This is a genomic window from SAR86 cluster bacterium, assembly GCA_023703675.1.
Lineage (GTDB): Bacteria > Pseudomonadota > Gammaproteobacteria > Magnimaribacterales > AG-339-G14 > AG-339-G14.
Window position 1 is genome coordinate 977,532 of the sequence record CP097974.1, and the last position, 114,646, is coordinate 1,092,177.

The window sequence follows — 114,646 nt, forward strand, 5'->3', positions numbered from 1 at the left end:
CTTGCTAAATCCATTTCGTCTGTGATTAGCTCTTCTCTTCTAGTGCCAGACCTTCTGATATTTATTGCTGGAAAAATTCTTTTTTCAGCAATAGCCCTATCTAAGTGAATTTCTTGATTACCTGTGCCTTTAAACTCTTCGTAAATAACTTCATCCATTCTTGATCCTGTATCAACTAGAGCAGTTGCAATGATTGTCAAGCTTCCGCCGTTTTCAATGTTTCTTGCAGCTCCAAAAAACCTTTTTGGTTTTTCTAAAGCATTGGCGTCTACTCCACCAGTAAGTATCTTCCCCGAAGATGCTTGAGTAGAGTTATATGCCCTTCCTAGTCTAGTAATAGAGTCTAGTAAAATTATTACATCATTTCCTGATTCAACTAATCTTTTAGCTTTAGCTATCGCCATTTCTGCTACCTGAACATGACGCGAGGGTGGTTCATCAAAAGTACTCGCGATCACTTCGCCCTTTACTGATCGAGTCATATCAGTAACTTCTTCAGGTCTTTCATCAATAAGCAAGACCATAAGAATGCTGTCTGGACTATTTTTTTCTATTGAATGAGCAATACTTTGAAGGAGAAGAGTTTTTCCAGCTTTTGGTGGCGAAACTATTAATCCTCTTTGCCCTTTTCCAGTAGGAGAAATTAGATCAATTATGCGAGCAGAAAGGTCTTCGGTAGTTCCATTTCCTGATTCCATTACTAAACGATCTTCTGGGAAAAGAGGAGTAAGGTTCTCAAAAGCCAACTTAGTCTTAGTCTTGTCAGAATTTTCGAAATTTATTTGATCGATTTTTAGTAAGGCAAAGTATCGTTCACCATCTTTTGGTGGGCGAATTTTTCCTGAAATAGAATCTCCAGTTTTTAACCCAAATCTTCTAATTTGACTTGGCGAAACATAGATGTCATCTGGTCCAGCTAAGTATGAAGAAGTTGGTGATCGAAGAAAACCAAAACCATCATTTAGAATTTCTAGAACGCCTTCCCCTTCAATATCTTCGCCCCCTTTTGAATGAGATTTAAGAATATTAAAAATTACGTCTTGTTTTTTTGACCTGGCTATATTTTCAATACCCATGCTCTCGGCTATACCGATCAATTCTTCGACAGGTTTGGCTTTAAGTTCGCCTAAATGCATATGTTTTTAAAAATAAATTGAAAAAAATTGCTGGAATTACTTTTGCAACCGAAAGTTACAGATAAAATCTATCACTTATAATTATAAAGGTCTAGTAAATATTTAAATATGTTGCTCTAAAAATTCTTTTAATTGACTTTTAGTCAAAGCACCAATTCTTTGATCTATCGGATCTCCATTTTTAAACAAGATCAAAGTTGGAATGCTCATAACTTTCTGCTTTATTGCAGAATCTTTATTATTATCAACATCTAATTTTGCGATTGTCAGTTTATCCTTCAATTCTTCTGATAGTTCTTCTAAAACAGGCGCAACCATTTTGCATGGCCCACACCATTCCGCCCAATAATCTACTAAAACTGGCTTATCAGCTGATTTTAAATGAGTCTCAAAATTCTCATCAGTTAATTCAATAATTTCACTCATATAATTATTATGGGCTAAATTTAAATTATTTAAAGTACTTAATCGGTAATTGCTCCTAAAGACGCTGAACTTACAACTTTCGCGTATTTAGACAAAACCCCTTTCTTATTATAGGGCTTGGGATTACGCCAAGATTTCCTTCTTTTTTGAATTTCTTCTTGAGAAAGATTGGCGTCGATTTTTCCTTCAATTGCGTCTATGGTTATCTGATCTCCGTCTTCTAAAAGTCCAATTAATCCTCCTTCGGCTGCTTCAGGTGTTATGTGCCCCACAACAAAGCCGTGAGATCCACCAGAAAATCTTCCATCTGTTATAAAAGCAACTTTATCACCCATTCCTTTGCCCATAATTGCCGACGTCGGCTTAAGCATCTCCCGCATGCCCGGACCCCCAACAGGACCTTCATATCTAACAACTATTACATCGCCAGGATTTATTTTTGAATTGTATATTGCTTCTAGGGTTTCTTCTTCTGAATTAAACACCCTCGCAGTTCCAGTAAAGCTTGTTCCTTCTTTACCAGTAATTTTTGCTACTGCGCCATCTTCAGCCAAGTTGCCTTTTAAAATTCTTAAATGACTATCTTTTTTGATTGGAGAAGAAATAGACGAAATAATTTTTTGGGATTTCGGATAAGGTTTTACATTATCCAAATTTTCTTCTAAGGTTTTACCTGTAACAGTCATACATTCTCCATTAAGAAGTCCTTCTTCTAAAAGCATTTTCATTAAAGGCTGAACTCCCCCGATTTCGTTTAATTCGGACATTAAATAATGTCCCGAAGGCCTTAAATCAGCTAGAACGGGACTATCTTTTCCAAGTTTTTCAAAGTCATCTATAGCTAGAGGAACATTAACAGTATGTGCCATTGCTAATAAGTGCAGCACTGCATTAGTCGAACCACCCAGTGCAATTATGACTCTTATTGAATTTTCAAAAGCAGCTTTTGTCATTATGTCTGAAGGTTTAATATCCTTCTCCAATAAATAATTCATTGCAGTTCCGATTTTTTTACAATCAATTTTTTTTGCTTCGGAAACCGCATCTTGTGAACTACTTCCAGGCAAGCTCATGCCTAACGCCTCAATTGCAGACGCCATAGTATTAGCAGTGTACATTCCGCCGCAAGATCCAGGACCGGGAAGAGCTGTTTTCTCAATAGCAATTAACTCGTCCTCTGAGATCTTCTTACTCGTATAGCTTCCAACTCCTTCCATTACAGTTATCAAATCTGTGTGATTAGCACCTGGTCTAATGGAGCCGCCATAAACAAAAATTGAAGGTCTGTTTAGTCTCCCGAGACCCATCAAACAACCTGGCATATTTTTATCACAACCACCAATTGCAACAACTCCATCAAAAGATTGACAGCCGACGACAGTTTCAATCGAATCGGCGATGACTTCTCTTGAAACTAAAGAGTACCTCATTCCAAGAGTCCCCATGGAAATTCCGTCGGAAATAGTTATTGTATTGAAAAGAACTGATTTGAGATCCTCTTTGTCAATTGAGTTGCAAACCAAAGTTGCCAAGTCGTTAATGTGCATATTGCAAGGAGTTACCATAGACCAAGTAGAAGCCACTCCTACTTGAGGACGATTAAAATCTTCATCTGAAAATCCTGCAGCTCTCAACATTGATCTTGATGGAGCTTGTTCAGGCCCATCCACAAGCGGAGAAGAAAATTTTCTTTTTTTACTCATCTTTTTTTTTAGTTTTATAATTTTATTTTATCTTCTTAATGAAGTTTGTTTAATTAAAATTTAAATTAATGAATTTATTAAAACACTTAATAATTTTCACTATGACTTTTTCTCTAGCATTAAGTTCGGATGACTTTTTTGGCAACAGCTATCCGTCTTCAAAGCAGGCAATAGATTTCAGTGTTTCAAAAAAAGGGAATAATTATTTTATAAACTTTATTCTACTTGAAGACGTCTATGTCTATAAGAATAAACTTAAAATTTTAAAAGATGGTAAGGAGATCACGTTTAAAATTATTGGGGAAATAATAATCCAAAAGGATAAATTTTTTGGGGAACAAGAAATATTGAACGAAAATTTTGTTATTAGCTTTAAATCTTTTGACTATGTTTCTAATGAACAAATTCAACTAGAATATCAAGGTTGTTATGCTAACAAGATTTGTTTTAATAAGGAAACAAAGAAACTCTCGATCTAATTTCTTCTAATTTCTTTGAATTTAGTATTAAAATTCCTTAAAATCACTGAAAATGTCAAAAATACTTTTATTGAATGGTCCAAATCTTAATCTCTTAGGCTCAAGAGAAGAAGACATTTATGGAAAGAAGTCATTAAAAGAAATTGAAGAGAGCCTTATTCAGCATGCAAATAACCTTAATGAGGAGCTTATCTGTTTTCAGAGCAATGCTGAGCACGAGCTAGTAGAAAGAATTCAAGCTGCTAAAAATGAAAAAATTAAAATTATTCTCTTCAACCCTGGCGCTTTCACTCACACAAGTGTGGCTTTGAGGGACGCCGTTTTAGGGGTCGACATACCAATGATAGAAATTCACATAAGCAATATATTTGGTAGAGAAAAATTCAGAGAAAAGTCATTCTTTTCCGATATAGCTCTAGGGGTAATTTCTGGCTTAGGTGAAGAAAGCTATATGAGCGCATTAAATTTTGCAATTAAAAAAATAGGAGACTTATAGATGGACATAAGAAAAGTTAAAAAATTAATTGAGATGTTGGAAAGCTCAAATTTAAACGAAATAGAAATTAAAGAAGGTGAAGAATCAGTAAAATTAGTTAAATCTGGCTCTATTTCTACACAGACTATGGTTCCACAAATTCCCGTTGAAAAATCTAAGGAAACTAGTTCAGAAAATCAACAAAAAGACGATGATAAAAATGATCTTCCAGCTGATAGTCCAAAAGTAGCTGCTGGAAAAGAGATTAAATCTCCTATGGTGGGTACTTTTTATGGAGCGCCTAATCCTGGAGCAGACACCTTTGTTAAAGTTGGTGATAAGGTAAATGAAGGGGATGTTCTTTGTATCATTGAAGCAATGAAAATGATGAACGAAGTTAAGGCAGACTTTAGTGGAACTATACTGGAAATAGTTCCTGAAGATGCAGAGCCTGTTGAATTCGGTCAAACCCTTTTCATCATAGATTAAAAATGTTTAAAAAAATATTAATTGCCAATAGAGGTGAGATAGCTCTTCGTGTTCTAAAAGCTTGCAAAGAAATGGGAATCGAATCGGTAGCAGTTTACTCTGAACCTGATAAAGAGCTAAAGCATGTAAAAATGGCTGATGAAGCAATTTGTATAGGTCCAGCACAGTCAAGTAAAAGCTATTTAAACATCCCAACATTGATAAGTGCCTGTGAGGTAGCTGGAGTTGATGCAATTCATCCAGGAGTTGGATTTCTGGCTGAAAATGATCATTTTGCTGATCAAGTTGTAGCCAGTGGATACACTTTTATAGGTCCAGATCCTGAATCGATAAGGGTAATGGGAAACAAAATTTCTGCCAAAGAAATGGCTACGTCAGCTGGATTACAATGTGTTCCAGGAAGCGGAAGGGTTTCTGCAACAAATAGAGAAACAATAGAAATTGCAAAAGAAATTGGTTACCCACTTCTCATAAAAGCAGCTGCGGGTGGCGGTGGAAAAGGCATAAAGATCGTAAGAGAGGAAGAAGAACTTTTATCAAGTATGAGAATTACTCAACAAGAGGCCTTAAATAGTTTCGGAAGTGATGAGATTTATTTGGAGAAATTTATTGAAAATCCTCGTCACATAGAGGTTCAAGTGATCGCAGATAATTTTGGAAACGCACTTCACTTTTTTGAAAGAGATTGCTCAATTCAACGAAAAAACCAAAAAATTGTCGAGGAAGCCCCTGCGTGGGATTTAGATGAGAACAAAAAAAATGAATTATTTGATCTTTGCATAAATTGTCTAAAAAAGATGAAATACAAGGGTGTTGGGACATTTGAATTTTTATATAAAGATTCAGAATTCTATTTTATTGAGATGAACACAAGACTTCAGGTAGAGCATACAGTGACTGAAATGATTACTAACGTTGATTTAGTAAAACTGCAGATCGAGACAGCGGCAGGTAATGAATTGAAAATTAAACAAAAGGACATCAAAAAAAATGGACATGCGATTGAGTGTCGAATAAATGCAGAAGACCCTGAAACTTTTATACCTTCTCCAGGTAAGGTAACAGAATATGATCCACCAGGTGGAATTGGAGTTAGGGTAGATTCACACCTTTATGCTGGGTATACGGTCTCTCCTTACTATGATGCTTTAATCGCAAAAATTTGTGCTCACTCATATGATAGAAAATCTGCAATAAAAAGAATGTCTTTTGCATTAGAAGAATTCTTCATAGATGGAATTAAGACCAATAAAGATTTACAAGAAACTATTATGCAAGAACCAAATTTTTTTGAAGGAAAAATTTCTATTAATTATTTGAAGGATATTCTCAGCATCGACTAATGAGTAAAACTCAAATTTACAAACCAAATGAAATTGAAAAAAAAGTTCAAAATTATTGGGAAAAAAATCGTTGCTTTGAAGTAGCTCCTGATCCAAAAAAAGAAAAATTTTATTGCTTAAGTATGTTCCCTTATCCATCAGGAGAATTGCATATGGGGCATGTAAGGAATTATACAATTGGCGACGTGATCTCTAGATTCCAAAGAATGAAAGGGAAAAATGTTCTACAGCCAATGGGCTGGGATGCGTTTGGTCTCCCGGCTGAAAATGCAGCAATTAAAAACAATGTGTCTCCGAAAGATTGGACTGAAAAAAATATTAAAAAGATGAAAACTCAACTTAAGTCTTTAGGATTCAGCTATGACTGGAGAAGAGAGTTCAAAACTTGCGATGAGGATTATTATAAATGGGAGCAATGGTTATTTTGCGAACTGTTCAAGAAAGGTCTTGTTGTAAGAGAAGAAGCAGAAGTTAACTGGGATCCAGTGGATCAAACTGTGTTGGCAAATGAACAGGTTATAGACGGTAAAGGATGGAGATCTGGAGCGAATGTAGAAAGAAAAGTAATTAGTCAATGGTCTTTCAAAATAGAAGATTACGCCAGTGAACTTCTTTCCGATCTTGACTTGCTTGATGGTTGGCCGGAACAAGTAAAAACGATGCAGAAAAATTGGATTGGTAAGTCTGAAGGAATGGAATTTTCTTTCAGTGCTGGCGAATCAGGTTTTATAGAGGTTTTTACAACGAGGCCAGACACTATTATGGGGGTGACATTTATAGCCCTTTCTTTTAATCACCCCATTACTAAAGAATACGCTAAAAATGACGAAGATCTTCAATCTTGGCTTAAAAATAATTCAAAAGGTTCAACATCCGAGATTAGTTCTAAGTTGACTGAAAAAAATGGTTACAAACTAAAATTAGAAGCGATTCACCCAATTTCAAAAGAACAAATAGAAATTTGGGTTAGCAATTACGTTCTTAGTTATGGCTTCGGAGCATTGATGGGGGTGCCAGCTCATGATCAAAGAGACTATGATTTTGCAAAAAAATACAAAATAAAAATTAAACAAGTCATAGAAAATAAAAGCAGCACGGTAGACATTACTAAGGAAGCTGAGGTTAGTAAGGGAACAATAATTAATTCTGGATTTTTAAATGGGCTCAAATCAGAAGAGGCTAAAGAGAAATTATCTAAATTTGGGAAGGAGACAATTAACTATAGATTAAGAAATTGGGGTGTATCAAGGCAAAGAAAATGGGGTGCACCGATACCAATGATGATCTCAAAAAATAATCCACAAAAAGTTATTCCATTTTCTGAATTAAATGAGTCTCTCAAAGGTGAAGAGGAGCCTAAAATTAATGGTGAAATTTTTATAAAAGACAAAGATACCTTTGATACCTTTGTCGAATCTTCTTGGTATTTTGCAAGGTTTGCATCCTATAAATCTAAAGACAAAATATTCGATGACGAAGTGGATTATTGGCTTCCTGTTGATCAATACATAGGAGGGATTGAACACGCGATACTACACCTTCTTTATTCAAGATTTTTCTGTAAAGCAATGAGCGATCTTGATCTTCTTAAAATTAGAGAACCATTTAAAAAGCTTCTTTGTCAGGGAATGGTGCTTAAGGATGGGTCGAAAATGTCTAAATCAAAAGGAAATGTAATAAATCCAAAAGAGTTAATTAAAGAATTCGGCTCAGATTCTGTAAGAATGTTTTCTATGTTTGCTGCTCCTCCGAACCAATCATTAGAGTGGTCCAACGAGGGCTTAAAAGGCTCTTTTAAATTTCTAAACAAGCTTTGGAGTTTAGTCCAATTATTCAAACAGCAAGAAATTGTAGAAGGTGATTCAAAAGAAAGTCATGAAGATTTAGTCGTCAAACTAAATCAAACAATAAAAAAAGTTTCAAACGATTTTGAAACTAGAGAATCTTTTAATACTGCTATATCGTCGATTATGGAATTGATAAATTTTATACCTGAAGATTTTTTAAAAAATAAAATAAATAATGAGAAATATTGCTTATTGAAACAAGTAATCAATAGTTGCTTGCTCATGCTTAATCCAATAACTCCTCATATTTGTCACGAATTATGGGATCAAATCAATGAAAATAAAATTGAAGATAATTTATGGCCTTCATTCGATGAAAGTTTTTTAGAAACTTCAGAGTTAGAGTTTGTGATCCAAGTTAATGGAAAATTGAGAGGTTCTATATTAGTAGATGTTAAAAAAGAGAAAGATGAAATCATAAGTGCAGCTAAAAAAAATGAGAATGTAAAAAAATTTCTGTCGAATAAAAAACTTATTAAGGTAATATTTATCGAGAAAAAACTGATAAATTTTGTTGTGAAATGAGATTAAAAATATTCCTTTTATTATTCCTTCTTGTTAGTTGTGGATACTCACCCATATCAGAAAAAAATGAAGAAAGAATGATGATTTTTTTTTCTTACAAAAATAATCCCTTAAATCAAGATCTAATGTCAGAGATCAAGAGAAGAAGCTACATGATGAACATAGAAATTTCTAATTCTTCTGAAGCTGATCTTGAATTAGAGATTATCAATCATAGAATCGGAAAATTTTTAAGTGCTACGGATGAAAATTTTTTTCCTGCGGTTGGATCATTAGATTACCAATTAGACTTTATTTTAAAGAATGGATCCAAGGAAGAATTTATAGAATTTTTTGCAAGTGAAAATTTTGCTTATGATACTGACAGTATTTTATCTAATGAACAAAAAATAGAGGAAATTAAAAAGAATTTTTTCTTCCAAGCTCTAAATGAGTTTTCATTCAGATTAAACAATTTCTCGCAAAATCTTTAATGTCAGAATCAAACATATTTACTATTTTCGGTACTGATCCTTTTTTGATCGAACTGAAACGAGATGAAGTTTTTTCAGAACTAAAGAAAAATAATTTCTTAATAAGAGAAATTTTTTTTAATAACGATAAAACTTTTAAGTTTGAATCTTTATACCAAGAAAATGAAGCGTCATTATTTAGCGAGAAAAAGATTCTTGACCTGAGAATTTATTCTCCAATTACCAAGGAGAATACAGAACAATTTATAGATTTTTGTTTGAAATTAGATCAAGAAAAATCTTTAGTTTTATCGATTTATAACATAGACAGATTAGCTACAAAAAAATGGTTCAAGGAAATATCAAAAATTTCTAAAGTCCAAGAAGTAAATAAAGTCTATCCAAATCAATTTAGAAATTGGGTAATTGAACAGTATAAAAAAAATTCACTTGATATTAATGAAGAAAATATCGGCTTATTGATTGAAAAAACTCAAGGCAACTTACTTGCGGCAATGCAAGAAATAAAGTTTTTAAAACTTTTGAATGCTTCAAGTAATACTCTGATGGAGGACAGTTCAGACTTTGAAATATTCAATTTATCGGATTCCATATTTTCCAGTGATTTAGAAAATAGTTTAAAAATTTTGCAAAACTTAAAGAGTAAAAAAACTCCAGAACCTATAATAATTTGGTTCCTTTATAGAGAACTAGAGAGGTTAATTCTTATTAAAGAAGATAAAAATACTTTTTTTCCAGGGCCTAAGTCTTATCAAAACAATCTTAAGAAAAAATCAGACAGTTTAAAATTAGATTTTATAAATGAATTGAAAACGGAATTGGCAAAGTTGGATAGGGATTTTAAATTAGGGAGGTCAGACTTTTGGAAAACAAGCGAGCAAGTCTTGATCAAACTTTGCAATCCTCAATTTTTTTCAAAAACTCCTGCTTAACTTGTTGATATACTTTACCAATATTTCCATCGCCTAAGACTTTTCCGTCTACTTTTAAAATTGGTACAACTCCTTTAGTTGTGTTTGTTATCCATAACTCATCTGAGCTCAACAAAAAATCTTCAGTAATAGCCTCTTCTTCATATTTGAAATCTAGTTCGTTTAAAATTTCTAATATTACTTTTCTAGTTACACCTGGGAGAATATTTGTTTCAAGTGGAGGAGTAAAAATGATTTCTTTCTTTACACAAAATATATTGCTCACAGCCCCTTCAGTGATATAACCGTTATCGCTCATGATAAGTTCATCCACGCCCTCTTCATTTGCTTTCATTTTATAAATCACATTAGCCAATAAAGAATTAGATTTTATTGAGCTTTTTTTCCAACGAATATCTTTGCTTAAAATAACTTCAAAAGAATCCGATTCTTGGTTAGGAGGATTAAGCATCTCGAAAGAACAAATAAACAAAGTCGGCTTTGTATTTTTATCTGGAATATGATTTCTTATCTTTTCCCTGCCCCTTGATATTTGTAAATATATAATTTGATTTCGCTCTTCATTTTTTATGCAAACTTCTTTAACTAAACTCTCTATTTCATTACGAGAGTATGGATTTGATATTTTTAAAGATTGCAAATTTAGGAAAAGTCTTTCAAGGTGATCTTCAATTCTAAATAGTTTCTTTTCATAGGCAGCAAATACCTCATAGACAGAATCTCCAAAAAGAAATCCTCTATCTAGCGGCGATATTGAAGCTTGATCTAAATCTGTAAAACCATTATTAAGATAACATATAGACATTAATTGACTTCATCTTGCATGAAGAAACTGTAAATATAAAATCCAATTGCTTCAAAAGCTGATGAAATGAATCCTTTTGAATCAATCCTTTTCACAGCCACTAAATTTACACTTTCTAGTTTTTTTCCATCTACTATGATGTCTAGGCTGTCTAAAACGTCATTTTTTCCTATCGGAGCTTTTACACCCAAGTTTTTTGAAGCAATTAATTCTAATGAATTAAATTCAGGTTTTGTTAGAGTAACGTAAATATCTTCTTCAGGACCCAATTCTAGAGAATCTTCATTTCCAGCCCAAACATCTACTGAAGTAATCGGCTCATATTTAGAAATTATTTTTTTAGTTGTGTAGTATCTAAATCCGTAGTCGAGAAGCCTCCTGCTGTCCCTTAACCTCGATTTTTCCGAAGAACTATTCAATGTAACTGCAATGAGTCTCATGTCCCCTCTTTTAGCGGAAGAAACCATGCAGTAACCTGAAGTTGATGTGTGGCCGGTTTTAATTCCATCAATTGAATCGTCTTGCCAAAGCAAACTATTCCTATTCAACTGTCTTATCTCGTTATAAGTGAATTCTTTCTGGCTAAAAATCTTATAAGTTTCAGGGAAATCCTGAATTAATTTTATACTCAACTTGGCAATATCTTCTGCGGTTGAATAGTGATTTACGTCAGGTAATCCAGTAGGGTTCATAAAATTTGTTTCCTTTAAATTCATTTGTCTTGCGTAATCATTCATAAGTTCAGCGAAATCATACTCTGAACCAGCTATATGTTCTGCAAGAGCACAACTTGCGTCATTTCCAGACTGCACAATAATTCCAAGCATTAGATCGCTCACTGGAACTTCAGTGCCTTCTTTAATGAACATCCTAGACCCTTCCATTCGCCAACATTTTTCGCTAATTTTTACCAATGAGCTTCCACTCAAATATCCTTTCTGAATCTGATCTGCTACAACATAAGCAGTCATGATTTTGGTAATGCTCGCCATTCCTGTCGATTGCTCTGCATTATTTTCAGAAATAATTTTCAATGTCTTTGCGTCTAGTAAAAGATAGCTAGTCGCAGTTAATTGAGGTGGATTAGGTATCAAGCTTTGACCAAAGCAATTTAAACTCAGAAATAGAAAGCAAAATAAATATTTTTTTATCATAGGTCGCTTGTAATTTTTAATTCCTCACTTAAAAGAAATACTGACATGGCATATTTAGAACTTGGATTATACCTCGTTATTGCATAAAGATTTTTATCACCAATCCAAAATTCATCTTTAGTTTCATCATCGGGAAATAAAGAAATTTGAATATATTGTTTAGGAAAATCAAAATCAGTTTGATTGTAAAGAATATCTAACTCATTATATGGTTTCAGTCCAAAAGAAGATTTAATTTTTACATTTTTCTTTTTTGCTTTTGCTGGAAGGGCAATAAATCCATCCTCTTCCCAACCTCTTTTATTTCCGGCGTCAGATGCTAAAAAATTTGCAACACTTCCAATCGCATCTGCGGCATTATTTAAAATGTCCCTTTTTCCGTCCCCATCAAAGTCTAGAGCGAGTTTTCTATAATTATCTGGCATAAATTGAGCAAAGCCCATTGCTCCCGCATAAGACCCTCTTATTCTCATGACATCAAAATTTTCTTCTCGGGACAATAAAAAGAATTCTTCTAATTGTTTTTTAAAAAAAGTTCTTCTCCTGGGATAGTCAAAAGCTGCTGTACTTAGCGCATCTATAACCCTAATCTTTCCTTTATATCCCCCATAATTTGTTTCTAAACCAATTATTGCTGCTATGACTTCTCTTGGAACGCCAAATACATCTTCGGCTTTATCAAACCATTTCTTATATGTCCTTAAAAAAATTTTTCCATTCTGGATCCTAAAGAAAGATACTCGAGTTTTATACTCATCCCAAGTGACAACTTTTTCTGCAGGCCTATTCATAGAATCAATAATATTTTGTTGCTTTTCTGTCTTTGAAAAGATGTCTACTAAATAAGACTTTTCAAAACTGTGCTCTGCTGACATATAATCTATGAATTCATGCACTTCGTCTCTGTCCAAATAATTAGCATATGTTTGGGAACAAAATAAAATCAACAAAATTACTTTCATATTCATTTAGGTCTCTCTTCTTAGAGATAATATTATCCCTATTGTAACTAAATTAATTATCAGTGCTGTCCCTCCTTGGCTAACAAAAGGGAGAGGCATTCCCACAACCGGAAGCAAACCTACGACCATACAAATATTAATTGAAATATAAGCTATCAAAATTGTAGAGAGAGTTCCTGCTAGAATCTTTGCAAATCTGCTTTTGTTATTCATTGCAATCAAGAGCAACCTAAATATTAAAAATCCATAAACAAGAAAAAGAATTAAAACTCCTATTAACCCAAACTCCTCTGAAATGACCGCAAATATAAAATCTGAGTGACTTTCAGGAATAAAATTCAACTGACTTTGTGAGCCATTTAAATAACCTTTGCCAAAAAATCCGCCAGATCCTATTGCAATTTTAGATTGAGCAATATTCCAACCTGCTCCATAAATATCAGCCTCTGGGTTAAACAAAGTAATAATTCTTTGTTTTTGATATTCATATAATGAAATCCAAATTAATGGCATTGATAGAATTACTAACAATGCACCGATGTAAACAAAAAGCCAAGGCAGTCCTGCTAGTAAAATAGGTAGGACGCCAGATAAGAGGACTATCGCAGCGGTGCCAAGATCTGGTTGAAGAAGCACCAGAAATGTAGGAACTATGGTAAGAATCAAGACTATAAAAAAATCTGTTAGTTTTAAATCCGGCTTTCTAGACAAAAAAGCTGCGGCAGATAGCGGTATTAAAAATCGCATTATCTCCGATGGTTGAAAAGTAAAAACACCTAAATCAATCCATCGATTAGTATTGTTATTGCTATCAGAGAAAAATAAAACTACGAAAAGTAAAATCAATCCGGGCCAATAGCAAAAAAGGTATATAGATTCCATCCTCCTGAAATTTGAAAATGAAATTAAAATCAAAGAAGAAAACCCTAAGACGAAATAGATAAATTGCCTTAAAGCCATGTCATAAGATTGACTTGCGCTGTAGATCATTGCTATTCCAAATGTACTTAAACAAAAGATGCTTAGCAGAATCCAAAAATCATAGGTTAAACCCCTTTGGTCTGAATTAATGTCTAAATCCATTGAGTAATTTAGAGGCCTTTTATTCATAAATCTTGGTAAGAATTTAAAGCTTTTTTAACTATAGGCGCAGCTACCAGGCTACCACTTTCACCATTTTCAACTATAACAACTACAACCAAAGATGGTTTTTCAATTGGTCCATAACCCACGAAAAGGGCATGATCTCTTAAAAGTTCATTTTCTCTTATCTCTTGATATTTAATGTCATTAATTAAACTTTTAACTTGAGCAGTTCCAGTTTTTCCAGCTATTCTTTTTTCTGGATCAAATAAATTGTGAGCCGTTCCTTTATTTGATTCTACTACCGAAACTAATGCTTTTTTGATTAGATCCCAGTTTTCATTATTTTTTAACTCTATTTTTTTAGAAGAAAATTCAGTAGTTTCTCCATCAATTGATTCTACTATTCTCGGTGTAATCAATTGACCACCGTTGACTAATGCGGAATAAGCAAGAGCAATTTGTAGAGGTGTTGTAAGAATATATCCCTGTCCAATACCCATATTTATGGTATCACCCTTGAACCAAAACTCACCCTTCTGACCAAGCTTCCACTTTTTATCAGGTAAAATCCCTTTGCTTTCATTTCCAATAAGTTTTGAAGATGCGCCAAATCCAAACTTAGCCAGAAAAGGAGAAATAGAGCTCACAGTTAAATCAAATGCAATGTTGTAAAAATAAACGTCTGAAGATTCCGCAATAGCAGATTCCATATTTACTAAACCATGCCCTTCTTCTTTCCAACCCCGATAAGGTCTATCGTCTCCTTCTACAAAGAATTCTCCTTGATCGTCAATTTTTTCATCCCAAGCTATTACTTTTTCCTCTAGTGCAGCCAAGCCTATGAAAGGTTTTAGAGTTGAGGCTGGAGGATATTGACCTGAGACAGCTCTATTAAATAGCGGACTATCTTTATCTTGTAAAATCTTTTCTATTTCATCTGAATAAAGATTGTTGAGGTAGTTTGGATCGTAAGATGGGGAGCTTATAAGCGCTCTAATGAAACCCGTTTCTGGTTCTATTGCAATCAAAGCGCCTTTTTTTCCAGTAAATTCCTTAAATAAAGTTCTTTGAAACTCTAAATCAATGGAGAGCTTTAGATTTTTTCCTTTTTTTGGAGGTTCTGATGATAAAACTTTGATTACGGTTCCTTTAGAATCCTTTTCTAAGAATTTATAACCGATCTCTCCCCTCAAAAAATTATCATACTCTTTTTCAATTCCTAGTAATCCTATTTGTTGGTCGGAAAAATTTTTTAAATTAGGATCTTGAAGCATGAAATTTTTTGATGCAAATCCCAAGTAACCTACTACAGAACCTAAGCTTTCGCCCTGAATAACATTCCTAGAAAAATTAGGAATTATTTCGGTCCCTGCAAATTTATTTAGATTCAGGTTAAGTTTTGCAATTTGCTCGTCTGTGAGATTTCTTATGAGAGTGAAAGATTGAAAGGGTTTGATCTCATTTAATTTTTTGTAAAAAATGTTTTCAATCTTTGAGGCCTCATAATTCATTAATTCAGATAAATTAGAAATATACAGTGAATAATCTTCAATAAAACTTGGGGTAACTTTAAGATCCTGTCTGATGAAATTTTCAACTACTACTTCTTCGTTTCTATCTAAAATAAGACCTCTTGGGGGGAAAACTCTTTCCTTTAAAATTCTGTTTGAGTCGGCTTGTGTTTTAAATTCATCTGAACGAAGAATCATTAAATTAAAAATTTGAAAAAAAGCTAAAGTTAATAAAATTAAAAATGGAATAAGAAAAATTAATATCCTTCTAAAAACACTACTATTCGAAATAGAAGATTTTTTTATCACGCCAAAGAATCGTCCCATAAACTTTCTAAATCGTAATATTGTCTGGCTGAAACAGACATAATATTAATTACTATATTACCTAGATCTAATAAGATCCAATCACTTGAATTTTTTCCTTGGACGCTTTGAATAGGGATTTTATTTTTTTTCAAATCATCAATAACTCGATCCGAAATCGCTGACATGTGAGTCGATGAAGATCCCGATGTTATTAAAAGTGTATCCGTAAAAGTATTTAACTTTTGCAAATTTAATACTTTCGTATCTAGCGCTTTTATGTCTTCCAAGCTATTTTCAATAATCTTAAAACTTTTATCCTTCATTTATAAATTGAATTTTCCTCCAAAAAATCAACTACTTTTTGCTCCAAATAGTCTTCATAATTCAATTCATTTTTAATTGCTTGTTTAATTTTGGTTGATGAAATATCAAATTGAGAGAGACTATAAAAAATTATTTTTCCATGGTTATTTAAAAAGACATTAATATCTTCAGTAATGTTATTTTTGAATTGTTCCAAGTAAATTTTGTCTGTTTTGTAGTTAGGTCTTTGCATCACCAACAAAGAAGAAAGTTCTAAGATTCTTTTATAATTTTTCCAAGTTGTAAAATTCAAGAAAGCATCAAGACCCATTATCAATGTAAAATGTTGGTCAGGTTTATAATTTTTTTTAAAAGTTTCTAAGGTATCAACAGTATATGAGATACTTTTTTTTTCAATTTCTATTGGGTCTATCTTTATGTTTTGGTGGCCTCTGAAGGTCATCTCCAACATGCTTAATCTTTCATGATTTGATGCTTCTGTTTTATCTTTTTGGGAGGGTAAGCCGCATGGAATTATTTTTAATTCTGAGAAATTAATAAGATTTTTTATTTCTAGTAAAGATTTTGTATGTCCTTTATGAATTGGGTCGAATGCACCACCAAAAATACCAACCGATTCTCTCATTAATTTCTAAGCTCGTAACTGTCCATTACCTTCAACGATGTATTTTTCACTTGTTAATCCTTCAAGTCCTACAGGACCTCTTGCATGAAGTTTATCAGTTGATATTCCCACTTCTGCTCCTAAACCATATTCAAAACCATCTGCAAAACAAGTCGGTAAATTATGCATTACAGAACTAGAGTCGACTTTTCTAAGAAATAGATTTTTCGCTTCTTGATTTTCAGTCACAATGCAGTCGGTGTGACCGGAGCCGTAAAAATTAATATGCTCTATAGCTTCGTTTACATCTTTGACGATTTTAATTGAAATTATTGGCGCAAGGTATTCACTTGTCCAATCGTCTTCTTTAGCTTCCAGAGTATTAAATTTTTTTGATGTTATTTTGCAACCTCTAATTTCTACCTGATTCTGTTCAAACAAATTTATTATTTCTTGAATAAGGGAAGAATCAAGTGTTTCAGAAATTAATAAAGTTTCCATAGCACCACAAATACCAAATCTATAAGTCTTTGCATTCAAAGCTATTTCTTTAGCTTTTTTTGAATCCGCATCTTCATCTAAATACACGTGACACAAACCATCATAATGCTTTAGCACGGGAACATTAGAGTCGTTTGCAATAACCTTTATTAAGTTTTTCCCTCCTCGAGGAATAATAAGATCTATTTCTTTTTCTTTTTTAATCATTTCAGCTACCAAGGACCTTTCTTGATTTTTCAAAAGCTGGATTGAATGCTCAGGAAGCCCCGCGTGCTTTAGGCCATCAATCATACATTTTTCAATAGCTCTATTAGAATTGATTGCTTCAGATCCACCGCGAAGTATGCTTACGTTGCCAGATTTAAGACAAAGCGCAGAAGCATCTGCGGTTACGTTTGGCCTTGATTCATAGATGACACCGATAACTCCAAGAGGCACTCTCATTTTAGATACTTGAAAACCCGATGGAGAAGTAGACTTATTGCTTATCTGTCCAACAGGGTCTTTTAAATCGATAACTTTTTTCAAACCGGAAATCATAGAATCGATTCTTTGGTCGTTAAGTTTTAAACGATCCACAAAACTGTCCAGCAAATCTTTCTTTGTTGCCGACTCCATGTCTATATCGTTCTGTTTTTTAAGATCTTGTCTTGAATCGTTGATTGAATCTGCAGCAGCTTTTAATGCCTGATTTTTTTGTTCCATGCTAGAAGTGCTGACAATTTCTTTTACTAAATTTGCCTGCTTAAGCACAGAATCTAAATCAGATAAGTTTTTGTCATTCATGTGGGGTATTATTGCAATAAATTAATTTTCTGCATATCAGATTCATAAATTAATGTTTGAGTTCGAAAAAATTTTAGAGTTTCTTTCACAAAATACTGATTGGATCAATTGGGTAGCTTTTATATTGGTTTTTATGGAATCTTTAATAATTGTAGGTTTATTTACACCTGCAACTTTGATAGTTCCTGGAATCGGGGTTCTAGCTGCGAGCGTCGGAATTGGTCCTTTAGAAATATTTTTGTATGCGACTCTTGGAATGATTACTGGAGATTCCGTAAGTTATTTAATTGGAAAGCTTATAGGAAATAAAGTGATAAGCTGGTTTCCAGAAGAGCAAAAACCTTACGTAGAGAAAGCCAGAAACTTTATAAAAAAATATGGAATTTTAAGTGTAGCTCTGGGAAGATTTGTAGGTCCTTTGAGGTGTCTAGTTCCACTTACCGCAGGTACTCTTGGGATGAAACCTAAAGTTTTTTTTCCAGTTGAAATTTTATCAGCTCCTACTTGGACAGCGGTATATGTTTTAACAGGGTATTTTCTAGGCGCAGTCTTTGTCGAATATTTTACTTATTTCCTATTAGCTTTTGTTTTAATTGTATCTATTTATGTATATTTCAAGGACCCAATGAAATTAAGAAAATAACTTTTATCCGCCTACGTTTCTTTCTTTTCCTTCCCAAAAAGGAGCTCTCAACTCTCTTCTTAAAACCTTTCCTGAAGGATTTCTCGGCAGCAATTCAATAAAGTCTATGCTTCTTGGACATTTATATCCTGCAATTTGGGATTTAACGTAAGAAATAATTTCATCACTACTAAGCTCGACTCCTTCTTTGAGAACGACAAAGCCTTTGACACTCTCTCCCCACTTTTCATCAGGAACTCCTATTACCGCCGCATCAATAATATCCGGATTACTCATAAGTGCATTTTCGACTTCTGCTGGATAAATATTTTCACCGCCTGAAACAATCATGTCTTTAACTCTGTCGTGAATAAAAAGATAGCCTTCTTCATCAAAATAACCTGCGTCTCCCGAGTAAAACCATTGATCTTGAATTGCATCTTTCGTAGCATCGGGTCTATTCCAGTAACCCTTCATGTTCAAGGAAGACTTAGTGATCACTTCGCCAATTTCTCCGAGTGGTAACTCTTCTCCCGATTCACCTACAACTTTTATTTCTACGCCATTTAATGGTTTTCCACACGACCTAAGTTTGCCTCGGCTTGGTTCATGATCGTTTGGCAACATAATCGTAATCGCTCCAGTTGTTTCTGTCAGACCGTAAACTTGATAAAGATCACAATCCATTATTTCCTTTGCTTTAATGATCGTATCGTCTGCAATAGGCGATGCACCATATAAAACGAAGTCTAATGAACTAAAATCTGTTTCTTGAGCTTTAGGATTTGTGATAATGAAAAGAATTACTGCAGGAACAAAAAGAGTGTGCCTAACCTTTTCCGTCTCAATCAACTCTAAAATCAAATTTGGGTCTACGTCTGCAATTATTAAATTTCGACATCCATGTAACAGTCCCCAAATACCCCAATTGGTTCCAGCAATATGATAACCGGGCATACAAACTAGATTTGTCTCATTTTCCATGAAGGGGACACTGTCTTGCACTGAGTCATTAGCACCAGAAAAATTTCCATTGGTAATTTGGACTCCTTTTGGATGACCTGTAGTACCAGAGGTGTATAACTGTATTACGTCGTCATTCATATTTGTCTCTACATAGATCTCAGCATCAGAGTTAGCGTCTCTCCAGGTTAAATAACCATCGTGCGTTGGATGATTATCATCAATAGCAATAATTTTTTTTACTGTATCTAAATCGTCCTTAATTTGATCTAAGACCGGATAAAAATCTTCACTTACAAATACTATTTCGCTTTTTGAATCATTTAATACATAAAGAACTTCTGGGGGAGCCAATCTCCAATTGACACCAACTGCTACAGTCGCAGATTTTATCGTACCGATAAGAACCTCAAAGAAGTAATCTGAATTTTTTCCTAGATAAGCAACCCTTGCATCTTTTTTACAACCCTCCCTAATTAATCCATTCGCAACCTTGTTTGAGATTAAATCCAAATCTTTAAAAGACGTTTCTCTATCTAAAAACTTATGTGCGATATTATTTGGAGTTTTTTCAACCCTCCATTTGAAATTTTGTTGAAGAGTTTTGTTTACAGGAATAGTCATAATCTCAAATCTTACCAGAAGATCCAAATCCTTCAATTCCCCTTTCTGACTCTTGAAAATCAGACACCAATTTAAAATTTGGTGAAAAAACACTTAAAAAAAGCATCTGCGCAATTCTATCGCCGGGTTCAACTCTGAATTCTCTTTCAGATCTATTCCAAAGGGAAACCATAATTTCTCCTTGATAATCAGAGTCAATCAATCCCGACAGATTTCCCAGAACTATTCCTTCTTTATGACCTAAACCGGATCGAGGAAGAATTAATGCTGCGAACTTTTCATCACTAATGTGTATAGCAAATCCTGTTGAAAATAATTTAGTTTCATTTGGTTTTAAAGTGTAACTTGAAGTAATGTTTGTTCTGAGGTCAATGGCTGCTGAACCCTTTGTTTGAAATTTTGGTAAAGGTATTTCGTTGCCTAAACGTTTATCTAAAATTTTAAATTGAATTTCTATTTCGCTCGTTTCATTAATTTCTTTGTTTTTAAATAAACTTGAAAGTAAAGAAGGCAAGAAAAATCCTAAAATCCTGGTAATAAGCCATCTAATCATTAACCACCCTAGATGCTATAAATTCTACAATTTTTTTTGAAACAATCTTTTTAGAGGCTTTTTTTATTTTTTTTTGTTCTTTTTTTGTTATCAAAGTTACTTCATTTTCGTCGGAATCAAACCCAATATCTTTATTGGAAACATCATTTGCTACTATTAGGTCTAATTTTTTTTGAGAAAGTTTTTTCTTCGCATTCGATAATAAATTTTCAGTTTCTGCAGCAAATCCTACTGTTTTTAAATTTAAATTTTTTTCAGAAATAACTTTTAAAATGTCAGAATTTTTATCCATTTTCAAATTTAAATGTTTTTCGTTTTCTTTCTTTTTTATTTTATTTTTGTAAATTTCTTTTGGTTTAAAATCAGAAACTGCAGCCGCAGAAATAAAAATATCACAATCTTCAATTAACTCTTCTACCTTTAATTTCATCTCATCAGCTGATAAAACATCATGTCTTTTTACTTTTTCTGGAGTTTTTAAATTTACCGGTCCAGAAATCAAGGTTACTAATGCACCTTGGTTTTTTACTTCCTCTGCTAGCGAAAATCCCATCTTCCCAGAACTTTTATTGGATATATATCTAACAGGATCGATCATTTCTTGAGTTGGACCTGCGGTAATAATGACTTTTTTTCCTGTCAACAGACCTTTTTCCAAGGTTTTTTCTACCTCAGAAACAATATCAGTAGGTTCTGTCATCCGACCATCTCCAACATCTCCGCAAGCTTGTTCTCCAGATGCCGGTCCAATTACATTTAATCCGGCTTTGATACTCTTACTCAGGTTTTTTTGAGTTCTTTTGTCTTTCCACATTGCTTGATTCATTGCAGGCGCAATAAAAATTTTACTCTCTGTAGCAAGACAAACTGCAGACAAAAGATCGTCTCCTCTGCCTTCAGCAATTTTTGATAAAGAATTTGCAGAACATGGGGCAATTACTATTAAATCACACCATTTAGCAAGCTCTATATGTCCCATGGCTGCTTCAGCTTCTGTGCTTAGTAAGTCTGTATGAACTTTTTCTCCTGATAAGGCTTGCATTGTTAAAGGTGTAATAAATTCTTGAGCGCTTTTTGTCATCAAAACTTTTACAAAAGCATTTGAAGTTTTCAATAACCTGACTAATTCTGCAGCCTTATAAGCAGCAATACCACCAGTCACACATAAAAGTATATTTTTATTTGTAAGATTGCTCATTTGAGCAGATTATACCTTGATTTATGTTTCCTAAAGACTTAGATTCTGGTATAAAACTCACTTCATAATTAAAATCAATGAGCAAAATTTGTCAGGTTACGGGTAAAACACCAATGTCAGGAAACAATGTTTCTAAGGCAATTAATAAGACTAGAAGAAGATTCATGCCTAATCTTCACAAACACCGTTTCTGGGTAGAATCTGAGAACAGATATGTTTCTCTTAATGTGTCGGCTAAGGGTTTAAGAGTGATAGACAAAAAAGGAATTGAATTAGTTCTTGAAGAGATTAGAGCCCGAGGAGAAAAAGTATGAGAGAAAAAATTAAATTAGTATCTTCCGCTGGAACGGGACACTATTACACTACAGACAAAAATAAAACAAACACTCCAGATAAAATAGAGATTAAAAAATTCGATCCTGTTGTAAGAAAACACGTAATTTATAAGGAAGACAAAATAAAATAGTGGCGAGCATCTATCTTGCTTCCAAGTCGCCTCGCAGAAAAGAATTATTGGAAACTATTGGCACTGACTTCGAAATCTTCGAATGTAGCTTTAAAGAAGAAATTCAGCCTAACGAGAGCGTTTCGGAATTTGTAGAGAGAAATACAAAAGAAAAAGCTCTTCATGCAATTGCAATGCTTCAAGCAAAAAACAGTTTGATGCTTCCTGTATTAACTGCTGATACAGCCGTTGCAATAGATAATCAGATTTTCGGTAAACCTGTTAATAAAGACCATTGCATTTCAATGCTTATGGAATTGTCTGGCCGGTCCCATAAAGTTTTCACTTGTGTGGCGTTGGCAAATGTTGAATCTAAAGATTATGAGAAAGTTAACCTTAATTTTGAAGTCGTAGAAAGCGAAGTTTTCTTTAGACAACTTAGTGCTAATGAGTGCAGTAGATATTGGGATACAAAAGAGCCAGTAGACAAAGCAGGTGGATATGCTATTCAAGGATATGGCTCGGCTTTTGTTGAAAAAATAATAGGCAGTTATTCAAACATTGTGGGTTTGCCAATTTTTGAGACTTGCAGACTTTTTGAAAAAGAAAAAATAAATTATTGGCTTACATAGACTAAAGCAATATTTGTTAAGCTAAATTAATGATCTTAAAAATAGGTTATTCTTTTTTTCTTGGCAGTCTATTGATAATTGCCTTCGAGCCATTCAATGTTTGGGCGTTAGCCTTTATAGTCCCTTTTCTTTTAAAACTTAGTATTGAAAATAAGAGCCCATTAGCTACTGGTTTAATTGGTTACTTTTTTGGATTAGGTTTCTGGCTTTTTGGAGTTTTCTGGATTGAAAACAGTATAAATGTCTATGGAGGAGCTGATATTTTTACTTCCACAGCATTAACTGTTCTATTAACTTTATTTTTGTCTTTGTTTCAAGGAGTATCTTTTTTTTTGTTCGGACTTTTAAAAAGAAATAACCTTTTTAGTGACTTTCTTTTATTTCCATCGATATGGGTATTATCAGAGTGGCTGAGAGAATTCATATTTTCTGGATTTCCTTGGCTTTATTTGGGCTACTCGAGTTTAAATAACTTCTTAGTAAACGGATACGTTCCAATTCTTGGTGTTTTTGGTGCAAGTTTTATTATCGTAACACTTTCCATGTCTCTAAAAGTTTTATTTTTTAATTACCAAAGACCGCTATCTAAACCGTTCATCTTTTCAATCTCTCTTATTTTATTTTTTTATGTTTCGAATACTTTCCTCAAAGATATTAATTGGACAGAACCAAAAGAAGTGGTTGATGTTGTTTTAGTTCAACCCAATATCGGAATAAAAGAAAAATGGACTTCCGAGGGTGAGCAAGAATCTTCAAATTTACTAAATACTACTTTGTTCAATGAATCGTCGAGGTTAATTAATGATTCAAAAGTACCGAAATTATTCTTTTTCCCTGAGGCTTTTCTCCCAGGCAAGTTTTCAAACTTTCAAATTTTACTCAAACCAATCTTGTCTTTAACCGAAAGAGCAAACATTGGGGTAACTTTGGGAGCAATATCAGAAAATGAAGAGAATTATGAACTCTTTAACTCTTTGATCAGTTTTGGAATTATTGAAGGCAAATACAACAAGGAAAAACTAGTGCCTTTTGGTGAATATGTTCCATCTAAGTTTTTCGATAAGTTTTTTAATTTTTTTAATTTTAACAGGCCTCAAATAAATTCTGGGGAAGATAACAAAATTTTTGAAAGTAAAGATTTTTCATTTTATGGTTCAATTTGCTATGAGGTTGCCTATCAAGATCTCTATTTGAAATATGCTGCAAAAAGTAATTTCTTGTTTACAGCTAGTAATGATGCGTGGTTCGGCCAAACTATTGGTCCACATCAACATTTACAAATAGCTAGATTTAGAGCTTTAGAAAGTAGGAAACCTTTAATACGAAGTACAACTAGTGGAATAAGTGCAATCGTTAACACTAAGGGAGAAATTCTCAAATTTATTGAGCTCGATAACGACGCAAACGAAAAAAATAATCCAGAATTTATTTCTCATAGACTCACCATCTTCGAGGGGACGACTCCTTTCATAAGGTACGGTAAAATGCCTCTATTGTTTCTTATAACCTTTATATTAATAATTTTTGGTTTATTTAAATTAAAAGAAAAAGTATGAAAATAACAAAGATTTTTTTTATCTCTTTTTTCTTTGTCAGTTGTGCCACAACCATGTATGAAAATGATTTAGATTTTGACTTAGTTGAAAACTTTGTAAAAAAAAATCAAAAAAGCGATTTGATACTAATCAATATTGATCAACAGAAACTTTTTTTTAAAACAAGATTTAGAACTATTAGTTTTTCAATTTCGTCGTCTGCGTTTGGAATAGGAAACCAAATGAATAGTTTTCAGACTCCTTTGGGAGAACATATCGTTGCAGAAAAAATAGGTGAAGATTTACCTTTGGGAGCCGTCCTAAAAGGAAGAAAATGGACCAAAGAAGTAGTAGTTCCAATAAAAGATGTAATAGATATACCAGAAGATGTAATTACTTCAAGAATTCTTTGGTTGGATGGGGTTGAACAAGGAATTAATAAAGGTGGTGATGTAGATTCAAAAAAAAGATTCATTTATATACATGGGACCGCCGAAGAAGGCTTGATAGGAAAACCAGCCTCTCTAGGATGTATAAGGATGAAGAATAAGGATGTAATTAAATTGTTTAATCGGGTTAAAGAGAATACAAAAGTCTTGATTTATAGTAAAAAAGCAACATATCTTTAATATGAAAGTTTTATTTTTGACAATTTTGACTGTTTTCTCATTATCGACCCTTTCTTTTGGGCCAAAAAGCGATTCAATCGAATGTCCTACATATTTAGACCATGAAATAAGAATCCTTGATTCGCAAAGTTATGAGAATCTTTGTAAGTACAAAGATAAGGTGATCATGGTGGTCAATGTTGCAAGTAGATGTGGTTTTACTTATCAATATGAAAATCTTCAAAAACTTTACACTAAATATAATGACGAAGATTTTGTAATTTTAGGATTCCCTTCAAGAGACTTCATGTATCAAGAATACAATGACGAAGAAAAGGTAAAAGAATTCTGTAATTCAAATTACGGGGTTTCTTTCCCACTTTTTGCCACTTCAAGTGTTAAGGGCGATAAAGCAAACGATTTCTATAAAAGTTTAAATGCCAAAACTGGAAAGGCGCCTTCCTGGAATTTCACAAAAATTCTTATATCCAAAAATGGAAAGGAAACTCATGTCTTCTCAAGCAACGTTGAACCCGATGATTTGTCTATTTTGAGCAAAATAGAAAAATTACTTTAATTCGGACACTTTCTGCCCATCGGCAACAATAATCTTATCCGCCTTGCGTGCAGCAAAAATTCCATTTTCAACAACACCAGGAATTCTATTAATTCTGCTTTCTGTTTCATAAGGGACATCAAAGTTTAAATTACTAACATCGATAATCTGATTTCCGTTATCAGTTATAAAACCAACTCTATAAGCTGGCCTTCCTCCCATAGCCACGACCTGCCTTGAAACAAAACTTCTGGCCATTGGAATAACTTCTATTGCGACAGGAAATTTACCAAATCTGTCCACAATTTTTGATTTATCAATTATACAGATGAAAGTTTTTGAAGCTGATGCAATGATTTTTTCTCTGGTAAGAGCTCCACCTCCGCCTTTTATCAATTCTAATTTTGAGTTCACCTCATCAGCTCCGTCAATATATAAATCGGGTCCGCCAACATCGTTCAATTCGGCTTCTAAGTAACCGGCATCTTTTAGAAGCTCGGTGCTAGCTACCGAGCTAGAAACAAAACACTTAATTTCAGGTTTTTTTTCTTTTAGTAATTCAATGAAATAATTAGTTGTTGAGCCTGTACCGATTCCTAAAACAAAATTCTTATCCAGCAGATTTTTTATTGATTCAAAGGCATATTCGGCTGCTTGTTTTTTAGGGCTCATAGAAAAAAGTAAGTTAATTTATGGTACTTATTCATACTAAAAGTATAATGCTCAGCTTAAAAGATAGCCATGCTTAAAAAAAGTAGAAAATATGTAAATAAAATAAACAATTCAAGAGTTTATGACGTGGCAATTCGCTCACCAATTACTAAAGCAGAAAATTTATCTTCGAATTTAAAAAATAAAATTTTTCTCAAAAGAGAGGATTTGCAGCCTACGCATTCTTTCAAAATCAGAGGAGCTTACAATAAAATTAGTCACTTAGTTAACAAAGACAATTTAAATCATATCGTGACCGCTTCCGCTGGAAACCATGCGCAAGGCGTTGCCTACTCAGCTAGAAAATTAAAAATTAAAGCTACAATTTTTATGCCAAGAACAACGCCGTCCATAAAAATAGAGGAAGTAAAAAAAATGAAATCAGAAGTTGTTTTAGTTGGAGACAACTTTGACGAATCTCTTGACTCTGCTTTAAAATTTTGTAAAAAACAGAAATTACCCTTCATTCACCCTTTTGACGATCCAGAAGTTATTTCTGGTCAAGGAACTATTGGAAAAGAAATAATTGAAGACTTTCAAGAAAAAATTGATGTTATTTTTGTTGCCGTTGGTGGAGGCGGTCTTATTTCAGGACTTGGTGCCTACATAAAATCGTTCAATCCTAAAATAAAAATTGTTGCAGTGGAGGCAGAAGATGCTGCAGGTTTATATAAATCTTTAGAAATCGGAAAAAGAATTAAATTAGATAAAGTTGGGCTTTTTGCTGACGGGGCAGCAGCAAAACAAATCGGCTTAAATAATTATCAATTGATTAAAGAATGGTTAGATGACTCAATTACTGTGAGTACCGACGAGATTTGTGCTGCCGTTAAAGATACTTTTGCAGAGACTCGAACTGTACCTGAACCGACAGGAGCTTTAGCGTTAGCGGGTTTAAAAAAATACATTTCAAAAAGAAAAATTAAAAATAAGAACTTAATTGCCACTTATTGTGGATCCAATTTAAATTTTGAATCTTTAGCTCACATAGTAGAAAGGTCAAAAATGGGTGAAGAAAAAGAATTAATTTTTAGCGTAGAAATACCAGAAGAAAAAGGAAGTTTTCGTAAGCTTTGTAAAGCAGTGGGTCAAAAAAATATAACGGAATTTAGCTATAGAATTGATAGTGAAAAAGTTGGCAAAATTTTGCTCGGACTTGAACTATCTGGAGATAAAAAAAATAAGATTGCATTTATGAAAAGTATGAAGAATAAAAAATTCAATTTATTGGATTTGAGCAATGACGAAATTTCTAAGGTACACCTGAGATACATGACCGGAGGCAGGCCGAGTCAATTTCCAAAAGGAAAAATTGAAGAGGTTTTTAAAGTTGACTTTCCTGAGAGACCTGGTGCATTGATGGAATTTTTGAACCTACTTAAGGATAAATGGAACATAACTTTGTTTCATTACAAGAATCAAGGTTCTATCTATGGAGGAGCCTTGGTTGGCTTCTCTATCGAGGAAATAGAATTAGAAGATTTACAGAAAGATTTATTAAAAATTGAATATCCTTTTGTTAGAGTTACTAAAAATAAAGGATATCAAGCTTTTTTAAAATAGCCTCGTGGGTAGATTAGAGTAGTTAACTCTAAATCATGATAATCTGACTTGAAAGATAGGTTTAATTGAAATTCATAGCATAAAGAGAGAAATTTTAGTTTATCGACGTTTTTTAAGCTTCTGTCGTAAAAACCGCCCCCAAAACCTAACCGTTTATTGCCTTTATTGATAGCTCTTACTGGAATTATTATGAAATCTAGATAATTTGGTTTAATAGGTTTTCTTAAACTTTTTGGTTCCAATAAATTATATTTTCCTTTGATTAAAGAGTCATTTTTAAAAAATCGAAAAAATTTTATTTTTTTTAGTTTTTGATTTTCATATATCTTTGGAAGAAAAAGCTCAGAACCTTTTTCTAAAATATAATTATTAATTTGTTCTGAAGAGACTTCATTTTCTTTAGAAATGTATGAACCAATTCTAAGAGGTTCTTTTAGGTCAAATAACTCGACAAAATTTTTAAAAATATTGTCATTAAAAGTCTTTTTTTCATGCTCTGTAATTTGAGCAAACTTATCTTTGATGAATTCCCTTGCTCTTTCTTTTTGCATTCTGACGAGGAGCTTTCCAAGTTACCGCCGCGAAACTTACCCGAACCGAAAAGTTCAGGTCGGGAAAAATCACTATTTTTTCAGGCAATCCTAATGGGTGCTCAACAAAAATAAGTATCAAATTCCCTTATTTTTTTGTATCGGCTCGAAGTGTTATTTGGCTAGCAAATAACCCAGAAAGCATAATAATTATAGCAACTTTATAATTTGGATAGTTCAGAAATCTCAGAAACTAGTTTTATACTCAAATCATCTGTTTTCTTTTCAGGTTCAGTGGCTTTCTCTTCTAATTGAGACTTTTCTGAATATGAGTTTTCAGCAATTTCTTCTTTAGCAGCTTCTGCTGATTCTTGTGTATCATTCAATTCTATTTTATCCGAGTTTAAAAGTTCATTAGTGACTTCAAGGCCAGCTAATATCGAAGCCTTCTCTATACTTAAAAACTTTGCTTGCCTTTTAATTTTTCTGATTTTTTTATTTAAGTAATCCGCAGCATTAATTAGGCCGCGTTGCTCGTCCTTGGGGCAATGTAATTGATAATCTACTCCTGCGACTTTAATTGAAATAATTTCTTCTTCGTCTTTACTCATATTGACTCCAGTTTATCTATTAGATTTTCAATTTTATTTGCAGTTAATTCAAGTTTTTCTTTCAGTTTAAAGTTTTCGTCTTTTAACTTCTGATTCTTATTTCTAAGATCCGTGTTTGCTTCTCTTAGCTTTTTAGACAAAGAAAGTAATTCTTGAACATTATCTTCTAAAGAATTCTTCATAACTTATTCTAATCTTAGTCTTTAACGCATTCCACAATGAGATAAAATGTGACTTATGGATATTTTTTCAGAAAGAAGACAAGCCTTGCTTGAGAGTTTTAAAGAAAACTCAATAGCGATTCTTTTTGGTTCAGAGGAAATGATAAGAAATGGTGACGTAAACTTTCCGTTCAGACAAAACAGTAACTTCAGTTATTTAACAAATTTCCCTGAATCTCAATCGATTGCAATTTTAAAAGAAAATGATTTTTTTATTTTTTGTAAGGAGAAAAATAAACTAAAAGAACAATGGGATGGGGAAATCATAGGGCCAGATAATGTAAAAAAATTTGGCGCTACTAAAGGCATAGCTTTAAAAGACTTTCAAACAAATCTATTAAAAATCACGAAAGATATTTCAAATATCTACTGCTTTGATTCATCAATTTCTAAATTAAAAAAAATCTTACCTGATTACGAAAATGATTTTCTGTCTTTAGATCTTGAAGTCTCTAAAATGAGATCAATAAAATCAAATGAAGAACTTGAACTCATAAAAAAAGCCTGCAATATTTCTTCTTTGGCGCACATGCGAGCAATGAGGTCCGTGCAGCCTGGAATGTATGAATATCAACTAGAAGCTGAATACCTTCATGAATTTATGTCTCATGGAGCCAGAGCATGTGCTTATCCTTCAATCGTTGGAGGAGGAAAAAACTCTTGCGTGCTTCATTACAATGCCAACAAAGACTTACTTAATGATGGAGAACTAGTTCTAGTAGATGCTGGATGTGAGTATAAAAATTATGCAAGTGATATTACAAGAACCTTTCCAATTAATGGAAAATTTTCAAAACCGCAACGAGAAATATACGAAATAGTTCTTGAAGCAAGTGAAAAATCTATTGAACAAGTCGTTCCAGGCTCAAATCCATTAAAAGCGCATGATGAATCTGTACGAATTATTAGCCAAGGGCTAAAAGATTTAGGCTTATTAGAAGGAGATTTAAACGAAATAATTGAAACAAAGAAATATTTTAATTTTTACATGCATAGGGTTGGACATTATCTTGGTTTAGATGTGCATGACGTAGGTGGGAAAAAAGAAAATGGCGAATGGACAGACTACGTCCCAGGCATGATTACAACTATTGAGCCTGGTATATACATAAATAATTCTTTGAATGTTCCCGATAAATATAAAAATATTGGCATTAGAATTGAAGATAACGTTTTGGTATCAGAAAATAGTTTTGAAGTTTTAACTGATCTAGTCCCAAAAAAAATTAAAGACATCGAGGCTTTAATGGATACATGAAACATCATGATATTTTAATTGTTGGTTCAGGAGTTATTGGAACCACTCTAGCAAATTCCTTAAAGTCAGACGATTTATCTATCGGAATAATTGATTCAGAAGCATCCCCAAAATTTAGTAAAAGACATCTTTCAATAAATTCAAACAGTTTAAATTTTTTAAAAAAGCTGGATCTTTGGCATCTAATTAAACCTAACGCTTTTCCCTACGAAACTATTAAAGTTTGGGATCAAGAAGGATCTGGATTTATTGAATTTAACTCTGAAGATACAGAAAGGGAAAATTTAGGACATATTGTCTGCGAAGGTGATATTCAAAAATTTGCGCTTAACGCGCTAAATGAAAAGCAAATATCTTTTTATTGGGAAAATAACTTAGAAGAAATAAAAAAAGAGAGTTCAGAGATTATATGTAAAACTTCTGGAGACATTTTTAGTTGTAGTATATTAATTGGATGTGACGGAATCAGCTCATCGGTAAGGGGCTTAGCGAAGTTTAAATCGAGAAGCTGGAGCTACAACCAAACAGCCATAGTTGCAAATTTTAAATCAAATCAAATAGATTCAACAATTAAGCAAACTTTTACTAAGGTTGGACCCTTGGCTCTTTTACCTATTAATGCGGAAGAGCTAACAATGATTTGGTCAATTGACGATGAATACGCTTTTGAATTTCTTCAAAAAGGTGAAGAGGAGTTCATTCAATCTATCTACTCACATTTTGGTGAAGAAATTGGAGATCTGTCTTTCTCAACGGTAAGACAAAGTTTCCCTTTGAATCATCTATCTTCGAAGACATTTGCGAAAAACGGTGTTTTTTTATTGGGTGATGCCGCACATCAAATTCATCCTTTGGCAGGTTTGGGTCTCAATGCCGGGATTGGGGATGTTATTTGTTTATCAGAATTAATAAATGCCGAAAGCAGTTTAGATTTCGATAAAATTGCTAAGGCATACAATCGAAAAAGAATTCCTATAAACCTTGCTCTTGCTGCAAGTATGGAAGCCTTTAAAAGAGGATTTGAAAATAAAAATATTTGGGTTAGATTGTTACGAAATACGGCTTTTAAAGTTGCTAACGACATTACTCCTTTAAAGAAAAGATTTATGCAGCTAGCAACAGAGCTTTAATAATTAATTTTCGTTGAGTGCATTTTGCTCGTTCATTAAAATGGGTCTCCCATCATGAGCAGAATTAAGTGGAATTATTTTTCCCTGATATCTGGCACATAAAGTCGGTGCACTTCTTTTTTCAGAGCCCATGTTCACTTCTAGATCAACTAAGATTAATTCAACATCTTCAAAAACTTTTAGTATTTTCATAATTAAAAATTAGGTTTAAAAACAACTAGCCCAACGATGATTATAACTAAAATCGTAGGAACCTCATTTATGATTCGAAAAAACCTTTCAGAAAAATTGTTCATATCTCCTTCAAACTTTTTGAGAGAAAAAAATAAAAAGAAATGATATAGAGTCATTAAAAAAACAAAAAATATTTTTAAGTTCAACCAAATTTGAGTTCCCTGATAAATAACTAAATATATTCCTGTTAGCCAAACAAATATCATAGCTGGAGTTGCAATCACGCCATATAATCTTGATTCCATAACTTTAAAAACACTCGATAACATTTTTTCTTCATTATGTTTTGCGTGATAGACAAATAATCTTGGTAAGTAAAAAAGTGCTGCCATCCAAGCAATAACTGAAACAATATGTACTGTTGTTATTGTCAGGTAAAGCATTTTATTCCCATTTAGCCTCGGGAGGCATAGACATAAGAATTGCCTCAGTTGACCCTCCTGTTTTGAGGCCAAATAAAGTTCCGCGATCCCAAATTAAATTAAACTCAACGTACCTGCCTCTTTTTACTAATTGCTTATCTTTTTCTTCGTCAGTCCAGTCTAAGTCTTTTTTATTTTTGACTAATTGATTAATAATTTTTAAAGTTTGCCTCCCTACTTCCTTTACAAAATTAAAATCTTTATCCCAATCTCCTGTATTTAAGTGATCGAAAAAAATTCCTCCAACACCTCTCGGCTCATTTCTATGTGGAAGATAAAAATATTCATCACAGTTTTTTTTAAAATCTTCGTAATAATTATTATCATGCTTGTCACATGCGCTTTTTAAACTGGAATGAAAAAAATCTGTATCCTCCTCATTTTCTAAAGTTGGTGTCATATCTGTTCCCCCACCAAACCAACTATCTTGAGTAACTAAAAATCTTGTGTTGAAATGAAATGCTGGTATTTTCGGAGACATCATATGCGCAACCAAACTAATACCGGTGGCCCAATATTTTGGTGATCCTTGGGTCCCTTTAACTTGCGTCCTGTAGTCTTCAGAGAATTCTCCAGAGACTGTTGAAATATTCACTCCCACTTTTTCAAAAACATCTCCTCGCATTACACTCATCTCGCCGCCGCCTTCTCCTTTATGGTTCCAAGATTTTCTGGAGAATTTTTTTTGATCCAATTTCTCAAAAGATTTGCAAAAGTCATCTCGCAGTGACTTAAACCATTGACTTGCCAACTTTTTTTGAGATTCAATATCCTTATTCAATTCCATAATGAAACTTTTTGTTCAATAAATGCATTTAAAAATTTTACATGCTGATCTGAATCATTAAGACAATTTATATAAGTGAATTTTTTTCCGCCGGATTCAAGGAAATATTCCTTATTTTCTTCGTCTATCTCTTCGATTGTCTCAAGACAATCTACGCTAAAACCTGGAGCAATAACCAAGATATTGCTGCACCCCTCCGAAGGCAATTTTTTCATTACGTCACTTGTATATGGTTTGAGCCATTCTGCAGTTCCCAATCTTGACTGGAAAGTTGTTATGAAATTTTCTTCTTTTATGCCTAATTTTTCAGCAACCAGACGTGAAGTTTTTTGACATAAACAATGATATGGATCCCCTTGATCAAAATACTTCTTTGGAATTCCGTGATAAGTAAAAATAATTTTGTGAGGATTTATTTCTTCGAACTTTGACTTAACAGAAGAAGAAATCGCATCAATAAAATTATCGTTATCATGGTAAGAATTAATGAAATTTAAACTTGGAACCCATCTCCAGGTGCTTATAACCTTTGTAACTTCATCAAAAATACTGCCTGTAGTCGTAGCTGAGTATTGCGGGAAAAGAGGTAAAACTAAAATCTTTCTGCAATTTTTGTTTTTTAAATTTTCAAGCGCACTTCTGATACTTGGATTTCCGTATCTCATTCCCAGCTCAAAACAAAGATTATCAGGAGAGCTTCTATCCAATTTTTCTTTTAATCTTTCTGAATAAACCAATAAAGGTGACCCTTCGTCGGTCCAAACTGATTTATAAATTTTTGCAGATTTAAATGGTCTTAAAGTTAATATGAAAAAATTTAAAATAAACCACCAAATTATTCTTGGAAGTTCAATAACTCTTTTATCTGATAAAAATTCTCTTAAAAAAATTCTTACATCTGATACAGAATAACTGTCTGGGGTCCCCAAGTTACAGATCAAAACACCAATTTTCTCTTTGTCCTGATGGGAAAAGTTTTTTTCTCCTTTAAAGCTCATGCGAAGGCCTCTCTAATCTCTTTGACAAATGTCTTAACATTCTCTTCAGGCGTCTCTTTTAAAATTCCATGCCCTAGTCCACAAATCCATCCCGCACGCTCTTTTTCATTAAATTTTAATAATGAACTTATATATTCTTCTAATTTCAACTTCATTTGAGAATTCGGAAGCAACATAAAATTTTCATTAAAATTTCCCTGGATGAAAAAATTCTTTTTACCCCTAAAGTATTTACTTAAGGGCTCGTTAGAATCAACTCCGAGACCTGCTAAACCAAAGTTTTTTGTTTTAGCAACAGAAACGATATGATCATAATCGACTTTATCTTTTGCGTAATAACCAATTTTCTTTTCAAACTTTTCGATTAATTGATCAAATATTAAGTTTATATAAATCTTGAAATCATCATTTTTAAGGAGGTGTGCAGAAGAATCAAAAATCATTACTACTTCAGCTCCGGCATTTATTTGCATTTCTATATTTTCTGAAAGCGCTGGAATTATAATTTCTTTTAAAATCTTCCATTGGAAGTTAGAGACTTTTAGACTTTTGGAACTTTTGCTCAAGCCCATTGCATAGGCTATGAGCGTCCATGGACCTCCAATAAATCCTATCAATGATTTTTCTTGAGGCAATTTTGCTCTAGTTCTCTCCAAAGCTTCACCTTGAAAGGCTAAAGAATTTACATCAAAAGTATTATTAAATATTTCATGTGAATTTTCTTCGGTAAGTAATTGGTCAAATTTTGGTCCAGGAGAATAAGTAAGTCCCATTCCTAAGCTTTCCAAAGGAAATAAAATATCACTAAATAAAATTGCTACATCAAAATCAAAAGATTCTATTGGTCCCAAGGCCGTTTCAGCTGCTAGTGAAGGCGACTTGCAGAGTTCTACAAATGTATTTTTTGTTTTTAAGTTTTGATAGTGACTATGATACCTACCAGCTTGTCTCATGAACCAAATCGGAGGAACGGATTGGGGAATTTTTTCTAAAGCATTAACAAATTTTTTGTTAGTCATAAATTATAAATTTTCAGCTATTTCTAATGCAGCGTAAGTAAGGATGCAATCGGCTCCTGCCCTTTTAAAAGAAATCAAACTTTCTTTCATAACCTCTTTTGGTAGCCATTCTTTTTCGATAGCGCCTTTTAGCATCGAATATTCACCGCTTACCTGATAGGCAAAAGTAGGTATTTTAAAAGTTTCTTTGACTGCTGAAATGATATCTAAATAAGGCATTCCAGGTTTAACCATAACGATATCAGCTCCTTCGTTGATATCCATAGCTACTTCATGAAGGGCTTCGGATTTATTTGCAGGAGACATCTGATAAGTGTCTTTAGTTTTTTTACCAAAATACTTTGCAGATTCAACAGCATCTTTGAATGGCCCATAAAATTTTGAACTATACTTTGCAGCGTAAGAAAGAATTACTGTATTTTTAAAATTATTTTCTTCAAGACAGTTTCTGATAACTCCGATTCTTCCGTCCATCATATCTGAAGGCGCTATGACGTCAGCGCCAGCTTTAGCAAGCCCTAATGCTTGCTTTTCAAGCGCATTAAGAGTCAAATCGTTATCGACATCATTGTCCTTTCCTAATACTCCATCATGGCCGTGATCTGTGTAAGGATCTAAAGCAACATCAGCGATAACGATCAAGTCTGGAAAAGATTCTTTTATTTTAGAAATAGAGATATTTAAAAAGTTATTTTCATTTAAAGCCTCTTGCCCTTCTTTATTTTTTTTCTTTTCGTCTACTACCGGAAATACTGCGACTGCCTTTATTCCAGAATCACTTATTTTTTTGATTTCTTCTTCGATCACATTTGAACCAAGCCTATTTATGCCTGGCATCGAGTCTATGCCTTCATGGCCTGTAAGATTTTCTTTGATAAAAATAGGTTGAATAAGATCATCTACTGAAATTCTTGATTCAGCGACCAAAGATCTTAATCCTTTTTTAGAGCGAGTTCTCCTGAGTCTTGTACTCGGAAATGATCTCAATATATCCTTCATAATTATTGGATCGCAATCTTACTTTGCTAGCTTAACTTTTTCTAGCCAATCTTGATAATTTTGATAAGGATAAACTTTTCCAGGTATTAACTGGTTTATTTCATCAAAAGTTTTACCAATTCCACATGAATGGTTTGCGGTTTCTATCGAAGGAAATTTGTCAAAAACTAATTTAAAAGAACTGGCGCTCATCCAGTAAAAATGTGAGTTTTCCTCAATATTATCTGGCATTTCTTTTGGAATAAGTTCGTACGTTGAAATTAGGGACAATTTATCTTCCTCAGCATCTTTATGAGAGAGTTTGTACCATTTGGTTTCGTCAAAAATATCTATGGGAGGATTCTCTTTCTCGCCCAAACTATCTGAAGATCCATTAACCCAAACTCCTTTTTTTGCTATCTTCTTCCAAGTCTCAATCCCACTCGTCCAAATTAGGTTTGATTCAGAAATATTGTTAATGTTTTCTAATGCATTTCCTCTACTAACAAAAATTCCGGAGTTCTCTAACTTAGATAATTTTATTTTATCTTCTGAAAAAGGAATCCTTTCATATAAGCTTGGCGAGTCTTCTAAAGGGAAATAACTAGATACTTCCTTTATTTCATTTTGATACTTAAGTTTTGGTTTGAAATAAGTTTCAGATAATTTAAGACCCTGTTCTGTTTCTCCCTTTAAGTAAATCATCTGCCCCTTGGAAGTATTAATAGCAGTAACGCCTATTTTTTGATGGCAGCCGCCACCATATTTTTTTAAAATTTGCCTTTCTGTATTAACAGTTTCAAAAACATCCTCATTTTTAATTTTTTTTAAAGTATTTTTCACACTTTCGTTTGAAGAAGCGACTTCGATTGCTAAAGCACCTTGCGCGGGCGCTGAAGGGTTTTCTGAAAGAGGAAGCAGCATCCATTTAAATTTTTTAAAAATAGCAAGTAAATCGGGTTCTTCATCCATGAATTCAGAAGCTTCTATAAGTCTTTTAAGGGCAGCAAAGGCAATCACCAAGCCATCGTCGTCAGAATTATAAAATTTTCTTACACGAGTTTGAATGTTTCCTCTTATGTCTTTAAAAATTATTTCTTCAGGTGTCCAAGGAAGAGCAAAGGGAAGAAAATTGGAAAGATTTTCTTTTCTCCTGGGGGAAGAAGTGAAAATAGTAATATTTTTTTTTCTTATAGAAGAGCTTTTAAAAAAAAGTAAATCTCTAGGATCCTCTCTCTCGATTGTAGAGAAAATTTCTGTGCCTTCCAACATTTCAACTGGCAAGTCTTTCCAGGAATGTACTGCAATGTCAGCATTTAAATTCAATAATTCCTCTCTAATATCGTTTGTAAAGACTCCTGCATCAGGCATTTGGTGCAAAGGTGTCATTAGATCAATATCTCCTGAAGTTTCTTTTGTAATTAATTCAAATTTGAAGTCATCCACCTTTGTATTAATTTTATCTGCAACCAATCTCGCTTGGATTTTTGCTAAAGTACTTTTTCTAGAAATTATTTTCATAATCTTTTATATAACTTATTAATATATAAGGAGTGTAATTATAAAATTTATATCTATTAATTAGTACTTTCATTTATACTCCAAATGTAAGCTATTCTATTTTTAAATGAATTATAAAAAATACTTCTCTGACGAGTTAACCTCTCTTAAATCTCAAGGCCTTTACAGAAAGTTTAGACAAATTAACCGTAATCAAGTTAATTTTCCTAAAGCAACTGAAAGATTTGAGGGCAAAGAAAGAGCAGTAGAGGTTTGGTGCAGCAATGACTATTTAAATCTTAGCCAGCACCCCCTAGTGATATTAGAATCAGTTAAAGTAGTAAAAGAACTTGGAACGGGTTCTGGTGGAACAAGAAATATTTCTGGCACTTCCTCTTATCATGCAGACTTAGAATCAGATCTAGCAGAACTTCATAACAAAGAAGCTGCTCTATTGTTTCCTTCAGCTTACACAGCCAATCAATCCACCTTGTGGACGTTGTGCAAAAAACTTGAAGGCTGTGAAGTTTATTCAGACGAATTAAATCATGCATCAATGATTCAAGGCATTAAAAATGCGAATGTGACCACTCATGTTTTCAAACACAACGACATAGAACATCTAGAAGAACTTTTGAAAACTTCTAATGCCAATACTCCGAAATTAATTGTTTTTGAATCTTTATATTCTATGGAAGGTTTGAGATCACCAATTAAAGAAATTGTTAGGCTCGCAAAAAAATATAATGCTCTTACTTATTTGGATGAAGTTCATTCAGTTGGTCTTTATGGGCCAGAAGGAAGAGGAATCGCTGCTGAATTAAATGTTTCTGATGATATAGACATCATCAATGGCACCTTATCAAAAGCTTTTGGCCAAATGGGCGGTTATATCGCGGCAAATTTAGACATTATTGATTTCATTAGAAGTTTTGCACCAGGATTCATATTTACTTCTTCAGCAAACCCAAGCATTGCTGCCGCATCAATTCAGGCGATCAAAATAGCTAAAAAAGCGGATATCTTGAGAGCTAATATAAGAGCAAACTCCGATTTAATAAGAGAAGGTCTTACAGAATATGAGATACCTTTTCTTGCAAACGATAGTCACATAATTCCTATCCATCTATATGAACCTGAATTATGTAAACAAGCCGCTAATGTTTTAATTGAAGAGCATGGAATATATATTCAACCAATATTTTATCCAACCGTTCCTAAAGGTGATGAAAGATTTAGGGTCACAATTACACCAAAGCACTCGGCCTCAGATGTAGAGAGCTTTGTTCGATCTTTAGATAAGGTATGGAGTGGTTTAAATCTAAAAAGGCTTCCAAAAGTATCCAATAAAGTAGAATCTAAGGTTTCTAAAATATATTAATTAATTTTTAAAGAAGAACCCAGGATCTCTGCTAACCTGGGTCCTAAATGATTTGCGCTATTTATGGTGAGTTTATAAATAATAAATGTAAGTCCTATTATTTATGAGGGTACACAAATCATATTCTTTAAAAAGTTCTCCTAATTGATACTCTTGCATTCATTTCTTCACCAACAGACGCTTGATGTGTTGAATGGGAATGAGGGAAGTAGGTCTCATCAGTAAGGTTCTCAATGTTCGCTTGAATAGTAAGATCTTCGGCTAATTGATAGAATACAGACACATCAACTCTAGTATAGCTAGGCAAATATGGTGATGCTGAAGTACCAATTTGTGAATCGCCTTGTGAAGTTACACCAAAACCTATGGCAAAATCAGGGTTGACTTGATAATTGGCAAAAGCAGTAAAAGTATAGTCAGGTATTTCTCTACTTTGCTCTTCATTGGCTGCTTCAAAATCAGCATAACTCATTGATAACTCAAGTTGATCAGAAATACTTCCTGACAATTCAATTTCATAACCATCAACTTCTTTGTTAACCATTCCATATTGTTCATCTACACCATCAACGGTTCTAGATTTCATTTGAGTGCTTTCTGCATCGAAATACGCTGCGGTTAAAAATAAATCATCAGATAAAGCGACTTTTAAACCAATTTCCATATTTTCAACTTCATCTGCATCCAAAACTCTCCCAAGTGTAGAATCGTTAGTCATTTTTTTGTACTGTTCTCCAGCTTTAGGTGAAAAGGTATCGCTATAACTTAAATAAACCGAAGTATTTTCTTGAGGTTTAAATATTATCCCTGCTCTTGGTGAAAATAAGTCCTCAGTTTTGGTATACACCGTATTAGAAGCTTTGATGTCGGTTACAGAAATTTCGTAATCATCATAACGACCACCTATAAGAAGTTTTAAACTATCAGAAAAGTCTATTTGGTCTTGAATAAAAATAGAAGTGACTTCATATTCTGTTGTAGTTCTGCTGCTTAAACTTGAAGTAAAATCAAGAGTTACTGCGGCTCCAGCTTCATCTTTGTTAAAAACTCCTGTTCTGATATCAGAAATTAGGAAAGTTTCTCTATCATACTTTGGAGCTTGCTTATTTCCTGTTGGATAAATACCTGAAGGATCATTGGCAAGAGGAGCAGCTCCAGCATTAGTAAAGTATGTGTTGAACCTATGATTAGCATTGTCAGTATCAACTATTTCTGCTCCTACTAATAAAGTATGTGTTGCAGAACCAGTTTCAAACTCGTTTACAAAGTTTAATGAGAAAATTAAATTATCTCTCGAGGTTGGATCCAAGTAACCATCTAAAGCAACTTCTCCTGCTGCAGCATCATATCCGGCTGCATATAAATTTTGATACATTTTCTCGAATTCACTTTTAGTAGCGGTAAAGATTAATTTTGAAGTATCCGAAAAATCTCTTGTTAGAGAAGCTCTTAGAATGTCAGCTGTCAAAGTAGTAGTGTTTACTTCAGGATAACCAAAGACTATATCAACCAATGCTTCTACAGGTTCTCCATTTGCAGTAGGTATTCCACGGTCAATAAATCTTTCATGATCGGCATACTCGTAAGAAACATCAAGAACAGTCGAATCATCAAGTTTAACTTTTAAGGTTGGATTAAAACCTGCGCGGTCTCCTTCATAATAATCTCTGTGATTATCTAGATAGTCTCTGTGCATCATTATTCGAAGAGATCTATTTTCGTTAATTGAAATATTATAATCTGCAGTAAAATCATAAGCACCAAAGGTATTAGAGCCGATAGCAAAAGATCCAAAGGTCTCTCCTAATACTCCTTTTTTGGAAACTCTGTTTACAACGCCGCCCGTTCCACCGCGACCAAATAGTAAAGCATTAGGCCCTCTGAGTATTTCTACTTGTTCTACGTTATATAAAGAACGGTAGTATTGAACGTCGTCTCTAACACCATCTTGAAAAAAATCTGCTGTCGACCTATTACCACGAAAAACAATTGCATCTCTATGCCCTTCTCCTTGAGAAGTGTTTACACCAGGCGTGTATCTAACTAAGTCTCCTAATTCGGTGAAACCACGTCTTGCGATCTCGTCGTCTGTAATGATGGATACCGAAACAGGTACATTGATTACGGGTACTGGAGTTTTTAATGCATTAACTTGATCAGAATAAAGTACGTTACCTTTTACGACCAATTCCTCTTCCTGAGCAAATAAGCTTAAAGAAGCAAGAATACCAAATGTTACTAATAAGCTTGTAATGATTATTTTTTTCATAAGAAAATTCCTCTAATTTTCTAGTTCTGTAGATGATAATGATTCTCATTATTAATACAAATGATAATGAGAATGATTATCATTTTATATATACTTATTACCCTTAGTTATAAAGGTACAGTGTTAAAAAAGGTACTAACTGATTAAGTTGAGGCTGGATAAAATTTGCGCCAGGTGTATAAACCAAAAACCAAGGAAATGAACCACAGGATCAATTCATAATAATTAGGATTACTATTGTATCCAAAGAATCCTTTTAAAAAAGCCCCTACCCTTCCTGAGTCATGAAATAAATGAGTATATTTGCCTTCACCTTTAATGTCGTAAGTGTAAAGCCAGCTTTGATCCTGCTCAGATAATTCAGATTTAGGCTCAAGGATATTCCATGGCCTTGAGATATCTGATTTAGATTCATACCCAACTAACGACAACTGATCTGATTTAGCCAAATAACTTTCGATTTCGTGAGTTCCATAAGCAACCATCCCCGAAGCTAACAATACTAGTAAAAGTGTAGTCGCTTTGAAGAATTGTCTTATGTCAAATCTTTTCCCTTGAACTACGATCAAGTAACTTATGGCAATAGCAAGAGACATCCCTAAGAAAAAGCCCAAGTAAGAAAAGCTTCCAGTCAAAGAAAAGCTTCCGATAAGAAACACTACAGTTTCAAAACCTTCTCTAAGAATGGAGAAAAAGACTACAAAGAAAACTCCCCATGTAGAGGTCAAAGCAGCTTCTGTTTGTCCCTCCAAAGCGTTTCTGCTACTAACGTGTTTAGACAACCAAAAAATTACATACCAAATTAGTCCAGCGGTAATAAACATAAAAATAGCTTCGAACAAGGCTTTAAGAGAATCATTACCAATGGCTTCTCTTCCTAATATGACAAAATAAGCTACGATGAGACTTGCAATAAGTGAGGCGATTACTCCAAACCACAGCTTGGCTATAGCTCCACTAATATTCTGCTTAGCTAAAAAAACGTAAATTATTCCAACAATTAATGAAGCTTCAAGAGTTTCTCTAAAGACGATGATGAATTCATTCATAAAAACGAGATGATAATAGTTCTCATTAAAAAAGCAATTTTTTTTGGTGGGCCCGGGAGGACTCGAACCTCCGACCAACGGATTATGAGTCCGCTGCTCTAACCAACTGAGCTACAGGCCCTCAAGACTATTCGTCTAAAAATCCTTTGAGGTGTCCGGATCTTGATGGGTGTCTTAATTTTCTTAGAGCTTTTGCTTCAATTTGTCGAATTCTTTCTCGAGTGACATCGAATTGTTTGCCAACTTCTTCTAGAGTATGGTCCGTGTTCATACCGATCCCAAATCTCATTCTTAAAACTTTTGCTTCCCTGGCAGTCAAGCTTCCTAAAACTCCACCTGTTGCCTCTATTAAGTTAAATTCTGTCGCGGAATCTATGGGTGAATCTAATAATGGATCTTCGATAAAATCTCCTAATGTTGTATCGTCTTCATCGCCTATTGGCGTCTCAGTTGATATAGGTTCTTTTGCAATTTTCAGTACTTTCCTAATTTTGTCTTCTGGCATGTCCATCTTTTCGCTAAGTTCTTCTGGTGTTGGTTCTCTGCCATTTTCTTGAAGCATCTGTCGAGAAATTCTATTTAATTTATTTATCGTTTCAATCATGTGCACCGGTATTCTTATTGTTCTTGCCTGATCAGCAATTGATCTTGTAATTGCTTGTCGGATCCACCAAGTGGCATAAGTTGAAAATTTGTACCCTCTTCGATATTCGAATTTATCTACTGCTTTCATTAACCCGATATTTCCTTCTTGAATTAAATCCAAAAATTGTAATCCTCGGTTGGTATATTTTTTAGCAATTGAAATTACAAGTCTTAAGTTTGCTTCGATCATGTCTTTCTTAGCCCTTCTAATCTTTGTTTCTCCTTTTGTCATTTTAGAAGCCAAAGATTTTATTTCAGCAACCGAAAGTCCAATTTCATCTTCAATGTTTTTAATTTTATTTTGTAATGACTTGATATCATCTACGTGATCATTGAGCTCTCCAACGTAATTTTTTTTACTCTTAAAAATTGGATCTAAAAACTTAAGATTGGTTTCGTTTTCCCTAAAAATATCAAGAAACTCTTTTCTAGGCATTTTGCTTTTTTGAACACATAAGTTGTAAATGTCTTTTTCAATGCCTCTGATCTTTCTTGCCAACAATCTTGGTCTAAGTGAAATGACTTCAAACCTTTTAGGAGATAATTTTAGGAATTTAAAAATATTGCCAAGCTTTTCTAATTCTTTTGCTGCTGCTTCGTTGTCTCTACCTTTTTGGTCAATGATTTTCTCGGTTTTATTAAATTGCCTTTTCAGTGATGACAAACGTTTTTCAAGTTCTTGTAAATCAATTCCAGCAGCTTCTTCATCTTCTTCATTTTCATTAATGTCACCATTTTGTCCCGCCTGAGGTCCAGGCAAGACTTCTTCCTCTTCATCCATAAATCCAACAATGAGATCAGAAATTCGTTTGTCTTCTTTTTTGATTAAAGCGTATTCAAGGAGAAACTCTTCTATAATTCCAGGAAATTGTGCACAAGAATGAAGTAAATCTCGGGCTCCCTCCTCTATGCTTTTTGCAATGACAATTTCACCTTCTCTGGTCAGCAAGTCTACGGATCCCATTTCTCTCATGTACAGCCTTACAGGATCAGTAGTTCTGCCAACTTCAGATTCGATGGCTCCCATTTCATTTTCAGTAGGTTCAGGAGCCACTGGTTGACTAATGGCTTCCATAGCCTCAGATCCTTCCTCCGGAGCGTTTTCAACTACCTGCAAACCTAAGTCGTTAATGGTTTGAATTACTTCATCTAATTGATCTGGATCTGAAACATCTTCAGGGAGAAAATCATTTATGTCTGCAAAAGTTATGAATCCTTGTTCTCTACCTTTTTCAATTAATTCTCTCAGTCCATTATTTTCAATGTCTTCATCGTACATGTATTTATTAACCTCAAAAAAAGTATGGAATTATATCTTAAAACCAAAAAAAATTATCAAAATTATCTATATCTCTCTTAAAATTTTGATTTCAGTTTCATCTAAATTCTCAAAATTTTCCAACAAAATTTTCTTAAGTTCTATTTTTTCTCTTTCTTTCATATTACCTTCAAAATGCTTAGTCTTCAGACTTTCCAGGAAGCTAGTTTTGTTATTTTTTTGTAAAAAGTTTACAGCTTGGATTATGTATTCTCTTGCTGAATCCGGAGAGATTAAATTCCTATCTTCCGTTAGATTAATTAAAAAACTTTTTTCTGATTCAAAAGCATGAAGAATCATCGGAAATGTTGGCTTTTCTTTAGATCTTAAAAAGTTTATAAATTTTGAAACGAATTCATCTTTAGAATCTAACAGGACATTTAATTCCTCTAGATGGCCCATTTCTGGGTTATCAATAAGTGTTTTGATGATACTTTTTGTAACCTTGTCTAACTCAAGATCATTTTGTTTTTCTTTTGTAATTTTTACCTTTTTCTTATCAATTAAATTTTTTCCTTCGTTCTCAAGACTAATATTTACTTTTTTTGAAAATTCCTGAATTAAAATGTTTTTATAGTTACTTGAAGGCATTGAAGAAATTAAACCCAGAAATTCTTTTGCTGCCGCAGCTTTATTTTCAAGTGTTTCATCATATTTATTCAAAATGATTTCAAATAAATATTCAGATAAAACTTTTGATGAATCTATTCTTTTTTCAAATTGTTCTTTCCCTTCCTTTTCTAACAAACTTGAAGGATCTTCGGAATCTGGCAGAAATAAAAATTTTAATATTCTGCCGTCTTTTATGATTGGCAAAGCGATCTTCATAGCAGATTCAGCTGCCTTCATGCCAGCTTCATCTCCATCAAAGCAAAAGATCACTTCATCAACATGACTGAATAATTTTTCAAGATGATTCTTGCTAGTCGCTATTCCTAGAGTAGCAACTGCATAGGAAATATCGTTTGAAAATAGTGACAATACATCTGTGTAGCCCTCAACTACGACCATTCTTTTTAAATTCCTATTTTTATTTAGCACCTCATGCAATCCATAAAGCTCTTTTCCCTTCTTGAAAACTTCTGTTTCTGCAGAATTTAAATATTTGGGCATTTCATCTTCAATTACTCTTCCGCCAAAACCTATCACATGACCTTTTTTTGATTTTATTGGAAAAATAATTCTATTTCGGAATGTATCGTAAATTTTGTTATTATCATTTTTTTTAAATAAACCAACTTCATTTTTAATAAAATCTTTTTTGTCAATTTTTAAAAAATAATCGTGCAAGTTTGCCCACCCTGGTGGAGAAAAGCCCAGCTCAAAATCATGTATTACCTCATCGCTAATTCCTCTTTTATTCAAATATTCTTTGATTAAAGGTCCCCCAGGGTGATCTGAAATTTGTTTTACATAGAAATCCTTTGAAATTAAATTCGCTTCAACTATTTTTTTATATTTTTCAAAAGACTCACCTTGAACCCTCTGAGGAAGTTCTAAACCAGCATTAGTCGCCAAAGTTTCTACCGCATCTAAAAACTCTTTTGATTGATAATTCATCAAAAATCCTATTGCGTTGCCTGAAGCTCTGCATCTAAAACAATAATAAAATTGTTTTTGCGAGCTGACGCTGAAGGAAGGATTATTGCCATCTTCACAGAAAGGGCAAAGAGACCAATGATCTTTACCTTTCTTTTGAAGTGGAACAAAAGAGTCAATTAAAGAAACTATATCTGTCTCGTCTAGTACCCTTTGGATAAAATTGTCTGGTAAAAAACCTGCCATTTAAAGTTGTTCTCTTAAATAAGATTCTAAAGTTAATTTTGCTGCATATCCATGCGAATCTTCAGGAAGGAACAAATTATTATTTCTTTTGTCTATTTTATATTCCATAGAAGTCAAAGTTTCATCTTGAAAAAAAATTTCAATATCTATTTCTAAAGCTAATTTTTTTGAAAATTTTTCTATCTCTTTGCACATCTTGTTCATTGTTCCGTCGATATTGTAAGGCATACCAAATACTATCCTGTTAATACCCCACTCATCACAAATCTCGATAATTTTTTTCAAAAGTTTAATCTTCCCTTTGTAAGAGAATGAAAAAAAAGTATTTGAGGACTTAGAAATTGAGTTACCTATGGCAAAGCCAACATGTTTTATTCCATAATCAATGCTGAGAATTTTTAAAGTCACGTTTTAGGCATCCCAAAATTCCAATCCCGTACAATAGTAATTTCAGAAAATTCTTTCATTGAAGCATCGAAAGGTAAAAAAGGTGATGCCATTTCTAAAATTTCTATGGCTACATTATCTAGAGATTTATTTCCTGAAGATTTTAAAAGAGTGTAATTTATTAATTCACCTTGTGAATTTAATGTTGCCGAAAGTCTTAAAGAAACAAATTCATTTTGAGTAAAATATTTTTTAAATGCAGTATTCCCTATGCTTTCAATTTGTCGTTGCCAAGCGCTTACGTATAAATTTGCAGCCTTGTTGATTTCATTTTTTGTCAAAAGTTTTTTTGCAAGTTGGCCTTCTTTTAATTCTTCAAAACTGTTGCCAAGTTTTGTTATTTCAAATTTTGGAGCTTGATCAAATTCTTTGTACTCAGAGAAGTTTAAATTCACACTTACAATATTCTCTTCAATTATTTTTTGATTTGGGACAAAACTCAAACCAATTATGAAAAAAGAATGAAGACTAAAAGAGATAAAAAGGAAAACATAAATTTTCAATTTCATTTTTTGATATCTTTTAATTGATTCACGAAGATTTTAGCTAAATTCTCTCCCGTTTGATCCATCAATTCTCTAAAACAAGTTGGACAAGTAATGTTTATTTCAGTTAAAAATCCTCCAACAACATCTAAGCCTGCAATATAAATGCGTTCTCTAATCAGATCTTTTCTCAAAGAATCAACAATTTCTTTATCTCTATCATTCAATAGCTCAGTGAAGGCTTTCCCTCCAATGGCTAAATTTCCTCTGAAATCTCCTTCTGGTGGTTTTCTAAGAACAACAGAATTAGGAGGCTCGCCATTGATGACTAAAATTCTTCTATCTCCAGAATAAACGTCATCAATAAATTTCTGCATCATAAACATTTCTTGATTATTGTCAGAGACATTTTTTAATACTTCTTGATAATTTTCAGAAGTAATTTTTTGCACACCATTACCCCCCATTAGGCCGAGAGGTTTTATGACAGTTTTTTTATGCATCATTACAAATTCTTCCATTATCTTTTTATTTGCAGTTACTAATGTGTCTGTAATCAATTTAGGATAATTTAGAATGGAGAGTTTTTCATTGTAAGTTCTCAAACTTGACGGGCTATTAATGACCGCAAGGCCGTTTTTTTCTGCTGATTCTAATACGTATGTATTGTTAATAAAGTTCATATCAAACGGAGGATCTTGTCTCATAAGTACAGTGTCTAAAGTATCTAAAGAAATTTTTTCTTCTTCACCTAATGAGTACCATTTATCTTGATTCATGTAGACTTCTGCTCTTTGAATCAATGCCATAGGCGTTTGATTGGAAAAGAATAAATTCCTGTGATCTATATAGAAGAGTTCATGTCCCTGCTCTTGTAACTCAATCATTAATAGCAAGGTCGAATCCTTAAAATAATTTATTTCTGAAATAGGATTCATAACTACTCCTACCTTAAACATTTAAGACACCTCTTTTAAAATTTTTAACATAGATAATACTACTATTGGCATGGATTCTGTTTTGATAATCAAATCGCCGCAATTTATTCCGATAAAGCCATTTTCTTCAAATAGTTTTTTTTCTAATGCAGTAAATCCGCCCTCTGGACCAATACCTATATCTATGGAGGGAGTAATTTTTATGTCTTTCATACTCAATTCTGCTTTAGGATCTAAATAAAATTTAGATTCAAAATCTGAAGTCTCTATCCAGTCTTTTAATTGCATTTGGGAAATTTTTGGAATCCAATTTAACCCGGACTGCTCGCAAGAGCTGGCTGAAATTAAGCCCCATCGATGAAATTTTTCTTTTTTAAAATCTCTTAGTTTCGTTCTATCGCATATAAAAGACGTTAGCGAATTAACTCCAAGCTGAGATGAATCTTTTACGATTTTATCGAAATTTTTTACATGCGAAACTCCTAGATTCACTTTAAAAGAGGGAGGGTTGTCTTTTTTTATGATTCCACTCAATTTAATAGTAATAAAATTTTTTTTTATATTTTGAATTTCTCCTGAAGTTACACATCCCCTGCCATTAAAGATTTCAACTTGATGCCCTTCTTTTAGTCTCACAACTTTCAAATGATTTGATGACGCAAGGCTTAAATTAATCAAAGAATTAGACTTAATATTTTGTGGATAATATATCCTGGGTATCCTCATTCAGTTATTATTCCTAATCTTGATTAAAATTACACTATGACAGAAATAATATTAGTGAGACATGGAGAAGCATCGGCTTCTTGGCAAGAATCTACCGATCCTGGATTAAGTGAATTAGGAAAACGCCAAGCCGAAGAATGCGCTAATTTGCTATTGAATATTAACGAAATAGATAAGTATGAACTTGTCTCAAGTCCTCTCAAAAGAGCTATCGAGACAGGATCAAAACTTAAAGAAAAACTTAAGGGAAATCTAGTTATAAACTCCTCGTTTGCTGAGATACCCTCTCCAGGAATTTCTTTAAAAGATAGACAAACTTGGTTAAGAGAAATTTTTAATAAAAAAATATCGAATTTAAAAAAACCTCAAGCAGAATGGAGAAAAAATATAATTAACAAAATATGGCAAATTGAAAATCCTACGGTTATTTTTTCCCATTTCATGGTGATAAATACTATAGTAGGTTATGTGAAAAAGGATGAATCTATGGTTTGTTTTTATCCAGATAATTGCTCAATAACGAAATTAAATAAGTCCGAAGACGAAATTCATTTAACAAATTTAGGAAGTGAATTGTCTTCAAAAATAAACTGAAAGAACCATTGAACGAAGAAAAGAAAACTCTCAAATATCAAGTAGGTCTTTCAATGAGAAGATACTTCAAAAATCTTGATGGAAATAAACCTAAAGACGTATTCGAAATGGTTATGAAAGAAGTGGAAAAACCACTGTTAGAAGAAGTTATGATTCATTGCAATTGGAATCAATCAGAAGCTTGTAAAATGCTTGGAATAAATAGGGGCACGCTAAGAACTAAATTAAAATTTCACAAACTCATTTAATTATGTCCAAGAACACTTCGGTAAAAATAAAACGTGCTTTATTAAGTGTTTCAGATAAATCAGGAATAACCGAATTAGCTAAATCTCTTGAAAATGGAGGCGTAGAAATAATATCTACTGGAGGAACGCTAAAACACCTGGCAGATGCAGGTATTAAAGTAAAAGAGGTTTCAGATTTTACTGGCTCTCCTGAAATGATGGAAGGAAGAGTAAAAACTCTTCATCCAAAAATACATGCGGGAATATTATCTAGAAGAGAAAAAGATTTAGATGAAGTTAAAGAAAACTTTATTGAAGAAATTGATTTAGTAGTGATTAACCTTTATCCCTTTGAAGAAACAGTTAAGAAAAGAGTTTCAATAGAAGAAACTATTGAGAATATAGATATTGGAGGTCCAACCATAATAAGAGCTGCTGCAAAAAACTTTTATTACGTAACAGTACTTTCATCGCCTGAAGACTACCCTGATTTCATTGATGAATTTAGTAAAGATAATGAAGTAAATTACAAGACTAGATCTGAATTAGCGCGTAAGGCTTTCGATAAAATTTCAAAATATGACCTGGCCATTTCTAAGTATTTTAGTCCTAATAAGAAGGAAAACTTTCCAGATTTAATTTTTGATAAATATAAAAAAATCAGTGATCTAAGGTATGGTGAAAATCCTCATCAAATTGCTGCTTTTTATGAAGATTCAAAAACCGAATCAAGCGGAATATCTTCTTCAAATCAAATCCAAGGAAAAGAGCTTTCCTATAACAATATTGCTGATACAGATGCAGCAATTGAATGTGTAAGTAATTTTTCCCTACCAACTTGTGTAATAGTAAAACATGCTAATCCTTGCGGCGTCGCCTCTTCAAAAGAAAATTTAAGCGCTTATAAGAAAGCTTTTGCCTGTGATCCCACATCGGCTTTTGGAGGAATAATAGCCTTCAATAATGAGATGGACGAACCCACCGCCTTGTTTATAAAAGAAAATCAGTTCGTCGAGGTTGTAGCTGCTCCAAGTTTCTCACCTGAAGCTTTAAAAGCATTTAATGATAAGAAAAATATTCGTCTTCTCGAAGTAAAAAATTTAAAAAAAAGTACAAGCGGTATTAGATATCATTCAGTTAATTCAGGTCTACTTTTGCAAAGCATCGATATCGGTGAAATTGGTATTAAAGATTTAAAAATTGTATCGAAAAGAAAAGCTAACGAAACTGAAATTGACAATTCAATATTCGCCTGGAAAGTTTGTAAATACGTAAAATCAAATGCCATCGTGTATGCAAAAGATAAGCAGACTTTGGGAATTGGAGCTGGACAGATGAGTAGGATAGACAGCGCAGAAATCGCCGTGAGCAAGGCCAAAAAAGCAAATTTGAATTTAAAGGATTCCTGCATGGCATCTGACGCATTTTTTCCTTTTAGAGACAGTATTGATGAAGCTGCTAAAAATGGAATTACTAGCATAATTCAACCTGGAGGTTCAATAAGAGACGAAGAGGTTATCCAGGCCGCAGACGAAAACAATATGATAATGATTTTTACTGGAATGAGACACTTCAGACATTAGATGGATGTTCTGGTAATTGGTTCTGGAGGGAGAGAACATGCGATAGCATGGAAAATCTCACAAAGTAAATTAGCTAACATAGTATTTATCGCTCCTGGTAATGCAGGAACAGAAAGAGAGGAAAAAATAAAAAATATAGATATTGAAGTTGACGATATCGATTCTCTTTTGTCATTTGCTAAAGAAAAAAAAATTGATCTCACAATAGTTGGACCTGAAAATCCATTGGTTTCAGGAATAGTCGATCGATTCGAGGAAGAAGGCTTATTTTGTTTGGGACCTTGCTCAAAAGGAGCAAGATTAGAAGGATCAAAAAATTTTATGAAAGAAGTACTTGTCGCAGCTAATATCCCAACTGCAAATTATGCAGAATTTGACACGGCTGAAACTGCTCTGGATTACTTAGATCATCAAAAAATACCAATAGTTATCAAAGCAGACGGTCTTGCCGCAGGAAAAGGTGTCGTTGTGGCTTTTAGTAAAAATGAAGCTAAAAAGGCAATTACATCTTTCATGTTAGATAAAAAATTAGGAAGCGCAGGTTCAAAAATAATTATCGAGGAATTCCTGACTGGAGACGAAGCAAGCTTTATAGTTCTAACTGATGGAGACAATATAATTCCGCTTGCTACTTCACAAGATCATAAACAAAGGGATGACAATGACAGAGGTCCTAATACTGGTGGTATGGGAGCATATTCTCCTACAAATTTAATTAATGAAGAAATGAATGAAGAAATTCTTGAATCTATTATCAAACCCACTTTGGAAGAGCTGAAAAAAAGAGGGATAACCTACAAAGGATTTCTTTATGCAGGTTTAATGATAGATAAAAATAAAATAAAAGTTTTAGAGTACAACTGCAGATTTGGAGATCCTGAAACCCAACCAATTCTCATGAGAATGAAAAGTGATTTTCTAGAAATGTGTTACAAAGCATGTGAAAAAAAACTAAATGACTTCGCAATAGAATGGGAGAAAAAAGTTTCCGTAGGAGTTGTTCTCGCTTCAGGTGGGTACCCAGAAAATTATAAAAAAGGCTATGAAATAAATGGGATCCCAAAGGATAACGATAATCTAAAAATTTTTCATTGCGGTACAAAATCTAAAGATGGAAAAATTTATACCAATGGTGGCAGAGTATTATGCATAACTTCTAAAGCGGAGGAACTAGATAAAGCCATAGATTTAGCATACGCAGCTGTAAGAAAAATAAATTGGCAAGGGTCTTTTTATCGCTCTGATATTGGACAAAGAAAAATCAATTAAACACTTTCTGAGATTAACGCTTTTAAAGCTTTTCCAGGAGAAATTTGTTTCATAAATAACTCACCAATTAAAAATCCATTAATTCCTGCTTCTGAAAGGATTTTTAAATCTGATGCATTGTTAATCCCGCTCTCAGAAATTAAAGTAACCGTTTCAGGGATATTATCTTTTAAGTCTATAGAATTCTGAATGCTTACTTCAAATGTAGATAGATTTCTATTATTAATACCGAGAAGATTTGGCGAGATGGTTAAAGCAGTTTCAAGTTCATATAGGTTATGTACTTCTACTAGCACATCTAAATTAATAGAAGAAGCATAATCAAAAAAGTCTTTCAATTGAAATTTATCCAAAGCAGCGACAATAAGAAGGAGACAGTCTGCTCCAAATGCCTTGGTCTCGATAATCTGATATTCATCAACAATGAAATCTTTCCTCAAAAGAGGAATCTCTACTTCTTTTCTAATCAAATCAAGATAATCAATGTCTCCTTTAAAAAAAGGCTTGTCAGTAAGGATACTTAAACAAGATGCGCCGTTTCTTTCATAGTCAGTTGCAATTTCTACTGGATTGAATTCATCTCTTATGATGCCCTTACTAGGCGAAGCTTTTTTTATTTCAGCAATAATCGCTTGTTGATTTAAAGAAATTTTATTCTGAATTGATTTTGTAAACTCTCTTTTTGTATATTGTTCCGACAACTCTTCAAGATCATGTAGAGATTTCTTCATTTTAGATTTCTGAATTGTATTTTTAGTCTCTTCTATAATTCTTTCTAAAATATTCATTTGAAGCTATTTGAGATTTCTATTAATGCTTGAAGTTTTTCATTTGCTTTTCCTGAATGTATTATTTTTTCAGCAATCGAAAATCCATGATCAATTGAACTCGCGAGGCCTGAAGTATAAATAATTGCTGCAGCATTTAATTTGATTATTTCCTCTCCAGCTGGGAAAGATCCGTCTAAAGTCTTCATAACTTTCTCATAACTATCTTTTGCAGAGGTAACTTTTAAAAGATTGATATCAAAATTTTCAATATCAAAATCCTCAGGTTCTATTTCAAACTCTATAATTTTATTTTTTTTTAATTCTGCGACATAAGTTTTTCTAGCAGCACTAATCTCATCCAAACCATCTTCTGAGTGGAAGACCAATGCTCTCTCAGCGCCAAGTTTTTTCAAAGTTTCAGTAATTGGGATTATCCATTTCTTATCAAATACTCCTATGTTTTGTTTTAATGCTCCTGCTGGATTTGTCAATGGTCCAAGTAAATTGAATATTGTTTTTTTTCCTATTTTTGCTCTGGCTGGCATGACAAATTTCATGCCTGGATGATGATTTTGAGCAAACATAAAACCTATGCCAACAGATTCTAAACATTTGGAAACCTGTTCAGAGTCAATTGAAATGTTTACTCCTGCTGCTTCCAGAATGTCAGCGCTTCCGCTTACTCCAGTGGAGGTTCTGTTACCGTGCTTTGCTATCTTTACTCCTCCAGCAGCAGCAACAAAAGCAGAACAAGTTGAAATATTCATTATATTTTTTCCCAAACCACCTGTTCCACAACAATCTACTAAGTCTTTAAGATTAGTATTAACTTTAATTGAATGTTTGCGCATACTTTTTACGGCGCCTACGATTTCTTCAACAGATTCACCCTTTTCAGACAATGCTTGAAGGAAAGAAATTATTTTTTCCTCTGAAATTTTTCCCTCGAAGATTGCATTAATTATCTGAAATGTTTCATCTTCACTAAGATCTGAGCCGCTAGTAACATTTGAAATTATTTTTTCTATATTCATTTTAAATCCAAAAAATTCGATAATATTTTTTTTCCATTTTGAGTTTTTATAGATTCTGGATGAAATTGAACGCCGGCTACTTTTAAACTCTCGTGATGGACGCCCATAATAATTCCGTCTTCAGAAGTTGCGTTCACAAGAACTTCATTTGGCAAAGAACCTGGATCAATAATTAAAGAGTGATAGCGAGTCACTGTAAAGTTATCGTCAATTCCTCTAAATAAAAAATTCGCGTCATGCTTAATTCTTGAAAGTTTCCCATGCATTGGAACGGGAGCCTTGATAATTTTTCCACCAAAAGCTTCACCTATTGCCTGGTGTCCTAAACAAACTCCAAGAATTGGAAATTTTCCTTTGAAAGTTTTTATAAGCTCTAGAGAAACTCCAGCCTGTTTTGGAGCACAAGGTCCGGGAGAAATAACCAAATATTCTGGGTTTAAATTCTGAACATCTTCTATTGAGATTTCATCATTTCTGAAAACTTTTACCTCTTGTCCAAGCTCGCCAAAATATTGAACTAGGTTATAAGTAAAAGAATCATAATTATCAATCATCAAAAGCATTAATCCATCTCCTCAAGAGCATTAAAGATAGATTGAGCTTTGTTTAAAGATTCTTGATACTCTGCTTCAGGATCTGAGTCGTGCACGATTCCTCCTCCAGCTCTTACTTTTAATACATTTTTTTGAATAATCGCTGTTCTTATAGCTATCGCTGTATCCATATTTCCCGTCCAAGAAAGGTAACCAATTGCTCCTCCGTAAACTCCCCTCCTATCGGGTTCAAGCTCTTCAATAATTTCCATTGCTCTTACTTTAGGAGCTCCAGAAAGAGTTCCTGCTGGTAAGGTTGCTTTTAGCACGTCAATTGCTGATTGTCCTTGTTTTAAGTCGCCTATGACATTAGAAACTAAATGCATTACGTGAGAGTACTTTTCAATAACCATTTGATCCGTCGTTTCAACGCTACCAATATTTGCAATCCTTCCTACATCATTTCTTCCTAAATCTATCAGCATTAAATGTTCAGCAATTTCTTTTTCGTCATTAAGTAATATTTTTGCTAATTCTTGATCTTCTGTTTCATCCTTCCCTCTTTTAACTGTTCCTGCAATTGGTCTCACGGTGACTTGATTATTTTGTAATCTAACTAAAATTTCTGGAGAAGCTCCTACAATATGAAGATCATCTATCTTAAGAAAATACATATAAGGAGAAGGGTTTAGCTTTCTCAGCGCCTTATAAAGAGACATTGGAGAACCTTCAAAATTTGTAGAGAATTCCTGACCATAGACAACCTGCATAACGTCACCTTCGAGAATGTAATTTTTAATTTTTTTTACGTTTTGTAAATAATCTTTTTTTGAAACTGACGAACTGAATTCAATTTTATTTTTTTTTGAGTTTTCTTGATCTTCAAGTGGTGTGTTAATTTGTTGGAGAATTTCATCTATTCTTGAATTAGCTAGCTTCTCATTTTTCTCAAAGTCGTTAACAATAATAAATAAATTTTTTTCATAATTATCATAAACTATTAATTCATCAGAAATCATCAAAGAAATTTCGGCATAATTTAATTGGGGTTTTTTAGAATTGCTAAATTTTTTTTCAATGTGTCTGATTGTGTCGTAACTAAAGTATCCTACTAGACCGCCGGTAAAATCTGGCAAACCTTCAATTCTTTCAACTTTTTGAGACTTCATAAAATCGTCAATTTCATCAAGCGGAGAATCAGATAATTTTATTTTTTTGTCTGTAGGCAACCCAATAATAGAATATTTGGCCCATTTCTCTCCGCCTTCAACGCTCTCAAAAAAATAAGAATTTTTATCATCCAAAAATCTCATGTAAATTTCTAAGGGAGTAATTTCTTCACTAGGAATTTTTTTAAAAAAAGTTTTACGTTTCATTTTTTATAAATTTTACTGATAATTCAGGCCAAATTTTTTTGATAATTCCCCCCTATTTGCTTCGACCACAATTATGGCTTCATGACAAATTCTTTCTTTTGAGTAGGGAATTCCTTTTTCAAGCACTAACTCCTTGTCCTGATCTATGAATAAAATATCTATCGGAATACTTGTATTTTTCATCCACATACATCTCACTTGTTCATCTTTCCACAGAAAATGAAGTTGGTGGTTCGGTTTTAATTCTTTCTTAAACATTAATCCTTTTTTTCTGTCAATGTCACTGATTAGAAACTTAACGCAACTTTTAGAATTATTGTCATAGGAGTAGTCTTCTTCGCAATTAGTTTCAGCAAATCCAAAAGCTGAATGGATGCTAAGAAAAATTATCCCTAAGAGTTTTAACCGCATGGGAATAATTTTTGTGATTGAAGATAGCGGATCCTGCGACAAAAGTATCTGCACCTGCTAGAGAAATTTGAGAGACGTTATCTGAATTTACTCCACCATCGACTTCTAAGCGTATTTTTTTCTCACTCTCATCAATCAAGTTTCTCAGATCTCTTATTTTTTCTATAACTTCTGGAATAAATTTTTGACCGCCAAATCCAGGAAAAACGCTCATCAATAAAACTATATAAAGATCCTTTAAAAATGGTTTTAAAACATTTAATGATATATCTGGATTTAAAACTAATCCGGGTTTGCAACCAAGATTTTCAATAAGCTCGAGAGACTTCTCAGGATCCTTAGATGCTTCAGGATGAAAAGTGATAGAAGTAGCACCGCTGTCAGCAAACATTTTAATAAGGTCATCTACTGGCTCTACCATTAAGTGGACGTCAATGGGACAATTGATATCGTTTTTTCTTAAAGATTCACAAACCATTGGGCCAACAGTCAGGTTTGGGACAAAATGATTATCCATAACATCGAAGTGAATCCAGTCTGCTCCGGCTCTGAGCACATCTTTTACTTCTTCGCCTAACCTTGCAAAATCAGCTGATAAAATTGAGGGGGCTATTACGTTTGATTGTTTAGACATTTTCAAATTTTACTATTCAGCGATTAAGACGTCTAACTCTTCGATATCGCTTTTTTCATTAATGTTTTTTACCACACCTTGAAAGACCTCCCCTGACAAAAGTTTTCTTTTAGCATAGGGCAATAATAAGTCTTTCCATAGTTCTTTATTGCTTGGAATCTCTTGAGGGATTATTTCTGGATTTATAAGAGATATTCCTGAATAAGTGTATTCTTTTTTACTCAATTCAATATTAATTTTGGAATCCAGTAAATCAAAATCTCCATGACGATTTAATTTTTCTCTTACTGAAATAAGATGAGCTTTGCTCTTTGTTTTATAAGAAATTAATCGTTGAAGGGGATAATTAGTCCATAAATCTCCACTCATAAGAAGAAAAGGTGAATTATCTAAATATTTTTTTGCATGAATTAACGCCCCGCCCGTACCTAATAATTCACTTTCTTCTGAATATACTATTTTCATATCAAAAGATTTTCCATTTCCAAAATATTTAATTATTTCTTCTCCTAAATAGTGCAAGTTAATTACAACTTCGTTAATTCCAGCGCTTCTAAGTTTTATTAAATTCCACTCCAATAAAGGCTTACCTTTAATTAATATAAGTGGTTTTGGACAATCATTTGTTAAAGGTTTAAGCCTTTCTCCTTTACCTGCTGCTAAGATAAACGCCTTCATATTAGAACTGCTTCCATTTTATTTTGAAGGGGATTTTTTAAATCAGTCATTCCAATAGATAAGTTTCTTAATTCATCATATTTTGCAGACGTATTGATCAAGTAGCCTAGTAATGTTGGAAAGTCTTTCAACCTTTCTTTTCTATCAAGTTCTTCAAAGACTTGAGAAAGTTTACCCAAAATTCTCACTTGTCTTTGAATACTTGCGAAATCAATATATTTGACTAAAGTTTCATATTTAAGTTCTATCCCAAGGTTTTCTTTGATTTTGTTCAAATAAATTTTATACCATTTGGAAACTCTTTCTTGTGGCCACTCATAATAGAGATCTTTAAATAGTGAAGCCAAATCTAAACCTATGGGACCATTCAAAGCATCTTGAAAATCTAAAACTCCTGCTTTTCCAGATGGAGTTAAAATTAAATTTCTACATTCAAAATCATAATGACATATCACTTGAGGCTGATCGAGTAATTCACTACACACAAATTCATATTTATCCTTTATTGAAGAGAGAATATTGTAATCAGAAAGTTCTAAAAAACTTTTATAAAAGAAGTCTTCGAATAGAATCCAATTATCACTAAATAATTTTTGATCTAGCCTGTTAAAATTCTTGACATCTTTCTTGATTGACTGAATATTTACCAATTCATTTATTGCCTTTTCGTAAAAATAATCTGGATCTTCTTGCAAATTATATTGATAAATATTGTCCCCAAAGTCTTCTACTAATATTAATCCGAGCTTTAAATCATATGAATAGACATTTGGAACATTAACACTATATTTTTTGAATATTTCCGCCTTGTCTACGAAAGAACGCACAGACTCATCAATCCCATGAGGAACAACCATCAAAATAATAGAGTTATAGTCTTTTGAAGTTATTCTAAAGAAGCTTCTCTGACTAGATTCAATTCTTAATTTTTCTTGTTTAGCAATCCTTCCAAAGTTTAGGTACTTTAAAGAGTTTTCAAGCCAACTATCTTGTTCAGAATTTATTTCTAGATTCAAAAAATGATCCTAACTATTTTTGGCTTCATCAGGTGCAGGAATATCTTCTGGAACAAAAAAATCAGGAGCAAGTTCTGCAAAAGGAACGGAAGCGTATTTAGAAAAATCTTTAACACCGTTTTCTGCTAAAAGATTGTCATCGATGCAGAAATTTCCAGAAAATTCGTTAGAATTTTTTGTCAATATTACATGTGCTGCATCAGCCATTATCTCGGGAGTTCTTGAAATTTTAGACATTTCATCTCCTCCCAAAACGTTTTGAACTGCAGCTGTAGCAATTGCTGTTCTGGGCCATAAGGCGTTAACTGCCACGCCCTGTTCTTTAAACTCTTCTGCCATTCCTAAAACACACAAGCTCATGCCGTATTTTGCAATCGTGTATGCGACATGATTAGAAAACCAATGGGGTTTCATGTCTAAAGGTGGGGAAAGATTGAGAATGTGAGGATTATCTGACTTTAATAAATGAGGTAAACATTTCTTGGATGTTAAGAAAGTTCCCCTAGCATTTATTTGATTCATTAAATCGTATCTTTTCATATCAGTTTGCAAAGTTCCTGTCAGCTGAATTGCGCTTGCGTTATTAATACAAATATCAATCCCTCCAAATTGTTCAGCTCCTGAGGAAACCGCATTATCTACCTGTTCCTCTGATCTAATGTCACATATAACAGGGAAAGCTTTTCCGCCGGCTTGCTCTATCTCTTCTGCAGCGGTGTAAATTGTTCCAGGTAGTTTAGGGTGAGGATCAGCAGTTTTGGCTGCCAAAATTATATTAGCTCCGTCTTGAGCTGCACGTTTAGCTATAGCCAGGCCAATTCCTCTGCTGGCACCAGAAACAAATAAGGTTTTATTATTTAAGTTTGTCATTTAATCTCCTATTAAAAATTGTATTTTAACCCCCAATAGCTTCTAATATCATTACAAACGTAATTTAATTATGTTTCCATTTTCCAATAACTACTTAAGCAAACATAAAATTTTTTTTCTAGTTCTTTTCTACATAACTGGAAATAATTTACTTTCTCAAAATATTAATTATTCGGCTGGAAAAATTTCGTCAGATGCAAATAAAAGACTAATTCTTGAACAATCTGTGAAATTGAATATAGACAATATTGCTATATCAACAGAAAAATTAATCATTGACCAAGAAAAAGAAATTGGAATTGCAAAAGAGATCTCATTCAAGATTGAAGAAAATAATTTTTGGGGAGAGGCAGAAAAATTAAATTTTTCGAAAGAAAATGTTTCTTTTCAAGATACAAAATTTTCCTTATGCCCTTGTTATGAAAAGATTTGGTGGATAGAAGCATCCGAAATAAAATTTTCAGAAGATAAGGAATCAATAGAATTCAAAGATGCCAAACTTATAGTAAATGAATTCACACTCGGTGCATGGCCAAGCGGCAGCTTTCCATCAAGCTCAAAAAAAAGAAGTGGATTTCTTCTACCAGAAATAAATATCTCAAATAAATCTGGAGTAGATCTTTCTGTGCCCTACTACATGGTAATAAAAGAAAATTTGGATACAACCTTTGAGCCTAGATACATAACTAAAAGAGGATTTGGTCTTTCAAACGAATTTAGATACTTAACAAATAAACTTAATGGAGTTTTAAATAGTTCAATTTTATTTAACGATAATGAATACCAATACGACTATACTGAAAATTCTTTTAGATGGGCGGTTGGTCTAAAGCATACACAAGTGCTTAAGAAAAATTTGTTTTTACAGATTGATTATGGAAACGTAAGTGACGCTTTTTTTATTAATGATTTTGGGTCTGACTTCAGCGGTGTGTCTAAAACTTTATATACACCACAAAAATTAGTAGTCTCATCTTTTACAGAAAACACTGAGACTAAATTAATTCTAAATTCTTTTAAAATTATTGATCCTATCGGAGCAAATCAATATCAGGAACTTCCTAAAATTGAATTTTCTTATTTTGATTCACTTGAGTCGTTTAACATAGGGCTAGAAACTAGTTTCTCAATTTATAGAAAAGGAGGAGCCTTTAGGGAAAATTCGAAAGAAAGAATAAAAGTGCTTAATTTAACTCCTAGTTTTAATTTTAGTCACCAAGGAAGAGTTCTATTTACTGAAATCTCTGGAAGAATAATTAATAGTGCATTTGATTTTGAAGGATTCACTTTTAATAGAACACAACCTCAACTAAATTTTCAGGTATCTGCCAATCTTCTCAGAGAAAATCCTATTGATACTGGGTATCTTAAACCATACCTGATCATAATGTATGCTCCCGAAAAAAATCAGAAAAATCTTCCTTTAATAGATTCTGGAATTTTTTTAGACAACATAAATCTAAACAATTCTCCTCTTTTTAGTAAAAACTTACTGCCTGAACAAAAAGACATAGTTTTTGGTTTCAAAAATACTATTTTCTCAAACAGTAAAAAATTATTTGATCTTGAAGTTTCAAAAAAGATTAGCTCTGTTGATGGCTTAAAATATTCCAATGAAGTTTTTGATTTGCCTGAGCCAATTGAAATAAATTTAAGAAATTATTCTTTGAAAAATACTATTCTAGGATTTAACCTTAAGATTGATGAAAAAAGTAAATTCAATACTGCGAATCTTAAGTTCTCTCAAAAATACAAGTCGTCCTCTCTGAAATTAAATTATTTTTGGGCCAAAAATATAACCTCTTATCTTTTAAATAATTTTTTTGAAAAAAAATTAAATCAAATAGATGCAGAATATAAATTTGAGTTTTCTGAGAAGTATTTGATGAGTACAAAGTTCATTTATGATATTGAAAATTCGAATCTGACAAATACTATTTTAGGTATGGAATATGAAAATCCAGGATTGAAATTAGGATTTGCATTAATTCATTCTAAAGAATTAGATTGGATAAAGGTTATTAATCAAAGTGTCTTTGAAAATTATAATCAAGAAAGTTTTAGAATTTATTTTGAATTAAAAGGTCTAGGATCTTTAGGAAGACCTGTAGAAAACTATCTTAAAAGAAGGACTTTGAACTAAAATAACCCCATGAAAATTTTAAAAATATTTCTTTTTTTATTTATATCCGACATTCTCTATTCTGAAAGAGTAAATCTAGACAAAATAATTGCCATTGCTGGAGATGGGATTGTTATGGAATCACAACTGAATGAGGCTAAGGAAAATTATCTTGAGAACTATAAAGTTGCAAATCCAACTCAACCTCTTCCCCCTGAAGATTTTATTGAAGAGAGAATTTTAGAAAACTTGATTATTGAAGAACTGCAAATCCAAAGAGCTTTTAAAGCCGGTGTGAGAATCAGTGATCAAGAATTGAATGAATCGATGTCGAGGCTAGCAGCTAATAATAATTTAAGTCTTTTAGACTTTAAGAAAGAAATAGAATCTCAAGGTCAATCTTATGAAAAACTAAGGAAAGAGATAAAAAAAGAAATGATCATTTCAAGAGTTCAAAGAGGAATGGTTGGTCCAAAAATATTTATATCTGATCAAGAATTAAATAACTTTATAAATTCAACTGACGGACAAAATTTATTAGTAGTAGAGTATAAATTGGATCAAATACTCGTAAAAGAAGAAGAAAAAGCAAATGAAATAATTTCTTCCTTAAATCAGGGAAAAGATTTTAAAAAATTAAAGTTAGAAAATGATCAATCTAAAGAAACTGAAAATGAAATTATTTGGAACAGAATTTCAAACATACCAACTTTATTTGCTGATACAGTAACTTCGATGCAACTTGGAGAGTTTCAAGGACCAATTAAAAGTGGTGCCGGATTTCATATCCTATTTTTAGAGGATAAAAGAGGCGATACAGTAAAAATTGAGGATCAAGTTCTTTCTAGGCATATTCTAATTCAAACATCTGAGGTAAGAAGCCAAAGTCAAGCTAAAAAACTTATTTACGAAATAAAGGAGAAGTTAATAAATGGAGAATCTTTTGAAATTCTAGCGAGACTTTACTCTGACGATCCTGGGTCAAAGTTAGATGGTGGGATACTAGATTGGTCTTCGACAGATAAATATGCCACTGCCTTTAAAAATGCTTTGGATAATTCTAAAATTAATGAAGTGACAGAGCCTTTTGAAAGTTCTTTTGGATGGCATATAGCTGAAGTCTTGGATAGAAGAAGTGAAGATGTTTCAATTGAAATCCAAAAAAATAAAGCATATAGAATTCTTTTTGAAAGAAAATTTCAAGAACAATTGGAAACTTCTCTTCAAGAAATGCGCTCTCAATCATTCGTAGAAATTAAAAAAAGAACATGAAACCGATCGCAATTAGTCCTGGCGATCCAGCTGGGATTGGTCCAGAGGTTTGCCTTAAAGCTTTAAATAAAAATATAAAAAATTTAAATAATTTTATTCTTATTGGTGATATTGAACATTTTAGATCACTGAATAATAGCCTGAAATTAGATCTTAATTTTGATTTAGAGAAAAAAACCACTAATACAGTTAAGGTGTTTCAAATTCCTTTATCTGAAAAAGTGAAACTTGGTATGCCAAGCTTAAAAAATGCTAAGTATACATTAGACGTATTATTAGAAGCTTCTCTGGGAACTCTAGAAAAAAAATATTCAGCCATGATTACAGGACCAATCAATAAAAGCACAATTAACGAATACGGTTTTGAATTCTCAGGTCATACCGAATTCCTTGCTGATATTTCTAATACTAAAAACGTTGTTATGCTCTTAGCAAATAAAGCTCTAAAAGTTGCATTAGCGACTACTCACCTACCACTTAAGGATGTCGCGGCTAAAATTACAACCCAAAGATTAGAAAAATATTTGAAAATTTTAAACAATGAACTTAAGTCTAAATGGAAAATTAAAAATCCAAAAATTTGTGTTTTGGGACTTAATCCACATGCTGGAGAAAACGGCTTTCTTGGAATAGAAGAAATGGAAATAATTAGTCCGCTAATAAAAAAACTTATAAAAGAAGGATTGAATTTATCTGGACCAGAATCTGCTGATACTGCGTTTGTCCCTAATAACTTAAAAAAATTCGATGCTTTTCTCGCTATGTTTCATGACCAAGGACTTCCAGTTTTAAAAGCTTTAGGGTTCGGTGATTCCATTAATATAACCTTAGGTTTACCATTTACAAGAATCTCCGTTGATCATGGCACTGCATACGAAATAGCTGATAAGTTTTGTGCAAACGAAGCCAGTGCAATGGAAAGTTTAAAAACTGCCTTAGATATTACTCAGTCAAAGTGATGAAAGAGATCTCTCCAAAAAAAAGATTTGGCCAAAATTTTATTAACGACGAAGTATTGCTCGGCGATTTAGTTGATTTAATAAAAGTAAAAAAAAACGACGATTTTTTAGAAATTGGGCCAGGATCAGGAAATTTAACTTCTTTAATTGTATCAAGTGCAAATTCCTGTTCCTCAGTAGAAATTGATAGAGATTTAATTTCTCTTTTAAAGGAAAAATTTAAAAAAAATGATAATTTCAAAATTATTAATGAAAATATTTTAAATTTTGATTTGAAAAAATATGTTTCAAATTTTAATCAGATTCGTCTTGCAGGAAACCTACCTTACAATTTGTCTAGCCCCATAATTGACTGGTGCACTAAAAATATTTTTCTCATTAAAGATATGCACTTTATGTTTCAAAAGGAGTTTGCGTACAGATGTGCCGGCAATGAAAATTCTAAATCTTACGGAAAATTAAGTGTTATTTGTAATTATTTATTTGAAGTTGAAATCCTTAAAGAAGTAGATCGAAGCTTTTTTGTTCCTATGCCTAAAGTTGATAGTTGTTTTGTAAAATTTGTACCTCGAAAAAAGAATGTAAATTTTGAAGAATTAAATTTTTTAAAAAAAATTTTAAACTTACTATTTAACTCCAAAAGAAAAAAAATCTCTAAACCTTTGTTAAAAATATTTGAAGCAAAAGATTTAGAAAATCTAAATATAGATCTAGATATGAGACCAGACCAGTTAAGCTCAAAAAAATTTTTAGAACTTACTAAATTGATGAAAAAATATGGCTAATTACGCAGTTGGCGACATTCAAGGGTGTTACAAAGAATTTGATAAAGGTTTAAAAAAAATAAACTTTAATGAAAAAAAAGATCGTCTTTGGATTTCTGGTGATATAGTCAACAGAGGTCCTGATTCGTTAAAAACTTTAGAAAGAATTTACAGTATTCGCTCAAGTGTAAATATTGTCTTGGGAAACCACGACCTACATTTCCTTGCTAGGCATTACGCAGATAGAAAATCAGCAAAAAATGATACATTAGAAGAGTTACTAGCAAGCTCAAAATGTGAAAAGTACGCTAAGTTTTTATTGAAACAACCATTTGTTTTTTCAAAAAAAATTAAACTCAAAAATGGTGATAAGAAAAAATATATTATGGTTCATGCTGGATTGCCTCATTATTTAACTTTTAAGGAATGTATGAATCTAAATAAACTTTCACAAGAATTTTTAAGTAAAAATCCAAAAAAAAATTTAAAAAAGATTTTCTTTCATCATCGAAAAAATAACTTCAAAATCATTTCTATGAAAGACAAACTTGCCTTTTTTATTAACGCAGTAACAAGAATAAGAATTTGCGATAAAGAAGGAAAAATTATGTTTGCTTTCAAAAAAGGTTTAAAGGATCTTCCTTTTAACTTTGTTCCTTGGTTTAAATTAAAAATAAGCGCTTTAACACGAAACGATCGACTAATATTTGGCCACTGGGCTGCATTGAACGGTAAAACAAATAAACAAAATATAATAGGCCTGGATACTGGATGTGTTTGGGGGAATAAACTTACTTTTTTGAGACTCGAGGATAATAAGAAATATTTTATTAAAAAGATTAAATGAAAATTTATTTGGTTGGAGGAGCTATAAGAGATGAACTCTTGGGTATTAAATCCTTAGAAAAAGATTGGGTCGTAATTGGATCGAGTGCTAAAGAAATGTTGGAGAGTGGTTTCATTTCGGTTGGTAAAAGTTTTCCAGTATTTTTACATCCTAAGACGAAAGAAGAATACGCGCTTGCAAGAAAAGAGATAAAAGTTGAGCTTGGCCATAAAGGCTTTAAATTTGATGTGAATAAGGACATTGGCTTAGAGGAAGATTTATTAAGAAGAGATTTAACTATCAATGCAATTGCAAAGTCTAATAAAGGCGAATTGATAGATCCTTATGGAGGAATTCAAGATATCGAAAATAGAGTTTTGAAACATATCTCTGAGGCCTTTTCCGAAGACCCATTAAGAGTGTTTAGGGTGGCAAGGTTTTATTGTTACTTGAGTAAGTTCAATTTTGAGATTCACGAAGATACTCTGATCTTAATGAAAGATCTCTGTAATTCAGAAGATTTAGATAATTTATCGTTCGAAAGAATTTGGATGGAAACTGAAAAGTGCTTATCTTTAAAAAATTCCTATCTTTACTTTGAGGCTCTTCATGATGTGGGGGCTTCCACTGTTTTTAGTTGCGATACTAATCAATTCAAAAAAAATTTACTCAAACTTAAAAAGACTGAAGTTTCTAATTTAGACGCTCAAGATAAATGGGCAATTTTGACAATGAATTTAGAACTTACAGATAAAGTAAAAATTCCTAATTCCTTCAAGAAATCGGCTTTAAACTTTTCAAATATTATTGAAACGCTTAGAAATGAAAATTCTCCTGAAATATTATTAGAAGCAATTATGAAAATCGATGGATTTAGAAATAAAAAAAGTGCTTTGAAAACTTTTAATTTATACTCGATGCTGGTTGCTGAAAGTGGCGCTCTAAAAAAGTTAAACTTAAATAGCCTTCTGGGAGAGTTGTCAAAAGTAAAGCCAAATAAAAATTTTGATAAAGATTCAAATTTAATAAAAAAAGATATTTACAAAAAAAGGCTATCAATAATCAAAGAACATTTAAATGAGTAAAGTAGTTTTAGTAACAGGAGGAGCAAAAAGAATTGGAAAATCAATTTGTAAAAAATTCCATGAAAACGAATTTTCTATAATCTGTCATTATAACTCCTCAGAAGATGATGCTAACAAACTCAAAGAGAGTTTAAATTCAATAAGAAAAGATTCGGTTGAAATTGTTCAATTTGATCTCAATGATATTGACAAGTACGGATCGTTTTGTGAGAGTGTTATAGAAAAATTTGGAAGAATAGATGTTTTGATAAATAATGCTTCTTCCTTTTACTCAACGCCAATTTTTGATAGAAGTAAGGATGCTTGGGATGATCTGATAAATTCAAATGTTAAAGGTCCTCACGAAATAATCAAAAATCTTAAGGAAAATCTCAAAGAAAATTTAGGAGTGATCATAAATTTATCTGACGCAATGATTATCAGAGGCATGAAAGATTATTCAATTTATTCAATTGCTAAAGGTGGATTAGAAACATTGACCAAGTCTCTTGCAAAAGAATTGGCTCCTGAGATAAGAGTAAATGCTGTTGCTCCAGGAGCAATCCTATTGCCCACCGATGGTTCTTCAAATGAAGAAAAACTAATTTCTACTATTCCTCTTGGAAGAATAGGAAATGAAGAAGATATTTCTTCTGCGGTATTTCATCTCTATAAAAATAAGTACATCACTGGTCAAGTCCTTAGAGTTGATGGTGGAAGATCTCTTAATTAAGATTGTCTAACTATGATAAAAAAAGTGGAGGGAGAAATGAATGGCACCAAAGAAATGTCTGAAAAACATTTCATTGATGCAAAAATTTTAAATGATTATCTTGAAAATAACATTGACGCTTATGAAGGGCCTCTGAACATAGAAGAATTCATTGGTGGGCAATCCAATCCAACCTATTTATTAAAGACTCCATCAGCATCATATGTTTTAAGAAGAAAGCCTCCTGGGAACCTTTTAAAATCAGCTCACGCGGTGGATAGAGAATATAGAGTTATATCTGCGCTAAATAATACCAATGTTCCAGTTCCTAAAGCGTACCTCCACTGCGAGGACGAATCTTTGATAGGAACAGAATTTTTCGTGATGGAATTTATAAATGGAAGCGTAATTTGGGATCCTGATATTCCTCACGGAACAAATTCCGATAGAACACAAATTTATGAATCTATGAATAAGACCATTAAGAGACTTCATAAAGTAGATCCTATAAAAATTGGTTTAGAAGATTTTGGCAAACCGGGAAATTATGTTGGAAGGCAAGTGGCGAGATGGTCTAAACAATATGAATTATCTGAAACTGAAAAAATTCCTGCAATGGATAGCCTTATTCAATGGCTACCAAAAAATCTTCCATCAGAGAAACCCACCCGCTTAGTTCATGGCGATTTTAGTTTAACCAACGTAATAGTGAACAATGATTCAAACGAAATAGCATCTATTTTAGACTGGGAACTTTCGACTTTGGGCGATCCGATTGCTGATTTTAGTTATCATTGTTTGAGATATCTAGACAATCCCGTTCTGTCAAATGAACAGGAATGTTTAAGACTTGGAATTCCAACTTACAAAGATTATGTAAAAATGTATTTCGAAGGGTCAGATTTTGATATCAAACCAGACGAATGGAATCTTTACATGGCATTTAATATGTTTAAAATCGCCGCTATTTTACAAGGTATTACTGGAAGAGTTAGAGATGGTACAGCCGCAGGAAAAGATGCTGATAAACTTTTTCCTCAAACAGTTGAACTAGCAACTAATGCTTGGAAGCTAATCAACAGCAATTAAATTATGGAAAGCAATTTTAAACCTAAGTTAGATAGCAACTACTCCTACTATGTTTTATCCGTATTGCTTGTGGTCTACATTTTCAATTTTTTAGATCGTCAAATAATTGCCATTCTTGCCAACGATATAAGAGAAGATTTAGGAATTTCTCTTAGCGATCTTGGATTTTTGTACGGGACTGCTTTTGCAATATTTTATTCAATTGTAGGAATTCCTTTAGCTAAATTAGCAGATACTTGGCACCGGAATTATTTAATTTCTGCCGGAGTTGCAATATGGAGTTTAATGACAGCTGCCTCAGGCTTGATGCGAAGTTTCGTTGGTTTAGCCGTTTGTAGAATTGGAGTTGGAATTGGAGAATCTAGCGCAAGTCCAGCAGCCTACTCTTTGCTTTCAGATTATTTCTCAACCAATGTGAAAACAACCGTTTATTCAATTTATTCAAGCGGGATATATATTGGTGGTGGCATAGGAATATTTTTAGGTGGTTGGATTGCTGACTCTTGGAATAATATTTATCCAATAGCTGAGCAAGCGCCTTTTCAATTAGCGGGATGGCAGATTGCTTTCATTAGTGTCGGGTTACCTGGACTATTAATTGCACTGTTGGTTTTAACAATAAAAGAGCCAATTCGAGGTCACTCGGAAGGAATACAAATAGAAAAAGAAGAAAGGCCATTTTTTGAAGCCGGTAAAATTTTATCAGGCATCCTTCCTATCTCTTCTTTAGTTTCTCTGCTTTACAAGAAAGAAAAATCTTCAGAAATTTATTATCAAATTATTATGACATTCGGAATTATTTCTCTTGTCACGATAATGAGTTATTTGACAGGAGACATACTGCAATGGGGCGCGTTTGGACTTGGCCTGTTTACTCTTCTTAGTTGGATTCAGACAGTGAAACTTAATGATCCGATTGCATTTTCTTTGGGTTTTAAATCCAAAACAATAATTTTTAGCATGATTGGCTTTCCATTAATAAGTTTTATGGGCTACGCTGTAAGTGCATTTTTGCCAGCTTATTTCATTGAAACATTTGAAGTTACAAAAACTGTAGCAGGAAGAAATCTTGGATTACAAAGCGCTATCTTTGGATTTTTTGGTTTATTGACTGGAGGACTTTTTTCAGATTATTTAAGAAAAAAATATTTAAATGGAAGAATTTATGTGGGGATTTTTGCTGTAGTGACCTCTCCAATTTCAATTATTTTAGCTCTCCAATCCAAGGATTTATTTACTTTTTACGTTTTTCATATCATTTGGTCTTATGTTTCAACGCTTTGGGTGGGACTATGTGTTGCCACGGTAACTGATATGGTTTTGCCTAGAATGAGAGCTATGATTTCAGCTTTTTGGATTCTTATGGCTTCGGTTGTGGGATTATCACTAGGGCCTTATTCTATTGGCAAACTTGCTGATTATTTTATTTCATTGGACTATTCTTCAGCTAACTCAATCAGCTATTCCATACAAATATGGTGTTCTGTATTCATAATAAGTCTAATCGCGCTGACTCTTGCAGCAAAATATCTTCCTGAAGAAGAAAATTCAAAAGTAGAAAGAGCTAGATTATTAGGCGAACAAATTTAATTTATTTTTTCTACCTCACTTAAGAAAGAATTTTTTTCTTTCAATAATTTTTCTATGCTTTTTTGGTTAACTGGATGAACGAATTCAGAATAAATTTCCGCAAAAGGAACCAGAACGAATGAATATTTGAGAATGTCTTTGTGAGGAAGAGTTATCTTCCCTTCTGAGATTTCATCATTGAAAGTCAATAGGTCTAAATCAATTAATCTATCTGAAAATTTATTAACATTTTTTACTCGACCCATTTCTTTTTCTATTTTTTTCAACTTGCAATATGTCTCTTCTAAATCAACTTTAACCTCGCAAAGAATAACTTGATTTAAAAAATCGTTTCCCTCAAAACCCATTGACTTACTTTTGTATATTTTTGAGGTTTTTTTTAAAGCAGCAAACTTTGCAATCTCGTGTATAGCTTTTTCTAAATTTAATTGTGGTTCAATATTGCTTCCAAGACTAATAGTAATCAAAGACATCAATTTGATCTCGAAATTTTTACACCAACATTCCTTGAACCTCTCAAGGCTCCTGGCTTGCTTACTTTTACAGTCACTTTTTTTATCTCTTTATTTTTTAAAACAAGCTTAGCAACTTCGTCAGCCATTTTTTCTACTAAAAAAAAAGAAGAGTTTTCAACGAGATTTATAACGCCTTTGCCAATAGATTTATAGTTTAAAGCATCATCAATGTTATCTGTTTTTCCAGCCTTGCTGATGTCAAAATCCATTTCTAGGTTGATATTAACTATTTGTTTAACTTCTCTTTCCCATCCGAAAATCCCAATGATCGTTTCAATTTCTAAATCCTCTATAAAAACTTTATCCATATCAAATCTCTTCTAGACTCCATCTAGGATTTACTGAAATATTATTTTCTTTATCACAAGAACTAAACTTTTCAAATCCTGAGAAAGCTATCATTGCTCCGTTATCTGTGCAATGTGAAAAATCAGGATAAATCACAGTATATTTTTTTCCTAATTCTTCATTAAATCTTTTCCTAAGTTGCTTATTAGCTGCAACTCCTCCAGAAAGCACTACTTGGTCTAGATTAAAATCAATCAACACTTTTTTTGTCTTATACAATAAACAATCTATGGCGGCTTCTTGAAATTCTAGGCTAATGTCTGAAATAGTTTGTTTTGTAAATTCATTTTTTTTCTTTAAAGAATTTACTTTATATAAAACAGCTGTTTTCAAACCGCTAAAGCTGAAATTATAATCTTCAGATTTCAGGATAGGGCGAGGAAAGCTATCTTTCATTTTTTTTCCATTTACAGCATTTTTTTCAATTTCGGGTCCGCCCGGATATCGTAACCCTAACAATTTAGCCGTTTTATCAAAAGCTTCTCCAACAGCATCATCTATTGTTTGCCCAAGAATTTTATAAACTCCGGAGCTCTCGACTTTCGCTAAAATAGTGTGTCCTCCAGATACCAAAAGAGTCAAAAACGGATATTTTAATTGTGGGGCATCATATTTTGCCATTAGAAGATGGGCTTCCATATGATGCACAGGAATAACAGGAACATCTAAAGCAAAGCCTAAAGATTTTGCAAATGCTGATCCAACCATTAATGGCCCTCTCAATCCAGGCCCTTTTGTATAAGCAATTGCGTCAATATTTTTTAGACTCATATTAGAATCATCTAGGCCTTTTTTTAAAAGTGGTAAAAGTTTATTTGTATGATCTCTAGCTGCTAACTCTGGAACTACTCCTCCGTAAAGAGAATGTTTGTCAGCTTGACTGAATAAAGATTCAAAAATAATCTTATTTTCTACTCCATCATATAAAGCAATGCCTGTTTCGTCACATGAAGTTTCAATTCCTAAAATAAGCATTTATAAATAATATCAGATGGAAATCTGCATCCAAAAATTTTGCATTATCTTCTATTGATATATAGAATTGCCATCTTACAAAGTATGCCAATAATTAAATTAAAAGATACCGAATCCTTTGATGCAGGATTAAGACGTTTTAAAAGATCTTGTGATAAAGCTGGAGTCATTGCTGAAGTAAGAAAAAGAGAGTTTTACGAAAAACCTACATCTGTTAGAAAACGCAAAGCTGCTGCTGCCGTCAAAAGGGCTTCGAAAAGAAGAAAACTCGGTACCATGCCTCCTTTACGAGCTAGATTTTAGTAATTACTGAATGTCAAAAGAACTCATATCTTCTATTCAAGAAGAAGTAAAAATATCTTTGAAATCTGGGGATAAATTTAAAGCCTCTACCCTAAGACTTATCGTCTCCGAATTAAAATTAGAAGAAAAGAATAAGTCTTCTGAATTAACTAGTGAAGAGTCAGTAACGATCATGGCTAGAATGATCAAGCAAAGGAAAGACTCCATAACTCAATTTGAATCTGCAAATCGGTTAGAGTTAGCACAAAAAGAAAAAGATGAAATTGGAATTATACAAACCTTTCTTCCAGAGCAAATATCTGATGAAGATTTATCCAGTCTAATTGAAGAGATAATTAAGGAAACTGGTGCCGAATCAATAAAAGATATGGGCAAAGTGATGGGAGCTCTTAAACCAAGAATTGTTGGAAAAGCAGATCCCGGATTTGCCAGTTCTATAGTCAAAAAATTATTATCTTAATTTTTTAATAGTTTCTACGATGGTAACAGTTTGTTGATCAGCTTCAATGTTCAATAAATCGCCTTTTTTTAAAAATTTTAAATTAGTATTTTCCAAAGTTTCAGGAATTAAAGAAACTGAAAAAGACTTGCTATCAACGTTAACTACCGTAAGGCTAATTCCATTCAAAGCGACATAGCCTTTTTTCAAAATATACCCCTTAATAGATTTAGGAAGTTCAATTTTTAAAAGAGTCTCTTTGGATTTTTTAAAGTCAAGAATTTTACCTTTAGAATGTACGTGGCCAGAAACCAGATGGCCGCCAATTTCATCTCCCATTTTTAAAGATCTCTCTAGGTTCAAAGGTAGCTCAGAATTTAAACTTTTTAGATTAGTCAATTTTAGAGACTCATGGATTACATCGAAATTTATGGTGTCGGAGTTAAATTTCTTTACTGTTAAACAAACTCCGTTAACTGCGACACTGTCTCCTTTCTTAAGACCTTTAGTAAATTTTTTTGTTACTCTAACTGATAAATTAATACCATAATCTCTTGATTTTACTTCTGTCTTTTTTGAAAATTCTTGAACAATTCCGCTAAACATTTATAACTCTAAGTCAGAAAAGCTTGCTACTGAATAGATTGCTATTCCCTCATCGCTTAAGCTTGATTTATAAGATTTTCCTTCTGCATTTTTTTCTTCTCTGTCGAAAGCAACTAATGCTGCTACTAAATCGGCATCATTTTTTTTTAAATATTCCACAGTTCCTCTTATCGCTGTTCCTGCGGTTAGCACATCATCGACAATAATAACTTTTTTATTTTTTAAGAGCCCTATAAATTCTCCCCCTTCACCGTGTAGCTTTTCTTCTTTTCTATCAAAAACGAGACTCACCCTATTATTGGTTTTATTAAAATATTCAATACCAACCGCCGTAGCTAAAGGTATGCCTTTGTAGGCCGGACCAAATATACAGTCAAACTCTAGATCATTTTTTTGAATTAATTCGACATAGTGTTTTGATAATTCATATATGGAACTATTTTCAAAAAATTTAGAAATATCAAAAAAGTATTTGCTTTTTATTCCAGATTTGAGCGTGAAATCCCCATATTGTAAGGCGTCTAATTCCAAGGCTTTATCTAAAAAAGAGTGCATATAAGTGATATTCTAGACATTTTCTTTATGGATAAAAACTTAAATAATATATTTGTAATTTCGAGTCCTTCTGGCGGGGGAAAATCTAGCCTAATAGAAGCTTTATTTTCAGATGAAAGAGCAGAAAAAATTAAATTATCAGTTTCTTTTACAACAAGAGAAATTAGATCTTCTGAAAAAGATCAAAAAGATTACATCTTTATTAAAGAAGATGAATTTATGAAGAAAATAAATGACGGAGATTTCATTGAATATGCAAAAGTTTTTGATAATTTTTATGGAACTGATAAGTTTCTAACAGAAAGAATACTTAAATCTAAAGACATAATTTTAGAGTTAGACTGGCAAGGAGCTTTTAGTATAAAAAAAACTTTCAAAAATGTCGTAAGCATCTTTTTAATTCCTCCATCCTATAAAGACTTAGAAAAAAGACTTACTATTAGAGGAACTGAATCTGACAGATCCATGAATCTTCGTTTATCGGCTGCCAAGGATGAAATATCGAAATATAAATCTTACGATTATTTAATTTTAAACGACAATTTTAAAAGTGCCTTGAAAGATTTTAAAACCATTATTTTTGAAAAAAAATCTCCAAGCGAGTTCAAAACCAGAGTGACGAGTGATCTTTTAAGAAAGTTGCTGGATTAAAAAGGTTTTTTTCATTAGAATCGTCTCTCTTATGGCTAGAATTACTGTAGAAGATTGTCTTAAACAAATTCCTAATCGATACGAGATGGTAAAACTCGCTGCTAAAAGAGTGAAGCAACTCGCGGTTGACGGTAGAGAGCCAACTTTAGACCCCGACGATGATAAGCCAACTGTGATTGCTTTAAGAGAGATTGCAGCAGGAACTGTAACAATCGAGAACATTGACAGTTTCAATTTCGATGCGTTAGAAGAAGAGTTCTCTGAACAACTTCAATCTGACGAAGAGTAAATTAGAGAATATCTAACATTCACAAGAAATTTGCTAAACTTTCTGTATGACAGCAGAGACTAAATCTATAACTAAACTAGCTTCTAGCTTAAGCGAATATCTTGACGATAAGCAGCTTGAACAAGTTAAAAAAGCTTATTTTTACGCTTCAAATGCTCATTTGGGCCAATTTAGATCAAGCGGAGATCCTTATGTCTCGCACCCAATTGCTGTAGCAAAAATATTAGCTGACTTTAAGATGGACGAAGATTGTCTCACTGCAGCAATACTGCATGATGTAATCGAAGACTCTGGAATTCCAAAATCTTATTTAAAAAATGAATTCAACATCGATGTTGCAAACCTCGTGGATGGAGTAAGCAAACTAGATAAAATTTCTTTAGCATCAAAGCAAGAAGAACAAGCAGAAAACTTTCAGAAAATGCTGCTTGCTATGTCTAAGGACATAAGAGTGATAGTTCTAAAGCTTGCAGACAGGTTGCATAATATGAGAACACTAAGGTTTCTAGACGAAGAAAAACAAAAAAGAATCGCAGTTGAAACTTTAGAGATCTACGCTCCGATAGCTCATCGCTTGGGAATGCATCAATTTTATCGAGAATTAGAAGATTTGGCTTTTGAAGTGGTCCACCCTTTTAGAAATAAGGTCTTGCAGAGTGCGATCTCGAAAAATACCAAAGGTCGAAAAAAAATACTTAAAAAAATAGAAAGTTCAATTAAAGAAAAACTCGACGAATATGAATTAAGTAGTCAGGTTACTGGCAGAAGAAAACATCTTTACGGTATTTTCAAAAAAATGAAAGCTCAGTCAAAAAGTCTAGATCAAGTTTTAGATGTTTATGCATTTAAAATTACAACCAATTCGGTCATGGACTGTTATAAAGCTCTTGGAATTCTTCATAATTCTTTCAAACCAATCGAAGGAAGATTTAAAGATTATATTGCGATTCCAAAATCGAATTCGTATCAGTCTATTCATACTGGAATAATTACCTTTGATGGTCTCCCCATCGAAGTACAAATAAGAACCAACGACATGGATGAACTTGCTGAATATGGAGTCGCTGCTCACTGGATTTACAAAACTGGAGGTAAAGAAAATCCGGCTCAAGTGAGGGCAAAAAGATGGGTTAATACTTTGATGGAAGTAAGAAAGAATGTAGAAGATCCTCAAGATTTTATTGAAATAGTTAAAACAGGTTTAGTCCCTAATGAAATTTACGTTTTTACCCCTAAGGGAGACATAATTGAATTACCAAAAGGATCGACTCCTATAGATTTTGCTTTTGCAGTCCATTCAGATATTGGGATTCATTGCAGAGGCTGTAGAATAAATAAAAATTTAGCGCCAATTAACGTTCCATTAGAGAGCGGGCAAACGATTAGTATTATTACCGATAAAATTCCGCAAGCTAATCCTTCATGGTTGGATGTTGTGAGAACTTCTCGAGCTAGAAGTTCGATAAGAAGTGTTTTAAAAGATTTAAAAATTTCTAAAGCCAGAAAATTTGGAAAATCAATTTTAGAGCAAGCTCTTGCGCCTCACGAAATTAAACTTAGAAATATCCCAAAAAATAGAATGGAAAAGCTTCTTTCCTCTATTAATGTAAAAAGTATGAGACAACTTCTCGAAGAAATTGGCTCTGGAAAGAGATCGAGCTTAGTGGTTGCTCATCAGATTATTCAATTTTTAGACTTTGATCAGACTGATTTAATTGAATTTTCAAACATACAAATTAGCGGTTCTGAAGGACTCGTTATTTCTTATGCGCCCTGTTGCCGCCCTATTCCTGGCGATAACATTATCGCTCACTTCTCCAACTCCAAAGGTATCGTCATACACACCGAGAGATGCAAAAATATTAGGTCAATTCGTAAAGATCCTGCATTGTGCGCTCAAGTGAATTGGGATGAAAAAGTAGAAGGAGATTTCTCTGTCGAGATTAAGGTTTCATCGGAAGATAAGCCTGGATTATTAGCCGAAATATCGACCGTAATTTCTAACTATCAAGCGAATATTGAAAGTTTTAAAACTGATTCTCCCATAGGTAACAGTATTCAAATGCACATTATAATGAATGTGAGCGACAGAGATCATTTAGCTAGGATAATGAGAAAATTAAGAAGATTAAGTCCGGTACTTTCAGTTTTCAGAGTTCAAAATAAAGATCTCTTTGAAGGATGAAAAAAGAAATAAATACAACGTTAGCTCCAGAAGCAATAGGAACTTACTCTCAGGCTATAGCAACTGATAATCTAGTTTTTATTTCTGGCCAGATACCTCTAGATCCAGCAACAATGGAATTAGTAAATGGAGTAGAAAATCAAATAAAACAAGTGTTTAAAAATATTGAGAGTATTTTGAAGGTGGAAAATTTATCTTTTTCAGATATTGTAAAATTAACTATTTTATTAGACGATTTAGAAAATTTTAATTTAGTAAATAAAGTAATGTCAGAATTATTTGAAAAGCCCTACCCTGCAAGAGCAGCATATGAGGTTTCAAAATTACCGAAAAATAGTTCAATTGAAATAGAAACTATAGCTCTCAAAAATTAGTGACTGAACTTTCTCTTAACAGCTCCATTGAAGATATAAGTGGTGTTGGCCCAAAAGTAAAAATTCAACTCGAAAAGTTAGGTATTGAGTCTGTTCAAGACGCACTTTTTTTTCTACCGAAAAGTTATGAGAACAGGACAAAAATTACTCAAATAAAGGATCTTGAGCCTGGAGGTGCTTTCCAAATTGAAGGAGAGATATTAGAAAGCAAAGTCTTCTATCCTGGCAGAAGATCCTTTTATGCAAAAATTACCGATGGAACAGGTTTTATCCAATTAAGGCTTTTCTTTTTTTCAAATCCTCAAGTTCAATCTTTTAAAAATGGACTTAAGATAAGAATGTATGGTGTTGTTAGGAATACTGGTAGTAAGTTAGAAATTTTCCATCCAAGCTATAAATTGTTCAGCACTGACAGAAGGCCTCCTTTAGACAATACACTTACTCCAATATATTCAGTTGGATCAAGCAAAATAACTCAATACAGGTTGAGAAATATTATTAAAAACTGTCTAGGAAAAATAAAAAATAAAAGTTCATTAGAAAGTAAGATTGATGAAGCTTTTATAGAAAAAAAAGTTTCAAACTTATCTATTAAAGAGGCTTTGAATATAATCCATGGTCCTTCTATTGAAGACGATATATTGAAAATAAAAAGCTTTAATCACCCTGCACAGAAAAGATTGATTGTAGAGGAACTTTTAACGAATTTAATAGGAGTAAAAATTTCAACTAAAAAAATAGACGCAATGAAAAGTCCTAGAATTTCATCCTCAAAAACTTTAATAGAAGAATTCCAAAAAAACCTCCCATTTAAACTCACAAGATCTCAGCTTTCAGTTATTCAGGAAATCACAGAAAGTCTGGATGGATCAAAACCTATGCGAAGATTGGTGCAAGGTGATGTTGGTTCTGGAAAAACAGTTGTGGCTGCCGCTGCAATGTTATGTGCTGCGCAAAATAACTTTCAATCCGTTTTGCTATGTCCAACAGAAGTATTAGCAGAGCAACATTTTAAAAATTTCTCTTCGTGGATGAAAAATGAAAACATAGAAATTAACTTGTTGACTGGTAAAACCAAAAAAAATGAATGGGAAAAAATTAATAAAAACTTAATTTCGGGTGACACAAAAATTCTAATTGGAACTCATGCAATTTTTCAAAAAAGAGTGGAAATGAAAAATCTTGCTTTAGTTGTTGTTGATGAGCAACAAAGATTTGGAGTAAAACAAAGATATGAGATTCTTAGAAAAACTTCTGAAGAATTATTACCACATCAATTATTTATGACAGCCACTCCAATTCCGAGAACTTTAGCCATGACAATGTTTGCTGATCTAAGTGTTTCCAAAATAACAGAATTGCCTCCAGGTAGAAATCCAATTACAACCTCAGTTATGTCTAATGAAAAGAGATCAGAGTTAATCCAAAGATTAGAGATTATTTGTGCTGAGGGAAATCAAGCCTTTTGGCTATGCACAATGATAGAAGAATCTGAAAATCTAGATGTTCAGGCAGCAGAATCAACTAAAACATGGTTAGAGAAAAATAGTTCAAAGTTAAAAATAGGACTAGTGCATAGTAAGTTAGCAAAGGCTCAAAAGGATAAGGTTATAAACGACTTTAGAGAAGGAAAAATTAATGTATTGGTTTGTACTACTGTGATAGAAGTAGGAATGGATGTTCCGAACGCTAGTTTGATGATCATTGAAAATGCTGAGAGACTGGGCCTTTCTCAATTACATCAACTTCGAGGAAGAGTTGGAAGAGGTCCTGACATGAATGCACACTGCGTGCTGTTATATGAAGGAAATCTTGGTGAAACAGCTGAAGCAAGAATGACAGCAATGAAAGAGACCAATGATGGATTCAAAATTTCTGAAATTGATTTAGAGATTAGAGGTTCAGGAGAAATCTTAGGTACAAAGCAGTCCGGAGGGATGGAATTAAAAATAGCTGACCTTATGAGAGATGCAAAATTATTAAGTAAGTCTGAAGAGATTGCTAATAATCTTTCAAGTGAAACAGAAATAGTTGAGTTACTTATGCAAAGGTGGATTGGTAATAAGGAAAATTTAATTGCTGCTCAATAACTCTTAAAGAAGTGGCGATATGACCAAACTCACAATCGCCATTACATTTATCAGAATATTCATTGATGGGCCCGAAGTGTCTTTAAAAGGATCTCCAACTGTATCTCCAACTACAGCAGCAGAATGAGTGTCTGTTCCTTTACCACCTAAATTTCCTTTTTCGATATATTTTTTTGCATTGTCCCAAGCTCCTCCAGCATTAGCCATCATCAAAGCCATTGAGACGCAACCAATTAATCCACCACCAAGCATTCCGCCAAGAGATTCTGGACTCAGTCCAAAACCAACAACTACAGGAGCGCTTACTGCGATCACACCAGGTAATAGCATTCTCTTTAAAGCAGCAGAAGTAGCTATGTCAACACATCTAGCTGTGTCAGGCTCTGCGTTTCCCTCTAAAAGTCCTGGGATTTCTCTGAATTGCCTTCTTATCTCATTGATCATATCAAATGCAGCATCTCCTACCGCAGTCATAGTAATCGATGAAATTAAAAACGGTATAGAAATACCAATAAACATTCCAACCAAAACTTGAGGATCAGACAAAACCAATTCAAATTCAGAATTGTTGTGCGAAACAGTCTCAACAAAAGCGGCAATGATTGCTAAAGCTGCCAAGGCAGCTGCTCCTATAGCAAAGCCCTTTCCAATAGCCGCTGTAGAATTTCCTAGTTCGTCAAGAGAGTCAGTTATTTCTCTTGTTTCACTTCCCATTCCTGACATTTCCGCTATTCCTCCAGCGTTGTCGGCAACTGGTCCATAAGCGTCAATTGCCATGGTGATGCCAACAGTCGCCAGCATGCCTACTGCTGCAATTCCAACACCATAAAGTCCAATCAAACTAGTTGAAGTTAAGATTATTGCAGCCAAGATTAAAATTGGTAAAACTACCGATTGCATTCCAACAGATAATCCAGTGATCATAACTGTCGCTGGTCCAGTTTCTCCAGATTTAGCAATTTTTTCTACTGGACTTGACCCAGTGTAATACTCAGTGATCAAACCAATTAAAACTCCTCCAACAGCTCCCGATAAAACTGCAAGCCAAGTGAAGATAACATTTTCTCCGAGAATTAGGTCAATTAAAAAATAAGCTGCAATAACAAACAATACAGCAGAACCCATAGTTCCAGTTCTCAAAGCAGTTCCAGGGTCGGCTTTTGAAAAAACTCTAACTATCACTATTCCTAAAATTGATGCAAGTAAACCGAGAGAAGCAAGGGCTAGAGGTAGAGCCATTAATCCACTATCGTCTAACGTAGCTGCAATTGCTATTGAAGCAATCATTGAACCACAATACGATTCGAAAATATCCGATCCCATACCAGCAACATCTCCAACGTTATCTCCAACGTTGTCAGCAATAACTCCTGGATTTCTGGGGTCATCTTCTGGAATTCCAGCTTCAACCTTACCGACTAAATCTGCTCCTACATCAGCACTTTTGGTATATATTCCTCCCCCTACTCTAGAGAATAATGCTACGCATGATGCTCCCATTCCAAAGCCCTCTATTGCTCTTGCGGTCTCTGGATCTCCGCCAAAATAAAAATACAAACCCCCTAAACCAACTAGTCCTAAGGAAGCAACACAAAGACCCATAATTGATCCACCGTAAAAAGCTACAGATAAAGCTGATTGTGCTCCCTCATTGCTTGCAGCTGTAGCCGTTCTTACATTTGCTTTAGTAGCTGCAAACATTCCGAGCCATCCAGCTAAAGATGATGATAAAGCTCCTGCCGTAACAGCAATTGCAGTGTTCAATCCAAGAAAAATATAAGATAAAACTATTAAAACTGCTACAAATAAAGCCAGATAAGAGTATTCTCTTCTCATAAAGACCATTGCTCCTAAATGAATTTGGTCTCCTATTTTTTTTACCTCATCTGAACCGCCATCAAATCTCATAACTAGCAAAAATAAAAGAAATGCAACTAAGAGACCAAGAAAGCCTAAAACTGGCGGCAAGATAAGATTAAATTCCATGATGTTTCTCCTTAAAGATCAAATTAATTTATCAGAAATCTAAATAATTTTCAGAAGTTTGATTTCAACTACGATCATAATAAATTTCTTGCTTCAAGCTATTTTCACTTGAAGAAATAATGCAGGCAATCATTGAATCTCCACAAACATTTACTGAAGTTCTTAACATATCAAGTAATCTATCCACTCCAATAATTAATGCTATTCCTTCTACTGGAAGTCCGACTTGTTGTAAAACCATTGCCAACATTATAAGTCCTACGCCAGGTACTCCCGCAGTTCCAATTGAGGCTAGAGTTGCTGTAAGGATAACCAATAAAAAGTCACTCATTGCCAAATCAACTCCATAAGCTTGTGCAATAAATACTGTCGCAACTCCTTGCATAATAGCGGTGCCATCCATATTTATAGTTGCTCCAAGAGGAATCGTGAAAGAAGCAACCGATTGATCGACACCGAGTTTATCTTTTGCCGTTTTTAAAGTTAAAGGCATTGTAGCGCTGCTTGAAGATGTACTGAATGCAAAGAAAATTACTTCTTTTAAATTTTTAAAAAAGACAAAGGGACTCAACCTCGTAAAAGAATAAAGGAAAAAACTATAAATAATAAGTCCATGAAAAAGTAGAATAAAAACTAACAAAACAAAATAAGATGCAAGATCAGTAATAATTGAAAATCCAATTTTGGAAAAAATATCTGAAAGCAAACAAAATATACCGTAAGGAGCAAACCAAATAATTATTTCTACAATTTTCAACATTAAATTATTACCTGATTGGAAAAAACTTATTATCTTTTCATTGTTGTTTGATAGAGCCTTAACACCAAATCCAATTAACAAAGAGAAAACAATTATTTGAAGCATTTCTCCTTCGGCCATCGACCTTATCGGATTAGAAGGAAAAATACTTACAAATACTTCCTTTAGGGAAGGGGCTGGTGGCGCGGAAAATTCAATATCCGTCGATAATCCAATTCCGCTTCCGATATCGAATAAGCTTGCAAAAGATAGTGCCGATGCGATGGCAATTGAAGTAGTCGCAAGATATAAACAAACCGCTTTAATACTTATGGATCCAAGTTTTGAAGAGTTCTCAATTTGAGCAACTCCCACAATTAAAGAAAAAAACACCAATGGGACTACCATCAGCTTTAGTGAAGAAATAAAAATTTCTCCCAAAGCACTAAAGATTTCCGTTAATAAAATTGCAAAAAAATAATCAAAAAAAAATATATTGATTAATGAACCAAAACTTATTCCCAAAAACATCGAGAGAAGAATCCTTCCGGTATATGACATTAATAACTTTTCCCGGAACCTTCTAAAGGCATCATATCAAAATCTTCTTTTCCTACTCCGCAATCAGGACAAACCCAATCATGTGGAACGTCTTCCCATTTAGTTCCTGGCGGAATGCCCTCCTCTGGCAATCCTTGAGCCTCATCGTAGATCCAGCCGCAAACGATGCATTCCCATTTTTTGAATTCTTCCATAATAAGTTCTGTACGGTTTAAATTTTTTGAATAATATATCAGTGTGAACAAAAGATTGAAAAACTATTTTTATCTAATGCGTCTAGACAAGCCAATAGGAACTATGCTTCTGTTATGGCCATCTTTAATAGCATTGGTATTAGCGTCGGAAGGGAATCCAAGCATCTATCTTTTTGCAGTATTTTGTATGGGAACTTTAATCATGAGATCTGCGGGATGCGTTATCAACGACTGGTTCGATCGAGACATAGATTCAAAAGTGTTTAGAACTCATACAAGACCTTTAGCTGACGGAAGAGTTTCTTCTAATGAAGCCCTAATGCTTTTCTCTTTACTATTATGCTTGGCTTTGATTTTATTATTTCAGTTAAATTTTCTTTCTTTTTTTGTTGCATGCTTGATAGTTGTTTTGGTTATTTTTTATCCGCTTGCAAAAAGATATTTGAAGATTCCTCAAATAATTTTAGGAATTACTTTTTCAGGAGGAATTCCATTAGCCTTTGCTGCCGCGTCAAATTCCTTGCCATCTACTTGCTTTATTTTAATGCTGGCTAATTTTTTTTGGATTTTATCTTACGATACCTCCTATGCAATATCTGATAAACAAGACGACTTAGCTCTTGGCCTGGGAAGCTCTGCAATCTATTTTGAAGGGAAAGAAAAAATTACAATTTTTACCTTTGGTTTGCTTGGCTTAATTACTTTCGGCAGTCTAGGTTTAATTTACGAGTACAATTTTTTATTTTATGGTATTTTTTTTGTTACTATGATTGGTTACTTTTTATTATTTATTAGAACAAGTTTCTCCAGCCCAAGTTCTAGTTTTAATTTTTTTAAAAAAAATAATCTAATTGGTTTTTTCATGTTTGTGGCTTTTTATATTAGCGAATTAATTTTATGAAAGTAAGTTTTCATAATTCTATTGAAGAAATTTCAAAAAAAAGTTGGGATGCGTTGATAGGGGACCTTAACTACCCTTTCCTTAGACACGATTTTTTGAAAACTTTAGAGGTTACTAACTGTGTAGGAACAAATACTGGATGGATTCCAATTCATATAACCATAGAAAGGGACGAAGAGTTAATAGCTGCGATGCCTCTTTATCTCAAAAGTCATTCTCAGGGTGAATTTGTCTTTGATCATTCGTGGGCTAACGCTTTTTATCAGCATGGTTTAGATTATTATCCAAAATTAGTAAGTTCGATTCCTCATACGCCTGCTTCTGGTCCAAGATTTCTGATGAAAGACGGCGAAGAAAAATCTGTTCTTTTTGGAAAAATTAAAGAAGGAGTAAAAATGATTTCTTCTAAAAATAACATTTCTTCGTGGCACATATTATTTCCAGAAAAAGATGAAATAAATTTTTATGAAAACTCCCAACTAAGCATAAGGAAAAATGCTCAGTTTATTTGGTTTAATAAAAATTATAAAAATTTTGAAAATTACTTGGAAAACTTCAGGTCGAGACATAGAAAAAATGTTTTAAAAGAAAGAAACAAAATTAAAGAGCAAGATTTGATTATAGAAACTTTGTCTGGGGAAGATCTTAATTATGAAATCATGAATAAATTTTATAAATTTTATTTATCAACAAATATCAAAAGAAGTGGATTTTCTGGCTATCTTACAAAGCAATTTTTTTTGAACTTTCCAAAAACTTTATTTTCAAATTTAGTAATCGTTTTTGCGAAGAAAAAAATAAATAATGAAATGGTTGGAGGTTCTTTATTCTTTAGAGATAAAAAAAATCTTTATGGAAGATATTGGGGGTGTCAAGAAGAATACGACTGCCTGCATTTTGAATGTTGTTATTACCAAGGGATCGAATACTGCATAAAGAATAATCTTGAAAAATTTGATCCGGGCGTTCAAGGAGAACACAAAATAAAGAGAGGTTTTTCTCCCACAGAAACTTTTTCAGCTCATTGGATTGCTGATGACAGATTTAGAGAAGCTATAGATGATTTTGTACTTAGAGAAGAAAGACATATTAACCACTACTTAGAAGATGCAAAAAGATTACTCCCATTTAAAACTGTTTGAATGTCATCCTCAAAAAAAAGAAATATTTTATTTGATTGAGAAAGATAAAGATCTTAAAAAATTATTTGTAGAGAATTATAATTTTAAAAAGTTTAAACGACCAAAAGGGTTCGAAGGTCTTGTCAGACTAATAACTGAGCAACAACTCTCGGTTGCTTCCGCAAAAGCGATCTTTCTGAGAATTAAAAAAAACTTGAAAATATTTAATCCTGATCAGTTCTTAAACTTATCCGATGAGAAGCTTAAAAGTACTGGATTGAGTAGGCAAAAAATTAATTATTGCAGAATCTTAGCTAGATCTATCAAAACCAAAGAATTAAATCTTACTAAAATTCATAAAATGAATGACGAAAACTTATTAAAAAATCTCACTAATATCAAAGGAATAGGAGAATGGACGGCAGAATGCTATATGTTAGCTAGCCTAGATAGGCCTGATATATGGCCCGTTAAAGACCTTGGATTACAAGTTGCAATTCAAAGAGTTAAGAATCTAAAAACTAGGCCAAGCGAAGAAAAGATGATCGAAATTAGTGAGGTTTGGAGACCTTATAGATCGATAGTAGCTAATGTGCTATGGGCTTCGTATGACTAATTTGAAAATTTTTTTTGTAAAAGTAGACTCAGGGAATAGATAGTTAAATATATTTAAATAACAATTTTTAAAAAAAAGACAATTTTTTATAATAAATATTTAAAATAAAATTATGAAAACTGATACAGGATATAAAGAACTCAAAGAGCTTCAAATGTTACAAAGCTCTATTTATATTTTAGTTTCTAAATTAATTTTCGAATTAAATGTAGAAAAAAGGATTTCATTTTATTTACCCATGTCAAAAACAAATGAAAACATTAATAAAATTTATTTCCATTTAAAACCTTTTTCGAAATATACATCAAATTTGAAAATATCTATGCGATCTCCTTTTGAAGAAAAGCTACTTAAATTAGATCTAAGGATCTATCATGAAGCACGACTTGGGGAAGTTGTAAGATTTCAAAATTTTCATGTAAGTCTTCTTGATATTTTTCAAACAAATCTAAGATTTGGATTTCAAAGAGATGAAAGACTGCAATGGAATTCTTTTGCAGAAGAATTTTTAAAATTATCTATAAAGGAAGGAAGATCTATTGAATCTTTTATACCTCCACGGTTTTAATAGCTCCCCTGATTCTACCAAGGCAATAATTTTTCAATCTTTTGTTAAGAAAAAAATTTCCGAAAGTTTATTAGTTCCAAGTTTACCAATATCTCCAAAAGAGACTATTTTACTTTTAGAAGAAATAATTGAAGAAAATAAAAAAGAGATTTCTTTGATAGGTAGTTCCCTAGGGGGATTTTATGCAGCTTATCTAGCTGAAAAATACAAATTGAAAAGTGTTTTGATAAACCCAGTGGTCTCGTCTCATTTGAAAAATATGAAAGATTTAATAGGTGAACATGAAAATTACAATACCGGTGAAAAATATTTTTTTTCCAAATCAAATTTTAAAGAGCTATTTGACTATAAAATCAAAAGATTCTCTATTCCTCTGAATCAGTTGTTTCTTTTGCAGTTAGGAGATGAAGTTTTAGATCAGAAAGAAACCTTAAAATATTATAAAGGGTCATTATTTTTGGTTGAGGATGAAGGATCTCATAAATTCGATAATTTCGAGAAATATCTTCCTTTGATTTATGATTTTATGACATAATGTTCTATATTAGTGCATTTTGTGTTCTAAAAAAGATCATATTATGCACTGATTTTTAACATTCGGTTTGTTATCATAATTGACCGATTAATTTTTTTTAGGAGATAAAATGTCAGATTTTAAGACTTATGAATACATCTGGTTAGATGGTTACCAACCAGAAGCTAACATGCGAAGTAAAGTAAAAGCTACTGATGAAGATACGCCGCCTGATTGGTCATTTGATGGATCTTCAACTCAACAAGCTGAAGGCGGAAGTTCAGATTGCCTTCTTCTTCCAGTCCAAACTTATTCAAACCCTCATGGTCACGATTTAGTGCTTACGCAAGTGCAAACAGCTGAACACGAAACTCATCCTTCTAACTTTAGGGCTGCAGCCGCTGAAGTTGTTACTGATGAATGGTGGTTCGGATTTGAACAAGAATTCTTTTTCACAGACCCAAAAACTGGCGAACCACTCGGTTGGGAAGATGGCACACCTAGAGAGCAAGGTGAATATTATTGCGGAGTAGGAGCAAGTAATGTCGTTGGTAGAGAAATTTCCGATGCTCACTTGGAAGCTTGTCTAGAATTAGGTATAACTTTGACTGGAACAAACGCTGAGGTTGCTCTTGGTCAGTGGGAATACCAATGCTTTGGAAAAGGGATAAAAGCTGCCGATGATTTATGGGTTAGCAGATATTTACTTTTCAAAATTGCCGAAGAGTTTGGAGTTGGCGTTAATATTCATCCAAAGCCAAAAACTGGAGATTGGAATGGTTCCGGAATGCACTCTAACTTTTCTAATGAAGAAATGAGATCAAGTGGATCGAAAGAATTATTTGAAGGAATTTGTGAAAAACTAGGAAAGGTTCATGAAGAGGGAATTGCTTCTTATGGTTCTGATAACGATATGAGGCTAACTGGTCTACATGAAACTCAAAAAATTACTGAATTTTCATATGGAGTGAGTGATAGAGGAGCAAGTATAAGAATCCCTGTCTACACTGTTGAGCACGATTGGAATGGATATTTAGAGGACAGAAGACCAGCCTCTAATGCCGATCCTTACAAAATATTAGCTCATATTGTTGGAACTTTAGTTAAGTAAAGAAAATGTTTGATGGTTCTTCCCTCTTTAGATGGAAGGCCTCAAACAGGTTCGTTTAGTAGATCAACGATAATTATTCTATTTTTATTTATATGACTACGAGTAGCTTAAATCCTTTTTTTATAAAAGCCTTAGAATCAATTTCTTCTAAAATTCTGATTGCAGATAAGGATCTTAAAGTATTCTATCTGAATAGGTCGGCTGAAGACTTTTTAAATACAACTCTTGAAGAGAGTAAAAACCAAGAAATATCTAAGATCTTCACAGAAAAACCAAAAAATGATTTGGAGTTGAAGGAATTATTTGAAAATAAGGGTCATCTTAAAAGGCACATAACTACTCTTTTTTTAAAAAATAATTTAAAGAAAAAAGCTTCTTTTCTAGCAAATTTTTTTAAAACTGAAAAAAAAGAAAAGTATATTATTTTCGAATTTTTTAATGCTGATAAAACTGCTTTGGATGCTAAAAGAGAGAGGCGATTTAAGGGCGATGTCATAACTAATGCATTTTCGAAAGTATTAGCCCATGAAATCAAGAACCCTTTAAGCGGTATCAAAGGATCTGCTCAACTTCTCTTAAATAAAATTGAAGATCCTGATAGTGAAGAATTTCTAAATATAATCTTAAGAGAAACCGATCGAATAACAAAAATCATTGATCAAATTTCTAAGAAAAATTTTCAACTAAACCAAAAGTTATTGAACATTCACAGTGTTTTAGAGAAAATTCCGGCCTTTGTAAATTCATTAGATCTTACAAACATATCTGTTGAGAGAGATTACGACCCAAGTATCCCGCTTATTAATATAGATGATAATCTTCTCACTCAAGTTTTTTATAACCTAGCAAGAAATTCAATAGAGGCAATTGAGTCAGCAAAAAAGGGAACTAAGTTAATTATTAGAACTAGAATTATCTATGAAACGTTCATTAACAAAACTTTTCATAAATCTGCTTGCTTAATAGAAATTAGTGATAACGGTCCTGGAATTCCAGAGGATTTAATAGATTCAATTTTCTTTCCACTTGTCTCTACTAAAGAAATAACCTCGGGATTAGGACTTGCAATTTCTAGAGGTATTATTACCCAACACAATGGAGAAATTGATTGTGTAAGTGATAAAAAAGGAACAACTTTTTCAATCATTCTTCCAATTGAAGAACGATCTGATTTATTAAAAGAGGAAATAAATGCCTAGATCAAAAAAAGTATGGATTGCCGACGACGACGAGTCTATAAGATTTATACTAGAAAAAGGACTTATGGATGCAGGTTTCAATGTAAATGTATTTGAAGATGGAAATGAAGTCGTAAATCGACTTGATATTGATAAGCCTCATGTTCTTTTAACTGATTTAAAGATGCCTGGTAGGGATGGCATGGACCTTTTAGATACTTTTAAGAACGAATATCCAAACATACCAGTCATTATGATGACTGCACATTCAGATTTGGATACAACTGTCGAAGCTTTTGAGAACGGCGCGTGGGACTATATTGCAAAGCCTTTTGATTTAAACGGAGCTATAGAGAAAATTAGCAAGGCTTTAACAGAGCAAAAAAAGAATTCAAAAGTCTCTAAATCAGGTGATGAGATTGACTTAAAAAGTGGAAAACTCATCGGTAAATCAAATGTGATGCAGGATCTTTTCAACTCTATCGGAAAGCTTTCGCATTCGAGCAGCACTGTTCTCCTTTATGGTGAGTCGGGAACTGGAAAGGAGCTGGTGGCAAGAGCGATTTATGAGCATTCGGAGAGAAATAATAAAAAATTAATATCTCTTAATATGGCTGACATCCCAATTGAGCTTTTGGAATCTGAACTTTTTGGTTATGAAAAAGGTGCTTTTACGGGAGCTTCTCAGAGAAAACTGGGAAGATTCGAGCAAGCGCACGAGGGAACTTTATTTCTTGATGAAATTGGAGACATGCCATTTGAAACACAAACAAGAATTTTAAGAGTCCTTTCTTCAGGTGAATTTTACAGAATTGGCGGAACTGATCCGGTAAAGGTAGATGTAAGAATCATTGCCGCTACAAACCAAAATTTGAACGATAAGGTAAAAACTGGAGCTTTCAGAGAGGATTTATTTCATCGATTGAATGTAATTAGAATTGCGCTACCGCCTCTCAGAGAAAGAAAAGAAGACATTCCTTTATTGGCAACTTATTTTCTTAATATGTATAGCGAAGAATTAAAATCTGAACCAAAAATTTTAGCTCCGGAGGTAGAAGAATTATTTAGAAATCTTATTTGGCCAGGTAACGTTTTACAACTTCAAAATCTTTGTCATTCTTTAACAGTATTATCTTCTGCTCAAGAAGTAGTAATGTCTGATCTTCCTAATGATTTAATTATTCAGAAAAAAGGTCCAGACTTAACATGGAATGATATGCTTGAAACTTGGGCTTCAAAAGAACTTATAAATGGAGAAGATCATATCCTAAATTCAACAGTTCCTATTTTTGAAAAAACTTTAATTAAAGTAGCCCTAAAAGCATCTAAAGGAAAAAAAAGTGAGGCTGCAAAATTACTTGGCTGGGGAAGAAATACTCTTGCCAGAAAGATGCAGGAATTAGATTTTTGATATCTTTGATTTAATCAAGTAATGGAAGACCTTCGGCGATCCAATTGTTGATCCCACCCTTAAGAATAAAAACCTCACTTCCTAATTTTTTTAATTCTTTAGAAAACTCTTCAGATTTATTTCCATTTTGGCAGAAAAGAATAATCGGCTTGTCGGTATTTTTGTCAATTTCTTTCTTACATTTTTCTAAATTTGGTCCTAAGTAAAGTGCCTGACTAATTTTTCCTTTAGCAAACTCTTTATCATTGCGTAAATCTAACAATAAAGCATTTTTGTTATTTAACTGAAAAATAAGTTCTTGTGGTTCAAGTTTAGTGGCTTTTCTTAAGTTTTCTGTGTAAAAAAATAAAGATATCGCCAATACTAATGGAAGCACCAAAAACCAATTTGTAAGCAAAAATTCAAAGAAATATGGCATCAGAGAGGTATCATAACGTATTTAGATATTTTAACTATGTCAAATGAATTAAAAAATTTTCTAGTTTTGATCAGACACGGACAAAGTGAATGGAATGAAAAAAATCTTTTCACAGGCTGGAAGAATCCTCCTTTAACAAGGTTGGGTGAATTGGAAGCAGAACGTGCGGGATCAAAAATAAAATCTTTAAAGATAGATTTTGATATTCATTTCACATCGGAATTAATCAGAGCACAAAGTACGGGTTTCATTATTCAAAAAGTTATCGAAAAAAATATAGACACGATAAAAAATGTTGCTCTTAACGAAAGAGATTATGGAGATCTATCTGGCTTAAATAAAGACGAAGCTAGGAAAAAGTGGGGGGATGAACAGGTTTATATTTGGCGCAGATCTTATGATGTACCCCCGCCGGGAGGCGAAAGTTTGAGAGATACTTCTAATAGAGTAATTCCATACTACAAGGATAAAATTTTGCCTAAATTAAATTTAGGTAAAAATATTTTGGTTACTGCTCACGGGAACTCTTTAAGAGCTTTGGTGAAAGAAATAGAAAGTATTTCTCCAGAAGACATCGTTAAACTCGAAATTGCTACTGGAGAACCTATTATTTATTCTTACTCTCAAAATAAGTATAGAAAATTAGAACTTTAACCTAACTGAGATTTTATTTTTTAAAAGTTCTTTCTTGACTTTCATAATTGAAATTTCCTCGTAATGAAAAATACTGGCAGCCAAAACAGCATCTGCTTTCCCTAATTTGATAGCTTCTACTAAATGACCAAGTTTGCCTGCTCCACCAGAAGCTATTAAAGGTATTCTCAATAAAGAAGAGAGTTTTTGATTTAAATCGTTATCGTAACCACTTTTAGTTCCATCCTTATCCATAGATGTCATTAAGATCTCACCTGCTCCCAAATCTTCAACTTTTTTTGCCCAGTCCAAAGCATTTAATTCAGTTTTATTTTTTCCACCATGAGTAAAAACTGTCCAATTCTCTCCTTCTTGCTTAGCATCGATTGCTACAACGATGCATTGAGATCCAAATTCTCTTGAAGCTTCTTCCACTAACTTTGGTTCAAGTATTGCAGCAGTATTTATAGAAACTTTGTCTGCACCGGACTTGAGCAAAACTTCAACGTCTTTTAATCTTTTGATTCCTCCTCCAACTGTAAAGGGGATAAAAACTTGATTTGCTATCTCCTCAACAGTAGTAAGTGTTGTAGATCTTTTTTCGTAAGATGCATCTATATCAAGCATACATATCTCGTCTGCTCCTTCAAGATCATATCGTTTAGCTACCTCTGAAGGACTTCCTGCATCAACAATATTTTTAAAATTAATACCTTTGACTACTCTTCCGCCTCTTACATCGAGGCAAGGAATAATTCTTACTGTAAGAGACATTATTTTTTAAACCTCTCTAGAATTTCCTTCAAGTCAATAGAACCTTCATAAAGAGCTTTGCCACAGATCGCTCCGTAAACATTTTCTAATAACGCTAATTTGACTAAATCTTCAAGACAACTTACTCCTCCTGACGCAATTATTGGAAAATTTGACACATCAGCTAATTTTTTGGTCTCTTCAATATTAGGACCTAGCAGCATGCCATCTTTGTCAATATCTGTATAAATAATTTGATGAATGGGAAGTTCTTTAAACCTCTCAACTAAATCTGTAGCTAATATCTCTGAAGTTTTCGTCCAGGCTTCAGTAGAAACGTAACCTTTTTTTGCGTCCAGTCCTAAAATAATTCTCTTTGGGTAAATTTCACAAGCTTCTGAAAAAAAATTCTTATCACTTATTGCAACACTACCTAAAATAAAAAAATCGATACCTAAATTTTCGTAATTTTTTAGTGTGTCGAGATTTCTAATTCCGCCTCCTAACTGAAGAATAGAGTTTGGGAATTTCTTTCGAATTTCCTCAATTACAGAAAAGTTTGTCGACTTGCCTTCATAAGCCCCATCTAAGTCAACCAAATGTATTCTTTCTGCTCCCATGCTAATCCAATGCGCCGCAGCATCTGATGGATCTTCAAAGTAAATTTTGGTCGAGTCAAGATCACCTTTTTGGAGCCTCACACATTTTCCATTTTGTATGTCTATTGCTGGAATAGGAATCATATCTTCCAATCTATAAAATTTTTTAAAAATCTTAATCCTTGAGAACCGCTTTTTTCAGGGTGAAATTGGACACCGATTATGTTTTCTTTAATTACTGCAGAATTAAAAATTTCTCCATGAGTTGTTTGAGCCAAAACTTTACTATCTTCAACTCTTTTAGAAGCGAAAGAATGCACAAAATAAAAATTGCTGGAATTAGGAATTGCAGAATTGATGAAATGATCTTTTTTAAATTCAACTTGATTCCAGCCCATGTGTGGAATTTTTAAATTTTTACTATGTATAAATCTTTCAATCTTCTCGGGAAAAATATTCAATCCTTGGTCACCTAAAGATTCTTCACTGACTGAAAATAATACTTGTAGACCTAAACAAATTCCTAAATATGGCTTCTCCGATATTGTATTTTTCAAACTTTCGAAAAGTTCGTTTTTTTTTAAATTTTCGATACATGCGCCCATAGATCCTTGTCCAGGTAAAATTATCTTATCTATGGAATTGAAATCTTCTCTTTTAGAGATAATTTTTGCATCAGCTCCCAAGAAAGTTAATGCCCTTAAAACAGAAAAGATATTACTCGCACCATAATCTACGACACCTATTTGCATAATAAAACCTCTTACAATGACCCTTTGGTCGAAGGTATCTGATCTGTTTTTGCTCCATCTAGAGCACAAGCTTGCTTGAGAGCTAAAGCAAAAGCTTTAAAAATAGTCTCTGCTTGATGATGAGCATTGATACCTTTTAAGTTATCAATGTGAATCGTTGCAAGCGCTTTATTTGTAAAACCTTGAAAAAATTCTCTAAGCAACTGTAAATCAAAATCATTGATAGATTCTTTTGTGAATTCAACATTCCAACTCAAGCCTGGTCTACCCGAAAAGTCTACAACTACTCTAGACAAAGCCTCATCCAAAGGAGCATAGGCTGATCCAAATCTCTTGATTCCCTTTTTTTTACCGAGAGCTTTATTGAATGCATCGCCCATACAAATACCAACGTCTTCAACCGTGTGGTGTGCATCAACTTCAAGATCTCCAGATGCAGAGAGACTGATATCAAAATCGCCATGTTTCGAGACTTGTTCAAGCATGTGAGAAAAGAATGGCAAATCTATTTTATGTTTACTTTCTCCACTACCATCTAGGTTTAAAGAAAGTGAAATTTGCGTTTCTTTGGTATTTCTTTCTAAATCAATTTTTCTCATAAAAAGTTATTATAACGGAGCGAAGGATTAAAAATAAATTTATGAGTAATTTTTCTGAAAAGATTATATCTTGGTATGAAATCAATGGTAGGAAAAATCTGCCATGGCAAAAAAAAGATCCTTACAAGGTCTGGATTTCTGAAATCATGCTTCAGCAAACTCAAGTAACTACAGTCATTCCTTACTTCAACAAATTTATTTCTAAATATCCAACAATTAAAACTTTGGCCTCTACAAGTTTGGATGAAGTCTTGTCGTTGTGGTCTGGACTTGGGTACTACACAAGGGCAAGAAATATTCATAAAACGGCAAAAATTTTAAAAAAGGATTTTGACTGCAAACTTCCTAACGAAATTGAAGCTTTAATGTCTCTTCCTGGGATTGGTTTTTCTACTGCTGGGGCAATATTATCACTAGGATTCGAACAATCTGGAGTAATTCTTGACGGAAATGTAAAAAGAGTTTTATTAAGAATCTCTGGAAGTAAGTCACCCATGAACAAATATAAGACTGAAAAATCTCTTAAAGAGTTCGCAAATATTTTATTGCCTGATTCAAAACATAAAGAATATTCTCAAGGTCTAATGGATCTTGGAGCAATAATTTGCAGGCCAAATAATCCAAATTGTAGTGAATGTCCGGTAGATGAGGATTGCGCAGCGAATAAAAATGAAATACAAGACGAAATACCAATAAAGATCGCTAAAAAAGAAAAAATCGAAAAAAAAATTGATTGGATTTTAATAAAAACAAAAAATAAAGTTCTTCTTAAGAAAAATAAAGAAAAAGGAATTTGGCAAAATCTTTGGGTTCTTCCAGAAAAAGATTTTTTTTCTTCAAAGAAAATTTCTAAAATACTTCCTGTGGAAGAGGATTTTTCAAGCTTTGAGCATCATCTATCCCATAAAAAACTTCTAATCTCAGTGAAGGTATTGACTATTAAAAACAAAGATAGATTGTCGATTGATAGAAGGATTTTTAATTGGGTAAATATTTCTGATTCAGTTAATATGGGAATTCCTAAACCCGTCAAAGATATTTTAAAAAAAATATGACTGAAAAAGTATTTTGTAGAAAATTTAAAGAAGACCTTCCGAAAATGGTTCGCCCGCCATACCCCGGCCCTAAAGGAGAAGAGCTCTTTAATTCTGTTTCTAAAAAAGCCTGGGACGAATGGATTACCCTTCAAACTACACTAATAAATGAAAAACAATTAGACCTTTCAAAAAAAGAGGCGAGAGATTACCTTAATATTCAATTGGAATTATTTCTTGATAATAGCGATCATGACACCGCCGAAGGGTTCAAAGAAATATAAAATCTAGACAACTCTCATGGTAAGCATAAAGAAAACAGTTAAAAAACTAACGCTAGATGAGAAAATTTCGTTATTAACTGGTTTTAATTCTTGGTATTCCAACAAAATACCTAGACTTAAAATTCCGAGTATGAAAATGTCAGATGGTCCTAATGGAGTTAGAGGAGATTCTACCTCTGGAAAAAGCTCAGCCTGTTTTCCTTGCCCTATTTCTTTAGGGTCGACTTGGAACAAAGAATTAATAAATAAAATTGGAATTGCTCTTGGACAAGAAGCTTTAGATAAAGACGTCGATGTTCTTCTTGGGCCTACTATAAATCTTCACAGACACCCTCTTGGAGGAAGACATTTTGAAAACTTTTCAGAGGATCCGGTTTTAACAGGAGAAATTGCGGTTGCCTATGTAAAAGGAGTTCAATCAAAAAAAGTTTCCGCTTGTTTGAAGCACTTTGTCGCTAATGATACAGAGTTTGAAAGACACACAGTAAGCTCAAACCTTGACGAAAGGACCTTAAGAGAAATCTATCTTTTACCCTTTGAGATGGGAGTAAAAAAAGCAAAAGCAAAGTCTGTTATGTCTGCGTATAACAAACTCAACAATATTTATTGCAGTTCTAATAAAGATTTATTGATCGATATTTTAAAAAAAGAGTGGGGCTTCGATGGTTACGTTGTAAGCGATTGGGGGGCTGCTTTAGAAACCGTTGATAATGCCACTGGTGGCTTAGATATGGAAATGCCTGGACCAGGAAATACTTGGGGAGAGAAACTTAAAACGGCCGTAGAAAAAAAAGAAGTCTCCGAAACTTTAATTGATGACAAAGTAAAAAGAATTTTATCGACTATGGAATTTACAGGAAGATTTAGTTCTCCAAAAAATAAATCCGAAAAAGAAAAAAATAGGAAATCGCATAAAAAGTTATTAAGAAATTGTGCAAGCGAAGGCATGGTTTTATTAAAAAATGAAAATTTACTTCCTCTAAAGAAAAAAAAGATTAATTCAATTGCTCTCATTGGACCCAACGCTAAATTTAGTCAAATTATTGGAGGAGGAAGTGCAAGCCTTAAACCGCATTATCAAATCCACCCTTTAGAGGCTTTGAAAAATTACATAGATGAAAAAAGAATTTCTTACGCAAAAGGCGTACATACACATAAGTACCTTCCAAAATTCAATGAGTCTTTGTTTTCTGATTCCGAAGGATTTAAAGTCGAATATTTTGACAGCGAAATAAAAGAATCTAAGCTCTTAAAGACAGAATTTCTGAAAGGAAATAAGTTTTGGGTTTTTGATGGATTTGCAAAAGATATTATTAACAAAGATGAACGGCCCAATATCAAAGTTAAATTCTCTTGTGAATACAAGGCAGATGTTGAAGGCGCACACGAATTTGAAGTTTTTGGCATTGGACCATGTGTCATGAAAATCGATGGCAAAGAAATAATAGATAATGCAAACGATATACAACCAGGTGAGGCATTTTTCTCTTTTGGCAGTGCTCCTAAAAAAACAAAATTGATTTTAAAACGGAATCAAAAATATCTAATCGAAGTCATATATTCCTTTGAAGGAAGGTTTCCTGCTGTTCAATTTGGTTGCTTACCTCCTGACAAAGAAAATTTATTAGAAGCTGCAAAAAAAATAGCTAAAGATTCAGATGCAGTGATTTTACTTGTTGGCACAAATTCAGATTGGGAGACGGAAGGTAATGATAGAAACTCTCTTGAGCTACCCTGTAGCCAAGATGATTTAGTTAACCAAATCACTAAGATAAATTCAAATTGTGCTGTGGTTCTGAACACTGGTTCTCCGGTGAGTATGCCCTGGGTAACCCAACCAAAAGCAATTATTCAATCTTGGTTTGGGGGTCAAGAGTACGGAAATGCTCTCATGGACATTATTTTTGGAGAAACTAATCCCTCAGGAAAACTTCCTACAACTTTCCCTACAGAAATTAAAAGTACTCCGGCTTTTTCGTCCTACCCAGGGAAAAATTCACAAATGAATTATGAAGAAAAGCTTCTCTTAGGTTACCGATGGTATGAAAAAAGAGACATCAAAACATTGTTTCCTTTTGGCCATGGTCTAAGTTATACGAGTTTTGAATATAAAAATTTAAGTCTCATTCAAAAAAATAAAAAAGTTTATTGCAATCTTGAAGTTTCAAATATTGGGAAAAGAGAAGGAAAAGAGATAATTCAATGTTATGTCAGTTCCCCAAGTCCAAACAAAAATGAGCCACTTAAAACTCTTGAAGCATTCATTAAAGTAAGAATAAAAAAAGGACAAACAAAATTAGTGACCCTTGAATTAGATGAAAGAAATTTTTCTTATTGGGACATCAATTCAAAAAATTGGAAATTAAAAGAAGGTGAATACGAAATTTTAATTGGCTCTTCTTCAGAAAATATTCACTTAAAAGAAAAACTTTCTCTTAAATAGTTTATCCATTTAATAAAAAGGTAATTTGTTTGCTTGTAAGTTTAATTGACAAGGCTCGCATACAACTCTCCGATTCAAATAGATTTCTTGGGCCAATTAAAGGAAAAATATTTTCATGTCGATTGATAACATAAGCTAACGATAATTCAATTGCCGTGCATCCTAATTCATCAGCTAAATGAAAACACCTCTCTCTTCGATCTAAATTTGACCGACTATGCCAAACCCTTAATTCTTCATCCAAAGTTGGGTTAGCTCCATGGGAACCTTTTGGGAATGATTGTTGTTGTACAAAAAATCCACGAGCTTGACTGGACCATGGAAACAAATAAATATTATTCTTAATTACGTAATCTAAAAATTCTTCATCACACCTCATACAACCAGGCCAAACGGGCTGATTCATTTCTGCCAAACTAAAGTTGTTACTTAATACTTTAAATCCTTCTTTATCATTAGCTTCGGCATATTCATTTGCCTCACTAAACCTATTAAGACTCCAATTTGAAGCACCCAAGATTGAAATGAATCCAGCTTTTTTTAATTCATTTAATTTATCAATAAATTCGCCTACAGGAACTTCAGGGTTATCTCTATGCAAACAATAAATATCGAATTTTTTTAAGTTAAGTCTCTTTAAAGATTCTTTTATTTGAGGCTCTATAAAACTTGGCTCACACTGTGGAGTATGTGCGCCCTTTCCTAGAATAATCACCTCGTCTTGAATATTTTTTTTTCTTATCCAATTGCCTAGGTATTTATCTGAAAGACCATTGTTATAGATGTAAGCGGTATCAAAAATTCTTCCACCCTGTTGATAGAAATGTTCAAACATGCAGTAGGCATGTAAATCAGAGATTTGATTGTCACAACCAAAGACTACTTTCGGAGTTGATTTTCCTAGTATTTCAGTTGTATCTTTTTCTAAGTTAGAATCTAAATGAAAATAATGATCAATTATTGGAGAATTTTTGATTTCGTTGCTTGGGTAGATTACTCCTAGCTTGGAATACCATTTTTCTAAAGAAAGAATGTTTCCTAAAGTATCCTTGTGGGACATCAAAGATGATTCAAAAATATTTTGAGCTATGCAATTTGCCGCCTCATCAATTTCTCTAGTAAACAATCCTACTTCATCATTTATCTGAACGATTTCCTCTTTTCCTTGATTAATAAATTTAACCGAAGAAATGCCGTCGTTAAATTGTCCGCAATGCCAAGGATCAGAAATTTCTAATCTCAAGTTTTCTGCTTCAACAATCAAATTGTTTTCATAGTTCTCATTAATAGCCGTCTTGATTTCTGCAGAAATATTTTCTGAAAATTCAATCGTCGCTGTTGATTTAGCGTCTACACCTGTTTCATCTAACTCCCCTTCTACAGTTATTTTAGAAGGCTCTGCAAAAGGTAAATCAGTTAGTTTTCCGCCAATTAGTCTTGCCATAGATAAGGGATAGCAGCCTACATCTAGAATTGCACCTCCTGCTAACTTTGGATTTCTTAATCTATGCTCTTTTGATACATCAGCACTAAAGCCAAATGAACTCTTTAAAGAAACTCTTTTATTGAGAAAATACTTTTCAATGTACTCTAAAATCTTAAAAGTCTGAGGGTGACACCTATACATAAATGCCTCCATAAGAAAAACTTTTCTTTTTTGGGCTTCATTAATTAATATCATTGATTCAGAGGAATTTATCGTTAAAGGTTTTTCACACAACACATTAAGATTGCTTCTTATGCAATCCAAAGAATATTTAAAATGAGAAACGTGAGGAGTAGCTACATAAACCGCTTCAATGCCGCTATTCAAAAACTTATCTAGTTTGTTGAAAGAATTTATTCCATGTTTTTGTGCAAAATTCTTTACTTTGGTTTCATTTCTTCCGAATACCGCTTGAAGTTCTGAAGTTTTAGAATGTTTGATCGAATGAGAAAAAGCATTGGCGATTCCCCCATTTCCAATTACTCCCCATTTTAATTTTTTCTTAGGCAATAAAAATCTCCCCTTTGCTAAACATATATTCTAAATTGATTGCGCATTAAAGACGATTCTTCTAAGATATTTTCTTTCCCAAGCCCAGATAGCTCAGTTGGTAGAGCAAAGGACTGAAAATCCTTGTGTCGGTGGTTCGATTCCACCTCTGGGCACCAACGAGATAACATTTTTAAAACCAACTCAATAATACTAAAATACCCCCAATGGGTATAAGAATTATTTGTCTTTTGTCTGTCATGTCGTTTGGACTTGATGCTAGACCTATATCTTACACAGGTGGTTCAACCATAATGGCGTTTTCAGATAACATAAAAAATTCTATCTACTACCATTATTCGCCATCCTATAAATACTCAATTGGGATTGAAGTTATAAGAAATAAATATTTTAAAGATAATTATTCATATGTTAGATATACATACTTGATAAATAGAAAGAATACTGAAAACTCTCAAAGAAATTTGTATTTTCAATCTGGTGTTAGTTCAAAAGGTTTTGATGAATTTTTTTATGGTATACATGGAGATTGGGAAACAAGAAGATTATTTGTTGGTTTTGGAATAAAGGAAACTGAAAGAAAAATTCAAGACTATTTAGAACAATACTATCAAATAGGAGTTGCGCCCTATCTTGGTGATTATGGTGACTTGCACACATGGATAATGATTAAGGCAAAAGATAATTCTCTTGAAAATAAGTGGTCAACTTACCCTGTATTAAAATTTTTTAAAGGAAATGTTCTTATGGAATTTGGTTATAGCAAAAAAACTAAATGGGATATTCATCTAATGTATAGATTTTGAGAGGAAAAATGAAAAATATATTATTAATTCTTATTTTTACTTCAATGGCATGGGGAGAAACCCCTCATGACGGCATGCATCATACTCATGAAGGACATGTTCATGAAGAATTTGTAGATGGTAAGAAATTAGAAGTTGATCCTGAGAGATTTGATAAATTCGTTATGGATCTTGAAGATACCCAAATTGCAATCGTGAATGTTCAAGGTATGGTGTGTGATTTTTGTGCTAGAGGTATTGAAAAAACATTTAAAAAAGACACCAATGTAAAAAAAGTAGACGTTGATCTGAGCAAAGGAAAAGTTTTAATCGCATACAATGTTGCTCATGAAATAATCTTTGATGATATCAAGGAAAAAATTCTAATAAACGGACAAAATGCAATTGATATGCAGGTTATTAATCTTTAAAAATTATGCAAGATAAATCAGCAAATTTTTTATCCTTGTTTGCCTCGTCATCAACTTTAATATGTTGTGCACTTCCTTCATTATTTATTGCAGTTGGTGCAGGTGCTTCTTTTGCAAGTTTAATAACAGTCTTTCCATTTTTAATTGTCTTATCTCAATATAAATTATCTATAACAATATTTGCTTCAGTGACCATCATATTTGCTGGATATGTGAATTATAAAACTTATTATATGCCTTGCCCCACAGATCCTGAGTTAGGCAAGTTATGCATGCAAACTAGAAAACAATCAAGATATGTTTATTACATTTCAGTTGTATTGTTTATTTTTGCTACAATATTTACTTATTTAGTTCCTAAATTCGTATGAAAAATCCATGCCATAAAGAAGAAATTCCTAGTCTTAACAGAATTGAGGGACAAGTTCGTGGAATTGCTAACATGATTGATGAAGAAAAGTATTGCATTGATATACTCAATCAAATCAAGGCAGTTAGAAATGCTCTTACAAGTATTGAAGGAAAAATATTAAAAAGACATATGAAAGAATGTGTTAAGGAAGCATTAAATGATGAGAAGGGTTTTGACAATAAGGTTGAGGAAATATTAAAAACCCTTAAAAGATAGATTAAATTACTGGTTTCATGTGTGCGCTCTTTGTATCAATGCTGTGAAGGTTTTTATCATGTTCGTGCACACAGGTGTGCACACAAATGGTCTGAAAGGTAATAATTTAAAGGGATTATGACTTACGAACAAAGAACTGAAAATCCTTGTGTCGGTGGTTCGATTCCTAGCAGGGACATCACAATTTTCTAAAACTAAAAAAATAGAATCTTTTTTAAGACTTCATTATTTTATAACATTCAAAGAATTAGAAAACTTTTGTATGTTATTTACTTTAGTTGGCCTTCCAATACATATGTAATCAAATTCTTTCTTAGACAGAAGATTTGGATCGTAGATATTCCTTCCATCAAAAATAACTGCATTTTTTAAATAAGTTTTTAACTCTTCCAAGTCTATGTTAAAAAATTCTTTCCATTCTGTAGCGATAATCAATGCATTTGATTCTTTAGCTGCATCGAAAGGATTATCATTAAAAGATAAATTTTTATGCTTTATAGTTTCTCTTAAATTATCAAGAGCCTTAGGGTCATAGGCTTTAACAAGCGCTCCTTTGTTTAGAAGATTTTTAATCAATTTAATTGCAGGAGCGAAACGAATATCGTCTGTATTAGGTTTGAAGGATACACCCCATACAGAAAGAGTAAGGCCAGATAAATCATCAGATTTGAAATATTCTGTAATCTTTTTAGTAAAAATGTCTACCTGGAAATCATTAATCTCAATTACAGATTTTAATAGTTTCAAATCTAGATTTGCGTCATTAGCATTATCAATTATCGCTCTGATATCTTTAGGAAAACATGAACCGCCAAATCCCAATCCAGGATATAGGTATTCATAACCTATCCTTTTATCAAGTCCTATACCCATTCTTACTTTCTCAATATCAGCACCCTTTATGTCGGCATAATTTGAAAGCTCATTCATAAAACTTATTTTAGTAGCCAAAAAAGCATTTGAAGCATATTTAGTCAACTCTGCCGAAGGTGTGTCCATAAAAATTATAGATTTATTCTCCCTTATGAAAGGAGAAAAAATAGTTAGAAAAAAATCTTCTGAGATATCAGAATTTTTACCAATGACTATTCTGTCAGGTTTTAAGAAATCTTTTACTGCAGAACCTTCTCTTAAAAATTCTGGACACATTGAAATATTGATATTCTTTGAGGAATCGATCATTGTTGATAATTCTTCACATGTGCCTGGAGGAACAGTAGATTTAATAATAAAAAAAGCATCTTTTGTATTTTCAGAAATAGAAAAAATTGATTTGTAGAGAGCTAGTAAGTTTGCCTCACCCGAACCTCTGGGTGGTGTGCCGACACAAATAAAAAATATATTTGAAAAATCGGAAACTTCCTTCAACTTATCTGAAAAACTTAATCGATTATTTCCTAAATTTTCTTTTAGCAAAGATTCAAGCTGAGGCTCATAAATATTAGTTTTACCGTTTTTAAGAAGATCAATCTTATCCTTATCTATGTCATAACATTTAACTTCATGTCCTGAGTGGGCAAAACATGCTGCAGTTACCAAGCCAACATATCCTGCACCAATAACATTAATATTCATGAATGTGCCGTTGTTACCGAAGAAATAAAATTGCTTGCAACTTCGTCCCAAGAATATTTTTTTGAATATGCAATACACGATTTAGGATCAACTTTTTGTGCTTGCTTTATTGCTTGGTATAAATCTTTATTTAAATAGCCATTTACGCCATTCTTAACAACATCAATAGGTCCGGTTACTGGATATCCTGCCACTGGAGTTCCACAGGCATTTGCTTCTATCATCACTATTCCAAAGGTATCAGTCCGAGAAGGGAAAACCTTAACACATGCGTTTGAGTAAATTTCTGCAAGCTCTCTGCCAAATTTATAGCCAAGAAATTCTACATCTGGATATTTTTTTTTGAGACTTTTCAAACTAGGCCCATCACCTACAACGACTTTCTTTTTGTCCAGTTCTAAACTTAAGAAAGACTCTAAATTTTTTTCTTTAGATACTCTGCCAACATATAGATAGTAACTATTATTTCTATCACTTGGAGTGGGGGAAAAAATGTTTTCATCAATGCCCCTTGACCATAAAGCTAATTTCTTAATTCCTATCTCTTCCAGTTCCTTTTTATGAGATGGAGTATTTACAAAGGTCACACAAGCTGCATTGTGAAACCATCTTTCAAATCTATTTGTAAATTGAACTGGAATACCCAGCATTTTTTTTAGATATAAGGGAAAGTTTGTGTGGTAAGAAGATGAAAATTTTAATTTTTCAACCAAACACACTTTTCTTGCATAAAGCCCAAGCGGGCCCTCAGTTGCAATATGAATTAAATCTGGACGAAAATCGTTTATTATTTTTTTTATTTTAAAAACATTCAGTGAAAGTTTTATTTCCTTATAAAAAGGTATAGGAACAGAAACAAAACTATTTGGCTCAATAATTTTTACATCATTATTTATTGATAGTTTCTTTACTAAATTTTCTAATGTAGTTACTACGCCATTAACTTGAGGTTTCCAAGCATCCGTGACCAAAAGAATTTTCATGCAACCTTATCTTCTGTATGATTTTGATTGTTTGTATATTTAGAATAATCAATTATGTGAAAACGGCCCTCATAATCTTCTACCAATGCTGTACAAGACTCAACCCAGTCGCCACAGTTTAAATAATGTATTTCATCTATCATTTCATTCGCAACTGAATGAATATGTCCGCAAATTACACCATCAAATCCTTCTTTTTTACATACAAAAGCTAAAGTACTCTCAAAATCGCTTATAAAATTTACTGCTGATTTAACTTTGTGTTTTACGAATGCTGAGAAGGACCAGTATCCAAGATTGAAATTTTTTCTGAAAAAATTTACTACTCTATTTGTTGCCATCAAGAGTTCATAAGCCCAGCTTCCTAATTTAGAAATCCATTTACTGTATTTCGTAACTAAATCAAATTGATCGCCATGGATGACAAGGTATTTTTTTCCACTTATCGAGGTATAAATAGCTCGATCAGTAACTTTTACATTTCCAAGTAGGATAGGCGAATATGATCTAAGAAACTCATCGTGATTTCCAGTGATGTAATTTACATTTGTGTCATCTTTGGCATAAGACAAAAAACGTCTTAAAACATTGGTGTGCGCTTGGGGCCAAAAAAGAGATTGTTCCATTCGCCAGCCGTCAACGATGTCTCCAACAAGATATAGTTCTTCGCAGGAATTATTGTAGAGAAAATCAAGTAGTCTTTCTGCTTGACAACCCTTGGTGCCCAAATGAATGTCTGACAACCAAATAGACTTGTATTTTTTTTGATTCACCAATGAAACTATTAGAAACTTATGTAAGTTCTGATTCAATGCTCATAAATCTAATCAGTATGATTTTTTCTTAAAATTTTCAATTCTGTAACAGAACCTTTATAAAGTTCACGCTTTCTTTAAGTCATCGCAAAAAGTACCTATAGCTTTATTAAAATTTGAAGAGTTATGTAAGAAAATGAAACAATGAAAATATTCGTTGGTTACTACTAGGAGCAATTTATACAAAATAAGACTTTTAGAACCTTTAAAAATACATACTATTTCTACAACGACTTAACTAAAGAAAAGGATAGAGATTTTGAAAATAATATAATGATCTCAATGGAACCTATGGTTTAAAACTCTGCATGGCATACAAAACCAGCAAACTTAAAAGACTTAACAACTGGTAAAGCACAAATACTTGAAAGATCAATAAATTTGTTCCATTCCACCTCTGGGCACCTTTTAAAAAATATCTTTCAAAAAAAACCTGAAGTATGATGTCTTAATGAATTTCTTCAGAAAAAAACAAATCCTTTACCCAGCAATAGAGCCATTTGACTCAGGTTTTATCAAAGACGGAATTCATGAAATTTATTATGAACAATGTGGGAATCCTAAAGGAAAACCCGCCGTTTTTTTTCATGGAGGTCCTGGTGGTGGCGCTGGTAAATTTTCAAGAAGATTTTTTAATCCAAAAAAATACAGAATTGTCCTTTTTGATCAAAGGGGTTGTGGAAAAAGTAAACCTCATGCTTGTTTAGAAAATAATACAACTTGGCATTTGGTTCAAGACATAGAAACGATAAGAAAGAAGTTAGAAATTGAAAAGTGGTTAGTATTTGGTGGATCTTGGGGAAGTACCCTTGCACTTGCTTATGCACAAAAACACCCAGAGTGTGTCACAGAACTTGTGCTGAGAGGAATCTTCATGCTGAGAGAAAAAGAATTGAGATGGTTTTATCAATATGGGGCAAGTGAAATCTATCCAGAAGCTTGGCAAGGATTTATCAATGAAATTCCAGAAGAAGAGAGATTCGATCTAATTGATGCTTATAGAAAAATTTTCAACGGTGAGGACAAGGAGAAAAAATTATCTGCTGCTAAGGCCTGGTCAAAGTGGGAAGCCTCAACGAGCTTTATAAATCATAATCCAAATGCAGTTAAAGATTCGATCAATGCTGAATTTGCGCTAGCTTTTGCTCAAATAGAAAATCATTACTTTATTAACAATGGTTTCTTAGATCACGAAAATCAGCTCCTCGATGGCGTTGACACTATAAGACACATTCCCGCAGTTATTGTTCAAGGAAGATATGACCTAGTCTGTCCAGCAACCACTGCTTACGAATTACATTCGCGTTGGCCCGAATCTAAATTAAAAATTGCTCCATTTTCGGGACACTCTGCTTTTGAAAAAGAAATTTCTAAATTATTAATTGAAACAACTGACGAGTTTTCAAGAAATTAGTTGATTGACAGACCAAATACAAACTCAATATTATTATGTTGAGAAAAGATTTTTAAATGTCGGAAAATTTATTATTAAAGGGAATAAAAGTAATTGATGCCGCTAGCTTTATTGCTGGACCTGCTTCCACAACCATACTTTCTGATTTTGGTGCCGAGGTTATTAAAATCGAGCCTCCTAAAGTAGGAGATAGTTTAAGACATCTTATCCTGCGAACTAGAAGAGTTAACCCACAGGGAGACAAAGATTACTGTTGGCATTTAACTTCTAGGAATAAAAAAAGTCTCGCATTGGATCTAAACACCTCTAAAGGCCAAGAAATCTTAAAAGAATTAATAAAAGAAGCAGATGTATTTGTCACCAACATGCCAAAAAAAACTAGAGAAAAGTTGAAAATACGTGCCGAAGATTTATTACCTATAAACGAAAGGCTAGTTTATGGATCACTAACTGGTTATGGTGAAAGCGGTGAAGACTCCCATCGAACTGCTTTTGATGTTTTGGCTTGGTGGGCAAGAAGTGGTTTGATGGATATTGTGAGACCATCTGATAATTCTTCCCCCGGATTTGTTCCGATTGGTATAGGCGATCAGCCTACTGGTGTTGCTTTGTTTGCAAGCATAATGACAGCTTTATACAGAAGAGAGAAAACTGGAAAAGGAGGAGAAGTCTACACTTCATTGATGGCAAATGGAGCTTGGTCAAATGGTAGCTATATTCAAGCAGGATTGTTCAATGCAGAATTTCCAGACCGACAAGAAGAATCTCCTCTTCATCCTTTCGGAGGAAGATACAAAACTAAAGACGGTAGGTTTTTACTCTTGGCTATAATCGACGCAGCTAAAGAATGGCCTAAATTTCTAAATGCAATGGATTTAAATTATTTAAACGAGAATGAAAAATTTTCTAGTTTTAAAAAATTAAATTCTAATTTTCATGAGTTGTACAAAATTTTAGAAGATGTATTTATACGATATAGCCTAACTGAAGTTATAGATAAATTGAGAGATTCTGGTGTTACTTTTGGATTCATGAACAAATCAAATGATCTTGCAAGCGATCAACAATTTCTTGATAGTGGGGTATTGATTAAGTATGAAAACGAAGCATTCGAAGAAGATTCTCTTACTGTAAATAGTCCAGTTTTTCTAAAAAACGAGCCTAAAAAAACTCCGGCAAAAGGCCCAGATCTTGGCGAACATACAAGAGAAATTTTAATTAGCCTTGGTAAAAGTGAAGCAGACATTAGTGCGTTAAAAGAATCTGGAATAATAGATTTTTAAAAAATGAAATCTTTAGAATATTTTTTTGACTGTAGTAGCCCCTGGACATATCTTTCATTCAGAGGAATTTTAGATCTATCAAAAAGAAAAGATTTTGAAATCATTTGGAAGCCAATTTTAGTTGGTGGCATTTTCAATTCTATTAATCCTAGTGTTTATGAAAGCAGAAAAAATCCAGTAAAAGAGAAATTAGAATATTCTCAAAAAGATCTTTTAGATTGGGCTAACTATAGAGGCATACAAATCAATTGGCCTAAAATCTTCCCTGTAAATAGTGTTAAGGCAATGAGAGGTTGCTTTTACTTTATCGATCACGGAAATTTAGAACCTTATGTTGAGCAAATCTTTAAAGCTTACTGGACCAATGGAGAAAATATTTCTGAAGATGAATTTCTAGAGAGACTCGTGGAGAAAATGGAAGTCAATCCGAAAGAATTTATCGAGTTCATAAATAATTCTGAAGTAAAACAGAGACTAGTTGATAATACCCAAAATCTAATTGATCGAGGTGGCTTTGGCTCACCAACCTTTTTTCTTGATGTAAATGATATGTATTTTGGCAATGATCGGCTTCAACTTATAGAAAAAATAATTTAATTTGATTATTCCTCTTTTTTAGCTTTTGCCATTTCTGAAATACTCTTTGCGTCTTGATTGAACATAGTTTTTAGACTTTCTTTGGATATACCCTTTCCAAAATTTCTAACCTCCTTACCGACTTCGATGCCCTTTCTCACTGCTGGTCTAGACTTGATGGCATCAAACCACCTTCTAACATTTGCAAAAGAATCCAAATCTACTTCATATCGCTTGTAAGCTGTAACCCAAGGGAATGAAGCCATATCTGCAATTGAATACTCTCCAGCAAGATATTCTCTTTCAGCCAAAACTCGATCCATTACGCCGAGCAGACGATCGTATTCGTCTTTGTATCTTTTTTCAGAGTAAGAATGATCACCAGGAAAATTTGGCGCGTAATTTACAAAATGACTCACCTGTCCTGCCATTGGGCCTAAACCGCCAACTTGCCAAAATAACCATTCAAGAACTCTTTCTCTTTCAGGCGAAGTTTGAGGAAAAAACTTCCCAGCCTTTTCTGCTATGTACATCAAAATAGCGCCAGACTCAAACACACTTATCGGCTCACCATTAACAATATTTTCATGGTCAACAATTACTGGCATTCTATTGTTGGGGCTTATCTTTAGAAAATCGGGTTTGAATTGATCGCCGCTGCCCAAATTTACAAACACTACTTTGTAATCCATTCCACACTCTTCAAGCATTATCGAAATCTTCCAACCATTAGGAGTTGGCGCGTAATATAAATCGATCATTTTAAACCTTTATTAAAGGCAATTTTTGCAGACCCAAAGCGTCTCTGTAAGTGTTGTGATAATGATGAAGTGCAGGTTCATTTTTTCCAAAAGTCAAAAAATCTAGATGGCCAGAATTTAGCCCTTTATGAGAGGATGCGGCAGCGACGTAATCTTCGTCTCTAATCACACTACCAAAAGCGCTGTATAACTCTTCCAAGGGGTTTTGTCCGGTCTCCGCGGATACACCCATTTTATTGGCTGCTTCAATAGCTTCTGGATAAAAATAAAATGAAATTTTTGAAACACTTTTATGCGGAGAATTTTCCAGAGGATATTCTTTTACGAGAAAGGCTCCCTCAGGAGTAGGCATAAAAATTATGTTTGGAAACAAATAGTAAACTGGTAAAGAACCAGTACAAATCTTCCAATCTTTCTCGGGTAATTTTCTCATTTCATCTATGTCACGCTTACATAAAATCAATCTTCCATTCCTTTCAAAACTATCAAACATCTGACAGTTGCCATGAAATGACTGAAAAAGAGAATCTTTATGCAATACCGAAAAATGATAGGTTTCCCCGAAAGTATCGATTGCTAATTTCCAATTCATCTCTGTTTGATATTCTTCTTCATTGGAAAGAATTAATCTGTCGAAATCCCAAGCTTGAAATTCTTTTTCTAACTTACTGCCCAATAATTCATCTAATTTTATTTCCCCATCTGATCGAGGGTGAACCCAAAGAAATCCATATTTTTCCAAACTTGGCAACTCGGTCAGACCATAACAGTCTTTATCTATTTTTCCAAACTGATCACTTTTGGGATATCCGACTAAAGCTCCATTGTTATCAAAAGTCCAACCGTGGAAAGGACAAGAAAATTTCGCTTTAACCCCACGCTTTGCTTGCTCTATTTGGGCGCCACGATGTGAACAAACATTAGCGTACGCCTTAAACTTTCCTTTAGCGTCTCTTGTAGCAAGGATTGATGAACCAAAATCTTCAATAGTCACATAACTATTTGGTTCAGACAAATCTCCAGACATGCCAATAATTTGAGGATGATTTTTAAAAAACGTATCCCATTCTAAATCTAGCCTTTTTTGACAAGTGTAGGTGTCAGCTGGAGTCTTCATAATACCTCCAGCATCTACATTAGTTTTGGCATCGAGATGCCCAATTAAGCCCTTCAAGAGCCTATTTTGTTCTTTCAGTAACATACAGAAATGATAATTATTTTTTTATTTTTTTCCAGTATTAAAATTTTTATTTATTAGTTGATTAGCTGAGTAATTACATTATCATTTAGTTTTTTCGGGGGGAAAGTGCGCTTAAAAATTTTATTAATAATTATTTCATTAAATCCTGTTTTAGGATTTTCTCAATCTACTCAAAACACTTTTAGTAATATTTCTGAAGAAGTCATTGTCACCGCGAGAAAACGAGAGGAAGGTTCTCAATCTGTACCTATTTCAATTTCTGCATTTTCTGGTGAAACTCTTGAAGAAGTTGGTATTTTCACCTACGAAGATCTTGATCGAGTTTCGCCTAATCTACAAGTCGTTAAGAATGGTGCTTATGGAACATCTGCTGTAACAATTAGGGGTGTTGGCGGAAGTGGATTTTCGGTTACTTCTGAGTCTCAAGCGGCAACATACATAGATGGAATTTATGTCTCGAGAACTCAAGGAAATTTCCTAGACCTTTGGGATTTAAATAGAGTGGAAGTTCTAAAAGGGCCTCAAGGAACTTTATTTGGAAAAAACTCAACTGTTGGAGCCGTTTCTTTTTTTTACAACAAGCCAAGTCTGGAAAAAGAAAATTTTAAAGTAAGAATTGGTGCGGGTAGTGATTCAAGAGATGAATTGGCTTTTATGGCTAATTTACCTATTTCAGCTAATTCAGGGTTAAGGGTGTCGTATAGTAGCGAGAGACAAGATGGATACATTTACAACAATACTTTAAATGATTTTTCTGGAGAAATAGATGCAGAAACTTTAAGAATATCTGGTTTGTATAAATTTAACGACGATTTTACTCTTAACCTTTCTCACGTTATTTACAACAGAGATGGAAGTCGTGCGCTAGGAGCCTGTAAAATCGTTGCCCACCCTTTGAACGGTTCTGGAGCTATTGGCATAAACGCTTCAGCTTTAATGGGAGCTGCGGCAGTTGCTGATCCAACGCTAGCTGCAGCTATTCAGAATAATTGTAATGCTAGCGTTCCTGGAGTAAGTGGCACTTCTCTGAGTAGTCCTAGAGTAGAAGATGATTTAGAAAGAACAACTTTAGATTTTAATTATTCTAATGATTATGGCGACTTAAAGCTTTTGATAGGAAGCACTCAATTGGATTCTTTGAATGGAAATCTAGGGTTAAGTGTTGGTGGCAATAGACCTTCAAATGCTTTGCCATCCGATGGTAAAAAAGCTGCCGGATATCTTGATCCAAGAGACATCGTAAACGATGCCAACGCAAATCAAATTGAACTGAGGTGGTCTGGTAAAGCTTTGAATGGAAAACTTGATTACGTTATTGGTGCGTATACTTTTGATGAGGCTGGAATCAACCAACTGAACACAATGTATTATGACGGAGTCGGAACTGATGAAACCCAAGCAACAGTTGATGCAAGAGCTAATGTCATGCTGGCTTCTGTGTTTGCTTTGTTAGGAAAAGATTGTTCTGACCCAGCTACCCAAGCCAGATACTGTGCAACTGTTCAAAGTCTACAAGCTTTTAGTTCTCAGCAAACTACTTTTGCAGAAAATGACTCTACCGCATATTTCTTTGAAGGCACATATGCATTGAATGATAAAACTAACATGACACTTGGTTTCAGAACATCCAAGGAAAACAAGATGGTAAAAACTTATTCAGACGCAATAATTCCTGGGCTGAGTAATGGCTTTGGAGGGGTAAGATCGCCCGTAGCGCAAACATGCTCTCAAACATTTTTTCAAGGCACTGCTTTAAATTTTGGACCTGCTGGAACTTTTTACAAAGACTCCTATTGTTTAGGAAATGAAGAGTTTAAAAACGATTCTTCCAGATTTGCTATCGATTATTCTTTGAATAATGACTCTTTAATATACTTTTCTTATGCAAAAGGCTTTGCCTCTGGGGGATTTAGTAATGACGACAAAGTTACAGGCTTCCCAGCAGAAACTGCGGACAATTATGAAATCGGAACCAAAGGAACTTACCTGAACAATAGACTGCAGTTGAACGCAAATTTATTTTTCTTTGAATACGTCAATAACCAAAGGACTATTGGAAAGATTGCTCAAAACGGAGTTGCTTCTATAGTTACTGTTCCCATTCAAAAAGCTGAAGTGGACGGTTATGAAATCGAATTGAAATATTCATTAACGGACAATCTATCCTTATTGTCTTCTAGAGGAGTTTACGGAGGAAAATACAAAGAGTTTTTTGACGACAGTGGTAACGACTTCACAAAATATGCTTATGATGCAGAGGGTCCTGAATCTAGAACGAATTTTACGTTTTTGCATAACTTTTCTTTAAGGGGAGGATCTGTATTAACTTCTCTCAGTTGGACTCATGTTGGTGACGATTTCACAACTACAGAGCTTTACGACTATTCTCAGCTTCATAGCTATTCAACTTTGGACTTTAACTCGAGTTGGCAAATTTCTGATAGTCAGACCATATCTTTAATTGGAAAAAATATAACAGACGAATTATATGGCTACGCTCAATTTGGAGATCCTTTTCTTGCAAGTTTTCAAACAACTTATTACGCTCCTGGGGAAGAGTGGAAATTAACTTATCAGCAATCCTTCTAAGAGCTTTTATTTTTTTAAAAACTTGTAATAAGTCCAATAGAGCCCCGCAGGCAATATCGCAGCTCCTATAAGAGCTAATGTAGATGAATTTGTTTCCATAGCAGCTGCGCCAATACCCGAAAAAATAACAGCCACGCCAATATTAGTTAATCCAATTACAACCAAAAAATTTTTAAAGGGCATTTTTGCTAGTCCAGCACTTATAGTAATAAGCTCGGCAAAAGCCGGAATTGGTCTTGAAAGAATTAACCCTAGAACGCTAAAATTTTTTAACGATTTTTCAGCCTCAATAAAATCACTTTCACTTATCATTTTTTTTGCCAAAGGTCTCGCTGCAAATCTACCTAAAATATAGCCAACACAAGCTCCAAAGTTCAAGCCTATCCAAACAACAAATGATGCAAGCGCCCAGCCAAGTGAGATGCCAGCTAATGTATTTGTTAAACCATTAGGCACGGGTAAGAGAACATCGGCAGTTAAGGCAATTATCACCACTATGGCGATAAAAAATTCGTTATTACCAGCCCAATCCAAGACGGCTTCGCCGTAGTTAGAAAGAGGACCTTCAAAAAGAGTTAGTGGTAGGATCAAAGAAGTAAAAACGATTATTATGAATATCGTCCATCTAAGCCAAGTTGCAAAATTCATTTACTTCTTAAAAATTTAAAATAAATTAGAGGAGCCAATATTAATAATACTAAGATTGTTAGATACTCTTTGAAAGCCAAAGTCAAAATCCATAAAGTTATAAAAAAAGTATTAATAGTATTCGGTGGAGGGTTGAGCTCATAATTTCCCTCCAACCAAGGCGAAGCTAAAGATTCTCCTCCTTGTCTGTCATCACCATGCAAGTAAGCATGGGCAGGATTCATATCGCCTACAACGTCTCGCTCTACAATCGAAGAGAGGGTTTTTTTCATCTTTTCAAAAACCTCAGGTTCTTCTTCTGAGAGATCAACTGCTTCGTAAGGATCATCCAAGATGTTGTACAAACTGTAAGAAGCAGAGACAGGTATCAATTGAGGTCTGGATGAATAAAGTTTCCATTGACCATCGAATAAAGCTCTCTCATCTGCAATTACTCTAGCCCCAACAAACGCATTTTCTGGAGCGATTACTGTATTAGAAATTAGATTATCCCATTTATTTTTGCCGTCTAATTTTTCCATTCCTTCCGTTTCGATATTTGCTGCAGCCAGCAAAGTAGGTAATAGATCTTGAACAAAGAAAAATTGATCAGATTTAGAGTCTTCAATCACGCCCTTCCACCAGATAGCTGCTGGAACTCTGATGCCCCCTTCAAGTGCTGAAACTTTACTGCCTCTCAACCCAGCAGTACTACCTTTGGCATCTATTAAATTCGGTGCGATGACCTTTACAATTGGATCAATATCAAAAACAGGGCCATTGTCACTAAAAAATACAATAATAGTCTCTTCTAATATCCCTTCACTCTCAACGGCTTGAATTATTCTTCCTATTTCTCTATCTAAGGCAGAAACATTGGCAGCGTAAACTCTGTCTTTTTTATCTTCTAAGTATGAAAAAGCTTCAATATCTTTTGGTTCAGCCTGAATTGGAGTGTGCGGCGCATTAAAGGCTACGTAGAGAAAAAGAGGTGTATTTTGATCCTTATTTTGAATAATTTTAATGGCCTCGGTTGCAATTAACTCAGTTGAATACCCTTCTTCATATAATGTCTTTCCATTCCTGTGCCAATCCAACCGACCTGCAGCGGTATGATCAAAATACCCGATGCCTCCAGTCATGTGCCCATAACTACTATCAAACCCCCTGTTAGTTGGCCAAAATTCTTTTTTTGCCATACCCAAATGCCATTTTCCCGATAGCGCTGTTTGA

120 protein-coding genes, 2 tRNA genes, 1 other RNA gene and 1 pseudogene (2 of these 124 only partly in view) are annotated in these 114,646 nt (G+C 33.3%); 59 read left to right on the forward strand and 65 right to left on the reverse strand.

Annotation, left to right across the window (positions count from 1 at the left end; genetic code table 11):
* The 3 genes from rho to ilvD form a co-directional block, all read right to left on the reverse strand.
* Positions 1 to 1,136, reverse strand: the 5' portion of a protein-coding gene (rho, locus tag M9C82_05055; GenBank protein ID URQ73319.1) for a transcription termination factor Rho. The gene continues 127 nt to the left of window position 1, outside the view; 1,136 of the gene's 1,263 nt are visible here — the first part of the coding sequence; its start codon is at positions 1,134 to 1,136; its stop codon lies beyond the left edge, outside the window.
* Positions 1,137 to 1,238: 102 nt separating this feature from the next.
* Positions 1,239 to 1,562 carry a thioredoxin gene (gene trxA, locus M9C82_05060; GenBank protein URQ73320.1) on the reverse strand — a complete coding sequence of 108 codons (324 nt, stop codon included), beginning with the start codon at positions 1,560 to 1,562 and terminating at the stop codon, positions 1,239 to 1,241.
* Between the two features lie 38 nt (positions 1,563 to 1,600).
* A complete protein-coding gene (ilvD, locus tag M9C82_05065) occupies positions 1,601 to 3,265 on the reverse strand; it encodes a dihydroxy-acid dehydratase (protein ID URQ73321.1) in 1,665 nt (554 codons plus the stop codon).
* 68 nt (positions 3,266 to 3,333) lie between these two features.
* On the opposite strand from ilvD, the gene M9C82_05070 reads away from it, so the two are divergent.
* The 7 genes from M9C82_05070 to holA all read left to right on the forward strand — a co-directional run bounded on the left by M9C82_05070 (position 3,334) and on the right by holA (position 9,828).
* On the forward strand, positions 3,334 to 3,744 hold the full coding sequence (locus M9C82_05070) for a hypothetical protein (GenBank protein URQ73322.1): 411 nt from the start codon (positions 3,334 to 3,336) through the stop codon (positions 3,742 to 3,744).
* A 52-nt stretch (positions 3,745 to 3,796) separates the two neighbouring features.
* Positions 3,797 to 4,240 carry a type II 3-dehydroquinate dehydratase gene (gene aroQ, locus M9C82_05075; GenBank protein ID URQ73323.1) on the forward strand — a complete coding sequence of 148 codons (444 nt, stop codon included), beginning with the start codon at positions 3,797 to 3,799 and terminating at the stop codon, positions 4,238 to 4,240.
* Complete coding sequence (gene accB / locus M9C82_05080) at positions 4,241 to 4,708, forward strand: acetyl-CoA carboxylase biotin carboxyl carrier protein (protein URQ73324.1); 468 nt, start codon at positions 4,241 to 4,243, stop codon at positions 4,706 to 4,708.
* 2 nt (positions 4,709 to 4,710) lie between these two features.
* Positions 4,711 to 6,051, forward strand: a complete 1,341-nt coding sequence (gene accC, locus M9C82_05085) for an acetyl-CoA carboxylase biotin carboxylase subunit (GenBank protein URQ73325.1) — start codon at positions 4,711 to 4,713, stop codon at positions 6,049 to 6,051.
* Positions 6,051 to 8,423: a leucine--tRNA ligase gene (leuS, locus tag M9C82_05090; protein ID URQ73326.1), complete on the forward strand. Its 2,373-nt coding sequence runs from the start codon at positions 6,051 to 6,053 to the stop codon at positions 8,421 to 8,423. The genes accC and leuS overlap by 1 nt, the downstream gene beginning before the upstream one ends.
* Before the next feature lie 77 nt (positions 8,424 to 8,500).
* Positions 8,501 to 8,896: a hypothetical protein gene (locus M9C82_05095; GenBank protein ID URQ73327.1), complete on the forward strand. Its 396-nt coding sequence runs from the start codon at positions 8,501 to 8,503 to the stop codon at positions 8,894 to 8,896.
* On the forward strand, positions 8,896 to 9,828 hold the full coding sequence (gene holA, locus M9C82_05100) for a DNA polymerase III subunit delta (protein ID URQ73328.1): 933 nt from the start codon (positions 8,896 to 8,898) through the stop codon (positions 9,826 to 9,828). Before M9C82_05095 ends, holA begins: the two co-directional genes overlap by 1 nt.
* Here holA and M9C82_05105 read toward each other — a convergent pair.
* Genes M9C82_05105 through M9C82_05140 form a run of 8 tightly spaced genes read right to left on the reverse strand, consistent with a single transcriptional unit; the run spans position 9,785 to position 17,870 of the window.
* Positions 9,785 to 10,633, reverse strand: coding sequence for an aminotransferase class IV (locus M9C82_05105; GenBank protein ID URQ73329.1), 849 nt, complete (start codon positions 10,631 to 10,633; stop codon positions 9,785 to 9,787). The two genes, holA and M9C82_05105, sit on opposite strands and share 44 nt — an antisense overlap.
* Complete coding sequence (locus M9C82_05110; protein ID URQ73330.1) at positions 10,633 to 11,787, reverse strand: D-alanyl-D-alanine carboxypeptidase; 1,155 nt, start codon at positions 11,785 to 11,787, stop codon at positions 10,633 to 10,635. Before M9C82_05110 ends, M9C82_05105 begins: the two co-directional genes overlap by 1 nt.
* A complete protein-coding gene (gene mltB, locus M9C82_05115; protein ID URQ73331.1) occupies positions 11,784 to 12,749 on the reverse strand; it encodes a lytic murein transglycosylase B in 966 nt (321 codons plus the stop codon). The genes M9C82_05110 and mltB overlap by 4 nt, the downstream gene beginning before the upstream one ends.
* 6 nt (positions 12,750 to 12,755) lie before the next feature.
* The gene (rodA, locus tag M9C82_05120; GenBank protein ID URQ73332.1) at positions 12,756 to 13,859 is read right to left on the reverse strand and encodes a rod shape-determining protein RodA; all 1,104 of its coding nucleotides are present in this window, start codon (positions 13,857 to 13,859) and stop codon (positions 12,756 to 12,758) included.
* A complete protein-coding gene (gene mrdA, locus M9C82_05125) occupies positions 13,856 to 15,673 on the reverse strand; it encodes a penicillin-binding protein 2 (GenBank protein ID URQ73333.1) in 1,818 nt (605 codons plus the stop codon). The genes rodA and mrdA overlap by 4 nt, the downstream gene beginning before the upstream one ends.
* Entirely contained in the window at positions 15,652 to 15,978 is a 327-nt protein-coding gene (rsfS, locus tag M9C82_05130) for a ribosome silencing factor (protein URQ73334.1), read from the reverse strand. Before rsfS ends, mrdA begins: the two co-directional genes overlap by 22 nt.
* Entirely contained in the window at positions 15,975 to 16,604 is a 630-nt protein-coding gene (gene nadD / locus M9C82_05135) for a nicotinate (nicotinamide) nucleotide adenylyltransferase (GenBank protein URQ73335.1), read from the reverse strand. Before nadD ends, rsfS begins: the two co-directional genes overlap by 4 nt.
* Before the next feature lie 6 nt (positions 16,605 to 16,610).
* Positions 16,611 to 17,870 carry a glutamate-5-semialdehyde dehydrogenase gene (locus tag M9C82_05140; GenBank protein ID URQ73336.1) on the reverse strand — a complete coding sequence of 420 codons (1,260 nt, stop codon included), beginning with the start codon at positions 17,868 to 17,870 and terminating at the stop codon, positions 16,611 to 16,613.
* A 52-nt stretch (positions 17,871 to 17,922) separates the two neighbouring features.
* On the opposite strand from M9C82_05140, the gene M9C82_05145 reads away from it, so the two are divergent.
* Positions 17,923 to 18,513 (forward strand): DedA family protein, encoded by a 591-nt coding sequence (locus tag M9C82_05145; protein ID URQ73337.1) that lies wholly within the window; start codon positions 17,923 to 17,925, stop codon positions 18,511 to 18,513.
* 3 nt (positions 18,514 to 18,516) lie between these two features.
* Here the strand turns inward: M9C82_05145 and M9C82_05150 are convergent, their stop codons facing one another.
* The 3 genes from M9C82_05150 to coaBC are packed head-to-tail and all read right to left on the reverse strand — an operon-like array spanning position 18,517 to position 21,830.
* Positions 18,517 to 20,106, reverse strand: coding sequence for a long-chain-fatty-acid--CoA ligase (locus M9C82_05150; GenBank protein URQ73338.1), 1,590 nt, complete (start codon positions 20,104 to 20,106; stop codon positions 18,517 to 18,519).
* On the reverse strand, positions 20,084 to 20,632 hold the full coding sequence (gene dut, locus M9C82_05155; GenBank protein URQ73339.1) for a dUTP diphosphatase: 549 nt from the start codon (positions 20,630 to 20,632) through the stop codon (positions 20,084 to 20,086). The genes M9C82_05150 and dut overlap by 23 nt, the downstream gene beginning before the upstream one ends.
* Entirely contained in the window at positions 20,625 to 21,830 is a 1,206-nt protein-coding gene (coaBC, locus tag M9C82_05160; protein ID URQ73340.1) for a bifunctional phosphopantothenoylcysteine decarboxylase/phosphopantothenate--cysteine ligase CoaBC, read from the reverse strand. Before coaBC ends, dut begins: the two co-directional genes overlap by 8 nt.
* Positions 21,831 to 21,907: 77 nt before the next feature.
* Between coaBC and rpmB the strand changes: the two genes are divergently transcribed.
* From rpmB to M9C82_05190, 6 genes are read left to right on the forward strand one after another with little or no spacing between them, the layout of a single operon-like run.
* Complete coding sequence (gene rpmB / locus M9C82_05165; GenBank protein URQ73341.1) at positions 21,908 to 22,144, forward strand: 50S ribosomal protein L28; 237 nt, start codon at positions 21,908 to 21,910, stop codon at positions 22,142 to 22,144.
* Entirely contained in the window at positions 22,141 to 22,296 is a 156-nt protein-coding gene (gene rpmG, locus M9C82_05170; GenBank protein URQ73342.1) for a 50S ribosomal protein L33, read from the forward strand. Before rpmB ends, rpmG begins: the two co-directional genes overlap by 4 nt.
* Positions 22,296 to 22,907 carry a Maf family protein gene (locus tag M9C82_05175; protein URQ73343.1) on the forward strand — a complete coding sequence of 204 codons (612 nt, stop codon included), beginning with the start codon at positions 22,296 to 22,298 and terminating at the stop codon, positions 22,905 to 22,907. The genes rpmG and M9C82_05175 overlap by 1 nt, the downstream gene beginning before the upstream one ends.
* 29 nt (positions 22,908 to 22,936) lie before the next feature.
* The gene (gene lnt, locus M9C82_05180) at positions 22,937 to 24,463 is read left to right on the forward strand and encodes an apolipoprotein N-acyltransferase (protein ID URQ73344.1); all 1,527 of its coding nucleotides are present in this window, start codon (positions 22,937 to 22,939) and stop codon (positions 24,461 to 24,463) included.
* Positions 24,460 to 25,071, forward strand: coding sequence for a L,D-transpeptidase (locus M9C82_05185; GenBank protein URQ73345.1), 612 nt, complete (start codon positions 24,460 to 24,462; stop codon positions 25,069 to 25,071). The genes lnt and M9C82_05185 overlap by 4 nt, the downstream gene beginning before the upstream one ends.
* A gap of 1 nt (position 25,072) precedes the next feature.
* Positions 25,073 to 25,627: a glutathione peroxidase gene (locus M9C82_05190; protein URQ73346.1), complete on the forward strand. Its 555-nt coding sequence runs from the start codon at positions 25,073 to 25,075 to the stop codon at positions 25,625 to 25,627.
* Here M9C82_05190 and rpiA read toward each other — a convergent pair.
* Positions 25,619 to 26,278: a ribose-5-phosphate isomerase RpiA gene (rpiA, locus tag M9C82_05195; GenBank protein URQ73347.1), complete on the reverse strand. Its 660-nt coding sequence runs from the start codon at positions 26,276 to 26,278 to the stop codon at positions 25,619 to 25,621. The two genes, M9C82_05190 and rpiA, sit on opposite strands and share 9 nt — an antisense overlap.
* A gap of 69 nt (positions 26,279 to 26,347) precedes the next feature.
* Between rpiA and ilvA the strand changes: the two genes are divergently transcribed.
* A complete protein-coding gene (ilvA, locus tag M9C82_05200; protein URQ73348.1) occupies positions 26,348 to 27,880 on the forward strand; it encodes a threonine ammonia-lyase, biosynthetic in 1,533 nt (510 codons plus the stop codon).
* Here the strand turns inward: ilvA and M9C82_05205 are convergent.
* From M9C82_05205 to M9C82_05220, 4 genes are all read right to left on the reverse strand, one after another.
* Positions 27,862 to 28,431, reverse strand: a complete 570-nt coding sequence (locus tag M9C82_05205; protein URQ73349.1) for a 5-formyltetrahydrofolate cyclo-ligase — start codon at positions 28,429 to 28,431, stop codon at positions 27,862 to 27,864. The genes ilvA and M9C82_05205 overlap by 19 nt on opposite strands.
* A 9-nt stretch (positions 28,432 to 28,440) precedes the next feature.
* A non-coding RNA gene (gene ssrS, locus M9C82_05210) (6S RNA) lies at positions 28,441 to 28,614 on the reverse strand.
* A 17-nt stretch (positions 28,615 to 28,631) separates the two neighbouring features.
* Complete coding sequence (locus M9C82_05215) at positions 28,632 to 29,021, reverse strand: cell division protein ZapA (GenBank protein URQ73350.1); 390 nt, start codon at positions 29,019 to 29,021, stop codon at positions 28,632 to 28,634.
* Entirely contained in the window at positions 29,018 to 29,203 is a 186-nt protein-coding gene (locus tag M9C82_05220; protein URQ73351.1) for a hypothetical protein, read from the reverse strand. Before M9C82_05220 ends, M9C82_05215 begins: the two co-directional genes overlap by 4 nt.
* A gap of 55 nt (positions 29,204 to 29,258) precedes the next feature.
* Here M9C82_05220 and M9C82_05225 point away from each other — a divergent pair, with 55 nt between their 5' ends.
* Together M9C82_05225 and M9C82_05230 are read left to right on the forward strand one after the other, a co-directional pair.
* Positions 29,259 to 30,500, forward strand: coding sequence for an aminopeptidase P N-terminal domain-containing protein (locus tag M9C82_05225; protein ID URQ73352.1), 1,242 nt, complete (start codon positions 29,259 to 29,261; stop codon positions 30,498 to 30,500).
* Complete coding sequence (locus M9C82_05230) at positions 30,497 to 31,630, forward strand: FAD-dependent monooxygenase (GenBank protein URQ73353.1); 1,134 nt, start codon at positions 30,497 to 30,499, stop codon at positions 31,628 to 31,630. Before M9C82_05225 ends, M9C82_05230 begins: the two co-directional genes overlap by 4 nt.
* A gap of 3 nt (positions 31,631 to 31,633) precedes the next feature.
* On the opposite strand, the gene M9C82_05235 is transcribed toward M9C82_05230, so the two are convergent.
* The 7 genes from M9C82_05235 to hemC are packed head-to-tail and all read right to left on the reverse strand — an operon-like array spanning position 31,634 to position 37,589.
* Positions 31,634 to 31,822: a hypothetical protein gene (locus M9C82_05235; GenBank protein URQ73354.1), complete on the reverse strand. Its 189-nt coding sequence runs from the start codon at positions 31,820 to 31,822 to the stop codon at positions 31,634 to 31,636.
* 2 nt (positions 31,823 to 31,824) lie between these two features.
* Positions 31,825 to 32,247 (reverse strand): protoporphyrinogen oxidase HemJ, encoded by a 423-nt coding sequence (hemJ, locus tag M9C82_05240; protein ID URQ73355.1) that lies wholly within the window; start codon positions 32,245 to 32,247, stop codon positions 31,825 to 31,827.
* 1 nt (position 32,248) lies between these two features.
* Complete coding sequence (hemF, locus tag M9C82_05245) at positions 32,249 to 33,073, reverse strand: oxygen-dependent coproporphyrinogen oxidase (protein ID URQ73356.1); 825 nt, start codon at positions 33,071 to 33,073, stop codon at positions 32,249 to 32,251.
* Positions 33,064 to 34,071, reverse strand: coding sequence for a ferrochelatase (gene hemH, locus M9C82_05250; protein URQ73357.1), 1,008 nt, complete (start codon positions 34,069 to 34,071; stop codon positions 33,064 to 33,066). The genes hemF and hemH overlap by 10 nt, the downstream gene beginning before the upstream one ends.
* Positions 34,068 to 35,090 carry a uroporphyrinogen decarboxylase gene (locus M9C82_05255; protein ID URQ73358.1) on the reverse strand — a complete coding sequence of 341 codons (1,023 nt, stop codon included), beginning with the start codon at positions 35,088 to 35,090 and terminating at the stop codon, positions 34,068 to 34,070. Before M9C82_05255 ends, hemH begins: the two co-directional genes overlap by 4 nt.
* Positions 35,091 to 35,093: 3 nt before the next feature.
* On the reverse strand, positions 35,094 to 36,089 hold the full coding sequence (gene hemB, locus M9C82_05260; protein URQ73359.1) for a porphobilinogen synthase: 996 nt from the start codon (positions 36,087 to 36,089) through the stop codon (positions 35,094 to 35,096).
* 18 nt (positions 36,090 to 36,107) lie between these two features.
* Positions 36,108 to 37,589 carry a hydroxymethylbilane synthase gene (gene hemC, locus M9C82_05265; GenBank protein ID URQ73360.1) on the reverse strand — a complete coding sequence of 494 codons (1,482 nt, stop codon included), beginning with the start codon at positions 37,587 to 37,589 and terminating at the stop codon, positions 36,108 to 36,110.
* Between the two features lie 106 nt (positions 37,590 to 37,695).
* Between hemC and hemA the strand changes: the two genes are divergently transcribed.
* A complete protein-coding gene (hemA, locus tag M9C82_05270; protein URQ73361.1) occupies positions 37,696 to 38,949 on the forward strand; it encodes a 5-aminolevulinate synthase in 1,254 nt (417 codons plus the stop codon).
* Positions 38,950 to 39,076: 127 nt separating this feature from the next.
* Here hemA and M9C82_05275 read toward each other — a convergent pair whose 3' ends face one another.
* The 9 genes from M9C82_05275 to M9C82_05315 all read right to left on the reverse strand — a co-directional run bounded on the left by M9C82_05275 (position 39,077) and on the right by M9C82_05315 (position 48,611).
* Positions 39,077 to 41,218: a TonB-dependent siderophore receptor gene (locus M9C82_05275; protein URQ73362.1), complete on the reverse strand. Its 2,142-nt coding sequence runs from the start codon at positions 41,216 to 41,218 to the stop codon at positions 39,077 to 39,079.
* 143 nt (positions 41,219 to 41,361) lie between these two features.
* Entirely contained in the window at positions 41,362 to 42,267 is a 906-nt protein-coding gene (locus M9C82_05280; protein ID URQ73363.1) for an FTR1 family protein, read from the reverse strand.
* A 44-nt stretch (positions 42,268 to 42,311) separates the two neighbouring features.
* Positions 42,312 to 42,388: transfer RNA gene (locus tag M9C82_05285), tRNA-Ile, on the reverse strand.
* A 6-nt stretch (positions 42,389 to 42,394) separates the two neighbouring features.
* The gene (gene rpoD / locus M9C82_05290) at positions 42,395 to 44,191 is read right to left on the reverse strand and encodes an RNA polymerase sigma factor RpoD (GenBank protein ID URQ73364.1); all 1,797 of its coding nucleotides are present in this window, start codon (positions 44,189 to 44,191) and stop codon (positions 42,395 to 42,397) included.
* Positions 44,192 to 44,257: 66 nt separating this feature from the next.
* Entirely contained in the window at positions 44,258 to 46,015 is a 1,758-nt protein-coding gene (dnaG, locus tag M9C82_05295; GenBank protein URQ73365.1) for a DNA primase, read from the reverse strand.
* A complete protein-coding gene (gene ruvX / locus M9C82_05300; GenBank protein ID URQ73366.1) occupies positions 46,016 to 46,423 on the reverse strand; it encodes a Holliday junction resolvase RuvX in 408 nt (135 codons plus the stop codon).
* Entirely contained in the window at positions 46,420 to 46,971 is a 552-nt protein-coding gene (locus M9C82_05305) for a TonB C-terminal domain-containing protein (GenBank protein URQ73367.1), read from the reverse strand. The genes ruvX and M9C82_05305 overlap by 4 nt, the downstream gene beginning before the upstream one ends.
* The gene (gshB, locus tag M9C82_05310; GenBank protein URQ73368.1) at positions 46,968 to 47,906 is read right to left on the reverse strand and encodes a glutathione synthase; all 939 of its coding nucleotides are present in this window, start codon (positions 47,904 to 47,906) and stop codon (positions 46,968 to 46,970) included. The genes M9C82_05305 and gshB overlap by 4 nt, the downstream gene beginning before the upstream one ends.
* A complete protein-coding gene (locus M9C82_05315; protein ID URQ73369.1) occupies positions 47,907 to 48,611 on the reverse strand; it encodes an RsmE family RNA methyltransferase in 705 nt (234 codons plus the stop codon).
* A 36-nt stretch (positions 48,612 to 48,647) separates the two neighbouring features.
* On the opposite strand from M9C82_05315, the gene M9C82_05320 reads away from it, so the two are divergent.
* The 4 genes from M9C82_05320 to purD are packed head-to-tail and all read left to right on the forward strand — an operon-like array spanning position 48,648 to position 52,284.
* Positions 48,648 to 49,205, forward strand: coding sequence for a phosphoglycerate mutase family protein (locus M9C82_05320; protein ID URQ73370.1), 558 nt, complete (start codon positions 48,648 to 48,650; stop codon positions 49,203 to 49,205).
* A 53-nt stretch (positions 49,206 to 49,258) separates the two neighbouring features.
* Positions 49,259 to 49,453, forward strand: coding sequence for a Fis family transcriptional regulator (locus M9C82_05325; GenBank protein URQ74130.1), 195 nt, complete (start codon positions 49,259 to 49,261; stop codon positions 49,451 to 49,453).
* A 2-nt stretch (positions 49,454 to 49,455) separates the two neighbouring features.
* On the forward strand, positions 49,456 to 51,015 hold the full coding sequence (purH, locus tag M9C82_05330; GenBank protein ID URQ73371.1) for a bifunctional phosphoribosylaminoimidazolecarboxamide formyltransferase/IMP cyclohydrolase: 1,560 nt from the start codon (positions 49,456 to 49,458) through the stop codon (positions 51,013 to 51,015).
* A complete protein-coding gene (gene purD / locus M9C82_05335) occupies positions 51,016 to 52,284 on the forward strand; it encodes a phosphoribosylamine--glycine ligase (GenBank protein URQ73372.1) in 1,269 nt (422 codons plus the stop codon).
* Here purD and trpC read toward each other — a convergent pair.
* From trpC to M9C82_05380, 9 genes are read right to left on the reverse strand one after another with little or no spacing between them, the layout of a single operon-like run.
* Positions 52,281 to 53,015 carry an indole-3-glycerol phosphate synthase TrpC gene (trpC, locus tag M9C82_05340; GenBank protein ID URQ73373.1) on the reverse strand — a complete coding sequence of 245 codons (735 nt, stop codon included), beginning with the start codon at positions 53,013 to 53,015 and terminating at the stop codon, positions 52,281 to 52,283. The two genes, purD and trpC, sit on opposite strands and share 4 nt — an antisense overlap.
* 53 nt (positions 53,016 to 53,068) lie before the next feature.
* Positions 53,069 to 54,088: an anthranilate phosphoribosyltransferase gene (trpD, locus tag M9C82_05345; GenBank protein URQ73374.1), complete on the reverse strand. Its 1,020-nt coding sequence runs from the start codon at positions 54,086 to 54,088 to the stop codon at positions 53,069 to 53,071.
* Positions 54,085 to 54,651, reverse strand: coding sequence for an aminodeoxychorismate/anthranilate synthase component II (locus tag M9C82_05350; GenBank protein URQ73375.1), 567 nt, complete (start codon positions 54,649 to 54,651; stop codon positions 54,085 to 54,087). The genes trpD and M9C82_05350 overlap by 4 nt, the downstream gene beginning before the upstream one ends.
* Entirely contained in the window at positions 54,651 to 55,997 is a 1,347-nt protein-coding gene (gene trpE / locus M9C82_05355; GenBank protein URQ73376.1) for an anthranilate synthase component I, read from the reverse strand. The genes M9C82_05350 and trpE overlap by 1 nt, the downstream gene beginning before the upstream one ends.
* A 12-nt stretch (positions 55,998 to 56,009) precedes the next feature.
* On the reverse strand, positions 56,010 to 56,408 hold the full coding sequence (locus M9C82_05360; GenBank protein ID URQ73377.1) for a DUF192 domain-containing protein: 399 nt from the start codon (positions 56,406 to 56,408) through the stop codon (positions 56,010 to 56,012).
* A complete protein-coding gene (rpe, locus tag M9C82_05365) occupies positions 56,374 to 57,042 on the reverse strand; it encodes a ribulose-phosphate 3-epimerase (GenBank protein ID URQ73378.1) in 669 nt (222 codons plus the stop codon). The genes M9C82_05360 and rpe overlap by 35 nt, the downstream gene beginning before the upstream one ends.
* A 12-nt stretch (positions 57,043 to 57,054) precedes the next feature.
* Positions 57,055 to 57,720 (reverse strand): nucleotidyltransferase family protein, encoded by a 666-nt coding sequence (locus M9C82_05370; protein URQ73379.1) that lies wholly within the window; start codon positions 57,718 to 57,720, stop codon positions 57,055 to 57,057.
* Positions 57,717 to 58,736 carry a phosphotransferase gene (locus M9C82_05375; GenBank protein ID URQ73380.1) on the reverse strand — a complete coding sequence of 340 codons (1,020 nt, stop codon included), beginning with the start codon at positions 58,734 to 58,736 and terminating at the stop codon, positions 57,717 to 57,719. Before M9C82_05375 ends, M9C82_05370 begins: the two co-directional genes overlap by 4 nt.
* A gap of 9 nt (positions 58,737 to 58,745) precedes the next feature.
* Complete coding sequence (locus tag M9C82_05380) at positions 58,746 to 59,606, reverse strand: NAD(P)-dependent oxidoreductase (protein URQ73381.1); 861 nt, start codon at positions 59,604 to 59,606, stop codon at positions 58,746 to 58,748.
* A 70-nt stretch (positions 59,607 to 59,676) separates the two neighbouring features.
* Here M9C82_05380 and lptD point away from each other — a divergent pair, with 70 nt between their 5' ends.
* From lptD to M9C82_05425, 9 genes are read left to right on the forward strand one after another with little or no spacing between them, the layout of a single operon-like run.
* Entirely contained in the window at positions 59,677 to 61,749 is a 2,073-nt protein-coding gene (gene lptD, locus M9C82_05385) for an LPS assembly protein LptD (protein ID URQ73382.1), read from the forward strand.
* Positions 61,750 to 61,758: 9 nt separating this feature from the next.
* Complete coding sequence (locus M9C82_05390; GenBank protein ID URQ73383.1) at positions 61,759 to 63,000, forward strand: peptidylprolyl isomerase; 1,242 nt, start codon at positions 61,759 to 61,761, stop codon at positions 62,998 to 63,000.
* A complete protein-coding gene (gene pdxA, locus M9C82_05395) occupies positions 62,997 to 63,959 on the forward strand; it encodes a 4-hydroxythreonine-4-phosphate dehydrogenase PdxA (GenBank protein ID URQ73384.1) in 963 nt (320 codons plus the stop codon). Before M9C82_05390 ends, pdxA begins: the two co-directional genes overlap by 4 nt.
* Complete coding sequence (rsmA, locus tag M9C82_05400; protein ID URQ73385.1) at positions 63,959 to 64,744, forward strand: 16S rRNA (adenine(1518)-N(6)/adenine(1519)-N(6))-dimethyltransferase RsmA; 786 nt, start codon at positions 63,959 to 63,961, stop codon at positions 64,742 to 64,744. Before pdxA ends, rsmA begins: the two co-directional genes overlap by 1 nt.
* On the forward strand, positions 64,737 to 65,570 hold the full coding sequence (locus tag M9C82_05405) for a symmetrical bis(5'-nucleosyl)-tetraphosphatase (protein ID URQ73386.1): 834 nt from the start codon (positions 64,737 to 64,739) through the stop codon (positions 65,568 to 65,570). Before rsmA ends, M9C82_05405 begins: the two co-directional genes overlap by 8 nt.
* Entirely contained in the window at positions 65,567 to 66,634 is a 1,068-nt protein-coding gene (locus M9C82_05410; protein ID URQ73387.1) for a tRNA nucleotidyl transferase, read from the forward strand. The genes M9C82_05405 and M9C82_05410 overlap by 4 nt, the downstream gene beginning before the upstream one ends.
* The gene (locus M9C82_05415) at positions 66,627 to 67,346 is read left to right on the forward strand and encodes a pteridine reductase (protein ID URQ73388.1); all 720 of its coding nucleotides are present in this window, start codon (positions 66,627 to 66,629) and stop codon (positions 67,344 to 67,346) included. Before M9C82_05410 ends, M9C82_05415 begins: the two co-directional genes overlap by 8 nt.
* Before the next feature lie 12 nt (positions 67,347 to 67,358).
* Positions 67,359 to 68,414, forward strand: coding sequence for a phosphotransferase family protein (locus M9C82_05420; GenBank protein URQ73389.1), 1,056 nt, complete (start codon positions 67,359 to 67,361; stop codon positions 68,412 to 68,414).
* A 3-nt stretch (positions 68,415 to 68,417) separates the two neighbouring features.
* Entirely contained in the window at positions 68,418 to 70,004 is a 1,587-nt protein-coding gene (locus M9C82_05425; protein ID URQ73390.1) for an MFS transporter, read from the forward strand.
* Here M9C82_05425 and folK read toward each other — a convergent pair.
* Genes folK through tsaD form a run of 3 tightly spaced genes read right to left on the reverse strand, consistent with a single transcriptional unit; the run spans position 70,001 to position 71,842 of the window.
* Entirely contained in the window at positions 70,001 to 70,477 is a 477-nt protein-coding gene (gene folK / locus M9C82_05430; protein ID URQ73391.1) for a 2-amino-4-hydroxy-6-hydroxymethyldihydropteridine diphosphokinase, read from the reverse strand. The genes M9C82_05425 and folK overlap by 4 nt on opposite strands.
* Entirely contained in the window at positions 70,477 to 70,827 is a 351-nt protein-coding gene (gene folB / locus M9C82_05435) for a dihydroneopterin aldolase (GenBank protein ID URQ73392.1), read from the reverse strand. The genes folK and folB overlap by 1 nt, the downstream gene beginning before the upstream one ends.
* A 1-nt stretch (position 70,828) precedes the next feature.
* Positions 70,829 to 71,842, reverse strand: a complete 1,014-nt coding sequence (tsaD, locus tag M9C82_05440; protein URQ73393.1) for a tRNA (adenosine(37)-N6)-threonylcarbamoyltransferase complex transferase subunit TsaD — start codon at positions 71,840 to 71,842, stop codon at positions 70,829 to 70,831.
* Between the two features lie 84 nt (positions 71,843 to 71,926).
* On the opposite strand from tsaD, the gene rpsU reads away from it, so the two are divergent.
* Together rpsU and M9C82_05450 are read left to right on the forward strand one after the other, a co-directional pair.
* On the forward strand, positions 71,927 to 72,145 hold the full coding sequence (gene rpsU / locus M9C82_05445) for a 30S ribosomal protein S21 (protein URQ73394.1): 219 nt from the start codon (positions 71,927 to 71,929) through the stop codon (positions 72,143 to 72,145).
* Between the two features lie 10 nt (positions 72,146 to 72,155).
* A complete protein-coding gene (locus M9C82_05450; GenBank protein URQ73395.1) occupies positions 72,156 to 72,605 on the forward strand; it encodes a GatB/YqeY domain-containing protein in 450 nt (149 codons plus the stop codon).
* Here the strand turns inward: M9C82_05450 and M9C82_05455 are convergent.
* Positions 72,597 to 73,190, reverse strand: coding sequence for a riboflavin synthase subunit alpha (locus M9C82_05455; protein ID URQ73396.1), 594 nt, complete (start codon positions 73,188 to 73,190; stop codon positions 72,597 to 72,599). The genes M9C82_05450 and M9C82_05455 overlap by 9 nt on opposite strands.
* The gene (pyrE, locus tag M9C82_05460; GenBank protein ID URQ73397.1) at positions 73,191 to 73,745 is read right to left on the reverse strand and encodes an orotate phosphoribosyltransferase; all 555 of its coding nucleotides are present in this window, start codon (positions 73,743 to 73,745) and stop codon (positions 73,191 to 73,193) included.
* Positions 73,746 to 73,772: 27 nt separating this feature from the next.
* On the opposite strand from pyrE, the gene gmk reads away from it, so the two are divergent.
* The 5 genes and pseudogenes from gmk (at position 73,773) to recG (ending at position 79,334) form a co-directional block, all read left to right on the forward strand.
* Positions 73,773 to 74,396, forward strand: a complete 624-nt coding sequence (gene gmk, locus M9C82_05465) for a guanylate kinase (GenBank protein ID URQ73398.1) — start codon at positions 73,773 to 73,775, stop codon at positions 74,394 to 74,396.
* Positions 74,397 to 74,427: 31 nt separating this feature from the next.
* Positions 74,428 to 74,604: pseudogene (gene rpoZ / locus M9C82_05470) on the forward strand (DNA-directed RNA polymerase subunit omega).
* A 127-nt stretch (positions 74,605 to 74,731) separates the two neighbouring features.
* Entirely contained in the window at positions 74,732 to 76,870 is a 2,139-nt protein-coding gene (locus tag M9C82_05475) for a bifunctional (p)ppGpp synthetase/guanosine-3',5'-bis(diphosphate) 3'-pyrophosphohydrolase (protein ID URQ73399.1), read from the forward strand.
* Positions 76,867 to 77,244, forward strand: coding sequence for a Rid family detoxifying hydrolase (locus tag M9C82_05480; protein ID URQ73400.1), 378 nt, complete (start codon positions 76,867 to 76,869; stop codon positions 77,242 to 77,244). Before M9C82_05475 ends, M9C82_05480 begins: the two co-directional genes overlap by 4 nt.
* On the forward strand, positions 77,244 to 79,334 hold the full coding sequence (recG, locus tag M9C82_05485) for an ATP-dependent DNA helicase RecG (protein URQ73401.1): 2,091 nt from the start codon (positions 77,244 to 77,246) through the stop codon (positions 79,332 to 79,334). Before M9C82_05480 ends, recG begins: the two co-directional genes overlap by 1 nt.
* 3 nt (positions 79,335 to 79,337) lie before the next feature.
* Here recG and M9C82_05490 read toward each other — a convergent pair whose 3' ends face one another.
* The 3 genes from M9C82_05490 to M9C82_05500 form a co-directional block, all read right to left on the reverse strand.
* Complete coding sequence (locus tag M9C82_05490; GenBank protein URQ73402.1) at positions 79,338 to 81,320, reverse strand: sodium-translocating pyrophosphatase; 1,983 nt, start codon at positions 81,318 to 81,320, stop codon at positions 79,338 to 79,340.
* Positions 81,321 to 81,384: 64 nt separating this feature from the next.
* A complete protein-coding gene (locus tag M9C82_05495) occupies positions 81,385 to 82,620 on the reverse strand; it encodes a dicarboxylate/amino acid:cation symporter (GenBank protein URQ73403.1) in 1,236 nt (411 codons plus the stop codon).
* Positions 82,620 to 82,814, reverse strand: coding sequence for a rubredoxin (locus M9C82_05500; GenBank protein URQ73404.1), 195 nt, complete (start codon positions 82,812 to 82,814; stop codon positions 82,620 to 82,622). The genes M9C82_05495 and M9C82_05500 overlap by 1 nt, the downstream gene beginning before the upstream one ends.
* Before the next feature lie 43 nt (positions 82,815 to 82,857).
* On the opposite strand from M9C82_05500, the gene ubiA reads away from it, so the two are divergent.
* The 8 genes from ubiA (at position 82,858) to ntrC (ending at position 90,234) form a co-directional block, all read left to right on the forward strand.
* Complete coding sequence (gene ubiA, locus M9C82_05505) at positions 82,858 to 83,715, forward strand: 4-hydroxybenzoate octaprenyltransferase (protein ID URQ73405.1); 858 nt, start codon at positions 82,858 to 82,860, stop codon at positions 83,713 to 83,715.
* Positions 83,712 to 84,857, forward strand: coding sequence for a GNAT family N-acetyltransferase (locus M9C82_05510; GenBank protein URQ73406.1), 1,146 nt, complete (start codon positions 83,712 to 83,714; stop codon positions 84,855 to 84,857). Before ubiA ends, M9C82_05510 begins: the two co-directional genes overlap by 4 nt.
* Positions 84,823 to 85,452, forward strand: coding sequence for a DNA-3-methyladenine glycosylase 2 family protein (locus M9C82_05515; GenBank protein URQ73407.1), 630 nt, complete (start codon positions 84,823 to 84,825; stop codon positions 85,450 to 85,452). Before M9C82_05510 ends, M9C82_05515 begins: the two co-directional genes overlap by 35 nt.
* Positions 85,453 to 85,564: 112 nt before the next feature.
* Positions 85,565 to 86,020, forward strand: a complete 456-nt coding sequence (locus M9C82_05520) for a DUF1249 domain-containing protein (GenBank protein URQ73408.1) — start codon at positions 85,565 to 85,567, stop codon at positions 86,018 to 86,020.
* Positions 85,992 to 86,555 (forward strand): esterase, encoded by a 564-nt coding sequence (locus M9C82_05525; protein ID URQ73409.1) that lies wholly within the window; start codon positions 85,992 to 85,994, stop codon positions 86,553 to 86,555. Before M9C82_05520 ends, M9C82_05525 begins: the two co-directional genes overlap by 29 nt.
* Positions 86,556 to 86,664: 109 nt before the next feature.
* Complete coding sequence (locus tag M9C82_05530; GenBank protein URQ73410.1) at positions 86,665 to 87,645, forward strand: glutamine synthetase beta-grasp domain-containing protein; 981 nt, start codon at positions 86,665 to 86,667, stop codon at positions 87,643 to 87,645.
* A 92-nt stretch (positions 87,646 to 87,737) separates the two neighbouring features.
* A complete protein-coding gene (locus M9C82_05535; GenBank protein URQ73411.1) occupies positions 87,738 to 88,844 on the forward strand; it encodes an ATP-binding protein in 1,107 nt (368 codons plus the stop codon).
* Positions 88,837 to 90,234 (forward strand): nitrogen regulation protein NR(I), encoded by a 1,398-nt coding sequence (gene ntrC, locus M9C82_05540; GenBank protein URQ73412.1) that lies wholly within the window; start codon positions 88,837 to 88,839, stop codon positions 90,232 to 90,234. The genes M9C82_05535 and ntrC overlap by 8 nt, the downstream gene beginning before the upstream one ends.
* Before the next feature lie 10 nt (positions 90,235 to 90,244).
* Here the strand turns inward: ntrC and M9C82_05545 are convergent, their stop codons facing one another.
* Positions 90,245 to 90,652, reverse strand: coding sequence for a rhodanese-like domain-containing protein (locus M9C82_05545; protein ID URQ73413.1), 408 nt, complete (start codon positions 90,650 to 90,652; stop codon positions 90,245 to 90,247).
* Positions 90,653 to 90,688: 36 nt separating this feature from the next.
* Here M9C82_05545 and M9C82_05550 point away from each other — a divergent pair, with 36 nt between their 5' ends.
* The gene (locus M9C82_05550) at positions 90,689 to 91,306 is read left to right on the forward strand and encodes a 2,3-bisphosphoglycerate-dependent phosphoglycerate mutase (GenBank protein URQ73414.1); all 618 of its coding nucleotides are present in this window, start codon (positions 90,689 to 90,691) and stop codon (positions 91,304 to 91,306) included.
* Here M9C82_05550 and hisF read toward each other — a convergent pair.
* Genes hisF through hisB form a run of 4 tightly spaced genes read right to left on the reverse strand, consistent with a single transcriptional unit; the run spans position 91,295 to position 93,988 of the window.
* Positions 91,295 to 92,059, reverse strand: coding sequence for an imidazole glycerol phosphate synthase subunit HisF (gene hisF / locus M9C82_05555; protein ID URQ73415.1), 765 nt, complete (start codon positions 92,057 to 92,059; stop codon positions 91,295 to 91,297). The two genes, M9C82_05550 and hisF, sit on opposite strands and share 12 nt — an antisense overlap.
* Positions 92,059 to 92,781, reverse strand: a complete 723-nt coding sequence (hisA, locus tag M9C82_05560; GenBank protein ID URQ73416.1) for a 1-(5-phosphoribosyl)-5-[(5-phosphoribosylamino)methylideneamino]imidazole-4-carboxamide isomerase — start codon at positions 92,779 to 92,781, stop codon at positions 92,059 to 92,061. The genes hisF and hisA overlap by 1 nt, the downstream gene beginning before the upstream one ends.
* Complete coding sequence (gene hisH, locus M9C82_05565) at positions 92,778 to 93,389, reverse strand: imidazole glycerol phosphate synthase subunit HisH (protein URQ73417.1); 612 nt, start codon at positions 93,387 to 93,389, stop codon at positions 92,778 to 92,780. Before hisH ends, hisA begins: the two co-directional genes overlap by 4 nt.
* Positions 93,390 to 93,400: 11 nt before the next feature.
* Positions 93,401 to 93,988, reverse strand: coding sequence for an imidazoleglycerol-phosphate dehydratase HisB (hisB, locus tag M9C82_05570; GenBank protein URQ73418.1), 588 nt, complete (start codon positions 93,986 to 93,988; stop codon positions 93,401 to 93,403).
* Positions 93,989 to 94,029: 41 nt separating this feature from the next.
* On the opposite strand from hisB, the gene mutY reads away from it, so the two are divergent.
* From mutY to M9C82_05585, 3 genes are read left to right on the forward strand one after another with little or no spacing between them, the layout of a single operon-like run.
* A complete protein-coding gene (mutY, locus tag M9C82_05575; protein ID URQ73419.1) occupies positions 94,030 to 95,043 on the forward strand; it encodes an A/G-specific adenine glycosylase in 1,014 nt (337 codons plus the stop codon).
* Positions 95,040 to 95,306, forward strand: coding sequence for an oxidative damage protection protein (locus M9C82_05580; protein ID URQ73420.1), 267 nt, complete (start codon positions 95,040 to 95,042; stop codon positions 95,304 to 95,306). Before mutY ends, M9C82_05580 begins: the two co-directional genes overlap by 4 nt.
* Before the next feature lie 16 nt (positions 95,307 to 95,322).
* On the forward strand, positions 95,323 to 97,749 hold the full coding sequence (locus M9C82_05585) for a glycoside hydrolase family 3 C-terminal domain-containing protein (protein ID URQ73421.1): 2,427 nt from the start codon (positions 95,323 to 95,325) through the stop codon (positions 97,747 to 97,749).
* A 1-nt stretch (position 97,750) separates the two neighbouring features.
* On the opposite strand, the gene M9C82_05590 is transcribed toward M9C82_05585, so the two are convergent.
* Positions 97,751 to 99,745 (reverse strand): aldo/keto reductase, encoded by a 1,995-nt coding sequence (locus M9C82_05590; GenBank protein ID URQ73422.1) that lies wholly within the window; start codon positions 99,743 to 99,745, stop codon positions 97,751 to 97,753.
* Between the two features lie 82 nt (positions 99,746 to 99,827).
* Here M9C82_05590 and M9C82_05595 point away from each other — a divergent pair.
* The 5 genes from M9C82_05595 to M9C82_05615 all read left to right on the forward strand — a co-directional run bounded on the left by M9C82_05595 (position 99,828) and on the right by M9C82_05615 (position 101,589).
* Positions 99,828 to 99,903 (forward strand) — tRNA-Phe (locus tag M9C82_05595).
* 48 nt (positions 99,904 to 99,951) lie between these two features.
* Positions 99,952 to 100,551, forward strand: coding sequence for a hypothetical protein (locus tag M9C82_05600; GenBank protein URQ73423.1), 600 nt, complete (start codon positions 99,952 to 99,954; stop codon positions 100,549 to 100,551).
* An 8-nt stretch (positions 100,552 to 100,559) separates the two neighbouring features.
* Positions 100,560 to 100,961, forward strand: a complete 402-nt coding sequence (locus tag M9C82_05605) for a cation transporter (GenBank protein ID URQ73424.1) — start codon at positions 100,560 to 100,562, stop codon at positions 100,959 to 100,961.
* A gap of 5 nt (positions 100,962 to 100,966) precedes the next feature.
* Complete coding sequence (locus M9C82_05610; protein ID URQ73425.1) at positions 100,967 to 101,332, forward strand: hypothetical protein; 366 nt, start codon at positions 100,967 to 100,969, stop codon at positions 101,330 to 101,332.
* Positions 101,329 to 101,589, forward strand: a complete 261-nt coding sequence (locus M9C82_05615; protein ID URQ73426.1) for a metal-sensitive transcriptional regulator — start codon at positions 101,329 to 101,331, stop codon at positions 101,587 to 101,589. The genes M9C82_05610 and M9C82_05615 overlap by 4 nt, the downstream gene beginning before the upstream one ends.
* A gap of 225 nt (positions 101,590 to 101,814) precedes the next feature.
* Here the strand turns inward: M9C82_05615 and M9C82_05620 are convergent, their stop codons facing one another.
* From M9C82_05620 to M9C82_05630, 3 genes are read right to left on the reverse strand one after another with little or no spacing between them, the layout of a single operon-like run.
* Positions 101,815 to 103,164 (reverse strand): UDP-glucose/GDP-mannose dehydrogenase family protein, encoded by a 1,350-nt coding sequence (locus M9C82_05620; GenBank protein ID URQ73427.1) that lies wholly within the window; start codon positions 103,162 to 103,164, stop codon positions 101,815 to 101,817.
* The gene (locus M9C82_05625; GenBank protein ID URQ73428.1) at positions 103,161 to 104,147 is read right to left on the reverse strand and encodes a glycosyltransferase family 1 protein; all 987 of its coding nucleotides are present in this window, start codon (positions 104,145 to 104,147) and stop codon (positions 103,161 to 103,163) included. Before M9C82_05625 ends, M9C82_05620 begins: the two co-directional genes overlap by 4 nt.
* Positions 104,144 to 104,959 (reverse strand): UDP-2,3-diacylglucosamine diphosphatase, encoded by an 816-nt coding sequence (locus tag M9C82_05630; protein URQ73429.1) that lies wholly within the window; start codon positions 104,957 to 104,959, stop codon positions 104,144 to 104,146. Before M9C82_05630 ends, M9C82_05625 begins: the two co-directional genes overlap by 4 nt.
* 454 nt (positions 104,960 to 105,413) lie before the next feature.
* On the opposite strand from M9C82_05630, the gene pip reads away from it, so the two are divergent.
* The 3 genes from pip to M9C82_05645 are packed head-to-tail and all read left to right on the forward strand — an operon-like array spanning position 105,414 to position 108,256.
* Positions 105,414 to 106,376, forward strand: a complete 963-nt coding sequence (pip, locus tag M9C82_05635) for a prolyl aminopeptidase (protein ID URQ73430.1) — start codon at positions 105,414 to 105,416, stop codon at positions 106,374 to 106,376.
* Between the two features lie 56 nt (positions 106,377 to 106,432).
* On the forward strand, positions 106,433 to 107,659 hold the full coding sequence (locus tag M9C82_05640) for a CoA transferase (GenBank protein ID URQ73431.1): 1,227 nt from the start codon (positions 106,433 to 106,435) through the stop codon (positions 107,657 to 107,659).
* Between the two features lie 3 nt (positions 107,660 to 107,662).
* Positions 107,663 to 108,256, forward strand: a complete 594-nt coding sequence (locus M9C82_05645; protein ID URQ73432.1) for a 2-hydroxychromene-2-carboxylate isomerase — start codon at positions 107,663 to 107,665, stop codon at positions 108,254 to 108,256.
* A 5-nt stretch (positions 108,257 to 108,261) separates the two neighbouring features.
* Here the strand turns inward: M9C82_05645 and M9C82_05650 are convergent, their stop codons facing one another.
* Positions 108,262 to 108,996 carry a glutathione S-transferase N-terminal domain-containing protein gene (locus M9C82_05650; protein ID URQ73433.1) on the reverse strand — a complete coding sequence of 245 codons (735 nt, stop codon included), beginning with the start codon at positions 108,994 to 108,996 and terminating at the stop codon, positions 108,262 to 108,264.
* Position 108,997: 1 nt separating this feature from the next.
* A complete protein-coding gene (locus M9C82_05655; GenBank protein ID URQ73434.1) occupies positions 108,998 to 110,197 on the reverse strand; it encodes an aromatic ring-hydroxylating dioxygenase subunit alpha in 1,200 nt (399 codons plus the stop codon).
* Between the two features lie 105 nt (positions 110,198 to 110,302).
* Here M9C82_05655 and M9C82_05660 point away from each other — a divergent pair, with 105 nt between their 5' ends.
* Complete coding sequence (locus M9C82_05660; GenBank protein URQ73435.1) at positions 110,303 to 112,786, forward strand: TonB-dependent receptor; 2,484 nt, start codon at positions 110,303 to 110,305, stop codon at positions 112,784 to 112,786.
* A gap of 6 nt (positions 112,787 to 112,792) precedes the next feature.
* Here M9C82_05660 and M9C82_05665 read toward each other — a convergent pair whose 3' ends face one another.
* The gene (locus M9C82_05665; GenBank protein URQ73436.1) at positions 112,793 to 113,434 is read right to left on the reverse strand and encodes a VTT domain-containing protein; all 642 of its coding nucleotides are present in this window, start codon (positions 113,432 to 113,434) and stop codon (positions 112,793 to 112,795) included.
* Positions 113,431 to 114,646, reverse strand: partial view of an arylsulfatase gene (locus tag M9C82_05670; GenBank protein URQ73437.1) — the 3' portion only. The gene runs 356 nt beyond the window's last position; the window shows 1,216 of its 1,572 coding nt (coding positions 357-1,572); its start codon lies beyond the right edge, outside the window; its stop codon occupies positions 113,431 to 113,433. Before M9C82_05670 ends, M9C82_05665 begins: the two co-directional genes overlap by 4 nt.

What these genes read in the sequence shown, in the direction of transcription:
- trxA (URQ73320.1), bottom strand. Translation starts at nt 1,562, where the DNA reads ATGAGTGAAATTATTGAATTAACTGATGAGAATTTTGAGACTCATTTA.
- ilvD (URQ73321.1), bottom strand. Translation starts at nt 3,265, where the DNA reads ATGAGTAAAAAAAGAAAATTTTCTTCTCCGCTTGTGGATGGGCCTGAA.
- M9C82_05070 (URQ73322.1), top strand. Translation starts at nt 3,334, where the DNA reads ATGAATTTATTAAAACACTTAATAATTTTCACTATGACTTTTTCTCTA.
- aroQ (URQ73323.1), top strand. Translation starts at nt 3,797, where the DNA reads ATGTCAAAAATACTTTTATTGAATGGTCCAAATCTTAATCTCTTAGGC.
- accB (URQ73324.1), top strand. Translation starts at nt 4,241, where the DNA reads ATGGACATAAGAAAAGTTAAAAAATTAATTGAGATGTTGGAAAGCTCA.
- accC (URQ73325.1), top strand. Translation starts at nt 4,711, where the DNA reads ATGTTTAAAAAAATATTAATTGCCAATAGAGGTGAGATAGCTCTTCGT.
- leuS (URQ73326.1), top strand. Translation starts at nt 6,051, where the DNA reads ATGAGTAAAACTCAAATTTACAAACCAAATGAAATTGAAAAAAAAGTT.
- M9C82_05095 (URQ73327.1), top strand. Translation starts at nt 8,501, where the DNA reads ATGATGATTTTTTTTTCTTACAAAAATAATCCCTTAAATCAAGATCTA.
- holA (URQ73328.1), top strand. Translation starts at nt 8,896, where the DNA reads ATGTCAGAATCAAACATATTTACTATTTTCGGTACTGATCCTTTTTTG.
- M9C82_05105 (URQ73329.1), bottom strand. Translation starts at nt 10,633, where the DNA reads ATGTCTATATGTTATCTTAATAATGGTTTTACAGATTTAGATCAAGCT.
- M9C82_05110 (URQ73330.1), bottom strand. Translation starts at nt 11,787, where the DNA reads ATGATAAAAAAATATTTATTTTGCTTTCTATTTCTGAGTTTAAATTGC.
- mltB (URQ73331.1), bottom strand. Translation starts at nt 12,749, where the DNA reads ATGAAAGTAATTTTGTTGATTTTATTTTGTTCCCAAACATATGCTAAT.
- rodA (URQ73332.1), bottom strand. Translation starts at nt 13,859, where the DNA reads ATGAATAAAAGGCCTCTAAATTACTCAATGGATTTAGACATTAATTCA.
- mrdA (URQ73333.1), bottom strand. Translation starts at nt 15,673, where the DNA reads ATGGGACGATTCTTTGGCGTGATAAAAAAATCTTCTATTTCGAATAGT.
- rsfS (URQ73334.1), bottom strand. Translation starts at nt 15,978, where the DNA reads ATGAAGGATAAAAGTTTTAAGATTATTGAAAATAGCTTGGAAGACATA.
- nadD (URQ73335.1), bottom strand. Translation starts at nt 16,604, where the DNA reads ATGAGAGAATCGGTTGGTATTTTTGGTGGTGCATTCGACCCAATTCAT.
- M9C82_05140 (URQ73336.1), bottom strand. Translation starts at nt 17,870, where the DNA reads ATGAATGACAAAAACTTATCTGATTTAGATTCTGTGCTTAAGCAGGCA.
- M9C82_05145 (URQ73337.1), top strand. Translation starts at nt 17,923, where the DNA reads ATGTTTGAGTTCGAAAAAATTTTAGAGTTTCTTTCACAAAATACTGAT.
- dut (URQ73339.1), bottom strand. Translation starts at nt 20,632, where the DNA reads ATGATTAGATGGCTTATTACCAGGATTTTAGGATTTTTCTTGCCTTCT.
- coaBC (URQ73340.1), bottom strand. Translation starts at nt 21,830, where the DNA reads ATGAGCAATCTTACAAATAAAAATATACTTTTATGTGTGACTGGTGGT.
- rpmB (URQ73341.1), top strand. Translation starts at nt 21,908, where the DNA reads ATGAGCAAAATTTGTCAGGTTACGGGTAAAACACCAATGTCAGGAAAC.
- rpmG (URQ73342.1), top strand. Translation starts at nt 22,141, where the DNA reads ATGAGAGAAAAAATTAAATTAGTATCTTCCGCTGGAACGGGACACTAT.
- lnt (URQ73344.1), top strand. Translation starts at nt 22,937, where the DNA reads ATGATCTTAAAAATAGGTTATTCTTTTTTTCTTGGCAGTCTATTGATA.
- M9C82_05185 (URQ73345.1), top strand. Translation starts at nt 24,460, where the DNA reads ATGAAAATAACAAAGATTTTTTTTATCTCTTTTTTCTTTGTCAGTTGT.
- M9C82_05190 (URQ73346.1), top strand. Translation starts at nt 25,073, where the DNA reads ATGAAAGTTTTATTTTTGACAATTTTGACTGTTTTCTCATTATCGACC.
- rpiA (URQ73347.1), bottom strand. Translation starts at nt 26,278, where the DNA reads ATGAGCCCTAAAAAACAAGCAGCCGAATATGCCTTTGAATCAATAAAA.
- ilvA (URQ73348.1), top strand. Translation starts at nt 26,348, where the DNA reads ATGCTTAAAAAAAGTAGAAAATATGTAAATAAAATAAACAATTCAAGA.
- M9C82_05205 (URQ73349.1), bottom strand. Translation starts at nt 28,431, where the DNA reads ATGCAAAAAGAAAGAGCAAGGGAATTCATCAAAGATAAGTTTGCTCAA.
- M9C82_05215 (URQ73350.1), bottom strand. Translation starts at nt 29,021, where the DNA reads ATGAGTAAAGACGAAGAAGAAATTATTTCAATTAAAGTCGCAGGAGTA.
- M9C82_05220 (URQ73351.1), bottom strand. Translation starts at nt 29,203, where the DNA reads ATGAAGAATTCTTTAGAAGATAATGTTCAAGAATTACTTTCTTTGTCT.
- M9C82_05225 (URQ73352.1), top strand. Translation starts at nt 29,259, where the DNA reads ATGGATATTTTTTCAGAAAGAAGACAAGCCTTGCTTGAGAGTTTTAAA.
- M9C82_05230 (URQ73353.1), top strand. Translation starts at nt 30,497, where the DNA reads ATGAAACATCATGATATTTTAATTGTTGGTTCAGGAGTTATTGGAACC.
- M9C82_05235 (URQ73354.1), bottom strand. Translation starts at nt 31,822, where the DNA reads ATGAAAATACTAAAAGTTTTTGAAGATGTTGAATTAATCTTAGTTGAT.
- hemJ (URQ73355.1), bottom strand. Translation starts at nt 32,247, where the DNA reads ATGCTTTACCTGACAATAACAACAGTACATATTGTTTCAGTTATTGCT.
- hemF (URQ73356.1), bottom strand. Translation starts at nt 33,073, where the DNA reads ATGGAATTGAATAAGGATATTGAATCTCAAAAAAAGTTGGCAAGTCAA.
- hemH (URQ73357.1), bottom strand. Translation starts at nt 34,071, where the DNA reads ATGAGCTTTAAAGGAGAAAAAAACTTTTCCCATCAGGACAAAGAGAAA.
- M9C82_05255 (URQ73358.1), bottom strand. Translation starts at nt 35,090, where the DNA reads ATGACTAACAAAAAATTTGTTAATGCTTTAGAAAAAATTCCCCAATCC.
- hemB (URQ73359.1), bottom strand. Translation starts at nt 36,089, where the DNA reads ATGAAGGATATATTGAGATCATTTCCGAGTACAAGACTCAGGAGAACT.
- hemC (URQ73360.1), bottom strand. Translation starts at nt 37,589, where the DNA reads ATGAAAATAATTTCTAGAAAAAGTACTTTAGCAAAAATCCAAGCGAGA.
- hemA (URQ73361.1), top strand. Translation starts at nt 37,696, where the DNA reads ATGAATTATAAAAAATACTTCTCTGACGAGTTAACCTCTCTTAAATCT.
- M9C82_05275 (URQ73362.1), bottom strand. Translation starts at nt 41,218, where the DNA reads ATGAAAAAAATAATCATTACAAGCTTATTAGTAACATTTGGTATTCTT.
- M9C82_05280 (URQ73363.1), bottom strand. Translation starts at nt 42,267, where the DNA reads ATGAATGAATTCATCATCGTCTTTAGAGAAACTCTTGAAGCTTCATTA.
- rpoD (URQ73364.1), bottom strand. Translation starts at nt 44,191, where the DNA reads ATGTACGATGAAGACATTGAAAATAATGGACTGAGAGAATTAATTGAA.
- dnaG (URQ73365.1), bottom strand. Translation starts at nt 46,015, where the DNA reads ATGGCAGGTTTTTTACCAGACAATTTTATCCAAAGGGTACTAGACGAG.
- M9C82_05305 (URQ73367.1), bottom strand. Translation starts at nt 46,971, where the DNA reads ATGAAATTGAAAATTTATGTTTTCCTTTTTATCTCTTTTAGTCTTCAT.
- gshB (URQ73368.1), bottom strand. Translation starts at nt 47,906, where the DNA reads ATGTTTAAGGTAGGAGTAGTTATGAATCCTATTTCAGAAATAAATTAT.
- M9C82_05315 (URQ73369.1), bottom strand. Translation starts at nt 48,611, where the DNA reads ATGAGGATACCCAGGATATATTATCCACAAAATATTAAGTCTAATTCT.
- M9C82_05320 (URQ73370.1), top strand. Translation starts at nt 48,648, where the DNA reads ATGACAGAAATAATATTAGTGAGACATGGAGAAGCATCGGCTTCTTGG.
- M9C82_05325 (URQ74130.1), top strand. Translation starts at nt 49,259, where the DNA reads ATGAGAAGATACTTCAAAAATCTTGATGGAAATAAACCTAAAGACGTA.
- purH (URQ73371.1), top strand. Translation starts at nt 49,456, where the DNA reads ATGTCCAAGAACACTTCGGTAAAAATAAAACGTGCTTTATTAAGTGTT.
- purD (URQ73372.1), top strand. Translation starts at nt 51,016, where the DNA reads ATGGATGTTCTGGTAATTGGTTCTGGAGGGAGAGAACATGCGATAGCA.
- trpC (URQ73373.1), bottom strand. Translation starts at nt 53,015, where the DNA reads ATGAAGAAATCTCTACATGATCTTGAAGAGTTGTCGGAACAATATACA.
- trpD (URQ73374.1), bottom strand. Translation starts at nt 54,088, where the DNA reads ATGAATATAGAAAAAATAATTTCAAATGTTACTAGCGGCTCAGATCTT.
- M9C82_05350 (URQ73375.1), bottom strand. Translation starts at nt 54,651, where the DNA reads ATGCTTTTGATGATTGATAATTATGATTCTTTTACTTATAACCTAGTT.
- trpE (URQ73376.1), bottom strand. Translation starts at nt 55,997, where the DNA reads ATGAAACGTAAAACTTTTTTTAAAAAAATTCCTAGTGAAGAAATTACT.
- M9C82_05360 (URQ73377.1), bottom strand. Translation starts at nt 56,408, where the DNA reads ATGCGGTTAAAACTCTTAGGGATAATTTTTCTTAGCATCCATTCAGCT.
- rpe (URQ73378.1), bottom strand. Translation starts at nt 57,042, where the DNA reads ATGTCTAAACAATCAAACGTAATAGCCCCCTCAATTTTATCAGCTGAT.
- M9C82_05370 (URQ73379.1), bottom strand. Translation starts at nt 57,720, where the DNA reads ATGAAGGCGTTTATCTTAGCAGCAGGTAAAGGAGAAAGGCTTAAACCT.
- M9C82_05380 (URQ73381.1), bottom strand. Translation starts at nt 59,606, where the DNA reads ATGACAAACTTAAATAATAAAACCTTATTTGTTTCTGGTGCCAGCAGA.
- lptD (URQ73382.1), top strand. Translation starts at nt 59,677, where the DNA reads ATGTTTCCATTTTCCAATAACTACTTAAGCAAACATAAAATTTTTTTT.
- M9C82_05390 (URQ73383.1), top strand. Translation starts at nt 61,759, where the DNA reads ATGAAAATTTTAAAAATATTTCTTTTTTTATTTATATCCGACATTCTC.
- pdxA (URQ73384.1), top strand. Translation starts at nt 62,997, where the DNA reads ATGAAACCGATCGCAATTAGTCCTGGCGATCCAGCTGGGATTGGTCCA.
- rsmA (URQ73385.1), top strand. Translation starts at nt 63,959, where the DNA reads ATGAAAGAGATCTCTCCAAAAAAAAGATTTGGCCAAAATTTTATTAAC.
- M9C82_05405 (URQ73386.1), top strand. Translation starts at nt 64,737, where the DNA reads ATGGCTAATTACGCAGTTGGCGACATTCAAGGGTGTTACAAAGAATTT.
- M9C82_05410 (URQ73387.1), top strand. Translation starts at nt 65,567, where the DNA reads ATGAAAATTTATTTGGTTGGAGGAGCTATAAGAGATGAACTCTTGGGT.
- M9C82_05415 (URQ73388.1), top strand. Translation starts at nt 66,627, where the DNA reads ATGAGTAAAGTAGTTTTAGTAACAGGAGGAGCAAAAAGAATTGGAAAA.
- M9C82_05420 (URQ73389.1), top strand. Translation starts at nt 67,359, where the DNA reads ATGATAAAAAAAGTGGAGGGAGAAATGAATGGCACCAAAGAAATGTCT.
- M9C82_05425 (URQ73390.1), top strand. Translation starts at nt 68,418, where the DNA reads ATGGAAAGCAATTTTAAACCTAAGTTAGATAGCAACTACTCCTACTAT.
- folK (URQ73391.1), bottom strand. Translation starts at nt 70,477, where the DNA reads ATGTCTTTGATTACTATTAGTCTTGGAAGCAATATTGAACCACAATTA.
- folB (URQ73392.1), bottom strand. Translation starts at nt 70,827, where the DNA reads ATGGATAAAGTTTTTATAGAGGATTTAGAAATTGAAACGATCATTGGG.
- tsaD (URQ73393.1), bottom strand. Translation starts at nt 71,842, where the DNA reads ATGCTTATTTTAGGAATTGAAACTTCATGTGACGAAACAGGCATTGCT.
- rpsU (URQ73394.1), top strand. Translation starts at nt 71,927, where the DNA reads ATGCCAATAATTAAATTAAAAGATACCGAATCCTTTGATGCAGGATTA.
- M9C82_05450 (URQ73395.1), top strand. Translation starts at nt 72,156, where the DNA reads ATGTCAAAAGAACTCATATCTTCTATTCAAGAAGAAGTAAAAATATCT.
- M9C82_05455 (URQ73396.1), bottom strand. Translation starts at nt 73,190, where the DNA reads ATGTTTAGCGGAATTGTTCAAGAATTTTCAAAAAAGACAGAAGTAAAA.
- pyrE (URQ73397.1), bottom strand. Translation starts at nt 73,745, where the DNA reads ATGCACTCTTTTTTAGATAAAGCCTTGGAATTAGACGCCTTACAATAT.
- gmk (URQ73398.1), top strand. Translation starts at nt 73,773, where the DNA reads ATGGATAAAAACTTAAATAATATATTTGTAATTTCGAGTCCTTCTGGC.
- M9C82_05475 (URQ73399.1), top strand. Translation starts at nt 74,732, where the DNA reads ATGACAGCAGAGACTAAATCTATAACTAAACTAGCTTCTAGCTTAAGC.
- M9C82_05480 (URQ73400.1), top strand. Translation starts at nt 76,867, where the DNA reads ATGAAAAAAGAAATAAATACAACGTTAGCTCCAGAAGCAATAGGAACT.
- M9C82_05490 (URQ73402.1), bottom strand. Translation starts at nt 81,320, where the DNA reads ATGGAATTTAATCTTATCTTGCCGCCAGTTTTAGGCTTTCTTGGTCTC.
- M9C82_05495 (URQ73403.1), bottom strand. Translation starts at nt 82,620, where the DNA reads ATGTCATATACCGGAAGGATTCTTCTCTCGATGTTTTTGGGAATAAGT.
- M9C82_05500 (URQ73404.1), bottom strand. Translation starts at nt 82,814, where the DNA reads ATGGAAGAATTCAAAAAATGGGAATGCATCGTTTGCGGCTGGATCTAC.
- M9C82_05510 (URQ73406.1), top strand. Translation starts at nt 83,712, where the DNA reads ATGAAAGTAAGTTTTCATAATTCTATTGAAGAAATTTCAAAAAAAAGT.
- M9C82_05515 (URQ73407.1), top strand. Translation starts at nt 84,823, where the DNA reads ATGCAAAAAGATTACTCCCATTTAAAACTGTTTGAATGTCATCCTCAA.
- M9C82_05520 (URQ73408.1), top strand. Translation starts at nt 85,565, where the DNA reads ATGAAAACTGATACAGGATATAAAGAACTCAAAGAGCTTCAAATGTTA.
- M9C82_05530 (URQ73410.1), top strand. Translation starts at nt 86,665, where the DNA reads ATGTCAGATTTTAAGACTTATGAATACATCTGGTTAGATGGTTACCAA.
- M9C82_05535 (URQ73411.1), top strand. Translation starts at nt 87,738, where the DNA reads ATGACTACGAGTAGCTTAAATCCTTTTTTTATAAAAGCCTTAGAATCA.
- ntrC (URQ73412.1), top strand. Translation starts at nt 88,837, where the DNA reads ATGCCTAGATCAAAAAAAGTATGGATTGCCGACGACGACGAGTCTATA.
- M9C82_05545 (URQ73413.1), bottom strand. Translation starts at nt 90,652, where the DNA reads ATGCCATATTTCTTTGAATTTTTGCTTACAAATTGGTTTTTGGTGCTT.
- M9C82_05550 (URQ73414.1), top strand. Translation starts at nt 90,689, where the DNA reads ATGTCAAATGAATTAAAAAATTTTCTAGTTTTGATCAGACACGGACAA.
- hisF (URQ73415.1), bottom strand. Translation starts at nt 92,059, where the DNA reads ATGTCTCTTACAGTAAGAATTATTCCTTGCCTCGATGTAAGAGGCGGA.
- hisA (URQ73416.1), bottom strand. Translation starts at nt 92,781, where the DNA reads ATGATTCCTATTCCAGCAATAGACATACAAAATGGAAAATGTGTGAGG.
- hisH (URQ73417.1), bottom strand. Translation starts at nt 93,389, where the DNA reads ATGCAAATAGGTGTCGTAGATTATGGTGCGAGTAATATCTTTTCTGTT.
- hisB (URQ73418.1), bottom strand. Translation starts at nt 93,988, where the DNA reads ATGAGAAAAATTGATTTAGAAAGAAATACCAAAGAAACGCAAATTTCA.
- mutY (URQ73419.1), top strand. Translation starts at nt 94,030, where the DNA reads ATGAGTAATTTTTCTGAAAAGATTATATCTTGGTATGAAATCAATGGT.
- M9C82_05580 (URQ73420.1), top strand. Translation starts at nt 95,040, where the DNA reads ATGACTGAAAAAGTATTTTGTAGAAAATTTAAAGAAGACCTTCCGAAA.
- M9C82_05585 (URQ73421.1), top strand. Translation starts at nt 95,323, where the DNA reads ATGGTAAGCATAAAGAAAACAGTTAAAAAACTAACGCTAGATGAGAAA.
- M9C82_05600 (URQ73423.1), top strand. Translation starts at nt 99,952, where the DNA reads ATGGGTATAAGAATTATTTGTCTTTTGTCTGTCATGTCGTTTGGACTT.
- M9C82_05605 (URQ73424.1), top strand. Translation starts at nt 100,560, where the DNA reads ATGAAAAATATATTATTAATTCTTATTTTTACTTCAATGGCATGGGGA.
- M9C82_05610 (URQ73425.1), top strand. Translation starts at nt 100,967, where the DNA reads ATGCAAGATAAATCAGCAAATTTTTTATCCTTGTTTGCCTCGTCATCA.
- M9C82_05615 (URQ73426.1), top strand. Translation starts at nt 101,329, where the DNA reads ATGAAAAATCCATGCCATAAAGAAGAAATTCCTAGTCTTAACAGAATT.
- M9C82_05620 (URQ73427.1), bottom strand. Translation starts at nt 103,164, where the DNA reads ATGAATATTAATGTTATTGGTGCAGGATATGTTGGCTTGGTAACTGCA.
- M9C82_05625 (URQ73428.1), bottom strand. Translation starts at nt 104,147, where the DNA reads ATGAAAATTCTTTTGGTCACGGATGCTTGGAAACCTCAAGTTAATGGC.
- pip (URQ73430.1), top strand. Translation starts at nt 105,414, where the DNA reads ATGAATTTCTTCAGAAAAAAACAAATCCTTTACCCAGCAATAGAGCCA.
- M9C82_05640 (URQ73431.1), top strand. Translation starts at nt 106,433, where the DNA reads ATGTCGGAAAATTTATTATTAAAGGGAATAAAAGTAATTGATGCCGCT.
- M9C82_05645 (URQ73432.1), top strand. Translation starts at nt 107,663, where the DNA reads ATGAAATCTTTAGAATATTTTTTTGACTGTAGTAGCCCCTGGACATAT.
- M9C82_05650 (URQ73433.1), bottom strand. Translation starts at nt 108,996, where the DNA reads ATGATCGATTTATATTACGCGCCAACTCCTAATGGTTGGAAGATTTCG.
- M9C82_05655 (URQ73434.1), bottom strand. Translation starts at nt 110,197, where the DNA reads ATGTTACTGAAAGAACAAAATAGGCTCTTGAAGGGCTTAATTGGGCAT.
- M9C82_05665 (URQ73436.1), bottom strand. Translation starts at nt 113,434, where the DNA reads ATGAATTTTGCAACTTGGCTTAGATGGACGATATTCATAATAATCGTT.